The 114052-nt window shown below is 62.4% G+C and carries 104 protein-coding genes and 1 riboswitch (2 of these 105 only partly in view); of the genes, 39 read left to right on the top strand and 65 right to left on the bottom strand.

From position 1 onward, the window contains the following. Window positions 1-1339, bottom strand: partial view of a hypothetical protein gene (locus CD932_RS14675; RefSeq protein WP_094443273.1) — the 5' portion only. 152 nt of this gene lie to the left of the window's left edge; the window shows 1339 of its 1491 coding nt (coding positions 1-1339); it begins with the start codon at window positions 1337-1339; its stop codon lies off the left edge, out of view. 235 nt (window positions 1340-1574) lie between these two features. Then, window positions 1575-2051 (bottom strand): D-glycero-beta-D-manno-heptose 1-phosphate adenylyltransferase, encoded by a 477-nt coding sequence (gene rfaE2, locus CD932_RS14670; protein WP_094443272.1) that lies wholly within the window; start codon window positions 2049-2051, stop codon window positions 1575-1577. Between the two features lie 172 nt (window positions 2052-2223). Between rfaE2 and CD932_RS14665 the strand changes: the two genes are divergently transcribed. The 8 genes from CD932_RS14665 to CD932_RS14630 all read left to right on the top strand — a co-directional run bounded on the left by CD932_RS14665 (window position 2224) and on the right by CD932_RS14630 (window position 7344). Then, window positions 2224-3174: a hydrogen peroxide-inducible genes activator gene (locus CD932_RS14665; RefSeq protein ID WP_094443271.1), complete on the top strand. Its 951-nt coding sequence runs from the start codon at window positions 2224-2226 to the stop codon at window positions 3172-3174. Window positions 3175-3232: 58 nt separating this feature from the next. Beyond that, on the top strand, window positions 3233-4087 hold the full coding sequence (ubiA, locus tag CD932_RS14660) for a 4-hydroxybenzoate octaprenyltransferase (protein WP_094443270.1): 855 nt from the start codon (window positions 3233-3235) through the stop codon (window positions 4085-4087). A 107-nt stretch (window positions 4088-4194) separates the two neighbouring features. Further along, window positions 4195-4551, top strand: coding sequence for a DUF883 family protein (locus CD932_RS14655; RefSeq protein WP_094443269.1), 357 nt, complete (start codon window positions 4195-4197; stop codon window positions 4549-4551). 72 nt (window positions 4552-4623) lie between these two features. Beyond that, window positions 4624-5010 carry a phage holin family protein gene (locus tag CD932_RS14650; protein ID WP_094443268.1) on the top strand — a complete coding sequence of 129 codons (387 nt, stop codon included), beginning with the start codon at window positions 4624-4626 and terminating at the stop codon, window positions 5008-5010. Next, window positions 5007-5354 carry a hypothetical protein gene (locus tag CD932_RS14645; RefSeq protein WP_141213254.1) on the top strand — a complete coding sequence of 116 codons (348 nt, stop codon included), beginning with the start codon at window positions 5007-5009 and terminating at the stop codon, window positions 5352-5354. Before CD932_RS14650 ends, CD932_RS14645 begins: the two co-directional genes overlap by 4 nt. Window positions 5355-5441: 87 nt before the next feature. After that, the gene (locus tag CD932_RS14640; RefSeq protein ID WP_094443266.1) at window positions 5442-5987 is read left to right on the top strand and encodes a DUF3455 domain-containing protein; all 546 of its coding nucleotides are present in this window, start codon (window positions 5442-5444) and stop codon (window positions 5985-5987) included. An 83-nt stretch (window positions 5988-6070) separates the two neighbouring features. Beyond that, a complete protein-coding gene (locus tag CD932_RS14635) occupies window positions 6071-6628 on the top strand; it encodes a sigma-70 family RNA polymerase sigma factor (protein WP_094443265.1) in 558 nt (185 codons plus the stop codon). Continuing rightward, on the top strand, window positions 6625-7344 hold the full coding sequence (locus CD932_RS14630; RefSeq protein WP_094443264.1) for an anti-sigma factor: 720 nt from the start codon (window positions 6625-6627) through the stop codon (window positions 7342-7344). Before CD932_RS14635 ends, CD932_RS14630 begins: the two co-directional genes overlap by 4 nt. 119 nt (window positions 7345-7463) lie before the next feature. On the opposite strand, the gene CD932_RS14625 is transcribed toward CD932_RS14630, so the two are convergent. The 3 genes from CD932_RS14625 to CD932_RS14615 all read right to left on the bottom strand — a co-directional run bounded on the left by CD932_RS14625 (window position 7464) and on the right by CD932_RS14615 (window position 9610). Beyond that, on the bottom strand, window positions 7464-7964 hold the full coding sequence (locus CD932_RS14625; RefSeq protein WP_141213253.1) for a lysozyme inhibitor LprI family protein: 501 nt from the start codon (window positions 7962-7964) through the stop codon (window positions 7464-7466). Window positions 7965-8056: 92 nt separating this feature from the next. Continuing rightward, a complete protein-coding gene (gene proC, locus CD932_RS14620) occupies window positions 8057-8887 on the bottom strand; it encodes a pyrroline-5-carboxylate reductase (RefSeq protein ID WP_094443262.1) in 831 nt (276 codons plus the stop codon). Between the two features lie 21 nt (window positions 8888-8908). Continuing rightward, on the bottom strand, window positions 8909-9610 hold the full coding sequence (locus tag CD932_RS14615; RefSeq protein WP_094443651.1) for a YggS family pyridoxal phosphate-dependent enzyme: 702 nt from the start codon (window positions 9608-9610) through the stop codon (window positions 8909-8911). A gap of 74 nt (window positions 9611-9684) precedes the next feature. Here CD932_RS14615 and CD932_RS14610 point away from each other — a divergent pair, with 74 nt between their 5' ends. The 3 genes from CD932_RS14610 (at window position 9685) to CD932_RS14600 (ending at window position 14163) form a co-directional block, all read left to right on the top strand. Further along, window positions 9685-10728: a type IV pilus twitching motility protein PilT gene (locus CD932_RS14610; protein WP_094443261.1), complete on the top strand. Its 1044-nt coding sequence runs from the start codon at window positions 9685-9687 to the stop codon at window positions 10726-10728. A 3-nt stretch (window positions 10729-10731) separates the two neighbouring features. Continuing rightward, complete coding sequence (locus CD932_RS14605; protein ID WP_094443260.1) at window positions 10732-11868, top strand: PilT/PilU family type 4a pilus ATPase; 1137 nt, start codon at window positions 10732-10734, stop codon at window positions 11866-11868. Between the two features lie 231 nt (window positions 11869-12099). Further along, window positions 12100-14163, top strand: coding sequence for a bifunctional diguanylate cyclase/phosphodiesterase (locus CD932_RS14600; protein ID WP_254926585.1), 2064 nt, complete (start codon window positions 12100-12102; stop codon window positions 14161-14163). Window positions 14164-14166: 3 nt separating this feature from the next. Here the strand turns inward: CD932_RS14600 and glcF are convergent, their stop codons facing one another. From glcF to CD932_RS14585, 3 genes are read right to left on the bottom strand one after another with little or no spacing between them, the layout of a single operon-like run. Beyond that, window positions 14167-15393, bottom strand: coding sequence for a glycolate oxidase subunit GlcF (gene glcF / locus CD932_RS14595; protein ID WP_094443258.1), 1227 nt, complete (start codon window positions 15391-15393; stop codon window positions 14167-14169). A gap of 15 nt (window positions 15394-15408) precedes the next feature. After that, window positions 15409-16479: a glycolate oxidase subunit GlcE gene (gene glcE / locus CD932_RS14590; protein WP_094443257.1), complete on the bottom strand. Its 1071-nt coding sequence runs from the start codon at window positions 16477-16479 to the stop codon at window positions 15409-15411. 17 nt (window positions 16480-16496) lie between these two features. Further along, window positions 16497-17993: an FAD-linked oxidase C-terminal domain-containing protein gene (locus tag CD932_RS14585; protein WP_094443256.1), complete on the bottom strand. Its 1497-nt coding sequence runs from the start codon at window positions 17991-17993 to the stop codon at window positions 16497-16499. A 149-nt stretch (window positions 17994-18142) separates the two neighbouring features. Here CD932_RS14585 and CD932_RS14580 point away from each other — a divergent pair, with 149 nt between their 5' ends. From CD932_RS14580 to CD932_RS14570, 3 genes are all read left to right on the top strand, one after another. Continuing rightward, window positions 18143-18697, top strand: coding sequence for a cob(I)yrinic acid a,c-diamide adenosyltransferase (locus CD932_RS14580; RefSeq protein ID WP_094443255.1), 555 nt, complete (start codon window positions 18143-18145; stop codon window positions 18695-18697). A 138-nt stretch (window positions 18698-18835) separates the two neighbouring features. Then, complete coding sequence (locus tag CD932_RS14575; protein WP_094443254.1) at window positions 18836-19084, top strand: DUF4160 domain-containing protein; 249 nt, start codon at window positions 18836-18838, stop codon at window positions 19082-19084. Next, window positions 19071-19502 (top strand): DUF2442 domain-containing protein, encoded by a 432-nt coding sequence (locus CD932_RS14570; RefSeq protein ID WP_094443253.1) that lies wholly within the window; start codon window positions 19071-19073, stop codon window positions 19500-19502. Before CD932_RS14575 ends, CD932_RS14570 begins: the two co-directional genes overlap by 14 nt. Here the strand turns inward: CD932_RS14570 and CD932_RS14565 are convergent, their stop codons facing one another. The 7 genes from CD932_RS14565 to CD932_RS14535 form a co-directional block, all read right to left on the bottom strand. Beyond that, window positions 19503-20357, bottom strand: a complete 855-nt coding sequence (locus CD932_RS14565; RefSeq protein WP_254926584.1) for a pirin family protein — start codon at window positions 20355-20357, stop codon at window positions 19503-19505. A gap of 53 nt (window positions 20358-20410) precedes the next feature. After that, the gene (locus tag CD932_RS14560; protein ID WP_254926583.1) at window positions 20411-22519 is read right to left on the bottom strand and encodes an FUSC family protein; all 2109 of its coding nucleotides are present in this window, start codon (window positions 22517-22519) and stop codon (window positions 20411-20413) included. Window positions 22520-22614: 95 nt separating this feature from the next. After that, complete coding sequence (locus CD932_RS14555) at window positions 22615-23466, bottom strand: carbohydrate ABC transporter permease (protein ID WP_065308291.1); 852 nt, start codon at window positions 23464-23466, stop codon at window positions 22615-22617. 8 nt (window positions 23467-23474) lie between these two features. Then, a complete protein-coding gene (locus CD932_RS14550; protein ID WP_094443252.1) occupies window positions 23475-24407 on the bottom strand; it encodes a carbohydrate ABC transporter permease in 933 nt (310 codons plus the stop codon). A 21-nt stretch (window positions 24408-24428) separates the two neighbouring features. After that, window positions 24429-25661: an ABC transporter substrate-binding protein gene (locus CD932_RS14545; protein WP_094443251.1), complete on the bottom strand. Its 1233-nt coding sequence runs from the start codon at window positions 25659-25661 to the stop codon at window positions 24429-24431. Between the two features lie 67 nt (window positions 25662-25728). Continuing rightward, window positions 25729-27675 carry a beta-galactosidase gene (locus tag CD932_RS14540; protein WP_094443250.1) on the bottom strand — a complete coding sequence of 649 codons (1947 nt, stop codon included), beginning with the start codon at window positions 27673-27675 and terminating at the stop codon, window positions 25729-25731. Window positions 27676-27679: 4 nt separating this feature from the next. Continuing rightward, the gene (locus tag CD932_RS14535) at window positions 27680-28831 is read right to left on the bottom strand and encodes an ABC transporter ATP-binding protein (protein ID WP_094443249.1); all 1152 of its coding nucleotides are present in this window, start codon (window positions 28829-28831) and stop codon (window positions 27680-27682) included. A 257-nt stretch (window positions 28832-29088) separates the two neighbouring features. Between CD932_RS14535 and CD932_RS14530 the strand changes: the two genes are divergently transcribed. Beyond that, a complete protein-coding gene (locus CD932_RS14530; RefSeq protein ID WP_094443248.1) occupies window positions 29089-30111 on the top strand; it encodes a LacI family DNA-binding transcriptional regulator in 1023 nt (340 codons plus the stop codon). On the opposite strand, the gene dxs is transcribed toward CD932_RS14530, so the two are convergent. Genes dxs through CD932_RS14515 form a run of 3 tightly spaced genes read right to left on the bottom strand, consistent with a single transcriptional unit; the run spans window position 30071 to window position 33138 of the window. Beyond that, entirely contained in the window at window positions 30071-31978 is a 1908-nt protein-coding gene (gene dxs / locus CD932_RS14525; protein WP_094443247.1) for a 1-deoxy-D-xylulose-5-phosphate synthase, read from the bottom strand. The genes CD932_RS14530 and dxs overlap by 41 nt on opposite strands. Then, window positions 31979-32863, bottom strand: a complete 885-nt coding sequence (locus CD932_RS14520) for a polyprenyl synthetase family protein (protein ID WP_094443648.1) — start codon at window positions 32861-32863, stop codon at window positions 31979-31981. Window positions 32864-32883: 20 nt separating this feature from the next. Then, complete coding sequence (locus CD932_RS14515; protein WP_094443246.1) at window positions 32884-33138, bottom strand: exodeoxyribonuclease VII small subunit; 255 nt, start codon at window positions 33136-33138, stop codon at window positions 32884-32886. A 416-nt stretch (window positions 33139-33554) separates the two neighbouring features. Here CD932_RS14515 and CD932_RS14510 point away from each other — a divergent pair, with 416 nt between their 5' ends. From CD932_RS14510 to CD932_RS14500, 3 genes are read left to right on the top strand one after another with little or no spacing between them, the layout of a single operon-like run. Further along, complete coding sequence (locus tag CD932_RS14510) at window positions 33555-34655, top strand: aromatic ring-hydroxylating dioxygenase subunit alpha (RefSeq protein ID WP_094443245.1); 1101 nt, start codon at window positions 33555-33557, stop codon at window positions 34653-34655. A gap of 54 nt (window positions 34656-34709) precedes the next feature. Further along, window positions 34710-35633 (top strand): DMT family transporter, encoded by a 924-nt coding sequence (locus tag CD932_RS14505; RefSeq protein ID WP_094443244.1) that lies wholly within the window; start codon window positions 34710-34712, stop codon window positions 35631-35633. Between the two features lie 11 nt (window positions 35634-35644). After that, window positions 35645-36502 (top strand): sulfurtransferase, encoded by an 858-nt coding sequence (locus CD932_RS14500; RefSeq protein WP_094443243.1) that lies wholly within the window; start codon window positions 35645-35647, stop codon window positions 36500-36502. 397 nt (window positions 36503-36899) lie between these two features. On the opposite strand, the gene CD932_RS14495 is transcribed toward CD932_RS14500, so the two are convergent. From CD932_RS14495 to polA, 5 genes are all read right to left on the bottom strand, one after another. Next, on the bottom strand, window positions 36900-38384 hold the full coding sequence (locus CD932_RS14495; RefSeq protein ID WP_094443242.1) for an ImmA/IrrE family metallo-endopeptidase: 1485 nt from the start codon (window positions 38382-38384) through the stop codon (window positions 36900-36902). Then, window positions 38377-38772, bottom strand: a complete 396-nt coding sequence (locus CD932_RS14490) for a hypothetical protein (RefSeq protein ID WP_141213252.1) — start codon at window positions 38770-38772, stop codon at window positions 38377-38379. The genes CD932_RS14495 and CD932_RS14490 overlap by 8 nt, the downstream gene beginning before the upstream one ends. Before the next feature lie 166 nt (window positions 38773-38938). Further along, window positions 38939-39694 (bottom strand): ZIP family metal transporter, encoded by a 756-nt coding sequence (locus tag CD932_RS14485; protein WP_094443240.1) that lies wholly within the window; start codon window positions 39692-39694, stop codon window positions 38939-38941. Window positions 39695-39928: 234 nt separating this feature from the next. After that, window positions 39929-40813, bottom strand: coding sequence for a dienelactone hydrolase family protein (locus CD932_RS14480; protein ID WP_094443239.1), 885 nt, complete (start codon window positions 40811-40813; stop codon window positions 39929-39931). A gap of 47 nt (window positions 40814-40860) precedes the next feature. Beyond that, a complete protein-coding gene (gene polA, locus CD932_RS14475; protein ID WP_094443238.1) occupies window positions 40861-43632 on the bottom strand; it encodes a DNA polymerase I in 2772 nt (923 codons plus the stop codon). A gap of 281 nt (window positions 43633-43913) precedes the next feature. Here polA and CD932_RS14470 point away from each other — a divergent pair, with 281 nt between their 5' ends. From CD932_RS14470 to CD932_RS14460, 3 genes are all read left to right on the top strand, one after another. Then, the gene (locus CD932_RS14470; protein ID WP_094443237.1) at window positions 43914-44315 is read left to right on the top strand and encodes a hypothetical protein; all 402 of its coding nucleotides are present in this window, start codon (window positions 43914-43916) and stop codon (window positions 44313-44315) included. A gap of 82 nt (window positions 44316-44397) precedes the next feature. Further along, entirely contained in the window at window positions 44398-45354 is a 957-nt protein-coding gene (locus CD932_RS14465) for a homoserine kinase (RefSeq protein ID WP_094443236.1), read from the top strand. 4 nt (window positions 45355-45358) lie between these two features. After that, window positions 45359-46141: a BPSS1780 family membrane protein gene (locus CD932_RS14460; RefSeq protein ID WP_094443235.1), complete on the top strand. Its 783-nt coding sequence runs from the start codon at window positions 45359-45361 to the stop codon at window positions 46139-46141. On the opposite strand, the gene CD932_RS14455 is transcribed toward CD932_RS14460, so the two are convergent. The 12 genes from CD932_RS14455 to CD932_RS14400 form a co-directional block, all read right to left on the bottom strand. Then, window positions 46138-48444, bottom strand: coding sequence for a UvrD-helicase domain-containing protein (locus CD932_RS14455; RefSeq protein ID WP_094443234.1), 2307 nt, complete (start codon window positions 48442-48444; stop codon window positions 46138-46140). The genes CD932_RS14460 and CD932_RS14455 overlap by 4 nt on opposite strands. A gap of 90 nt (window positions 48445-48534) precedes the next feature. Next, complete coding sequence (locus CD932_RS14450) at window positions 48535-49104, bottom strand: DUF4175 domain-containing protein (protein WP_141213251.1); 570 nt, start codon at window positions 49102-49104, stop codon at window positions 48535-48537. A 155-nt stretch (window positions 49105-49259) separates the two neighbouring features. Continuing rightward, window positions 49260-49892 carry an ANTAR domain-containing response regulator gene (locus tag CD932_RS14445; protein ID WP_094443232.1) on the bottom strand — a complete coding sequence of 211 codons (633 nt, stop codon included), beginning with the start codon at window positions 49890-49892 and terminating at the stop codon, window positions 49260-49262. An 89-nt stretch (window positions 49893-49981) separates the two neighbouring features. Then, a complete protein-coding gene (gene thiE, locus CD932_RS14440; protein WP_094443231.1) occupies window positions 49982-50593 on the bottom strand; it encodes a thiamine phosphate synthase in 612 nt (203 codons plus the stop codon). Between the two features lie 9 nt (window positions 50594-50602). After that, a complete protein-coding gene (locus CD932_RS14435) occupies window positions 50603-51400 on the bottom strand; it encodes a hydroxymethylpyrimidine/phosphomethylpyrimidine kinase (protein ID WP_094443230.1) in 798 nt (265 codons plus the stop codon). A 2-nt stretch (window positions 51401-51402) separates the two neighbouring features. Then, the gene (locus tag CD932_RS14430; RefSeq protein WP_094443229.1) at window positions 51403-52197 is read right to left on the bottom strand and encodes a thiazole synthase; all 795 of its coding nucleotides are present in this window, start codon (window positions 52195-52197) and stop codon (window positions 51403-51405) included. Window positions 52198-52214: 17 nt separating this feature from the next. Next, a complete protein-coding gene (thiS, locus tag CD932_RS14425; protein ID WP_094443228.1) occupies window positions 52215-52418 on the bottom strand; it encodes a sulfur carrier protein ThiS in 204 nt (67 codons plus the stop codon). 11 nt (window positions 52419-52429) lie between these two features. Then, a complete protein-coding gene (gene thiC, locus CD932_RS14420) occupies window positions 52430-54343 on the bottom strand; it encodes a phosphomethylpyrimidine synthase ThiC (protein ID WP_094443227.1) in 1914 nt (637 codons plus the stop codon). 78 nt (window positions 54344-54421) lie between these two features. Beyond that, window positions 54422-54534: riboswitch (TPP riboswitch) on the bottom strand. Window positions 54535-54586: 52 nt separating this feature from the next. After that, on the bottom strand, window positions 54587-54841 hold the full coding sequence (locus tag CD932_RS14415) for a hypothetical protein (protein ID WP_094443226.1): 255 nt from the start codon (window positions 54839-54841) through the stop codon (window positions 54587-54589). A 39-nt stretch (window positions 54842-54880) separates the two neighbouring features. Continuing rightward, window positions 54881-55687 (bottom strand): response regulator, encoded by an 807-nt coding sequence (locus CD932_RS14410; RefSeq protein ID WP_094443225.1) that lies wholly within the window; start codon window positions 55685-55687, stop codon window positions 54881-54883. Between the two features lie 27 nt (window positions 55688-55714). Beyond that, the gene (locus CD932_RS14405) at window positions 55715-57619 is read right to left on the bottom strand and encodes an ATP-binding protein (RefSeq protein ID WP_094443224.1); all 1905 of its coding nucleotides are present in this window, start codon (window positions 57617-57619) and stop codon (window positions 55715-55717) included. 45 nt (window positions 57620-57664) lie between these two features. After that, window positions 57665-58402, bottom strand: coding sequence for a Crp/Fnr family transcriptional regulator (locus tag CD932_RS14400; RefSeq protein WP_094443223.1), 738 nt, complete (start codon window positions 58400-58402; stop codon window positions 57665-57667). Between the two features lie 243 nt (window positions 58403-58645). Between CD932_RS14400 and CD932_RS14395 the strand changes: the two genes are divergently transcribed. From CD932_RS14395 to CD932_RS14385, 3 genes are all read left to right on the top strand, one after another. Further along, window positions 58646-61492, top strand: coding sequence for an EAL domain-containing protein (locus tag CD932_RS14395; protein WP_094443222.1), 2847 nt, complete (start codon window positions 58646-58648; stop codon window positions 61490-61492). 267 nt (window positions 61493-61759) lie between these two features. Beyond that, window positions 61760-64594, top strand: a complete 2835-nt coding sequence (locus CD932_RS14390; RefSeq protein ID WP_094443221.1) for a valine--tRNA ligase — start codon at window positions 61760-61762, stop codon at window positions 64592-64594. A gap of 107 nt (window positions 64595-64701) precedes the next feature. Next, window positions 64702-65163: a DUF2147 domain-containing protein gene (locus tag CD932_RS14385; protein ID WP_094443220.1), complete on the top strand. Its 462-nt coding sequence runs from the start codon at window positions 64702-64704 to the stop codon at window positions 65161-65163. Window positions 65164-65185: 22 nt separating this feature from the next. Here the strand turns inward: CD932_RS14385 and CD932_RS14380 are convergent, their stop codons facing one another. The 11 genes from CD932_RS14380 to tyrS form a co-directional block, all read right to left on the bottom strand. Continuing rightward, the gene (locus CD932_RS14380; RefSeq protein ID WP_094443647.1) at window positions 65186-65641 is read right to left on the bottom strand and encodes a YaiI/YqxD family protein; all 456 of its coding nucleotides are present in this window, start codon (window positions 65639-65641) and stop codon (window positions 65186-65188) included. A gap of 14 nt (window positions 65642-65655) precedes the next feature. Further along, complete coding sequence (ruvB, locus tag CD932_RS14375) at window positions 65656-66711, bottom strand: Holliday junction branch migration DNA helicase RuvB (RefSeq protein WP_094443219.1); 1056 nt, start codon at window positions 66709-66711, stop codon at window positions 65656-65658. 12 nt (window positions 66712-66723) lie between these two features. Then, complete coding sequence (gene ruvA / locus CD932_RS14370; protein ID WP_094443218.1) at window positions 66724-67302, bottom strand: Holliday junction branch migration protein RuvA; 579 nt, start codon at window positions 67300-67302, stop codon at window positions 66724-66726. Between the two features lie 33 nt (window positions 67303-67335). Further along, on the bottom strand, window positions 67336-67875 hold the full coding sequence (gene ruvC / locus CD932_RS14365; protein ID WP_094443217.1) for a crossover junction endodeoxyribonuclease RuvC: 540 nt from the start codon (window positions 67873-67875) through the stop codon (window positions 67336-67338). A gap of 115 nt (window positions 67876-67990) precedes the next feature. Beyond that, window positions 67991-69577: a bifunctional phosphoribosylaminoimidazolecarboxamide formyltransferase/IMP cyclohydrolase gene (purH, locus tag CD932_RS14360; protein ID WP_094443216.1), complete on the bottom strand. Its 1587-nt coding sequence runs from the start codon at window positions 69575-69577 to the stop codon at window positions 67991-67993. Window positions 69578-69678: 101 nt separating this feature from the next. Beyond that, the gene (locus CD932_RS14355) at window positions 69679-69912 is read right to left on the bottom strand and encodes a helix-turn-helix domain-containing protein (protein ID WP_008445162.1); all 234 of its coding nucleotides are present in this window, start codon (window positions 69910-69912) and stop codon (window positions 69679-69681) included. A gap of 104 nt (window positions 69913-70016) precedes the next feature. Continuing rightward, window positions 70017-71057, bottom strand: a complete 1041-nt coding sequence (gene dusB / locus CD932_RS14350; protein ID WP_094443215.1) for a tRNA dihydrouridine synthase DusB — start codon at window positions 71055-71057, stop codon at window positions 70017-70019. 117 nt (window positions 71058-71174) lie between these two features. Further along, a complete protein-coding gene (locus CD932_RS14345; RefSeq protein WP_094443214.1) occupies window positions 71175-71819 on the bottom strand; it encodes a histidine phosphatase family protein in 645 nt (214 codons plus the stop codon). Continuing rightward, window positions 71816-72478, bottom strand: a complete 663-nt coding sequence (locus tag CD932_RS14340; protein ID WP_094443213.1) for a YbhB/YbcL family Raf kinase inhibitor-like protein — start codon at window positions 72476-72478, stop codon at window positions 71816-71818. The genes CD932_RS14345 and CD932_RS14340 overlap by 4 nt, the downstream gene beginning before the upstream one ends. Window positions 72479-72487: 9 nt before the next feature. Further along, window positions 72488-72940, bottom strand: a complete 453-nt coding sequence (gene dtd, locus CD932_RS14335) for a D-aminoacyl-tRNA deacylase (RefSeq protein ID WP_094443212.1) — start codon at window positions 72938-72940, stop codon at window positions 72488-72490. Next, window positions 72937-74202, bottom strand: a complete 1266-nt coding sequence (gene tyrS / locus CD932_RS14330; RefSeq protein WP_094443211.1) for a tyrosine--tRNA ligase — start codon at window positions 74200-74202, stop codon at window positions 72937-72939. The genes dtd and tyrS overlap by 4 nt, the downstream gene beginning before the upstream one ends. A gap of 154 nt (window positions 74203-74356) precedes the next feature. Here tyrS and CD932_RS14325 point away from each other — a divergent pair, with 154 nt between their 5' ends. Both CD932_RS14325 and CD932_RS14320 read left to right on the top strand, forming a co-directional pair. Further along, entirely contained in the window at window positions 74357-75724 is a 1368-nt protein-coding gene (locus CD932_RS14325) for a M23 family metallopeptidase (protein WP_094443210.1), read from the top strand. A 91-nt stretch (window positions 75725-75815) separates the two neighbouring features. Then, complete coding sequence (locus CD932_RS14320; RefSeq protein ID WP_094443209.1) at window positions 75816-76907, top strand: anhydro-N-acetylmuramic acid kinase; 1092 nt, start codon at window positions 75816-75818, stop codon at window positions 76905-76907. Window positions 76908-76982: 75 nt separating this feature from the next. Here CD932_RS14320 and erpA read toward each other — a convergent pair whose 3' ends face one another. From erpA to rplM, 4 genes are all read right to left on the bottom strand, one after another. Then, window positions 76983-77345: an iron-sulfur cluster insertion protein ErpA gene (gene erpA, locus CD932_RS14315; protein WP_065308248.1), complete on the bottom strand. Its 363-nt coding sequence runs from the start codon at window positions 77343-77345 to the stop codon at window positions 76983-76985. Between the two features lie 124 nt (window positions 77346-77469). After that, on the bottom strand, window positions 77470-78507 hold the full coding sequence (gene argC / locus CD932_RS14310) for an N-acetyl-gamma-glutamyl-phosphate reductase (protein ID WP_094443208.1): 1038 nt from the start codon (window positions 78505-78507) through the stop codon (window positions 77470-77472). 169 nt (window positions 78508-78676) lie between these two features. After that, window positions 78677-79069, bottom strand: a complete 393-nt coding sequence (gene rpsI, locus CD932_RS14305; RefSeq protein ID WP_010393285.1) for a 30S ribosomal protein S9 — start codon at window positions 79067-79069, stop codon at window positions 78677-78679. Between the two features lie 9 nt (window positions 79070-79078). After that, a complete protein-coding gene (gene rplM / locus CD932_RS14300; protein ID WP_010393282.1) occupies window positions 79079-79507 on the bottom strand; it encodes a 50S ribosomal protein L13 in 429 nt (142 codons plus the stop codon). A 238-nt stretch (window positions 79508-79745) separates the two neighbouring features. Between rplM and CD932_RS14295 the strand changes: the two genes are divergently transcribed. Then, window positions 79746-80168, top strand: coding sequence for an OsmC family protein (locus CD932_RS14295; protein ID WP_094443207.1), 423 nt, complete (start codon window positions 79746-79748; stop codon window positions 80166-80168). Window position 80169: 1 nt separating this feature from the next. Here CD932_RS14295 and coq7 read toward each other — a convergent pair whose 3' ends face one another. Beyond that, on the bottom strand, window positions 80170-80814 hold the full coding sequence (coq7, locus tag CD932_RS14290) for a 2-polyprenyl-3-methyl-6-methoxy-1,4-benzoquinone monooxygenase (RefSeq protein ID WP_094443206.1): 645 nt from the start codon (window positions 80812-80814) through the stop codon (window positions 80170-80172). An 87-nt stretch (window positions 80815-80901) separates the two neighbouring features. After that, the gene (locus CD932_RS14285; RefSeq protein WP_094443205.1) at window positions 80902-81342 is read right to left on the bottom strand and encodes a hypothetical protein; all 441 of its coding nucleotides are present in this window, start codon (window positions 81340-81342) and stop codon (window positions 80902-80904) included. Window positions 81343-81487: 145 nt separating this feature from the next. Here CD932_RS14285 and CD932_RS14280 point away from each other — a divergent pair, with 145 nt between their 5' ends. From CD932_RS14280 to CD932_RS14265, 4 genes are all read left to right on the top strand, one after another. Beyond that, window positions 81488-82267 carry an ATP-binding cassette domain-containing protein gene (locus tag CD932_RS14280; RefSeq protein ID WP_094443646.1) on the top strand — a complete coding sequence of 260 codons (780 nt, stop codon included), beginning with the start codon at window positions 81488-81490 and terminating at the stop codon, window positions 82265-82267. Window positions 82268-82271: 4 nt separating this feature from the next. Beyond that, window positions 82272-83468, top strand: coding sequence for an ABC transporter permease (locus CD932_RS14275; protein ID WP_094443204.1), 1197 nt, complete (start codon window positions 82272-82274; stop codon window positions 83466-83468). Between the two features lie 200 nt (window positions 83469-83668). Further along, window positions 83669-84568 (top strand): ABC transporter ATP-binding protein, encoded by a 900-nt coding sequence (locus CD932_RS14270; RefSeq protein WP_094443203.1) that lies wholly within the window; start codon window positions 83669-83671, stop codon window positions 84566-84568. 2 nt (window positions 84569-84570) lie between these two features. Next, complete coding sequence (locus CD932_RS14265; RefSeq protein WP_094443202.1) at window positions 84571-88149, top strand: M1 family aminopeptidase; 3579 nt, start codon at window positions 84571-84573, stop codon at window positions 88147-88149. 3 nt (window positions 88150-88152) lie between these two features. Here the strand turns inward: CD932_RS14265 and CD932_RS14260 are convergent, their stop codons facing one another. Further along, window positions 88153-88530, bottom strand: a complete 378-nt coding sequence (locus tag CD932_RS14260; RefSeq protein WP_141213250.1) for a hypothetical protein — start codon at window positions 88528-88530, stop codon at window positions 88153-88155. 170 nt (window positions 88531-88700) lie between these two features. After that, window positions 88701-90173, bottom strand: coding sequence for a catalase (locus CD932_RS14255; RefSeq protein ID WP_094443200.1), 1473 nt, complete (start codon window positions 90171-90173; stop codon window positions 88701-88703). Window positions 90174-90417: 244 nt separating this feature from the next. On the opposite strand from CD932_RS14255, the gene CD932_RS14250 reads away from it, so the two are divergent. From CD932_RS14250 to CD932_RS14240, 3 genes are all read left to right on the top strand, one after another. After that, complete coding sequence (locus CD932_RS14250) at window positions 90418-91815, top strand: alkaline phosphatase (protein WP_254926618.1); 1398 nt, start codon at window positions 90418-90420, stop codon at window positions 91813-91815. 39 nt (window positions 91816-91854) lie between these two features. Continuing rightward, entirely contained in the window at window positions 91855-93264 is a 1410-nt protein-coding gene (locus tag CD932_RS14245) for an alkaline phosphatase (RefSeq protein WP_094443198.1), read from the top strand. 76 nt (window positions 93265-93340) lie between these two features. Then, window positions 93341-94054 (top strand): hypothetical protein, encoded by a 714-nt coding sequence (locus CD932_RS14240; RefSeq protein ID WP_094443197.1) that lies wholly within the window; start codon window positions 93341-93343, stop codon window positions 94052-94054. Window positions 94055-94124: 70 nt separating this feature from the next. Here CD932_RS14240 and CD932_RS14235 read toward each other — a convergent pair whose 3' ends face one another. The 3 genes from CD932_RS14235 to dprA all read right to left on the bottom strand — a co-directional run bounded on the left by CD932_RS14235 (window position 94125) and on the right by dprA (window position 98738). Continuing rightward, a complete protein-coding gene (locus CD932_RS14235) occupies window positions 94125-96800 on the bottom strand; it encodes a DNA topoisomerase III (RefSeq protein WP_094443196.1) in 2676 nt (891 codons plus the stop codon). Between the two features lie 254 nt (window positions 96801-97054). Beyond that, window positions 97055-97519 carry a DUF494 family protein gene (locus CD932_RS14230; protein ID WP_094443195.1) on the bottom strand — a complete coding sequence of 155 codons (465 nt, stop codon included), beginning with the start codon at window positions 97517-97519 and terminating at the stop codon, window positions 97055-97057. A 94-nt stretch (window positions 97520-97613) separates the two neighbouring features. After that, window positions 97614-98738: a DNA-processing protein DprA gene (dprA, locus tag CD932_RS14225; protein WP_094443645.1), complete on the bottom strand. Its 1125-nt coding sequence runs from the start codon at window positions 98736-98738 to the stop codon at window positions 97614-97616. Window positions 98739-98985: 247 nt separating this feature from the next. Between dprA and def the strand changes: the two genes are divergently transcribed. From def to CD932_RS14210, 3 genes are all read left to right on the top strand, one after another. After that, window positions 98986-99528 (top strand): peptide deformylase, encoded by a 543-nt coding sequence (gene def, locus CD932_RS14220; protein WP_094443194.1) that lies wholly within the window; start codon window positions 98986-98988, stop codon window positions 99526-99528. A gap of 75 nt (window positions 99529-99603) precedes the next feature. Then, window positions 99604-100560: a methionyl-tRNA formyltransferase gene (fmt, locus tag CD932_RS14215; protein WP_094443193.1), complete on the top strand. Its 957-nt coding sequence runs from the start codon at window positions 99604-99606 to the stop codon at window positions 100558-100560. A gap of 26 nt (window positions 100561-100586) precedes the next feature. Next, entirely contained in the window at window positions 100587-101495 is a 909-nt protein-coding gene (locus tag CD932_RS14210; protein ID WP_094443192.1) for a LysR family transcriptional regulator, read from the top strand. On the opposite strand, the gene CD932_RS14205 is transcribed toward CD932_RS14210, so the two are convergent. Both CD932_RS14205 and CD932_RS14200 read right to left on the bottom strand, forming a co-directional pair. Further along, window positions 101496-101903 carry a 4-oxalocrotonate tautomerase family protein gene (locus CD932_RS14205; RefSeq protein WP_094443191.1) on the bottom strand — a complete coding sequence of 136 codons (408 nt, stop codon included), beginning with the start codon at window positions 101901-101903 and terminating at the stop codon, window positions 101496-101498. It lies immediately after the preceding gene. A 167-nt stretch (window positions 101904-102070) separates the two neighbouring features. Next, a complete protein-coding gene (locus CD932_RS14200; protein ID WP_094443190.1) occupies window positions 102071-104545 on the bottom strand; it encodes a zinc-dependent metalloprotease family protein in 2475 nt (824 codons plus the stop codon). Window positions 104546-104935: 390 nt separating this feature from the next. Here CD932_RS14200 and metH point away from each other — a divergent pair, with 390 nt between their 5' ends. Next, window positions 104936-108733, top strand: a complete 3798-nt coding sequence (metH, locus tag CD932_RS14195) for a methionine synthase (RefSeq protein WP_094443189.1) — start codon at window positions 104936-104938, stop codon at window positions 108731-108733. A 97-nt stretch (window positions 108734-108830) separates the two neighbouring features. Further along, entirely contained in the window at window positions 108831-109202 is a 372-nt protein-coding gene (locus CD932_RS14190) for an SPW repeat protein (RefSeq protein WP_094443188.1), read from the top strand. A gap of 54 nt (window positions 109203-109256) precedes the next feature. Here the strand turns inward: CD932_RS14190 and CD932_RS14185 are convergent, their stop codons facing one another. The 6 genes from CD932_RS14185 to CD932_RS14160 form a co-directional block, all read right to left on the bottom strand. Then, window positions 109257-110537, bottom strand: coding sequence for an EAL and HDOD domain-containing protein (locus CD932_RS14185; RefSeq protein ID WP_094443187.1), 1281 nt, complete (start codon window positions 110535-110537; stop codon window positions 109257-109259). Window positions 110538-110675: 138 nt separating this feature from the next. Further along, window positions 110676-111455: a class II glutamine amidotransferase gene (locus CD932_RS14180; RefSeq protein ID WP_094443186.1), complete on the bottom strand. Its 780-nt coding sequence runs from the start codon at window positions 111453-111455 to the stop codon at window positions 110676-110678. An 87-nt stretch (window positions 111456-111542) separates the two neighbouring features. After that, window positions 111543-111800, bottom strand: coding sequence for a DUF3567 domain-containing protein (locus CD932_RS14175; RefSeq protein WP_094443185.1), 258 nt, complete (start codon window positions 111798-111800; stop codon window positions 111543-111545). 163 nt (window positions 111801-111963) lie between these two features. Next, window positions 111964-112362: a GTPase gene (locus CD932_RS14170; RefSeq protein ID WP_094443184.1), complete on the bottom strand. Its 399-nt coding sequence runs from the start codon at window positions 112360-112362 to the stop codon at window positions 111964-111966. Continuing rightward, window positions 112359-113081, bottom strand: a complete 723-nt coding sequence (locus CD932_RS14165; protein ID WP_094443183.1) for a response regulator — start codon at window positions 113079-113081, stop codon at window positions 112359-112361. Before CD932_RS14165 ends, CD932_RS14170 begins: the two co-directional genes overlap by 4 nt. Window positions 113082-113195: 114 nt before the next feature. Continuing rightward, window positions 113196-114052, bottom strand: partial view of an ATP-binding protein gene (locus tag CD932_RS14160; protein ID WP_094443182.1) — the 3' end only. Its footprint extends 1423 nt past the window's final position; only the last 857 of its 2280 coding nucleotides appear in the window; the start codon falls outside the window, past its right edge; its stop codon occupies window positions 113196-113198.

The raw sequence follows: 114052 nt of genomic DNA, 5'->3' as shown, positions 1-114052 counted from the left end.
GCGCGTACATGCGCTCATCCGAGCGCAACACGCTGTCGAGGCTGGCGCGCGTCTCGAAGCGCACGCCGAAGACGCTCTCGCCCGCTTCGAGCAGCGGCATCACCGAGGTGCTGCTGCCGCCATCGTTGCCGTGCTCGAGCTCCAGCCACGGCGCCGTTTTCAGCTTGGTGGAAAAGCGGTAGTTGATGCTGCCCGAACACAGGCGCGGCTCCATCGCCTCCACCGTTTCGCGTGCGGTGCCCAGCTTGAGGTAGAGATAGCGGTCGGCGGCGCCGTCAAAGCACAGCTGCCACAGGTCACCATCGCGCGACAGGTACGGGCAGCCGAAATCGAATTGCGGCTGCAGGCCGGCCGGCCACGGCATCCACGAGGCGGCCATGCCGCCGTCCTGGCGCTGCTGCAGGCGCAGCTGGCCATGTTCGCACGGCCAGATCACGCTGCGGCCATAGGCCACCGGCGCGCTGACACGGCCCAATGCCACCGCACCATCGAGCACGACATCGGCGCCGGCAAGGTGATTCAAGTCCAGGTTCAGGAAACGCAGCACGCCGTCCGCGCCCTGCAGCGGCGCCCACAAGCGGCCCTGGAACCAGATCGGCGCGGCTACCGAAGGCGCGTCGCCGAAGTGCTCGACCTGGTAAGTGAGCGATGGGATATCGGGCGTGATGCAGGCCAGGCCATGGCCGCTGGGTACATACAGGCAGCTGTTCCAGGCGCTGGCCAGTTCGGCGCGCCAGGCGGACACGCCCAGCTGGCATTCGGACAGCAAGCCGCCTTTCGACGATTCCAGCGCCAGCCAGTGCTGCGAGCCGGGCAGCCAGCCGTACAGGGCGCCCTTGCGCGCATCGAGCGCCAGCAGGGCCGCGCCCGTGGTGCCGAAGCGCGCCGAGAAAAACGCGTGTTCGCCCGGTGGCGGCGTGGGCAGACTGGTGTCGGGATCGGCATTGGCCAGCGCGTCGCTGGAAGAGTCGCGCGCCGGGCTGCGGGCGATTTTCAGCGCTTGCGCCGTCTGGCGCAGGCCGGTGGCGCCGGGCATGGCGCTGCTGTTGACGGCGCGCGCGCCGAATGGCGCCACCCAGGCGCTGGCCTGGCCGCTTTGCGGCGGCGCCTGCAAGGCCACGCCCGTAAACGGACTGTACTGGAATTCGGGCGGAAACTGCGCGCTGGTCTCGCCGGGCAGGCAGTGGGTACGCATCAGCTGGCCGATATCGTCGGCATTCAGGCGCGGCGACACCGGCTGGCCTGCCGCACTGCGTGTAAACTGCAAGCCTGACTGGACCGCATCGGCCATCCAGACGCCGGACTGCAGCAGCCACTCTCCCGTACTTGTATGTTCCATTGATTTCTTCTGTCGCAAACGATGACCGCCATGGGCATGGCGTGATGAACGGCGGCACTACGCGCTGCGGCTGACCTGGCGCAGCCTTGGCATAACGATCATAGTAACGCCTTTTTATCCCTGTGGAAACATTGACGGCGTGCAGCACGACATCGACGCCCCCGGGCAGGTATAACACGATAGTATAAACGCAACAAGAGCGGTTTCTCTTGTGCGTGCACAGCCGGTGTCGTTGTTACTGCTGGCGCACCTTGCTGAGCAATTTGGTGGTCGAGCGGTCGTGTTCGAAGTCGATCGCCACGGCCTGGCCGCCATAGGCCAGCACGGCCTTGCCTTCAGGTATCGCCGTCATGTCGTAGTCGCCACCCTTGACGTAGATTTCAGGCTGGATTTCCTGCACCACTTCCAGTGCGCTGTCTTCCGAAAACGGCACCACCAGGCTCACCGATGCGAGCGCGGCCAGCACCGCCATGCGGTCTTCGCAGCTGTTGAGCGGGCGGTCGTCCCCCTTGCCCAGGCGCTTGACCGAAGCGTCGGTATTGAGGGCCACCACCAGCGAAGCGCCCAGCGCGCGCGCCTGCGCCAGATAGGTCACGTGACCGCGGTGCAGGATATCGAACACGCCGTTGGTGACGACCACCGGTTTGGGCAAGGCCGCCGCGCGCGCCTGCAGTTCCTCGCGGCTGCATAGTTTGGTTTCAAAATCAGGCATGGGAGTCCAGTGTTCAGTACAGTGAGTGAGTTGGGCGGCTGGTCGTGCGCGACCGCCCGGTTCCCTCTATTATAGGGGGCGATCCGCTACAATACGCGATCGCCGCAGCAGTTGCCGCGCACGTCCTCTTTCATTCATTGCAAGCTGGCATTTCCTGTGTTTCAATCACCTTATGACACTGACTGAACTGAAATATATCGTGGCCGTCGCGCGCGCCAAGCACTTCGGCCATGCGGCAGAAGCCTGTTTTGTGGCCCAGCCGACCCTGTCAGTGGCCATCAAGAAGCTCGAGGACGAACTGGGCGTGGTGCTGTTCGAACGCGGCGGCGCCGAAATCTCGGTCACGCCGCTGGGTGCGCAAATCATCGCCCAGGCCGAGCGCGTGCTGGAACAGACGGCCGCCATCAAGGAACTGGCCAAGCAGAACAAGGACCCGCTGGCCGGCCCGCTGCGCCTGGGCGTGATCTATACGATCGGCCCCTACCTGCTGCCGCCTCTGGTCAAAGCCATGATCGATCAAGTGCCGCAGATGCCCCTGATTTTGCAGGAAAATTTTACGGTACGCCTGCTTGAACTGCTGCGCCAGGGCGAACTGGACGTGGCCATCATGGCCCTGCCCCTGCCCGAACACGGCATGGCCATGCAGACCCTGTATGACGAGCCGTTCGTGGTGGCCATGCCGCGCCACCATGCATGGACGGCGCGCAAGACCATCGCCGCGCAGGATCTGAAGTCGGAAACCATGCTGTTGCTGGGCAACGGCCATTGCTTCCGCGACCAGGTGCTGGAAGTGTGTCCGGAAATGGCGCGCTTTTCCTCGCCCGGTAACGGCATGCAGCGCACCTTCGAAGGCTCGTCGCTGGAAACCATCCGCCATATGGTGGCCAGCGGCATCGGCCTGACCGTACTGCCGCGCGCCTCGGTGCCGGATATGCACGCGGCGGACGGCATGCTGGCCTACCGCGAATTCGACGAACCGGCGCCGTCGCGCCGGGTGGTGATGCTGTGGCGCAAGAGCTTTACGCGCAAGGCCGCCATCGACGCCCTGTGCGCGGCGATTGCCGGCTGCGAGTTGCCCGGAATTACCAGTTTGTTTGAAGAGGCCGTCCAGGGCGAAAAATAGTACCTTGCCATAGTATTTGCGATAATCGGCGTTTCTCTTCAACAAGATCGAGATTTCCATGAACAAGCTGGCGCTGTATTTCCGCCTGATCCGGCTCGACAAGCCAATCGGTACCGTATTGCTGCTGTGGCCCACCCTGTGCGCCTTGTGGATGGCGCGGCAAGGCGTGCCGGACTGGCGGCTGCTGCTGATCTTTTTGCTCGGCACCTTCCTGATGCGCTCGGCCGGCTGCGCCATCAACGATTACGCCGACCAGAATATCGACAAATTCGTCAAGCGCACGGCCGACCGCCCGATTACCAGCGGGCGTATCAGCGGCAAGGAAGCCCTGGCCGTGGCCGGCGTGCTGACGGTGGCCGCCTTCTGCCTGATCCTGCCCCTGAATGCGCTGACAAAACAGTTGTCGGTGGCGGCCGTGATCATCGCCGCCACTTATCCCTACTTCAAGCGTTTCTTCGCCATTCCGCAAGCGTATCTGGGCATCGCCTTCGGCTTCGGCATCCCGATGGGTTTTGCCGCCATCACGGACTCGGTGCCCGTCGTCGCCTGGCTGTTGCTGGTCGGCAATGTGTTCTGGGCCGTGGCCTACGATACGGAGTACGCCATGGTTGACCGCGACGACGACCTGAAGATCGGCATCCGCACCTCGGCCATCACCTTCGGGCGCCACGACGTGGCCATCATCATGCTGTGCTATGCCCTGTTCCTGCTGCTGTGGCTGGCCTGCGGCTGGTACCTGGGCCTGCGCTACTGGTATGTGGCGGGCCTGCTGGTGGCGGCCGGCTGCGCCGTTTATCACTACACCCTGATACGCGCACGCGAGCGTCTGCCTTGTTTTGCCGCATTCCGGCATAATAACTGGCTGGGAGCAGCGGTTTTTGCGGGGGTCGTGCTGGACTTCGCTTTCCGCTAGTCAATCAGTCTTGCGCCTCGGACCTTGTTGACGCGCCGCAAGATCGCTTTGCCGCTGCACTCTACACTGGTATTTCACTGTGCTTTCACCCACCGATGAGGTAATACATGAGCTCGATACAAACAGGCAAATCCAGCAGCGATAACGTCATCGCCGAAGCTGGCCATGCGCGCGATAAAGTGATTGGCGACATCAAGGGTGTCATCAATGAAGCCGAAGGCTGGCTCGACAACGCCGGTGGCCAGACGGGCGAAAACATCCGCGCCGTCAAGGAAAAATTCATCACCACCCTCGATACGGCCAAGAAAGACCTGATCAAGCTGGAAGAAGACCTGGTCGACCGCACCAAAAAAGCCGCCAGGGCTACCGACGAATACGTGCAGGACAATCCATGGAAGGCCGTCGGCGCCGGCGCCGTCGTCGGCGTGCTGTTCGGCCTGCTGCTGGCCTCGTCGCGCCGCTAGTTTTTTCCCGTAGTACCCGGGCGGCAAGAGTTTTCAAGCAGTCCGCCTGCATTTCGACACGAAAGGCAGTTCATGGCTATCGTTCAACATGCTGCCCGCGTCGCGGCGACCCTGGCCGACATCATCCGCACCCGCTTGAAACTGGCGGCAGTGGAGATGGAAGAAGAGTCGCTGCGCTACCTGACTTACCTGGGGCTGGCCATGCTGGCCCTGCTGCTGCTGTTTGTCGGCCTGGTGCTGCTGGTGTTTCTCGTCATCGTCATTTTCTGGGACACGCACCGCATCGGCGCCATCGCCATTTCCTCGACCGTCTTTATCGTTGCCGCCATCGCCACCCTGGCCGGCGTGCGCGCCAGTTTTCGCGGCAAGCCCAAGCTGTTGTCCTTTACCATGGACGAGCTGAACAAGGACCTCGACGCCTTGCAGCATCTGGCGCACCGCGCATCGGAGCGGCCATGAAACCCGATCCCCAGTCCCCTATTATGGTCAAGCTGAGCGCCAGGCAACGGCGCGATGCGCTGCTGGCCGACTGCGCGCTGCAGCGCACGGCGCTGGGCCTGGAGACGCGGCAATTGTTCGAACCTTTGAGCGGCGGCAATTTGCGCCAGGCCATCCTGGCGCGCCTGAAAGTGCCGCTGATGGTGGCCGGCGGCATGCTGGGCCTGATGCTGCTGCGTCCGCGCCGCAGCTTGCCGTGGCTGCTGCGCGCCAGCGCCCTGCTGCGCCACGCCAGTGTCGCCCTGCCCATTATCCGCAGCATGCTGCAGCGCCTGAACCAGCAGCAGGCACCGGTCGAAAAATAATTTTCTGTTTGCTGCATCCAAACGGCGCATCCATGGGTAGTACCGGTATCAGCCAGCCGGCTGAACCTTATAACCCAGGAGCACGCCATGCAGACCCTCTCGCCACGCCACCTCGCCTTGCCATTCGCCTCCCTGATGCTGCTGTCGGCCTGCGCGCCGATGAGCGCACGCTATTCGCAGGAACAATTGCCTGCCGGCGTGAAAGTGCCGGACGGCCACCAAGTCGCCATGCAGACCGTGGGCGTGGGCAAGATCGCCTATGAATGCAAGGCCAGGAAGGACATGACGGGCCACGAATGGGTCTTCGTGGGACCGGACGCGGTACTGAATGACCGCGGCGGCATGCAGGTCGGCACCTATGTTGGCCCACCGGCCACCTGGGCCAGCCGCGATGGCTCGGCCGTGACGGCAACGCAAGTGGCAGTCGCCCCTGCCGGCACCGGCAATATTCCATATCAGCTGGTGAAAGCCAATCCGGCCACCGGCAGCGGCGCCATGCAGGGCGTGAGCTATATCCAGCGCGTGGCGACCCAGGGTGGCGTGGCGCCGATGTCCGCTTGCAGCGCCAGCAATCTCGGCGCCAGGCAATGGGTGCCTTACCAGGCCGATTATATTTTCTGGAAAACCGTCTGAAACGGTTGAAACATGACGGTTGGCAAGATGTCTTCTGACCTATAATTCATTGAAAACTTGCCAACCCACCGATAGCCGCCACCTTGCCGACACCTGCCGCCACCTACGACTACGACGCCGCCCTGCGCGCCTGCGCGCGCGGCGAGCAGCAAGCCCTGCAGGGGTTATACCAGCAGGAAAGCCGCTATCTGCTGGGCGTGGCGCTGCGCATCGTGCGCCAGCGGGCCTTGGCCGAAGACGTGCTGCATGACGCCTTTCTCAGCATCTGGCGCCGCGCCGGCAGTTTCGACGCCACGCGCGGCAGCGGCAAGGGCTGGATCTATGTGGTAGTACGACACCAGGCGCTGAACGTGGCGCGTGCACGCGCCCATGAAATATCGGCCGACGAGGATACCGTGGAACACCTGCTGCATGAACGCCAGGGCGGACACGCCGGCGACGCCTATGCGCTGCAAGCGAACATGGGCAAGTTGCACGATTGCCTGGGCCACCTCGACGAGGCCAAACGCAACTGCATCCTGTACGCCTATGTCGATGGCTGCTCGCACAGCGAAATCGCGCAGCGCGTCGCCTCGCCCCTCGGCACCGTGAAAGCCTGGATCAAGCGCGGCCTGGCCAGCTTGCGGGAGTGCATGGGATGAATACGCCATTGAATGAGGAAGAACTGCAGCGCCTGGCCAGCGAATATGTGCTGGGCACCTTGGCAGCCCAGGAACGCGCCGAAGTCGAACAGCGCTTGGCTACTGACGCGCAGCTGCGCGACGCCGTCGATGGCTGGGAGCAGCGCTTGCTGCCCCTGACCGGCCTGGCGCCGCCGGAGGACCCGTCGCCGCAGTTGTGGCCGCGTATCGCTTCGACCCTGTTTACGCCAAAAGCCGTGCGGCAGGCTGGCCGCTGGCAAGCGTGGTGGAACAGTCTGGCTTTCTGGCGAATACTGGCTGGCGGCGGCCTGGCCGCCGCCGCCGCCGCGCTGGCCGTGATGGTGACCATGCAGCCGCAGGCACCAGGCGGCCCCGGCTATCTGGTGGTGCTGGTGGCGCCGCAGGACAAGGCGCCCGGCTGGCTCGTCCAGGCTGGGAATAAAGACAACCGCGACCTGAGCCTGATCCCACTGGGACCGACTAGCGTGCCGCAGCAGAAATCCCTGCAGTTCTGGACCAAGGGCAAGGACTGGGGCGCCCCTGTCTCGCTGGGCCTGGTACAGCCCGGGCAGACGCTCAAGCTGAAACTCGACAAGCTGCCGCCGATGCAGGCCGAGCAGCTGTTTGAAATCACCTTGGAACCGGAGACCGGTTCACCGACGGGCCGGCCGACCGGGCCGATCCTTTACATCGGCCGTGCCGTGAAGGTGATGTAGAAAACGTCTGACCAAACCTGCAGCTTCCTGAGCGATGCAAGTGGCTGCCATCGCCCCAGAGTGGACGTGGCAGTTGAAGCGCGTTAAGACGGGACTAAGCCACCAGGCTTAGTCCCGTGTCATAGCTTGCCCGAAGCAGGAGTGTACTTACGCTCTGGTAAGCTGAATCCTTTCCTCGTTCCATAAAACTCCTCCTTGAATTCTACGCATCCATTACAGGGCCTAACGGTTTCTAACACCGATATGCGCTGTTCAGTCAGCCGCATCAAGCACAGGGCCATCGAAAAGTTGTAAGCACTTCCGCCATGCATCGCCGCACTCTGGAACTTGCACTCCGCGTCACGGAAAACAATCCATGCACGTTGCGCGCGTTGCAACCCTTGTGGCTTGGCAAGCGCAGACATCAATATCTTGTAGACAACATTTAAACGTGCGTCGGATTCGTTTAGCTCTCGACTCATGCAGAAAGTACTCTCAAGATTATTGCCTTCTTCACAATGCTCCTGCTTGATCGATGCCATATCGCTTTGTTGTTCGGAAGCATTGGTCAAGGACGACAGCGAAAGGCACAAGAAAACAACGCCCAACATGGACAACCGGCTTAAAACGGCATTTCCCACAAGCACTCGCTCCTTCTTACAATTGATCGTATTAAGGTCCAATTTCACCCACAGCAACTCCCTGCCGCTCGCCACGGTTTTGTCAGGCGTTCCTATTTCCCCAGCTCGTCTCCAAGCTCACGCCCGCGCGCGGCGGCCGCCTTGATGCCCTTGACGATGGCGGCCTTGACGCCGCTCTCTTCCATGCTGGTCAAGGCCGCATAGGTCGTGCCGCCCTTGGAGGTGACGCGCTCGCGCAGCACCGAGGCCGGTTCGCTGGAGTTCGCCGCCAGTTGCGCCGCGCCCGTAAAGGTGGCGATCGCCAGCTGCGTGCCCTGTTCGGCCGTCAGGCCCAGTTCGCGCGCCGCTTCCTGCATCGCTTCGATAAAGTAGAACACATAGGCCGGGCCGCTGCCCGAAATCGCCGTCACCGGATCGATTTTTTCTTCGTCGTCTAGCCAGACGGTGGTGCCGACCGCGCCCAGGATGGCGTCGGCCTGCGCTTTTTGCCCGCCGCTGACGCCGCCGCTGGCCACCAGGCCGGCAATGCCCATGCCGATCAGGGCCGGCGTGTTCGGCATCGCGCGCACGATCGCCGGATAGTCGCCGAGCCAGCGCGCCAGGTCGCCGCTGCGGATGCCGGCGGCAATCGTCAGCACCAGCGGCGCTTTGGCGCGATTGAGAAACGGCAGCAACTGGGCCGCCACTTCGCGCATGCTTTGCGGCTTGACGGCCAGCACGATCACGTCGGCCACGCGCAGCGTGTCATCGGCGGCCGCCGCCGTGGTCACGCCATGCTGCGCCTGCAGTTTTTCAAGCGCCGGGGCATGCGGGTCGATCACATGGATGTTTGCGCCCGCCGTCAGTTTGCCCGCCAGCCCGGCGATCAGGGCCGCCGCCATATTGCCGCCGCCAACAAATGCTATTTTCAGTTCTGCCATCATGAATGCTCTTTCAAAGGGGGGTCAGGAATAATCGCGGGCGCCGAAAATCGCGCTGCCGACGCGCACGATGGTGGCGCCTTCCAGCACGGCCGCCTGCAGGTCCGACGACATGCCCATCGACAGGGTGTCGAGCGGCAAGCCGTCGGCGCGCAGCTGTTCGTACAGCACACGCAGCTGCGCGAACGCGGCGCGCTGCAAGGCGGGATCGGTTTGCGGCTCGGGGATCGCCATCAGGCCGCGCAGGCGTAACTTCGGCAGTTGCGCCACGGCGCGCGCCAGCGCCGGCAGCTCGCCTGGCGCCACGCCGCTCTTGCTGGCCTCGCCGCTGATATTGACCTGCAGGCAGATATTCAGGTCCTCCATGCCATCGGGGCGCTGCTCCGACAGGCGCGCGGCAATCTTTTCGCGCTCGACCGTATGCACCCAGTCGAAATGCTCGGCGATCGGCCGCGTCTTGTTGCTCTGGATTGGCCCGATAAAATGCCATTCCAGCGCTGTTTGCGGCAAGGCCAGCCTGACGGCGGCGATCTTGTCGATGGCTTCCTGCAGATAGTTTTCGCCAAACGCGGTTTGCCCGGCCGCCGCCGCTGTCAGCACGGCATCAAAGCCAAACGTCTTCGAGACGGCCAGCAGGGTGACGGCCTCAGGCGGGCGCTGCGCTTCTATGGCCGCTTGCGCGATACTGCGCCGCACGGCTTGCAAGTTCTGTTCGATTGTGGACATAATCATTTTCTGGTGGGCGGACGTTGCCGCGGCAATCTGCGCGGCGCCCTTTATTGCAGGCACAGGGATTATAAATGGACATTTCCGAACTACTCGCTTTCTCCGTCAAGAACAAGGCTTCCGACTTGCACCTGTCCGCCGGCCTGCCGCCGATGATACGGGTCAATGGCGACGTGCGCCGCCTGAACGTGGCGGCGCTCGAGCACAAGGAAGTGCACGCCATGGTGTATGACATCATGAACGACGGCCAGCGCAAGGCGTATGAAGAAGCGCTCGAATGCGATTTTTCGTTTGAAATTCCGGGCCTGGCGCGCTTTCGCGTCAACGCCTACAACCAGGAACGGGGCGCCTCGGCCGTGCTGCGCACGATTCCGTCGAAAGTGCTGAGCCTGGAAGAGCTCAACGCACCGCGCATCTTCGGCGAACTGGCCATGCGCCCGCGCGGACTGGTGCTGGTCACGGGGCCGACCGGTTCGGGCAAGTCGACCACGCTGGCGGCAATGGTCAACCACGTCAATGAACGGCAGAACCATCATATCCTCACCATCGAGGATCCGATCGAGTTCGTGCATGAACCGAAAAAGTGTTTGATCAACCAGCGCGAGGTGGGCCAGCACACGCATTCGTTCAGCAATGCGCTGCGCTCGGCCCTGCGCGAAGATCCGGACGTGATTTTGGTCGGCGAATTGCGCGACCTGGAAACCATCCGCCTGGCGCTGACGGCGGCCGAAACGGGCCACCTGGTGTTCGGCACCCTGCACACCTCGTCGGCGGCAAAGACCATCGACCGCATCATCGACGTGTTTCCGGCCGAGGAAAAAGAAATGGTGCGCACCATGCTGTCCGAATCGCTGCAGGCGGTGATCGCGCAAAACCTGCTGAAAACCAAGGATGGCAGCGGCCGCGTGGCGGCCCATGAAATCATGCTGACCACGCCGGCCATCCGCAACCTGATCCGCGAAGCGAAAGTGGCGCAGATGTATTCGGCGATCCAGACCGGCAGCAATGTCGGCATGCAGACGCTGGACCAGTGCCTGACGGATCTGGTGCGGCGCGGCGCGATTTCGGCCGAGACGGCGCGCTCGGCCGCCAAGTCGCCTGAAAACTTCCCGGGATAAGCCATGACAACTGTCTACCATACCGGCGCCATCCACGCGCTGCTGGCGCAGATGCGCGAACGCGGCGGTTCGGACCTGTTCATCACGGCTGGCTTTCCGCCCGCCATCAAGCTCGACGGCAAGCTGACGCCGCTGTCCGCCACCCCGCTCGACGCGGCGCTGGCGGCCGGCTATGTGCGCGCGCTGATGAACGACAAGCAGGTGCAAAGCTTTGAGGCCAGCAACGAAGCGAACTTCGCCATCAGCCCCGAGGGCCTGGGGCGCTTTCGCGTCTCGGCCTTTGTGCAGCTGGGCCAGGCGGGCATGGTGCTGCGTACGATCAATACCGCGATTCCCGAACTGGCCAAGCTGGGCCTGCCCGCCATCCTGCAGGACGTGGTCATGAGCAAGCGCGGCCTGGTGATCATGGTGGGCGCCACCGGCTGCGGCAAGTCGACCACCCTGGCGGCGATGGTGGGCCACCGCAACGCCAACAGCCACGGCCATATCATCACCATCGAGGACCCGGTCGAATTCATCCATCCGCACGGCAACTGCATCATTACCCAGCGCGAAGTGGGCGTCGATACGGAAGACTGGGGCACGGCCCTGAAAAACACCTTGCGCCAGGCGCCCGACGTGATCCAGATCGGCGAGATCCGCGACCGCGAAACCATGGACCACGCGATCGCATTTGCCGAAACGGGCCATCTGTGCCTGGCCACCCTGCACGCCAATAACGCCAACCAGGCGCTGGACCGCATCATCAACTTCTTCCCCGAAGAGCGGCGCCAGCAGCTGCTGATGGACTTGTCGCTGAACCTGAAAGGCATGATTTCGCAGCGCCTGATCCCGCGCAAGGATGGCGCCGGACGCAAGGTGGCGATGGAAATCCTGCTCAATTCGCCCTTGATGAGCGACCTGATTTTCAAGGGACAAGTCCATGAAATCAAGGAGCTGATGAAAAAATCGCGCGAGCTGGGCATGCAGACGTTTGACCAGGCCCTGTTCGACTTGCACGAAGAAGAGCAGATCAGCTATGAAGACGCCTTGCGCAATGCCGATTCCGTCAATGACTTGCGGCTGTCCATCAAACTCAACAGCAAAGCGGCCCATGCGCGCGAGCCCGCTACAGGCAGCAGTTCACTGGGGCTGCTGTAAAAAAGCAGCTTGGGATTGGCATTAATATTTAAGACAATGAAGATGCAAATTTCTTACGGTTAATTTTTTTTAAGGCCGGCGCCCGATATCATGTTCTTGGAAGCACTATTCGGTGATAATGTTTGCTAAATTATTCACGGATATCGATACGGAACGATGCCAGTCTTCGGGAACATTTTATCGTCATGGTTGCGGATGGGGACGTATTTCCGCTGGTTTCTGCCCATTCTCTTGCTGATACTGGCCGTCTCCGCCGTACGCTACCATGCCTTGCTGACGAGCGAGACGGCGCAGGCCGACGCGCGCTACCGCAGCGAGGCGCGCCAGCTCAATCTCTACCTGGCCAACACCGTGCTGCCGCTGTCCGTGCGCAGCGATGGCGCCAGCGTGCAGCAAGTGCTGCGCACGGCCCTGCCGCTGAACCGCAACCTGGCGGCGATCGTCTGGCATGGCAATGGCAGCCGCATCGACGTGCTGGCCGAGACCCCGCCTGGCGCCGCACCACGCGAGCAGGTGCCGGCGTGGTTCAGCCGGCTGGTCGGCATGACGCCGATCCACAACCGCCTGCAGGTATCCTTGCCCGGCGGCAGCGATGGCGTGCTGGAATTGCAGTACACGCCCGACCTGCCGCTGCTGTCCGTGTGGCAGGCGGTGCGCCTGCAAGCGCTGCTGAGCGCCGTCAACATTACCCTTGTGTTCGTGTTGCTGGGCTTGCTTCTGGCTTCCCACCGCAGGCTGCTGGCACGGCTGGCGCAAGCAATCGAGCGCCTGCGCGGCGGCGACTTCACGGTGCGCATGGCCGCCGGCGGCACGCAGGAAGCGCAACACCTGTCGCGCGCATTCAATGGCATGGTGGGCGACGTGGGCGATATGTTGAGCTCGCTGCAGGCCAGCCGGCAGCAACTGGGCCAGCAATTGACGGAAACGGTGCACATGCAGCAAGTGCTGCAAAAAATGTCCTGGCAAAACTACCATGACGTGCTGACCGGCCTGCCCAACCGCGCCGCGCTGGCGGCCCGCTTCGAGCAGGAGCTGTTCCTGGCGCGCGAGCGCCAGCGCCTGATGGCCGTGTGCCTGTTCGATCTCGACCATTTCCAGGCCATCAACGACCGCTACGGCGCGGAAGCGGGCGACGACCTGCTCAAGCAGGTGGCCGGCCGCCTGCACGCGTTCAGCGGCAAGGCGCACTATGCGGCCCGCCTCGGTGGCGACGAATTCGTGCTGCTGCTGTGCGGCCAGGCCAGCGTGGAGGACATCGAAGTGCAGTTGCTGCAGCTGATGCGCGAGCTGAGCCTGCCCTACCAGTGCGACCAGCAAGCCGTGCACCTGACGGCCAGCGCCGGCATCGCCGTGTATGCAGGCAAGGATCTGAATGCGGAAAGCCTGCTGCGCCACGCCGACCACGCCGTCTACCAGGCCAAGCTGACGGGGCGCAACCAGTATCACTTTTTCGACAGCCATCTCGACGAGGAGGTGCGCACCCACCACAACCAGCGCACCGAAGTACGCCACGCGCTGATCAACGGCGAAATGCGCCTGCACTACCAGCCCAAGGTCAATATGCGCACTGGCGCCGTGGTCGGCATGGAAGCGCTGCTGCGCTGGCAGCATGGGCAGCGCGGCCTGCTGGCGCCGGCGCATTTCTTGCCGCTGGTGGAACAAACCGACCTGATCATCGACATCGGCGAATGGGTGCTGCGCCAGGCCTTGTGGCAGATGCAGCGCTGGAGCGCAGCCGGCCGGCAGTGGGTCGTCAGCGTCAATATCGCGGCGCGCCATTTCCAGCAGCCCGATTTCGTGCTGCGCCTGAAAACCATCCTCGGCGAATTTCCCGGCGTGCGCGCCAGCATGCTGGAAATCGAAATCCTCGAATCTTCCGCCCTGCACGACGTCGAACACGTGCGCCGCATTATCCGCGCCTGCCAGGCGCTGGGCATCACGTTTGCGCTCGATGATTTCGGTACCGGTTACTCCTCGATGTCCTACCTGAAGCGCCTGCCGGCCAACATCATCAAGATCGACCAGAGCTTCGTGCACAATATGCTCAACGACCGCGACGACCTGCACCTGGTGCGCGCCGTGATCGGCCTGGCCCGCTCCTTCCATCTGACGGTGATCGCCGAAGGCGTCGAGAGCATCGCCCACGGCGAGCGCCTGATCGAGCTGGGCTGCGACCTGGCGCAAGGCTATGTCATCGCCCGCCCAATGCCGGCCGATGCCGTGATGGGCTGGGCCGACAACTTTGTCGCGCCGCCGCAATGGCGCGCCGCGCGCTATACGGAAGACCAGATTTAAGGATTAAGCCTGGCCCAGCGCCGTATCGATCAGCTCGATCCAGTGCCGCACCGGCACCTGGGTAGCAGACTGCAACTGGCTGAGACAGCCGATATTGGCCGACACGATCACGTCCGGCGCGCACGCTTCCAGCTGCGCCACCTTGTTGTCGCGCAATTGCTGCGACAGCGCCGGCTGCAAGATGGAATAGGTGCCGGCCGAGCCACAGCACAGATGGCTGTCGGCGCACAGGCGCACATCGACGCCGACGGCGCGCAGCACCTGCTCCACCCGGCCCCGTATTTGCTGGCCATGCTGCAGGGTGCACGGCGGGTGGTAGACCACGCGCTCGGTGATGCGCCCGTGCACCAGCGCCGCCAGTTCCGTCTCGAAGGCCGGCAATATCTCGCACAGGTCGCGCGCCAGCTCGGCAATGCGCCGTGCCTTGACGGCATAACGCGCATCGTGCGCCAGCAAATGGCCGTACTCCTTGACGGTGGCGCCGCAGCCCGAGGCCGTCATGATGATCGCTTCGGCCGTTTCCACATACGGCCACCAGGCGTCGATATTGCGGCGCATGTCGTCCAGCGCCGCTTCCTGGTCGTTCAGGTGATGGCGCAGCGCGCCGCAACAGCCGGCTTTGGCTACATTGATCAGCTGCACGCCGAGGGCATCCAGCACGCGCGCGGTGGCCGCGTTGATATTGGGCGACATGGCCGGCTGCACGCAGCCGTCCAGCACCAGCATGGTCCGCTGATGGGAGCGCGCCGGCCAGAGGCCGGGCTTTGCCGCTGGCCGCAATTTGTCCTGCAGGCCCTTGGCCAGCAGCGGGCGCAGCGCCTGGCCGGCCTTGTAGAGCGGCGTAAACAGCCAGCGGCGCGGCAGCGCTTCCTTCAGGGCAAAACGCAAGGCGCGTTCACGCAAGGGGCGTTGCACGCGCTGCTCGACGACATGGCGGCCAATATCGACCAGGCGCCCATACTGCACGCCCGACGGACAGGTCGACTCGCAATTGCGGCAGGTCAGGCAGCGGTCCAGGTGGGTTTGCGTCTTGGCCGTCACGGGCGCGCCCTCCAGAACCTGCTTGATCAGGTAGATGCGTCCGCGCGGGCCATCGAGCTCGTCACCGAGCAGTTGATAAGTGGGGCAAGTGGCGGTGCAAAAGCCGCAATGCACGCAGGCGCGCAGTATGGCTTCGGCCTCGTCGCCGGCTGGCGTACCCTTGATAAAGTCGGCAAGATTGGTTTGCATGGCGTCTCAATATAGTCAGTACATACGATGCGGATTGAAGATGCCGGCCGGATCAAAACTGTGCGCCAGGCGCTGGTGGATCGCCGCCACGGCCGGCGCCAGCGGATGGAACACGCCCACCGTCTTGTCGCCGCCGCGAAACAGGGTGGCGTGGCCGCCGGCCGCCGCCACACTCTGGCGGATGCGCTGGGCGCCGGCAGCCATGGCGTCGCCCTCGATTTTCAGCCAGCGCTGCGCACCGCCCCACTCGATCAGTTGCCGCCCTTTCAGCACCACGGCACTGGCGTGCGGTGGCAAAGAGAGCCGCCACAAGCTGCCGGCACCACCAAAAAAGTCATGCGTCTGCTCGCGCAGCGCGCTCCAGAAAGCCGCCGCGTCTTGGGCAGCGACTGCCTCGCCTCCCAGCCGCTGCTGCGCCGCCGTCACGGCCGCTTCGGCGCCCGACAGGCGCAGCGTCAGCACGCCGTCATGCCAGCAACTGGCCGAGATCGGCAAGGGCTGGCCGCCCCACTCATTCATCATGCGCAGCGCGGCAATCTCGGCACAGTCAAACCGCAGGCTTGCCTCGCGCAGCGGCAAGGGCAGTACTTTCAGCGACACTTCCAGGATCAGTCCGAGGGTGCCGAGGGAACCGGCCAGCAGGCGCGACACATCATAGCCGGCCACGTTTTTCATTACCTGCCCGCCAAACACCAGGCGTTCACCTTTGCCATCCATCAGCACGGCGCCCAGCACGAAGTCGCGCACCGCGCCGGCGCTGGCGCGGCGCGGCCCGGACAAGGCGCAGGCCACCGTGCCGCCCACCGTGGCGCCTGGGCCGAAGTGCGGCGGCTCGAACGCCAGCATCTGGTTGCGCGCGGCCAGCGCCGCTTCGATCTGCGCCAGCGGCGTGCCGCAGCGCGCCGTGATAACCAGTTCCGTCGGCTCATAGTCGATGATGCCGGTGTACTGTCGCGTGTCGAGCACCTCGCCGGCCGGTTGCTGGCCGTACCAGTCCTTGCTGCCGCCGCCGCGCAGGCGCAAGGGCGTGCCCGCCGCGCTGGCGGCCACGATGGCCTGTCTGAATTGTTCCGCTATCGCTTGCAAAAGGGTCTCCGGTTTGACTAAAAACGTGGCAGGTTGGCAAATGGCAGCCGGCCGGCCGTCACATGCATCTTGCCAAATTCGGCGCAGCGGTTCAGGGTAGGAATCGCCTTGTCCGGGTTGAGCAGGCCGTGCGGGTCGAAGGCCCGCTTGACGGCAAAAAAGGCGTCCAGTTCGGCGCGTGTAAATTGCACGCACATGGAGTTGATCTTTTCCATGCCCACCCCGTGTTCGCCCGTGATGGTGCCGCCGACGGCCACGCACAGGGCCAGGATATCGGCGCCAAACGCTTCGGCGCGCTCGAATTGGCCGGGCTGGTTGGCATCAAATAAAATCAGCGGATGCAGATTGCCGTCACCGGCATGGAACACATTGGCGCAGCGCAGGCCATGCGTGGTTTCCATGGCGGCGATGCCGGTCAACACTTCGGCCAGCTTCTTGCGCGGGATGGTGCCGTCCATGCAGTAGTAATCGGGCGAGATGCGCCCGGCGGCGGGAAACGCATTCTTGCGCCCGGACCAGAATTTCATGCGCTCGGCTTCCGTCTGCGAGACGGCAATCGCGCTGGCGCCCGCGCCTTCCAGTACCGCCGTCATGCGCGCGATTTCCTCTTCCACCTCTTCATGCGTGCCATCGGCCTCGCACAACAGGATGGCGGCCGCATCGATGTCGTAGCCGGCTTTCACGAACGGCTCGACCATGCGCGACGAGGTTTGATCCATCATTTCCAGGCCGGCCGGAATAATGCCGGCGGCGAGCACATTGGCCACCGCATTGCCACCCGTGACCACGTCGCCGAACGAGGCCATGATGACGCGCGCGGTGGCCGGTTTCGGGATCAGTTTCACCGTTACTTCGGTGACGATGCCGAGCATGCCTTCGGAGCCGATGAAGACGGCCAGCAGGTCCAGGCCGGGCGAATCGAGCGCCTCGCCACCGAGTTCGAGGATCTCGCCGTCTAACGTGGCCACCCGCACGCGCAGCACATTGTGCACCGTCAGGCCGTATTTCAGGCAATGCACGCCGCCCGAATTTTCCGCCACGTTGCCGCCGATGGTGCAGGCGATCTGCGAGGACGGATCGGGCGCGTAGTACAGCGCATGCTGCGCCGCCGCCTCGGAAATGGCCAGGTTGCGCACGCCGGGCTGCACCACGGCGATGCGCGCATAGGGGTCGAGGCGCACGATGCGGTTCAGGCGCGCCGTCGACAGCACCACGCCATCGGCGATCGGCAAGGCGCCGCCCGACAAGCCGGTGCCGGCGCCGCGCGGCACGATGGGCACCTGCATTTCCCGGCACACGCGCAGGATGGCCAGCACTTGCTGCTCCGTGTCGGGCAGGGTAACGATCATCGGCAACTGGCGGTAGGCGGCCAGGCCGTCGCATTCGTAGGGGCGCGTATCTTCCGCGTCCGACAGCACGCAGCGCGGCGGCAGCACGGCGTGCAAGGCGCTAGCTACCGCCTGCTGGCGGGCGACGGCAAATCCAGGTGAAGCTTCGGTGACGGCAGTGTGCATGTAATGGTTCCGGGCAGGCATGGCATTGCCCTGATTGTAAGCACAAACCGGCGGGCACCGCCGGTTTTTCGTCGCCCCGGGCGTCAAGTTTCCGGCAAGAAGGCGCTCAGTGTCGTATGCTGCCCCTTCCACACACAACAGGATCAGACATGGGCAAGCGACTTTCGAAAATCGCCACGCGTACGGGCGACAATGGCAGCACGGGCCTGGGCGACGGCAGCCGCACCAGCAAGGACAGCGCGCGCATCCACGCCATGGGCGACGTCGATGAACTCAATTCCAACCTCGGCGTGCTGCTGTGCGAAGCCATGCCCGACGCCCTGCGCGAGGAACTGGTGGCCATCCAGCATGACCTGTTCGATCTCGGCGGCGAACTGTGCATCCCCGGCTACCAGCTGATCAAGGAAGAGCATGTGCTGCGCCTCGACGACTTGCTGGCCAAATACAATGCCGAACTGCCCGCGCTGGCCGAATTCATTTTGCCGGCCGGCTCGCGCGCCGCCTCGCTGGCCCATGTGTGCCGCACCGTGTGCCGGCGCGCCGAGCGCAGCATCGTCGCGCTGGCGGGCAAGGAAACCATCCATGAACACCCGCGCCAGTATGTGAACCGGCTGTCGGACCTGCTGTTCGTGCTCTCGCGCGTGCTCAACCGCTTTGCCGGCGGCAACGATGTGCTGTGGCGGCACGACCGCGCGCGCGGCTGACAGCGCCCCCACTGCGCAGCCTCAACAAAGCGCCATCCAGCACGCTTTGGCGGACGCGGCAGGCGTAGCATGAACCGCACTGCAAAAAAAAAGCAAACAGCTTTTTCGATAACCCAAACTGTTTAGGTTTATGCTATCATGCCTACCATATTCACCTATGCAGGTCATCGCGTCGTGATCTACTCGAATGACCACCGGCCGGCACATGTGCATGTGCTCGGCAGTGGCTGCGAAGCCGTATTCGAGCTCGATTGCCCCTATGGACCGCCCTGCTTGCGCGAAAACTACGGTTATACGCAGAAGTACCTGGGCCGGCTCGCCGGGGCTTTGAAGACGGAACTGCGCCAGCTGTGCTGGCGATGGGAGGAGATCCATGGATATCACTGATAACGATTTTTTGCAGGCCAATGCGCGCGCCGTCGAAAAAAAGGCTGCGTTTCCCGCCGCCGTGGCCGTGCACTACGACCAGCGCATCGAGCGCGTGGTCATCACCCTCGCCTCGAAACTGGACATCGCCTTTGCGCCCGGCGATGTGCCAGCTCTGGCGCACGCCACGCCGGTCAGCCTGGCCGAGACACAGATAAGCCCGTCGGGCCTGGGCATCCATTTTCCCTTGCTCGACGTCGACCTGTATCTGCCGGCCCTGCTCGAAGGATTTCTCGGCTCGCAGCGCTGGGTCGCATCGAGCAACGGCAAGAAAGGCGGCCAGGCGCGCAGCAGCGCCAAATCGACGGCCGCGCGCGAAAACGGCAAGCTGGGCGGACGCCCGCGCAAGGCCAGGCCCGCCGAAGAACCGGTCGACTGATCAGGCTTTGTTCGGTTCGAACTTGCCGGCCTGATAATCTCGGATCGCCTGGTTGATTTCTTCGCGTGTATTCATCACGAACGGGCCATGCGCCACCACCGCTTCGCCGAGCGGCGCGGCATGGCCGAACAGCACCACCGCGCCGTCGGGCGCGGCAAACTCCAGCGCATCGCCGTCGACATCGAGTTCGACCAAAGTAAAGGCCGGCGCCGCCTGGCCGGCCAGCGCCAGCGCGCCTTGCACCACATACAAAAACACATTGCGGCCACGCAAGCCACCCTGCGCGAAGCGCGCGCCGGGGCGCATTGCCAGCCACGACATGAACACGCCGGTCAGCGACTCGACTGGCCCGCTGTGACCGTCATACTGGCCCGACACCAGATGCAAGGTCGACAAGCCGTCCGGCGTGGCCACCTTGACGATGGCCTCGTCCTGCACGCCCTGGTAGCGCGGCGCCGTCATCTTCAGGCGCGACGGCAGGTTCAGCCACAGCTGCAGAATTTCCAGTGGCCCGCCATCGCGCTTGAACGCGGGCGGCGACAGCTCGGCATGCACCAGGCCGCTGCCAGCCGTCATCCACTGTACCCCGCCGGCGCGGATGATGCTGTCGTGGCCGGCGCTGTCGCTGTGCATCAACTCGCCTTCGAGGATAAACGTGACGGTCTCGAAGCCCCGATGTGGATGCGGGCCGAACGGCAAGCCGCCATTGCCCGGCGCATAGGTCTGCGGACCATGGTGATTAAGGAACAGGAAAGGATCGACCTGCTCCAGGCGCGGCCCCGGTACTGGCCGGCGCGTGGTGAGGTCGGCGATATCGTCGCGGTAAGCCTGGTGCAGGCCCTTGATGGTTTTCATGTTCACATTGCTTCCTGTCATGGTCTGGATCATGCTGCCGATTATCGCCCAATTCAGGCCAGCGCGTCCCGCGCGCCCAGTTGCTGGCGCAGCAAGATGCGCAGCATCAGCACCTGCGCCACAGCATCGGCCTGCAAGGCACTGAGGTCGGTGGCCTGGCAGTCGCCGGGCGAAGGCACAGCCGAATCGCCGCGCAGCAAGGCGTCGATTTCGCAGCCCACGGCGGCAATCCACTGTTGCAGCACCGGTGTGGCGGGCAGCGCCTCGGGACTGAGGCTGATGCGCGCCGCGCTGCCGGCCACGCGGCGCAGCAGCGGCAAGGTGCGCAAGGCCGCCAGGCCGACGCCGGTGCTGCGGTCCAGCCGGCGCTCGATGCGCAGGCGCTGCAGCACCTGCTCCGCATTGTTGCTGGCCAGGCCCGCCTCGCGGCGCTGGCGCGCGATCGACGGATCCCACTTGCCGCCGGCCGCCAGCACCACCAGCAGATACTTCAGATTGGCCGAGACGGCGCCGGCCAGGCGCGGCTCCAGGTCGTCGGCCTCGCGGTCGGGCCAGAGAAAAAACGTTGCCAGCAAGGCCAGCACGCAGCCCAACACATTGTTGCCCAGGCGCGTAAAAGCATAGGCCATCTCGCTGGCCGGCATGGCGTAATCGGCCACCAGCACAAAGGCCGGCGTCATGAACATCACGTGCAGGCTGTAGCTGACGCGGCGCAGCGCCATGGTGGCGACAATCAACGGAAACACCACCAGCGAAATGGCCAGCGGCGTGTGAACCACCAGGCCAATCAGCACGGCCAGCAGCGCCCCCAGGATGCTGCCGGCCACCCGCTCGATGCCGCGCGGCCAGGTGGTCGACACGGACGGCTGCAGTATCAACAAGGTGGCCATGGTGGCCCAGTAGCCGAAGGGAATGTGCAGCAATTCGACCAGCAAGAAGCCGGTGGTGGTGGTCAGCGCCACGCGCGCCGCATGGCGCCAGCCCAGCGACTGCAAAGTGGCGTTGACGCTGAGGGTTTGCCAGCCTTGCGCCAGCGCCTGCGCCGCTGCTTGCCGCCACGGCAGGCGGGTCACGCGCGGCAGGTCGAGCTCCATGAATTCCACGTTCAGGCGCAGCGGCAGCAAAGCGCCCAGCGCCGCTTCCAGGCGCCGGCCGCAGGCAGCCAGGCGGCGCTGCAGCAGCAGTGGAGGCGTTTCCGGATGGCGCCGCAAGGCCAGGCCCAGGCGGCGCAGCAGCAGCGCCATCGCCTCCAGGCTGCGGCGTGCGCGCGGATCGTGGCGCAAACGCCGGCATTCGCGCTCGCAGGAGTGCGTCACGGCGATCAGGTAGGCAAAGATGCGTTCGGCGTCGCTCAATGCCAGCAGCAGGTTGTCATATGGCGTACTGCGGCTGGTGCGCGACGGTGGCACGGCGGCCAGCGCAAGCCTTGCCGCCTCCAGCGCGGCGCGCGCCTGCGAGCGGTAGCTGGCGCCATGCGCGCCGCCCCCTGTTTTATCGCCGGCCATGGCCAGGTAGCGCGCATTGTCGCGCGCGATGCCGGCCAGGCGCAGATAGGCCGTGCGGATCGCCTGCCGGGTGGGGCCGTAGGGATGGATACGCCAGACAGTAAAGCTGAGTAAGGTGGCAAACAGGCAGCCGAACAGGTAAATGGCCAAAAAGGGCAGCGCTTGCGCGACCGACTGCAGCGGATGGGTGACCATCACCACGCAGGCGGTGGCGGCCAGGATCGCCACTTGCGCCGCAGCCGCACCCCAGATGCGCGCCAGCGCGCCGGCCCAGGAAAACAGCAGCACAGCCAGGGCGGCGGCGGCCACGCCATGGCCGGCCGCCAGCGCCGCCACGCCGCCGGCCAGGGTCGACAGCAGGCCAAAGCCGGCCATCGACACGAAACGCATGCGGCGCGTGCCGGCCGCGTCAGCCAGGCAGGTCCAGAAAGCGCCGATGGCGGCCCAGGAAAAATCGGGATGATCGAACAGCAGGCCGAGCACCAGCATGGCGCTGGACGCGCAGGCGGCGCGCAAGCCTTCGGACAGATTGGTTTCGTCGACGGCCAGGCTTACCATCCACAGCGGACGGCGCTGCGCCAGCCGGTCACCGAAGCCATGCAGGGCCACCGCCCAGCGCCCTGCCCGGCCGGTCCACCGGCGATGAAGTTGCTTCAATCTCACTGCGCGCCCTTATCTACACGAGTCTGTTATCTGACAGGTATTGTAAGGGGCGCGCGCTGACTAAGGCAGCGTGATACTACGTACGGAAATTATCCTTTGGTGGCGCCAAACGTGAGCCCGGCCACAAAATGCTTCTGCATCAGGAAGAACATCAGCACCGACGGCAGGGCCGCCAGGATGGAGCCGGCCGAGACCAGGTTCCAGGCCGTGGTCCACTGCCCTTTCAGGCCCGCCACGCCAACCGTGATCGGCGCGGCCGTGTCGCCTTGCGTCAGGCACAGGGCCCAGAAGTAATCGTTCCACACAAAGGTAAACACCAGGATGCCGAGCGCAGCCAGGGCGGGCCGGATCAGCGGCAGGATCACCTTGGTAAAAATGGTCCATTCGCCGGCGCCTTCGATGCGCGCCGCTTCGATCAGCTCGAACGGCAGCTGCTTGATGAAGTTACGCAGGAACAAGGTGCAAAAACCGGTCTGGAAGGCCACATGGAACAGCACCAGGCCCTGCACCGTATTGAACACGCCAAAGTCGAGCGACATATTGCGAACCGGAATCATCAGGATTTGCACGGGCACGAAGTTGCAAGCCACAAAGGTAGCGAACAAAAAGGTATTGCCCTTGAACTTGTAGGTCGACAGGGCGAAACCGGCCATCGCCGCCAGCGCGATCGAACCGATCACCGATGGCACCGTGATGAGCACGCTGTTCCAGAAATAATGCAGCATCGGCGAGGCTGTCAGCGCCTCGTGGTAGTTGGCCCACAGCGACAGGTCGCGCGGCCAGCCCCAGTAATTGCCTTCCATCAGTTCTTCGGTCGAGCGCAGGGACGTCACCAGCACGGCGATCATCGGCAGCAGCCAGATCACCAGCGCCAGCGGCAGCGACATTTTGTACAGGCGCCGGTTCCACGGCTTCCATTTATCGACAGGCATCGGATACATGGCGGTCCTTATTGTTCTGTGCGCAGCATGCGCTTGAGGTGATACACGATATACACCAGCATCATGGCGAACAGCACCACGGCGACGGCCGCCGAATAGCCCTGGCGGTAATACTTGATGGCCTGGTCATACGAGTAATAGGCCAGCACGGTCGAGCTTTCAAACGGCCCGCCGCCGCTCATCACGGAAATCAGGTCGAAGCTGCGCAGCGCGCCGATAATGGTCACCACCACCGCCATGAAGGTGCTCGGGCGCAGTTGCGGCAGGATCACGTGGATCAGCATCGTCCAGCCCTTGGCGCCCTCCATGCGCGCCGCTTCCACCTGCTCCGAGTTGATCGAGGTCAGCCCCGTCAGGAACAGAATCATGCAATACGCCGTCTGCGGCCACAGGGCGGCAAAGATGATGCCGTAGGTCGCATAGCGCGGATCGCCCAGCACCGGTACGCCATGGCCGAGGATCAGCGCCAGGAGGCCAAAGGTCGGGTCATAGAACCAGCTGAAGATCAGGCCCACCACCACGCCGGACAAGACGAACGGCGCGAAGAACAGCGACTTGACCAGGCGGATGCCGCGCACCTGCTGGTTCAGGTACAGGGCCACGGCCAGGCCGGCCGGCGGCGCCAGCAGGAACAGCACCAGCCATAAAAAATTGTTTTTCAGGGCGGTGAAGAACGTGTCCGTGTGGAACAGCTCCTGGTAATTGGCCAGGCCGACAAAGGTCTTCTGCGCCAGGCCATCCCACTCGAAAAAGCTCAGGTAGATGGTGTACAGGATCGGATAGACCACGTACAGCCCGACCAGCAGGCAGGCCGGCGCCAGGAACAGCGCGGCGGCGCGATGCCGTTTGAATGCGGGCGCGGCCCACCAGCGCACGGGCCGGCGCGGCGTCTGTGCTGGTTTGCCGCCAGCGCCGCTGGCGCCGAGAGGTGAAGTATGCATGTCGTCAGCCTGGCCCGGTCATCACGATTTTTTGTAGATGCGCTTGCGCGTACGCTCGAGCTGCGCCAGGATCTCGTCGAGCGCGTTCGGATCGTTGATGAATTTCTGCATGCCCTTCATGCCTTCATCGGCCATTTCCTTGGTCATGTCGCGGTCATAGAACTGCGCGATGCCGCCCTTGGTATTGGACAGGATGTCGAAGCCGATACGCGAAATCGGCTCCTCCGGCGGCGCCGACTTGCTGTTGGCCGGCAAGGAACCGAGGCCTTCGGCCAGCTTGGCGCTGATGGCCGGGGTGCCGACAAACGCCAGGAAGCGGCGCGCGTCAACCTTGTTCTTGGCGCGGCTCGGAATATGCATCGACTCGATCGGGCCTTCCTCGGCACCGACGATGGCCGGGTCGATGGTCGGGAACTGGAAGTAGCCCATCACGGCGGCCTGCTTGGGCGGGAAGCCCTTGGCGATAAAGGTGCCCATCAACATCATGGCCGCCTTGCCCTGGAACACGAACGGTTGCGCCGCATCGAGATCGTACGACAGCGGATTGTCGATGAAGTATTTATTGTCGAGCAAGGTCTTCCAGGTGGTGTAGACCTTTTTGACGCGCGCATCGGTGTACGGGATCTCGCCGTTCATCAATTGCTGGTGGAAGGCATAGCCGTTGATGCGCAGGTCGAGGTAGTCGAACCATCCGGCCAGGGTCCAGGCGTCGCGGCCACCGACGGCGATCGGGCTGATGCCGGCCGCCTTGAGCTTCTTGTTCGCTTCCATGAACTCGGCCCAGGTCTTCGGCTCGCTGGCGATACCCGCTTTCGTGAACAGATCCTTACGGTAGAACATGCCCCACGAGTAATAAACCGTTGGCATGGCGTACTGCTTGCCCTTGTACGACGAGGCTTCCTTGCTCGATGCGTAGGTGTCGTTCCAGTTGTTCCTGGCCCAGTCCGCACTCAAATCCTCGAACAGGCCGCGACTGGCGTAATACGCCATGCGCTCGCCGTTATGCCAGGTGACGACGTCGGGCGCCTGGCTCGACAGCCAGTTCGGCAGCTGGATCTTGTACGCTTCTTCGTCGACGAAAGCGACTTTGAGTTCCACGTCCGGATTGGCTTTCTTGAATTCGTCGAGCGTGGACTGCCAGACAGTGCGCTGGCCGGCGCCCTTGAAGGCGATATTGACGGCCAGTGTGCCTGCCTGTGCGGTGGCGGCCAGCATGGCGGCCGATAACAATCCTGCTTGCATGATGCGTTTCATCTTGTCTCCTTGGTGTTGATCACGGAATAACTTCACGGTGCGAATCTGCGTTCGCTATTGAAACTGATTACACTTGAAATACCGACACGCCCTGCGGTGGCACTTGCGCGGCACCAATGACAAAGGTCGCTCCCGCCGGATGCGGCGCGTCAATCGGCGCATCGCCATAATTGAACACATACGTCAGCTCGCCGCGGCGGCTGATGCGCGTGCCGTCGTCCAGGCGCGCCACCGGCAAGCCCGCCTCATGGGCCACCGTCGCCAGGTAGTCGCGCAGCAGTGGCTCGTCAAAAATGGCCGCCAGGTAATGCAGGCGCTGGTGGCGCACGATGGCCGGATGGCCGTCGTCAAACGTGGCCACCACTTCGGTGCCGCCCGCCACCTCGATCAGATCGCGCCAGATGCGCGCTTCGCCTTGTTGCGATCCCCACTGCACCGCTACCTGCGTGGTCGGACGCATGGCGTCGACGCGCCACACGCGCATCGGCAACTGCTGCGCCAGCGGGCCTGGCCCCAGGTTGGCTGGTATGCACAGATCCACCGTTTTCGAGCCGCTGCGCGGCGCAAACACCACCTGGGCGCCGCTGTCCTGCAAGCGCTGCGGCAAGTCGTCGGGCAACACCGGCAGCGGCGGCACGACGATCAGGCTGTAGCCGTCGAAGTTGCTTGAGGTCGGAATCACGTCGACGTCGAAACCGAGCGAGCGCAAGGCGGAATAATATTCGAATACCAGCGGGCCGTACTGGAAGTCCTGGGCTTGCGGATGCACTTCGAACAGCCACTTGGCTTCATAGTCGAACACCAGCGCGACCTTGGTCGACACCTTGGCATTTTGATCGGCAATCAGTTGCAGTTCCTGCGATACCTGCATCGCTTCGGCGCCGCCGATATCGAGCAAGTTGTCGGGCGTGTTCAGGCCCGCATGCAGCTGCTCCTGGCCAAACGGACACTGGCGCCAGCGGAAATACGACACGCAGCCGGCGCCATGGGAAAACGCTTCCCAGCTCCACAGGCGCACCATGCCGGGCAGCGGTGCCGGATTCCATTTGGCCCAGTTGACCGGGCCGGGTTGCTGTTCCATGACCCAGAACGGCTGCTTCGACATGCCACGGTACAGGTCGTGGTTGAACGAGGCGAAGTCGGGATGGCCGGTGCGCAGCCAGCGTGATTTCAGCTCAGGCGAGAACCAGAACTCTTCCAGCGCGCCCAGCGGATAGCTGTCCCAGGTGGCGGCATCGAGGTCGGCGGCGACCGGATAATGGTCGAATTCAAAAAAGTTCTGCATGAAGTTGTGCACCATCACGCGGCCCGGCGCGTGGCGGCGCAGGATCTCGACCTGCATGCGGTTGTAGCGCGCCACTTCGCCCGAGGCAAAACGGCGGTAGTCCATGCGGTGCGCAGGATGGGCTTCGGTGACGGTGCCGATCGGTGCGTCGATCTGCTCGAAACTCGTGTATTCCATGCTCCAGAACACCGTGCCCCAGGCCGTGTTCAGCGCAGCGATGGTGGTGTAGCGCGCGCGCAGCCAGTCGCGAAAACGCGCCACGGCGTCGGGCGAATAGCTGACCACCGTCTGGTGGCAGCCGTATTCATTGTCGGTCTGCCAGGCGGTGACGGCAGGATGGTTGCCGTAGCGTTCGGCGAGCAGGGTGACGATGCGGTGCGAGGCTTCGAAATACGCGTTCGACGAAAAATCGTAATGGCGGCGCGAACCGAAGGCGCGCGCGCGGCCGTCTGCACCGACCGGCAGGATATCGGGATGCAGGTCGATCAGCCACTTTGGCGGCGTGGCCGTCGGCGTCGACATCACCACTTCCAGACCGGCCGCGCCCAGCACATCAATCGCGCGGTCGAGCCAGTCCCATTGCAGCTGGCCCGCTTCCGGTTCGATGCGGCTCCAGGCAAATTCGCCGATGCGGACCTGGGCGATGCCCATCGCCTTCATGCGGCGCGCATCGTCTTCCCACATCGATTCGGGCCAATGTTCCGGGTAGTAACAGACTCCTAAACGCATGACTTTACTCCTGTGCTAAATGTGGGGAATTGAACGGTGCCGCGACGGCGTTGCCATCGTCGGTAAACAAATGGCAGTGGCGCGCCAGCATGCCCAGGGTCAGCTCGGCGCCGGCCTCGGTGGCCACATTGCCGGGCGCCTTGGCCAGCAGCGGATCGCCGCCGGCCTGCTCGAAATGCAGATAGGTCTGTTCGCCCAGGCGCTCGACGAGCATCACGCGGCGCACGATGCGGTTGTTTTCTTGCGGCGCCAGCAGCAGGTGTTCCGGGCGCACGCCGACGCAGACGTTCTGGCCAGCTTGCAAGGCGCGGCCATCGGCGGCGATGGCGATGGTTTCACCGGTGTGATCGAGCGTGACGCGCACAGAGTCGGCTGCACCGTCGCCCGAGACCACCTTGGCAGGCAGGAAATTCATTTGCGGCGAGCCGATAAAGCCGGCCACGAAACGGCTGTTCGGGCGGTGGTACAGTTCCAAAGGGGAACCGACCTGGGCGATGCTGCCCAGGCGCTGCACGTCGGGACCGGCGCGCAGCAGCACGATCTTGTCGGCCAGGGTCATCGCCTCGACCTGGTCGTGCGTCACATAGACCACGCTGGCGTCGACGAACTGCTTGTGCAGGCGGGCGATTTCGATGCGGGTCTGGCCGCGCAGGGTGGCGTCGAGGTTCGATAACGGTTCATCGAACAGGAACACGCCCGGGCGGCGCACGATGGCGCGGCCGATCGCCACACGCTGGCGCTGGCCGCCGGACAATTGCTTCGGTTTGCGTTCGAGCAGTTCGTCGAGCTGCAGCACGCGCGCCGCTTCGCGCACGCGCCGGTCGAGTTCGTCTTTCGGCGTCTTGGCCAGCTTCAGGCCAAAACCGATATTGTCGTACACCGACATATGGGGAAACAGCGCATAGCTCTGGAACACCATCGCCACGCCGCGCTCGGCCGGCGGCACGTCGTTCATCAGTTCACCGGAGATGCGCAGCTCGCCGCCAGACAGGTCTTCCAGGCCGGCGATCATGCGCAAGAGGGTCGATTTGCCGCAGCCCGAGGGGCCGAGAAAAACGCAGAATTCATGTTCGCCGATGTCGAGATCGACGTTGCGGATCACCGCCGCGCCGTTGCCATACGACTTCTGCACTGCATTGAGGGTAATGCTGGCCATGCCTGGTCTCCAGTAGGTTAAGCGCTTAACCAGTGCGCCTTAAAAAAAGTGCCCGGCTGGCCAGGCACGCTCTTTTAGGTGTGTTTTTTATTATTTTGGTTTCGAATACGCTCGTTTGACTGGAATATACCAAAGGATTTTTTTTGAAGCAATCTAATCCTGTGACGCATTGCAGCAATTCATGGACTGCCTTCGCCGGTCATTGACAGCGGCCGTCGAACCATGTTGAATGCACGCATGCTCACGATCGCGCTCCCATGACCACCTTGTCCCAAGTCGCCCAGCGCGCCGGCGTTACCTCAGCCACCGTCTCGAACGTCCTGCGCCAGCGCGGCAAGGTCGGCGCCGACACGCGCGCACGCGTGCTGGCCGCCGTCGAAGCGCTCGGCTACCGGCCGCACCTGACGGCGCGCGCGCTGGCCGAAGGCCGCGCCCCCACCCTGGCGCTGATGGTGTCGAGCATCGCCAACCCGTTCTATCCCGAATATGCGCTGGCGGCGGAGCAGGCGGCGCGCCAGCATGGCCGCTTCCTGATCGTCTGCAATACCAATGACGACCACGATATCGGCCGCGCCTATCTGGACCAGATCGCCGGCACCCTGTCCGACGGCGTGCTGGTGATGAACGCCGATCCCTCGCTCGATGACCTGAAGGCAACCGAGCGGCGCGGCGCCACCGTGGTGCTGGGCATGTGGGAAAAGCCGCACCAGCCGCCGGGCCTGCCGTGCGTGGCCGTCGATTTTCACCTGGCCGGCGCGCTGGCGGCGCGCCATCTGATCGCGCTTGGCCACCGCAAGATCGGCGTGATGGTCGGCGGCGGCGTCTGTGGCGTGCACGCCGAGCGTGAACGCGGCTTCAACGATGCGCTGCTTGAACTGGGCCATGGCGACGCCGTGGTGCACAGAATGATGGTGCATGATTCGGTCGAAGGGGGACTGCAGGCGGGCGCCGCGATGCTGGCCGCCACGCCGTCCATCACGGCCGTGTTCGCCACCAATGACTTGCCGGCGCTGGGCCTGATGCATGCGGCGGCCGACCTCGGCATCAAGGTGCCGCAGCAGTTGTCGGTGATCGGGCTGACCGATATCCAGAGCGCACGCCAGGCTCGCCCGGCGTTGACCACGGTGGCGCTGCCGACCGCGCAGGCGGCCAGCATGTCGGTGGCGCTGCTGTTGGAGCTGATCGCCGAGCCGCAGGCGGTGGCGACCATGCGCATCGCGCCGGCGCCCGAGCTGGTGATCAGGGCGTCGACCGCCCCGCCATCATCAGACCTTGGCTGACCACTGCCAGCCGCGGCTCGGCAGCATCGTGCGGAAAGCGCTGGCGTATCGACGCGGCGATGCCGGTCGCGTCCAGGCCCAAGCCTTTGAGCAACTGCACCGGGTCGCCATGATCGATGAACTGGTCGGGCAAGCCCAGCATCAGGACAGGCTTGACGATCCCTTCCGCCGCCAGCGCCTCGGCCACGGCCGAGCCGGCACCGCCCATGATGCTGCCTTCCTCCACCGTCACCAGGTAGTCGTGGTCCGCCGCCAGCTGTTTTACCAGCGCCACGTCGAGTGGCTTGACGAAGCGCATATTGGCCACCGTCGCATCGAGCTGGTTACCGGCGGCAACACTCGGCGCCACCATGGAGCCGAAGGCCAGGATGGCGATCTTCTTGCCTTCGCGCTTGATCTCGCCCTTGCCGATCTCGAGGCTGGCCAGTTCCGGCACGATGGCCGTACCGGCGCCAGCACCGCGCGGATAGCGGATCGCCGCCGGTCCCGGATAGCAATAGCCGGTGGTAAGCATTTGCCGGCATTCGTTTTCGTCCGAGGCGGCCATGATGACCATGTTCGGGATGCAGCGCAAAAACGCCATGTCATAGTTGCCGGCATGCGTGGCGCCGTCGGCGCCGACCAGGCCGGCGCGGTCCAGCGCAAACGTCACGTCGAGGTTTTGCAGCGCCACGTCGTGGATCAGCTGGTCGTAGGCGCGCTGCAAGAAGGTGGAATAAATCGCCACCACGGGTTTCAGGCCTTCGCAGGCCAGCCCACCGGCAAACGTCACCGCATGCTGCTCGGCGATGCCAACGTCGAAATAGCGGTTCGGATACTGCTGCTCGAACCTGACCATGCCCGAGCCTTCGCGCATGGCCGGCGTGATGCCCACCAGGCGAGCATCGTGCGCGGCCATGTCGCACAGCCAGTTGCCGAACACTTCCGTGTAAGTCATCTTGCCGGGCGCCTTGGCCGGCAAGATGCCTTCGAGCGGATTGAATTTCGGCGTGCCGTGGTACAGAATCGGTTCCGCCTCGGCCAGCTTGTAGCCCTGCCCCTTCTTGGTCACCACGTGCAGGAATTGCGGGCCTTTCAAATGCTTGATATTTTGCAAGGTCGGGATCAGCGAATCGAGATCGTGGCCATCGATGGGGCCGATGTAATTGAAACCGAATTCCTCGAACATGGTGGCCGGCACCACCATGCCCTTGGCGTGCTCTTCAAAGCGCTTCGCCAGCTCCAGCACCGGGCCAGGCAGCACCGATTTACCGACGTTTTTCGCCGCTGCATAAAACTGGCCCGACATCAGGCGCGCCAGGTGGCGGTTCAGCGCGCCCACCGGCGGCGAGATCGACATGTCGTTGTCATTCAGGATCACCAGCAGCTTGATGTCTTCCTGCACGCCGGCATTGTTCATTGCCTCGAACGCCATGCCGGCCGTCATCGAGCCGTCGCCGATCACGGCGATCGCATGCAGCGGGTCACCCTTGATCTTGGCCGCCTGCGCCATGCCCAGCGCGGCCGAGATCGAGGTCGACGAGTGGGCCGTGCCGAAGGTGTCGTATTCGCTTTCGTCGCGTTTCGGAAAGCCCGAAATGCCATCCTTCTGGCGCAAGGTATGCATGCGCTCGCGCCGGCCCGTGAGGATCTTGTGGCTATAGGTCTGGTGGCCGACGTCCCACACGATACGGTCATGCGGCGTGTTGAACACGTAATGCAGCGCCACGGTCAGCTCGACCGTGCCCAGGTTGGACGACAGGTGGCCGCCCGTCTTGGAGACGGAGTCGAGCAGGAAGCTGCGCAGTTCCTGTGCCAGCGGCACCAGTTGCGAACGCGACAGCTGGCGCACTTGCGCCGGTTCATTGATGGTTTCTAACAGTTTCATTTAAGCCTTCCGCTGCACGACCAGGTCCGCCAGCTCGCGCAGGCGGCGTGCCTTGTCCCCGAATGGCGCCAGCGCCGCATGGGCGTCGCACCGCAATTGTTCTGCCAGGGCTTTGGACGGCGCCAGCCCCAGTATCGATACATAGGTCGGCTTGTTGGCCGCCGCATCCTTGCCTGCCGTCTTGCCCAGGGTGGCCGAATCGGCTGTGGCGTCGAGCACGTCGTCGACCACCTGGAACGCCAGCCCCACCGCCTTCGCATAGGCGTCGAGCGCCGTCATGTCGTTTGGCGCCAGGTCCTTGCCGGCCAGCGCGCCCAGTACCACTGCGGCGCGCAGCAGCGCGCCGGTTTTGAGCTGATGCATCTGTTCGAGCTGCTGCAGGCTCAGCGACAAGCCCACGCTGTCGAGATCGATCGCCTGGCCGCCGCACATGCCAAAGGAACCCGAAGCCTGCGCCAGCAGCCGTATCATCGCCATCTGCCGCCCGGGCTCGATGGCCGCGCCTTCGGCCAGAATGGCAAACGCCTGCGACTGCAGCGCGTCGCCGACCAGCAGCGCGGTGGCTTCATCGTAGGCGACATGCACGGTGGGCTTGCCACGGCGCAACGCGTCATCATCCATGCAGGGCATGTCGTCATGCACCAGCGAATACACATGTATCATTTCCAGCGCGCAAGCGGCACGCGCCAAGGTGGCGGTATCGGCATCGAACAGTTCGCCGGCCGCCATCACCAGCAGCGGGCGCACGCGCTTGCCGCCACCCAGCAGGGCATAGCGCATCGCCGCGTGCAGCTTGTGCGGCACCGCGTCAAGCGCCGGCAGGAACTGGTCGAGCGCGCTTTCCACGCCGGACTGGGTCGCTTGCATCCAGTCGCCAAAGGTCATGCCGGCAGTCGTCACAGCGGTCATTGCAGCGCCTCGCCATCGGCAAACGGCTTGAGCATGTCGCCTTCGAGCACCTTGACTTGCGCTTCGACACTGTCGAGCTGGCCGGCACAGTACTTGACCAGCTCGGAGCCGCGCTGGTAAGCCGCGACCGACGCTTCGAGCGGCAGCTGGCCCGCTTCCATTTGGGTGACCAGCTGGGCAAGCTCGGCCATGGCCTCTTCGAACGAGGCCGGCACAGCTGCGGCGACAGCGGCAGGTATTTTCTTGGACATAAACTCAGATCTTTTCGTGGCAACGAGGGACTTGCCGGCAGATGGCGGGCATACCCGGCCAGCATAGTAGCGGTATTTTAGAGCAAACCACTGTATTAAGTGAAAACTAAAGCGCGCACGGCGTGCTCAAAGCAAGACAGATTGCCCATCTGACGGTAATCTTGGCGCAATCGCCCCATCTGCCTCAAAACGCGCCACCAAGCGTCGTCTTGTTGACAATCGCGCCAAATACTGTCGTTTTTGGCAGAGGCTTTGGCATGGATGGGGCCGATTCACGCTATAATCGCCGGTTCTGTCCGAAATACCGTTTCAACCAATTTGAATTCAGGTCTTTGCGGATTCTTTCTCTCTGTAGCGGTTGCCCAGGGGATAACCCGGGAGCCTGCTGACCGTTGTACATATTATGGGGGGTTGGGATGTCCGATCTGGCTACTCACGCCAAGCTGGCGCGTTCAAACGCGCAACTTCCGGTCCACGTCTATTTTGACGAAACGCTGTTGCAGCGTGAAATGCAGCAATTGTTCCAGGCCGGCCCGCGCTATATCGGGCACGAGCTGATGGTGCCCGAAACGGGCGATTTTGCCACCCTGGCGTCCGAAAACGAAGGACGCATGCTGGTGCGCAACGCCAATGGCGTCGAGGTCTTGTCCAACGTGTGCCGTCACCGGCAGGCGCTGATGTTCAATGGCCGCGGCAATGCGAACAATATTGTCTGCCCGCTGCACCGCTGGACCTACGACCTCAAGGGAGAATTGATCGGTGCGCCGCATTTCCCCGAGACGCCGTGCCTGAACCTGTCGAAAACGCCGCTGCAAAGCTGGAACGGCTTGCTGTTCGAACAAAATGGCTATCACGTGATGGACAAGTTGAAAGACTTGTCCGTCTCGAAAGACCTCGATTTTTCCGGCTACATGTTCGACCACGTGGAAATCCACGAGTGCAACTACAACTGGAAGACATTCATCGAAGTCTACCTCGAGGACTATCACGTCGAACCGTTCCATCCGGGCCTGGGCAGCTTTGTCAGCTGCGACGATCTGCGCTGGGAATTCGGCAAGGACTACAGCGTGCAGACGGTGGGCGTGCACCGCGGCCTGCAGCATTCGGGCTCGGCCGCTTACAAGAAGTGGCAGGAGCAGGTGCTGCAATTTCGCGGCGGCGAAGCGCCGCCGTATGGCGCCATCTGGCTGACCCTGTATCCGAACATCATGGTCGAGTGGTATCCGCACGTGCTGATCGTGTCGACCCTGTGGCCCGATGGGCCGCAGAAAACGCGCAACGTGGTCGAGTTCTACTACCCGGAAGAAATCGTGCTGTTCGAACGCGAGTTCATCGAAGCCGAACGCGCCGCCTACATGGAAACCTGCGTCGAGGACGATGAAATCGCCCTGCGCATGGATGCCGGCCGCAAGGCGCTGATGGCGCGCGGCGTCAACGAAGCCGGCCCCTACCAGTCGCCGATGGAAGACGGCATGCAGCACTTCCACGAATGGTACCGCGACAAGATCGCACTGTAATGCCGAGGGCCGCCGCGTGCGGCCCTTTTTTATTTCACGCTTTCCAGGAATCACATGCAATCACTTTGGATGCTGTTTGCCAGCTTTATGTTCGCCATCATGGGTGTCTGCGTGAAACTGGCCTCGGAGATGTACTCGACCTCCGAAATCGTCATGTATCGCGGCATCATCGGCATGACGGTGATGACTTGCACCATCCTCTACCAGGGCGGCACCTTCAGGACCAGCATGTGGGGCCAGCACCTGTGGCGCGGCGTGGTCGGCGTGATCGCCCTGTGGCTGTGGTTTTATGCGATCGCCATCCTGCCGCTGGCCACCGCCATGACGCTCAATTACATGGCGCCGATCTGGATCGCCGTGATCCTGCTGGCCGGCGGCTGGTGGAAAGCCAGCCAGCAGCTCGAGTGGCCGCTGGTGGCGGCCATTGCCATGAGCTTTATCGGCGTCACCCTGCTGCTGCAGCCCGTGTTTGACACCGACCAGGCGGCCGGCGCCATCACGGCCTTGATCTCCGGCATGCTGTCGGCGCTCGCGTATTTGCAGGTAAGAAAACTTGGCTTGCTGGGCGAGCCCGAATACCGGGTAGTGTTTTATTTTTCCATCGTCAATTTCGTCGCCGGCGTGATCGGCCATGTGGCCAGCGCCGGCGGCGGCCCCGTCGTCTGGCATGCGCACACCAGCGGCTATGGCGTCGGCTTGCTGGCGGCGATTGGCCTGTGCGCCACCATGGCGCAGATGGCCATGACGCGCGCCTATCGCCTCGGCAAGACCCTGGTGGTGGCCAACCTGCAATACACGGGCATCGTGTTCTCCAGCTTCTGGGGCGTGGTCATCTTCGGCGACCTGTTCGACTGGCACGGCTGGGCCGGCATCGGCATCATTCTCGCCTCCGGTCTTGCCGCCACCTATTACAATACCCGCAATACCGCCCGTGGCGCGGCCATCGCGCGCACGGATCCGATCGCCAGCGAAGTGTAAAGGAGAGATGCTTGAACTACACGACCTTGATCAGTGCCAGCGAACTGGCCAGCCACATGAACGACAGCGGCTGGGCCATTTTTGACTGCCGCCACGACTTGCTCAACCCCACGGCTGGCAGCGACGCCTTTGCCACTGGGCATATTCAGAATGCCCAGTTCGCCGATATCGATACCGCCCTGTCCGGCGCGAAAGCCCCCGCCGGCCCGGCCTTCACCGGTCGCCATCCGCTGCCAGAACGCCACGCCCTGATCGCCACCTTGCGCAGCTGGGGCATCAATGACGACACGCAAGTGGTGGCCTACGATGGCCAGGGCGGCATGTTTGCGGCCCGTTTATGGTGGCTGCTGCGCTGGATCGGCCATGACAGGGTGGCCGTGCTCGACGGCGGCCTGGCCGCCTGGCAGGCGCAAGGCTTGCCGCTGGTCACGCCAGTGGCGCCTCGCCCGGCCGGCAATATTGCCGAACGCGCCAGCCTGACCCGCACCGTCAGCGTGCAGGAGGTGGTGGCCAACCTGGACAAGCAGGAACTGCAAGTGCTCGACGCACGCGCCCCTGACCGTTTCCGTGGCGAAAACGAAACCATCGATCCTGTCGGCGGCCATATCCCTGGCGCCAGAAATCGCTTTTTCAAGGACAACCTGCAGCCCGACGGCCGTTTCAAGTCGGCCAAGGAACTGGAACAGGAATTTTCCGGCCTTGTCACCAAGCCGGAAGCGACCATCCTGCAATGCGGCTCCGGCGTGACGGCCTGCCACAACCTGCTGGCCATGGAAGTGGCGGGCTTGCCTGGCGCCGCGCTGTATCCGGGTTCGTGGAGCGAATGGTGCGCCGATCCGGCGCGGCCGGTGGCGACCGGCGTGGTATAGACAAAGGCACGACGCCACCATCAACAGGAATTATCGATGCAACCATCTGTTTTGACCGTACTGCCCAGCGTGTGCCTTGCCGCGCCCTGCCTACGGCTTGTTCACCGGCATTCGCCCCCCCAGGCAGGTGCTGGCGGGAGGGGGCCGAAAAGATGGCAGCGACGAGCGCCTGCTGGCGCTGTGCGAAGCGTATTTCAATATCGCCAGTACTATCGGCTCAAGCACGACCACTAAGGCCAAGGAATTTTTTGAAAAACCGTCCCCACCGGTATGCTCAGCTTTGCCGAATATGCCTATGCCCTGTTTGAACTGCGGCGCCTGTGACAAACGCCGTTCTGATAGCATATGCCATCACAATACCGCCCGCATACCTGATAATTTATTAGTAATTTAAAAACTAAACTATCCCTGATATTATTTTTTCATCCACAAACTTCAGGCTGACCAATTTATAAATTCTGTTCTGTATGTATTCCTGCTCATTTCTTGATAAATGAGTGAAAACCGGGCTATTAAATATCTGAGCACAAGCTACTGTTTTACTTACTTCAAACCTGCTTTGAAGCAGACCTACAATTTCGACCAGATTGGTGCCGACTTGATCTCGCGCCCATGCAACAGATACTCTAGGCAACAATAATTCAGCAGCAAATGCGTTCGCACGCCTTTCGACATATAAATCAACACATCCACCCAATACTTCAGCAACTGGCAGCGCCGCATGTCTATCAATTAAAAAATGACAAAGCTCGTGGGCCAAGGTCATTCTGAGACGTTGATTATTGTCAGGATAAGGTCTGTCATCGTTAATTATGATGCACGGACCATGCTGTCCGTAACAGGCCATCGCTTCAATATGGCCAGAACCGAATTTGGCAAAAACTTTAGGAATTCCAAAGTTCAACAAATGACTTTCAACATCAAATGCCTCAAATTCACGCAGCGCGAATTCTTTTCGAAGCCACTCTGCCAGTCGATAGCCTGCCTCATGAGCGTAGAACGATTCAGAGTTTCTGAGATATTGCACAGCGCGCCTGCCCAATTCATCAAGTTCTGGAGAGTTTATTTTAGGTACTTGCCGAATGGTTTTTATGAGCTCCGCAGTGGCGGACGATGAGAGAATACCTTTTGTCATGCGAGCCGCTGCCAGTAACTCATTATCATTTGCCGCCACTGCCTCCCAGCTACTTCCACTTAAATTCGAAACACCCCAAAATTCAGCCCTTACGGAACCCTGCTCAATCACCACCAACTCATCATCAGTCAAACCAGTAGAAAAATTAAAGAAAGAATTCAATATGAATTCCTGCCTTTTATTCCAATCCGATACTGCAGCAACCACACGCTGATTATTCGACTCAGAAAACGAGGTGGCCAGTTGATTACCTATTTGTTCCAAACTGCGCATACAAGCATTAAAATCGGCACGAATCGGCGCACCACCTTCAGGAGAAAGCCATACACTTTTGCCCACCCTTAGCCAATAAAGACCAGGCATACCTATTCCTTTCCAACCAGCGGAAAGGTTATGCCGATTATGGAATGCATAAAGTATTGGTTCTTCAACGTCAGCGATGGCATCACCCTGCCGAGACCAGCGCAATTCCGCCTTATCCCACATTTCGCCAGGATGAGACGTTACCTTATTTAACCACTCAAAAGGATATGTTTGCTCTACCATCAGTGCCGGCCATGTAAAAGCCAGATGCTCTAAAAAATCTACCCATGTCCACTCTACAGGTTGTGGAAAGACTGGCGAATTCGAAAACCAAAAAGGAGCACCGTCCAAAAATAGCGTGCCCGCTCCATAGCCGTCGGCCCGCTCGCGCAAATCGTCAGCGGGAACAAAATTAAAGTGCAATACAGAATCGATATCAACCATGCTTTTTTATCCAGTCCTTAAACTCGCGCAAACAACCTTTTTTCTCAGCCATTTGCGTTAATTCCCTAATCACTTGTCGCGGCAATCGATTCATGCCCGGACGTGCGCACCAAGGATACCCGTGATAGGCACCAAGTCGCGTGGGGACGGCTTCATAGATAACGCCTTCATGTACGGTCCACAATTTTTTAGGCTGAATAGTATCGGCTTCAGTCGTTTCAGAGATTGCTCCAACAAGAAGAACTTGAGCAGTTTCCTTCGACAATGTATTAGGACATTTCCCGTGGATATGCGACCCACTTCGTACAAAATCAGCATCTGGCTTATTCCAACAATGTTTTTTTCTATGTTCAGCTGGATCGTACTGCCATTGTGTATCATCTGCCATCAACAACCGCCTGTCGTTGCACACCCTCAATTATCAAGCACGTTGCATGACTGAGGTAGAGGGCGACACCACAGCTTGGCATGACAACAGAGTATTATACTTCAGTAGGATCGGAGCTTTATGAAGTGCTAAATCGTACCCCATCCAATCCACGATTTCCATAGCTTCAATGTGAGCGGTGGCGCGTCAGGAACAGCACGATGCCCACGCCCAGCGCGATCAACAGCACTTGTGGAATGGTTTCGCGCAGGGTCGAGCGGCGCTGCATCTGCGGCATCAGGTCACTGAGCGCGATATAGATGAAGCCGGACGACGCGAACACCAGCACATAGGGAATCAGGCTGCTGGCGCGGTCCAGCGTGAAGTAACCCAGGAGGCCGCCGGCCACCGCCATCAGGCTGCACAGCAGGTTGAAGACAAAGGCGCGCACGCGCGAAAAGCCGGCGTTGAGCAGCACGATGAAGTCGCCGATTTCCTGCGGGATCTCATGCGCGATAATGGCCAGGCCCGTCACCAGGCCCAGCTTCGGGTCGGCCAGAAAGGCGGCGGCGATCAGGATGCCGTCCGTGAAATTGTGCATGCCGTCGCCCACCAGTATCATCCAGCCGGCCCTGCCCGCTTCGTGCTTGTCGTGACCGTGCGCATGGTGGTGACCATCGCCTTCGTGGTGGTGCGAATGGCGCAGGATGGCAAATTTTTCCAGCATGAAAAACGCCAGCAGGCCGGCCAGCAAGGTCGCGAACAGGCTGCGCGGATCGGCCTGCGACTCGAACGCCTCGGGCAAGGCGTGCAGCAGCGAAGTCGACAGCATGATGCCGACCGACAGGCTGACCATGCGTTCGACCACCTTGGACAAGAATGCAAACGAGAAAATCGCCGCCGCTGTAATGCTGAACACACCCGCGATCGTGGTCGCGAGCAAAATGGATAAAAGGACGGGATCGATGATTTCTTACCTCAAAAGGGGCGCCAGGATACTGGCGCCCCCTGTGCTGGAAGCGGCTCAGTACGGTATTGCTTGTTGTGGATGATGCAACCTTGGCGGCGGCGTGGTGCGTTCCAAGATGCAATTGTACTGCATTGGCGAACGAACCGGGCGTTTGCTGCCCGGCTCGCCTTGCTGGATCAGTCAGGAAAGATGCCGCAGGGATATTAATTACACCACGCCATGCGCCTTGAACCAGGCCAGGCATCGGGCGTACCCATCCCTCGCGTCGGCCGCCACATAGCTGGGGCGGTAGTCGGCGTTGAAGGCGTGGCCTGAGTCGGGATAGACCACGAATTCGGATTTGCTGGCGCCCTTGGCCAGCGCCGCTTTCATCTTCTCGATCGATTCTTGCGGGATGCCCGTGTCCTTGCCGCCGTACAAGCCCAGCACGGGCGCGGTCAAGGTTGGCGCGATATCGACCGGGTGCTGCGGCGTGATCGGCGTCGATTCGCCGACCAGGCGGCCATACCAGGCCACGCCCGCCTTCACGGCCGGGTTGTGCGCCGCATACAGCCAGGTGACGCGCCCGCCCCAGCAAAAACCGGTGATGCCCAGGCGCGTGGTATCGCCGCCGTTTTGCCTGGCCCAGGCGACGATGGCGTCGAGGTCGCTCATCACCTGCGCATCGGGCGTCTTGCCGACGATGTTTTTCATCAGTTCGGGAATGCTGGCCACCTTGGTGGCGTCGCCCTGGCGCACGAACAGGTCGGGCGCCAGCGCCAGGTAGCCCTGCCTGGCAAAGCGGCGCGCCATGTCGGCGATATGCTCGTGCACGCCGAAGATCTCGGAAATCACCAGGATCACGGGCAGGCCGGTCTTGCCTTCAGGCTGGGAGGCGTAGACAGGCACATCCTGGCCGTCGACTTTGACCATGACGGTGCCGGAAATAAGGCCCGCACCATCGGTCTTGATGACGTTTTGCGCCACCACCGGCAGCACGGCCACGGCAAAGCCCGTGCCCAGGGCCACCTTCAGGAAACCACGCCGGCCATCCGGCCCCGCCAGCGTGCTCTGGCCCAGCAGACTTTCCATATCGGCAATCATGTCTTTCATGCGGTTCTCCTGAAGGTCTTGCGTTGAAAGGAATTACTGCAAGGCAATTAATGCGCTTCGTCCCAGTTCTTGCCCACGCCTACTTCGGCCGTCAGCGGCACTTTCAGCTCGGCCACGCCGGCCATCAGCTCGGGCAGCTTGCGCTTGACCAGCTCCAGCTCGGCGTCCGGCACTTCCAGCACCAGTTCATCGTGTACCTGCATGATCATCTTCGTTTGCAGGCCATCGCGCTCCAGCCAGTCCTGCACGGCGATCATGGCCAGCTTGATCAGGTCGGCAGCCGTGCCTTGCATCGGCGCATTGATGGCGGCCCGTTCGGCGCCCTGGCGGCGCGGGCCGTTCGGCGAATTGATTTCCGGCAACCACAGGCGGCGGCCAAACACGGTTTCCACGTAGCCGCGCGCCTTGGCTTGCTGGCGCGTGTCTTCCATATATTGTTTTACGCCCGAAAAACGCGCGAAATAGCGGTCGATATAGCTTTGCGCGGCCGTGCGGTCCACGCCCAGGTTGCCCGCCAGGCCAAACGCGCTCATGCCGTAAATCAGCCCGAAGTTAATCACCTTGGCGTAGCGGCGCTGCTCGCTTTGCACTTCGGCGGCCGGCACGCCGAAGATCTCGGCCGCCGTGGCGCGGTGAATGTCGATGCCGTCGGCAAAGGCGCGCAGCATCGCCGCGTCGCCCGAGATATGCGCCATGATGCGCAGTTCGATCTGCGAATAGTCGGCCGAGACGATGCTGCTGCCCGGCGGCGCAATAAAGGCTTCGCGGATGCGCCGGCCTTCGGCGCTGCGGATCGGGATATTCTGCAAATTCGGATCGTTCGACGCCAGGCGCCCCGTCACGGCCACGGCCTGTGCATAATTGGTATGCACGCGGCCGGTGGCGAGGTTGATCATCTTCGGCAGTTTGTCGGTATAGGTCGACTTCAGCTTGGCCATGCCGCGGTATTCGAGCAGCACCTTGGGCAGCGGATAATCCTCGGCCAGCTTTTGCAATACTTCCTCGTCGGTCGACGGCGCGCCGGTCGGGGTCTTCTTGATCACCGGCAGTTTCAGTTTCTCGAAGAAGATTTCGCCGATCTGCTTGGGCGAACCGAGGTTGAAGGGCTGCTCGGCCAGCTCATAGGCTTTCTTTTCCAGTTCGAGGATTTTCACGGCCAGTTCGGCCGACTGCACATTGAGCAGCGCATCATCGATCAGCACGCCATTGCGCTCGATCTTTTGCAGTACCTGCGCCGTCGGCAGCTCGATCTTTTCGTAGATAAAGGTCAGCTTTTCGTCATTGGCCACATTGCCCCAGATGGCGTTGTGCAATCGCAAGGTGATATCGGCGTCCTCAGCCGCATAGCGGGCTGCCTGCCCCACTTCCACCTGGTTGAAGGTGATCTGCTTGGCGCCCTTGCCGCACACGTCCTCGAACGCAATGGTCGTGTAGTTCAGGTGGCGCAGCGCCATGCCGTCCATGTCGTGTTTCTTGTGCGACTCGAATACATAGGATTCGAGCAAGGTATCGTGCACGATGCCGCGCAGAATCACGCCATGGTTGGCGAAAATATGGCTGTCGTATTTGAGGTTCTGGCCCAGCTTCGGTTTATGTGGGTCTTCCAGCCATGGCCGCAATCTGTCGAGCACATGCTGGCGCGACAGCTGGTCCGGCGCGCCCGCGTAATCGTGGGCCAGCGGAATATAGCAGGCGGCGTGCTCGGCCACCGACAAGGAAATGCCGACCAGCTGCGCCGTCATCGGCTCCAATGAAGTGGTTTCCGTATCGACGGCGGTGAGCGGCGCCGCATCGATCAGGGCGATCCATTTATCGAGCTGCTCGTCGGTCAGCACGGTTTCATAGATGGCCTCGGGCGCCGTAGCAGACGCAAGCCCGGCATCGGCAAACATGTCGCCCGTCGTATTGACGGCAGTACCCGGAACCGCAGGCGCGCCCACCGGCGACATCGGCGGCGGCGCGCCACCGAGTTCGCGCAGCAGCGCCTTGAAGCCATAGCGGTTGAAAAACGCCAGCAGCGCGTCGCGGTCTTCGTGTTTCGCCACCAGCGAGTCGGCAATCGTCGTCATGTGGCCGGACAGATCGCAATCGGTTTTGACGGTGATCAGGGCGCGCGCCTGCGGCAGCCATGGCAGCGCCGTGCGCAGGTTCTCGCCGACGGCGCCGCCAACGCTGGCGGCGTTTTCCATCACGCCTTCCAGGCTGTCGTACAGAGTCAGCCATTTGACGGCCGTCTTCGGTCCGCATTTCGACACGCCCGGCACATTGTCGACCGTATCGCCGATCAGGGACAGGTAATCGATGATGCGGTTCGGCGGCACGCCGAACTTGGCCAGCACGGCCGCTTCGTCGAGCTTTTCATTGCTCATGGTATTGATCAACGTGACCTGGCTGTTGACCAGTTGCGCCAGGTCCTTGTCGCCGGTCGACACCACCACGTTCATGCCGGCGCCAGCGGCCTGCACAGCCAGGGTACCGATCACGTCATCGGCCTCCACCCCATCGACCATCAGGATGGGCCAGCCCATGGCTTTTACGGCTTCATGGATCGGCTCGATCTGCAGGCGCAGGTCATCCGGCATGGAGGCGCGCGTGGCCTTGTATTCAGGATACATATCGTCGCGGAAAGTCTTGCCTTTGGCATCGAACACGCAGGCGATGTAGGCGGCCGGATAGTCGGCGCGCAGGCGGCGCAGCATGGTGACCATGCCGTGCATGGCGCCGGTGGGGTGGCCGTCCGGGCTGCGCAGGTCGGGCAGCGCGTGGAAGGCGCGATAAAGGTAACTGGAACCGTCGACTAACAGCAGGGTGTTTTGCATAATGCCAATAAAATAAGGTGAGCCGCGCCTGCCAGAGGAAAACAGGGGGCGGGCGGGTGGAATATCGTTCAATTATCGCAGAGTTTGCGGCCGCATTGCCTGGCGTGCGCAGCGCCGTTTTTGCCTGTGTGGCCCGGCGTGCCGGCGCGCTCGGTTATTTCTCCGCATTTAAAACAGCATCGCTTACCAGTTTGTTACAATGCCCCATAGATAACAACGGCTTATTGACAGCCTGTCCACTGCGGCGTCACGCCACAGTCACACTTGGAAGCGACCCCATCATGATGCCTACCTCCACTCTCTGGCAACTCCTGGCCCTGCCCCTGCTGGCCGTGTCGGCGATCGCCAGCGCCCAGACGCCACCGAAACCCAGCGATGCGCCACCGCGGCTGGAACGTATCGAGGAAATGGGCGAAGCCCCCATTACCGTCACTCCGGCAGCGCCGGCCCGGCAGATCACGGAAAAGCGCGAAAATGGCGTCACGTCCGAAGTGAAAGTGACCTCGGGTGGCAGCACCTATTACATGAAGCCGTCGGCAGGCAGCGACCAGGCCCACGGCAGCGCCCTGCGCGGCCCGCAATGGAAGGTGATGGAGTTTGACCTGGGCAAGAAAAAACAGAAACAGCGCGATGATGAGGCCAGCGACGACACTCCCGCACCGCCAGCGCCACCAGCCAAGTAAGCAAGCCTTCCTCACCGCACTGCCCCGGCCGTCCGCAGGGCAGACGGTTTTTTTTTGACCTTTTTGATCTGATCTCTTTCCCATGGCAGTTTTTACCGCGCTCAACCTGGACGATCTCGGCCAGTGGATCAAGCAATTTCCCCTCGGCAAACCTCTGGCACTCAAGGGCATCGCTTCCGGCATTGAAAACAGCAATTTTTTCCTCAGCACCGAACGCGGCGAATATGTGCTGACGATTTTTGAAAACCTGAGCTTCGAGCAATTGCCGTTCTATCTGCAACTGATGCGCCACCTGGCCGAGCGCGGCGTGCTGGTGCCGGCGCCGATTCCGAACGCCGACGGCGAACTGGTGTCCGCCTTGCAAGGCAAGCCGGCCGCCATCGTCAGCAAACTCGATGGTCAATCGCAAATGGAACCGCAAGCGGTCCACTGCGCGGCCGTTGGCGCCATGCTGGCGAAAATGCACCTGGCGGCGCAGGATTTTCCGCTGCAACAACCGAACCTGCGCGGCCTGGACTGGTGGAACGCCACCACGCCGCTGGTCTTGCCGCACCTGGACGACGCGAACGCGCATTTGCTGCGCGCCGAGATTCATTTCCAGGACGCCTTTGCCGCCTGCGCCACCTACAAAGCCTTGCCGCGCGGCCCCGTGCATGCCGACCTGTTCCGCAACAACGTGATGTTCGACGGCGAACAACTGACAGGCTTTTTCGATTTTTACTTTGCCGGCTGCGACACCTGGCTGTTCGACGTGGCCGTCACCGTCAACGACTGGTGCATCGATTTGCCTACCGGCAAACTCGACGTCGCGCGCGTACGTGCCCTGCTCGATGCCTACCAGGCCGTGCGCCCCTTTGGCAACGAAGAACACACGGCATGGCAGCCGCTGCTGCGCGCAGCCGCGCTGCGCTTCTGGCTGTCGCGCCTGTACGATTACTACCAGCCGCGCGAAGCCGAAATGCTGACACCCCACGATCCCGCGCATTTTGAACGTATCTTGCGCGAACGCATCGCCACACCCGCACCGGAACTGTTTTAAGAACATGGAAAAATTACCTGCAAGCACAGGCTGGCACTGGGTGAAACAAGGCTTCGGCCTGTTTCGCAAGCAACCGGGCGGCCTGTCGATGCTGTTTCTCGGCTATATGGTGTGCATGCTGTTAGTGAGCATCATCCCGCTGCTGGGTCAATTGCTGCCCGTGATCCTGGTGCCGATTTTCTCGGTCGCCTTTGCGCAGGGCTGCCTGCATATCGACCAGGGCAAGCGCGTCGTGCCCGGCTTGCTGCTGTCGGGCTTTCGCAAGCCGGCCCTGCCGGTATTGTTCGGCCTGGGCGTGCTGTACATCATGATGGCCATCGTGGCCATCGGCGCCTCGTCGCTGGTCGACGGCGGCACCCTGTGGCAACTGGTGACGGGCCAGCTCAATCCGCAGACCTCGCCCGACGTGATCCGCGAATCGAATATCGGCTCGGCCATCGTCGTGACCCTTGTGATGTATATTCCAGCGGCGATGGCCTTCTGCTTTGCCGCGCCGCTGATCTACTGGCAGCACATCAGCCTGGGCAAGGCGCTGTTCTTCAGCTTTTTCGCCGTCTGGCGTTCGCTGTCGGCCTTTATCGTGTTTGCCTCGACCTGGTTCGCCATCAGCATCGTCACCAGCCAGTTGCTGTTCATGATCGTCGGCCGCACGCCGATGGCGATTCAGCTGATGATGCCGCTGTCGATGATCTTGACGGTGATCATGCATTGCTCGTTTTATGCGGCGTACCGGCAGATTTTTGGCGTGCCGGCCGATACGGGCAAGGTGTCGCTGGATAAGCGTTAAAGCCGCTCCAGCTTGGCAATCCCCAGGTCGAGCACCTTCATGCCATGCTGGCCGAAGTTGATCTGGGCGCGCGCATTGCCGCCGCCGCCTTCGATATTGACGATCACGCCTTCGCCGAACTTGGCGTGACTCACCGATTCGCCGATGCGCCAGCCGCCGCCCGGTGACTTCTGCGCGATCTTTTGCGCAATGGCGTTGTCCGAACCCAGGCTGCCGACCGTGCGCGGCGCTTCGTCCCAGGCCGATTTGCGGTTGCCGAACCAGTTGGCCTGCACTTTCGGCGACAGCCATTTCAAGGCTTCTTCGGGCAACTCGTCGAAGAAGCGCGACTTCATGTTGTAGCGGGTCTGGCCGTGCAGCATGCGCGTTTGCGAAAAGCTCATGTACAGGCGCTTGCGCGCGCGCGTGATGGCCACGTACATCAGGCGCCGCTCTTCTTCCACGCCATTGTCTTCCTTGGAACTGCTTTCGTGCGGGAACAGGCCCTCTTCCAGGCCTGTAATAAAGACGTTGTCAAATTCCAGGCCCTTGGCCGAGTGCACCGTCATCATCTGCAGCGCATCCTGGCCCGCCTGCGCCTGGTTGTCGCCAGCTTCCAGCGAGGCGTGCGACAGGAAGGCCGACAGCGGCGACATCACGGCCGGCAAGGGCGCGTCGGCGTCCAGGATCTCGATGCCATCCTGGTTGACGATGGGCGCGCCCGGCTGCGCCTGGGCGCCAGGCCCCAGATGGGCCGGCGCGGCCTGGCCAAACCCTTCTTCATTGACGAACTGGGTGGCGGCGCTGACCATCTGCTCCAGATTCTCGATGCGGTCGGCGCCTTCTTTTTCGTTCTGATAGTGCCGCAGCAAGGTACTCGCTTCGAGCACCACGCGCACCATTTCCGGCAGCGACAGTTGCTGGGTTTCAAAGCGCACGCCTTCGATCAGCTTGACGAAGCCGGCCAGGGTGCTGCCCGCCTTGCCCGCCACATAAGGTACCGAGGCGTACAGCGAAATGCCATGCTGCTCGGAGGCCGACTGCAACTGCTCGATCGAGCGCATGCCGATGCCGCGCGTGGGGAAATTGACCACGCGCAAAAAGGCCGAATCGTTGTGCGGATTGTCCATCAGCTGCAAGTAGGCGATCGCATGCTTGACCTCGGCGCGCTGGAAGTAACGCTGGCCGCCATACACATGATACGGAATCGCGGCCGAAAACAGCGCATGCTCGATCACGCGCGACTGCGCATTCGAGCGGTACAGAATCGCGATCTCGCTGCGCGAAGCGCCCTCGGCGATCAGGCTTTTCGCCTCCTCGATGATCCACTGCGCTTCCTGCAGGTCGGAGCTGGCTTCAACCACGCGCACCTGTTCGCCATGGCCGGCGTCGGTGCGCAAATTCTTGCCCAGGCGCTTGCTGTTGTTGGCGATCAAGACGTTGGCGCTGTCGAGGATATGGCCGTGGGAGCGATAGTTCTGTTCCAGCTTGATCAGGTTTTTCACCTGGAATTCATGCTCGAAGGCGCTCATGTTGCCGACGTTGGCGCCGCGGAAGGCATAGATGCTCTGGTCATCGTCGCCGACGGCAAACAGTGCGCCGCCATCGCGGCTGCCGTGGCCGGCCAGCAATTTCAACCAGTTGTATTGCAGATTATTGGTATCCTGGAACTCGTCGACGAGGATATGGCGGAAACGCGCCTGGTAATGCTCGCGCAGCGGCTGGTTGCGGCTCAGCAATTCATAGGTGCGCAGCAGCAGTTCGGCAAAATCGACCACCCCTTCGCGCTGGCACTGGTCGTCATACAACTGGTACAACTCGACCATCTTGCGCTCGTGCGCGTCATACGCTTCGACGTCGGTGGCGCGCAGGCCCTGGTCCTTGGCGTTGTTGATGAAATACATCACCGTCTTCGGCGGGAACTTTTCATCGTCGATATTGTTTGCCTTGAGCAAACGCTTGATCACCGACAACTGATCCTGGGAATCGAGGATCTGGAAAGTCTGCGGCAAGGCCGCATCGCGGTAATGCGTACGCAGCAAGCGGTTGCACAGGCCGTGGAAAGTGCCGATCCACATGCCGCGCGTATTGATCGGCAGCATGGCCGACAGGCGCGTGAGCATTTCCTTGGCGGCCTTATTGGTAAACGTCACGGCCAGGATGCCCGGTGGCGACACTTGCTGGGTCTGAATCAGCCAGGCGATGCGGGTGGTCAGCACGCGGGTCTTGCCCGAGCCGGCGCCGGCCAGGATCAAGGCATGCTGGGCTGGCAAAGTGACGGCGGCCAGTTGTTCGGGATTGAGGTTGTGAAGAAGATTTTGCATCCCGTGATTATACCGACCTTGCGCCAGCGCGCCGTGATCCACTGTGGATTTGTCCAGTTATTGTGCGCCACCGACACCTCCATGCCGGCCTCAGCCGGCCTGTACCGGCTTCGCTTGTCCAGTACGCAAGGCCTCATCGATCAGCACGCGCGTGGCGCGTTCGGCCTCCTTGCTGGCGCGTCCCTGGCGCTCGCCGAGTTCGCCCATGCGCTTGCCCAGGCTGTCCATCGGCTTGGCGGCCTGGTCCATCTGTCGCGCTTTTGCTGTCATCGCGGCTTCGCCAGCGCGATCCTGGCGACCCTGCTCGCCCATCTCGCGGCCCAGCTTGCCCATTTGCCGGCCCTGCTCGCCCATCTGCTTGCCGAGCGCCGACATTTCCTGGCCCAGCGCCTGCACCGGTTTCCAGGCGGCATCGGCGCGCGCCAGCAGGGCACGGTCTTCGATCACATACGACTTGCCATGGTCGCGGAACCACAGGAAGGGACCAATGCTGGTGCGCTTGAGGCGGTCGAGTTCTTCGTTGTCGGAGCCACTGCCATAGGTGGAAATGGCGCCATGCTTGCCTTGCACCAGGGTGTATGGCTCATCGGCAGCGGCGATGGCGCTGAAGGAGAGGATGGCGCCGGCAAGCGCCAGGCAGAGGCGGGAGGGAATGGACATGGTGTGCTCGCTATGGTCAAGGTTGGAATCCTGACTGTAGCGCGATGGCAGGCGCACGGCAAAAGCCATGCGATGGAAGGCAGAAAATGGGGAACAGACGGTGGGGAACAGGCGGTGCACCAGGCGGCGCACCAGCCGGCGCGCCGCGCGGACGATTACTTGATGACTTTGGCGCGGCTCAGGAAAGCGCCGTGCAGCCCGTTCAGAGTTTCTTCGGCCAGCAGCAGCTGGCTGGCGATTTCATTGATCTTGCGGCGGCTGGAACGGGCATGGTCGCGCAGCACTTCGAAGGCGGTGTTGCGGTCGGTCTGGAACTTGCCCATCAGCAGGCCGACGGCCAGGCTGGTTTCGCGGCCGGCGGCCAGCGCCGCGTTCAAATTGAGTTCGGTGCGGCGCAGCTGTCGGATATCGTCGGCGCGCGCCAGGCCCGCTTCAAAGGCCGGCATCAAACGGCCTTCATCGACCGGCTTGACGACATAGCCGACGGCGCCATAGGCGGCCGCCTGCTTGCCCGACTCGCTATCACCGCTGCCGGACAGGAACATGAAGGGCACGGCAGTTTCCGCGTGCAGGCGCTTGGCCAGTTCCAGGCCGGACATGCCGGGCATATGGATGTCGAGCAGGGCCAGGTCCGGCTCGCGCTGGGCGATCAGCTGCAAGGCAGCCTCGGCGGAATTGGCCAGCACCGTGTCATAACCAGCATGACGCAGCACTTCGCCGAGAAACTCCAGCAGCAGCTGGTCATCGTCAACGATCAGGATTAGGCGTTTGGCGGCTGGCTGATTCATGGGCAAGGGAACCTCGGTGATATGGAAGGAGATGACCCTCATTATATGCCGATTATTCCGCGTAACCGGACTCGCTTTTGCCGCTCGCCTTAGCTGCCAAACAGCTCATTAAATTTCCGTACCGACATGGTTACATCGTCCGCCAGGAACACGCTGCTGATCGCCGCCACCAGGTCGGCGCCACGCGTCACCAAAGGCGCGGCGTGGTCCGGCGTCATGCCGCCGATCACCACGCAGGGCAAGGCGATCTCGCGCCTGGCCTGGACCACGATGTCGGGATCGGTGGTGACCGGATACTGCTTGACCAGCGAAGGGTAGAAGCCGCCGAAGGCCACATAGCTGGCGCCCGCCGCTTCGGCCTTGCGCGCCAGCAGCAAATCGCCATAGCACGATGCCCCCACCAGTTTGTCCTTGCCCAGCCGCGCACGGGCCTCGGCCACCGACATGTCGGTCCCGCCGACATGCAGGCCATCGGCATCCAGTTCCTCGCACAGCGCGATGAAATCGTTGATGATGAAGGGCACGCCATATTTGCGCGCCAGCAGCTGCAAGGCGCTCGCCTGTTCGCGCCGCAATATCACATCGGCGCTCTTGTGGCGGTATTGCAGCAGGGCCACGCCTTCCTGCAAGGCCTGCTCCGTCACGTCGAGCAGGCGGTCGGTGTCATCCCAGTTCGGGGTCACCAGATAAAGTCCACGCATGGGGTTTCCTTATAAAGAGTTAAGCCGCTGCGGCATCAGCTGGCCCGGTGCGACCGCATAGGCTTGCGCCAATGCTGTATGGCAATACGCTTGCGCCGCCGCCAGCGCCTCCGGCATGGTTTGCCGCAACGCCAGGCGCGCCGAGATGGCGGCGGCCAGGGTACAGCCGCTGCCGTGAAATTCGCCAGGCAGGCGCGGCCAGTGCCACTGCTGCTGTTCGCCCGCCGCGCCGAACCAGCGGTTGATAATGCTGCTGCCCTCGCCATGGCCACCCGTGACCAGCACGTTGACACAGCCACGCGACTGCAAAGTCGCGGCCTGGCCGGCAGCATCAACGCTACCGGTAAGGCGGTTCGCTTCCGGTTCATTCGGCACTATCACGGTGGCGACTGCCAACAAGGGCGCCAGCGCCAGCACCGCGTCGCCCGTGCCGAGCACATCGCCATGGCCGCTGGTCAGCACCGGATCAAGTACGACCGGCAAGCCGGGCTGCTCGCGCCGCAGTTGCACGATCACCTGCGCGATCGCCGCCGCGTTGGCTGCGCTGCCCGGTATGCCGATTTTCACGGCGGCGATCGCCATCCTGGCCGTCAAGGCTTGCGCCTGGCGCAACAACAATGCGGCGTCCACCGCCCGCACTTCGAACACGCGGTCGTTATCCTGCACCGTCAGCGCGGTGACGATGGGCAAGGCATGCGCGCCCTGCGCCGCGATGGCCAGCACATCGGCCGCGATGCCGGCGCCGCCGGAGGGATCGAGCCCGGCAAACACCAGCACGGTGGGGCGGCAAGAAGCGATGGCGGCCATCGTCACGCCAGACGGCCCGCCATCGGCGACGATGGCGACGCGGCAAATTTCCTCGGCATCCGCCCGGCCAGGAACGCTGCACGCCCGGCCCGCACGGCCAGCTTCATCGCATGGGCCATGCGCACCGGGTCGCGCGCGCCGGCTATCGCCGTATTCATCAGCACGCCGTCGCAACCGAGTTCCATGGCAATGGCCGCGTCCGACGCCGTGCCCACTCCCGCGTCGACCAGCACCGGCACCCTGGCCTGGTCGATAATCAATGACAGGTTCCACGGGTTCACAATGCCCATGCCCGAGCCGATCAGGGAAGCGAGCGGCATGATGGCCACGCAACCGATCTCTTCCAGGATGCGCGCCTGGATCGGATCGTCGCTGCAGTAAACCATCACGTCAAAGCCATCCTTGACCAGGGCTTCGGCCGCAATCAGGGTTTCCGGCATATGCGGGAACAGGGTTTTCTCGTCGCCCAGCACTTCCAGCTTGACCAGGTTGCGGCCACCGAGCAGCTCGCGCGCCAGCTGCAAGGTGTAGACGGCGTCCTTGGCCGTATAGCAGCCGGCCGTGTTCGGCAATATCGTGTACTGGTCGGGCGGCAATACGTCGAGCAGGCTGGGGGCGTTCGGGTCCTGGCCGATATTGACGCGGCGTATCGCCACCGTGATGATCTGTGCTTCGGCCGCATCGGTGGCGGCGCGCGTTTGCGGCAAGTCCTTGTATTTGCCGCTGCCCACCAGCAGGCGCGACGCATAGGTCTTGCCGGCAATGGTCAACAAGTCGTTTTCTGTTTCTGTATGCATGTTTCTTCCTTGAATAGTTAGCCGCCGCCGATGGCGCGGACTATTTCCACCTGGTCGCCAGCCTGCAACAGCTGCACCGGCCAGTTCCTGCGCGGCACCACCGTGCGGTTGACGGCCAGCGCCAGCGCCTGGTGCTGCAGCGCCAGGGTGGCGATCAACTGATCCAGGGTGTGATCGGGCGGCACCTGGTGCGGCGCGCCATTGAGCATGATGGGGACCATGGCGCCCTCCTTCAGACCTTGCGGTACAGCTCGGCGCCGTTCTTGATGAACTCGATCGCCTTGATCTCCATGCCCTGCTTGACGGCGCTCTCTTCCGAGATGCCGATGCCGGCCGCGTATTCGCGCACTTCCTGCGTGATCTTCATCGAGCAGAAATGCGGGCCGCACATGGAACAGAAGTGCGCCACCTTGGCCGAATCCTTGGGCAAAGTTTCATCGTGGAATTCGCGTGCCTTGTCCGGGTCCAGGCCGATATTGAACTGGTCGTCCCAGCGGAATTCAAAACGCGCCTTGGACAAGGCGTTGTCACGGATCTGCGCGCCCGGATGGCCCTTGGCCAGGTCGGCAGCATGCGCCGCAATTTTATAGGTGATGATGCCGTCCTTCACATCGGCCTTGTTGGGCAGGCCCAGGTGCTCCTTCGGCGTCACGTAGCACAGCATGGCCGTGCCATACCAGCCGATCATGGCCGCGCCGATGCCCGAGGTGATATGGTCGTAGCCCGGCGCGATATCGGTGGTCAGCGGTCCCAGGGTATAGAACGGCGCTTCGCCGCACTGCTCCAGTTGCAGGTCCATGTTTTCCTTGATCAGCTGCATCGGCACATGGCCGGGGCCTTCGATCATCACCTGCACATCGTGCTTCCAGGCGATCTGCGTCAGCTCGCCCAGGGTTTTCAGTTCGCCCAGTTGCGCTTCATCGTTGGCGTCATAGATGGAGCCGGGGCGCAAGCCGTCGCCGAGCGAGAACGACACGTCATAGGCCTTCATGATTTCGCAGATCTCTTCGAAATGCGTGTACAGGAACGATTCCTGGTGATGCGCCAGGCACCATTTGGCCATGATCGAGCCGCCGCGCGAGACGATGCCCGTCAAGCGCTTGGCCGTCAGCGGCACATAGCGCAGCAGCACGCCGGCGTGGATGGTGAAGTAATCGACGCCCTGCTCGGCCTGCTCGATCAGGGTGTCGCGGAAGATTTCCCAGGTTAAATCTTCGGCCTTGCCATTGACCTTTTCCAGCGCCTGGTAAATCGGCACGGTGCCGATCGGCACCGGGCTGTTGCGCACGATCCATTCGCGCGTTTCATGGATATGCTTGCCGGTCGACAAATCCATCACATTGTCGCCGCCCCAGCGGATGGCCCAGGTCATCTTTTCGACTTCTTCGCCGATGGAAGACGTGACGGCCGAATTGCCGATATTGGCGTTAATTTTCACCAGGAAATTGCGGCCGATAATCATCGGTTCGACTTCGGGGTGGTTGATATTGGCGGGGATAATGGCGCGACCGCGGGCGATTTCCTCGCGCACGAATTCGGCCGTGATCTCGGCCGGGATGCTGGCGCCGAACGACTGTCCCGGGTGCTGGCGTCCCATCATCTCGGCCATGCGCTCGCCCATCGGGCCGGACGCCTTCAGCTCGTCCAGGTACTGCTGGCGGCGCATGTTTTCACGGATGGCGACAAATTCCATTTCCGGCGTGATGATGCCACGCCGCGCGTAATGCATCTGCGTGACATTCTTGCCGGCCAGCGCGCGGCGCGGCTTGCGGTGCAGGTTGAAACGCAGCTCGGCCAGCTTCGGGTCCATCAGGCGGGCGATGCCGTAGTCAGAGCTTGGACCCGGCAGCTCTTCGGTGTCGGCGCGCTCGAGTATCCACGGCAGGCGCGGCGTGTCCAGGCCCGAGCGGATATCGATGGCGACGTCCGGGTCGGTATACGGGCCGGACGTATCATAGACATAGATGGGCGGGTTTTTTTCGCCGCCGAACGACGCTTCCGTGTCGGACTGGCTGATGGCGCGCATCGGCACGCGGATATCGGGGCGGCTGCCCTGCACATAGATCTTGCGTGAATTGGGCAGCGGCGCTATCGCGGCCTCGTCGACCGTGGCGGTGGCGGAAAGAAATTTCGGATTGGCGTTCATTTTGGCTCCTTGGCTAGCTTGTCATAAGCCTGGAGCCAGCTAAGGAGATTCGGCTGCGCGCACGCGGTAGAGCGAGGTGCGTTCATCCTAAAGCTTCCCTTCGCTGGCATTATCCAGATCAGGTTCGGAGGGTATTTCTCACCCGCATCTCACCGTGTTGCCACGGCGAGGCAGGACCCCTAGCGTTTGCCGCCTTGCGGCAGCGGGCCAATTATACGCGTTCCGGCACGCGCGGCCAGATGATTATTTCTTCTTGCCCCAGCGCCAGCGCGTCGGCTCACCCTTGCGCTGGCAGATGAAAAGCAACAGCGCGAACACCGCCACTTCATAGACGATGTAAGCGAGCAGCAGCTCCTGTGGCGGAAACAGGAATGCGCCGCAGGCAAACAGCAGCAAGGCGCCCAGGAACACCAGCCAGCCTTGCCAGGTGATGGGCAGCCCCCAGCCAAAGCCATAGCTCTTGGCGGGGAACCAGTAACGGGGAGTTTTGTCGGTCATGATTTTTTCTGGGCGCTGATAAACAGCTGCCAGTATAAATCAGCTTTTTTGCTGGCGCGCCGTAATGTCAAGCCCGATCCCGCGATAGCCGACAAAGCGGCTGCCCTGGTCGAACATCGGCTCGCCGCTGACCTGCAGGTATTGCATGCTGCCGTCCGCATTCTGGCGGCTGTAGATAAAGTCGAGGAACGGTTCGCGCGCGGCGATTTTTTCGTCGAGCAGGGCGCGCTCGGTGGCATTCCAGCGTTGCGGTTCGTCTGCGCTGCCGATGCCCAGCATCTCGGCCACGGGGCCGGAAAAGCGCGTCAGGTTGCCCTCGGCATCCTGTTCCCAGTACCAGTCCGACGACAATTCCGTGAAACGCTGGAAGCGCGCTTCGCTTTCGCGCAGTTCGGCCGTGCGTTCCTGCACCGCCAGTTCGAGCGACTTGTTGTAGTCGGCCAGTTTCTGGTACAGCAAGCGCACTTCCAGCATATTGTGGATGCGGGTTTTCACTTCCACCAGGTCGAAGGGCTTGGCGACGAAATCCTTGGCGCCGGCCTGCAGCGCGCGCAGCTTGTGGCCGGGCTGGGCGGTGATCACCAGCACCGGCAGATAGCTGCCCGCCTCGAGGTCGCGCAAGCCTTCCATCACTTCGAAGCCATCCATTTCCGGCATCTGCAAGTCGAGCAGGATCAGGTCGTAGCGATGCTGCTGGTGCAGCGCACGCACCGCTTGCGGCTCCATGGTGGAGGTGATGCGGGTGTAGCCCGCATTGCGCAGCACCTGTTCCAGCAGCATCACATTGGCTTCCTGGTCGTCGACGATCAGAATGCTGGCGTTCAGTATCTCGGTGGCGTGTAGCATGGCGGTAGTCCTAAGTATGTGCTGCAATTAGCGTATTGCGGTGGTGTCGTCGGCCAGGCCATGCCTGGCCGCATGGTGCAGCGCCACGTCGAGCGCCTCCATGAATTCGACAACCTTGATCGGTTTGGTCAGATAGCGGAAAAAGCCCGCTTGCAGCCCTTTTTCAACATCGCGCGGCACGGCGTTGGCCGACAGCGCCATCACCGGGATATGGCCGGTCAGCGGATCGTCGTGCAGGATGCGCAGCGCGCCAAAGCCGCTGATGCCGGGCAAGTTGATGTCCATCAGGATCACGTCGGGCTGGCAGGTGCGCGCCAGGTCGATGCCCAGGTGGGCGTCGATGGCAGTCAGCAGTTTCAGATCGCTGCGGCGCGCGATCAGTTGCTCGACCAGCGCCAGGTTGGCCGGATTGTCTTCCACGTACAGCAAGGTGCGCAGGGTGTCGGAACTCTCCTGCGCCACCGGCAATACGTCACCGTCACCGAGCACCAGCTGCGGCGCGCGCGAGGCCTTGAATTCGACCCAGAAAGTGGTGCCGACGCCGACCGTGCTGTCGACGCCGATCGTGCCTTTCATCAGTTCTACCAATTGCTTGGTGACCACCAGGCCGATGCCGGTGCCCTCTTCCTGGCTGTGTTCCTGGCCCAGGCGGTTAAAGGGCTGGAACAGTTGCGCCATCTGTTTCGCATCGAGGCCGGCGCCGCTGTCGGTGACGCTGACGCGCACGCGGTCGCCGCGCTGGCTGCAAGCGACTTGCACGCTGCCGCCGCTCTGATTGTATTTGATGGCGTTCGACAGCAGGTTGATCATCACCTGTTTCACGCGCGTGCGGTCGGCATGAATAAAGAAGGCATCGCCATAGCGGGGGAAATGCATGGCGATGCCGCGCTTCTGCGCCTGCGGCGCAATCATCGCCTCGCAATCCTGCAGCACGTCGAGCAGCGACATTGCCTCTTCCGACATGGTCACCTTGCCCGACTCGATCATGGCCAGGTCGAGGATTTCGTTAATCAGGCGCAGCAGATACCAGCCGCCCTTGAGGATCTGGTCGAGCGAGCGCTGCTGCGGCTGGGTCGGCGGCGGCACGTCGGACGCCATCAGCTGCGCAAAACCGAGCACGGCGTTCAGCGGCGTGCGCAATTCATGGCTCATGCTGGACAAGAATTCGGACTTGGCGCGGTTGGCCTTTTCGGCCACCTGGCGCGCCTTTTCCAGCTCGGTGTTATTGGTTTCGATCAGCGAACGGGTATAGGCCTGCTGCTCCTGCAAGCGCTTGTCGAGCAGGGCCTGCTCGGCCTCGACACGCTTGCGCGCCGTATTGTCGGTGCCGATCAGCAAGTAGCCGATGACCTTGTTCTGCGCGTCGCGCAAGGCCGTCACCGAAACGATGGCGGGAAAGCGGCTGCCATCCTTGCGGATATAGGTCAGCTCATAAATGTCCTCGATGCCGCGCTTGGCCTTGAATACCAGCGCTTCGACGCCGGGCGTGATAGGCGTATCGAGTTCGGCCGAGAGAGCCTGGGCGCGGGCGACGATTTCCTGTGCATCGGAAATACTGGCCGGCGTCAGCTTGTCGACCACTTCATGCGCCGCGTAACCGAGCATGCGCTCGGCACCCACATTGAAAATCTGGATCACGCCCTGGGCATCGGTGGCGATGCTGGAAAAATTGGCGCTGTTGAAAATTGCGTCCTGCAAGGCGCCGGCCTTGAGCAGCTGGCGCGGCAGGCCGGCGGCCAGGGTGCGGCGGTACAGGGCGGCCAGCAGCACCAGCAACAGCAACACCAGCACGCCGGTCAGCATCGCCGTATCGGACGGTCCGCGCCAGGCCAGCGCGGCGATCGCCAGCAGCACGATGGCGCTGAAGCAGAAGGCCAGCGCGACAGGCCAGCGCGATGGCAGGCCGGAGGGAATTTTTTCAACTGTTTGCATGGGATGGTCCGATAAGTACGACAAGATGTGGCGCGGTAGCGCGGCTCAAGCCTGGCGCTGGCGCACGTCCGACAGCAGGCGGGCAAATTCCTTCTTGACCACGCCATAGCATTCGCAGGTCGTGCCTTCAAGCCCGCTGCGGTCGAGCACGGTGATATGGCCGCGCCGGTAGCTGATATAGCCGCGCGCCTGCAGCTTGCCGGCCGCTTCCGTCACGCCTTCGCGGCGCACGCCCAGCATATTGGCGATCAGTTCCTGGGTCATGGTCAGTTCGCGCCCGGGCAGGCGGTCCAGGGTCAGCAGCAACCAGCGGCACAGCTGCTGCTCCACCGTGTGATGGCGGTTGCACACGGCCGTTTGCGACATCTGCGTCAGCAAGGCTTGCGTGTAGCGCAGCAGCAAGCGCATGACCGGCCCGGCGCGGTTGAATTCTTCCATCAGCAAGTGCGCCTTCAGGCGGTAACCGACGCCGCCCGTCTGCACCACCGCGCGGCTGGGGGTCGAATCGCCCCCCATGAACAGCGACACGCCGACCACGCCTTCATTGCCGACACCGGCAATTTCGGACGAGCCGCCGTTTTCCAGCAGATAGTGCAGCGAGACGATGGCGGTGGTAGGGAACACCACATGATGCAGTTTGTCGCCCGAATCGTAGACTACGTCACCCAGGCGCATGGCCACTTGTTCCAGGTGCGGCGCCAGGCGCGCAAAATCGGCATCCTGCATGGCGGCAAGCAAATGGTTCTGGTTGGGATTGTGTAACACGACATGCGGACTCGACATGGGCAGGTTTCCTGGTTTCCAGTCGTCAGCTAGGCGGTGAAGGGGGGAGGCGTCTGAACGAGAGGCGCCTTGGCGCAGAGTAACACAGGCGTGTCTCTGAACCGCAACTATATTTTCTCGCGCAAATTACATCTGTTCGGTAGCGAACGGACTTGCGAGGGTGTTAACACCTACAGTCGGTCATTGCACCAGACAACCCGATCACCGATCCGGCCCGACGCAATTCCAGACCGAAAGCATGCGATGCAAAAAATCCTCCGGCGGGTACGCATCTCGGTCTCGGTCTCGGTTCTGATCACCACACTGGCAGGCCTGGCGATCACGGCCCTGTGCTATGTGTCGGCACGCCAGATCGAAGCGGAAAGCGCGCGCCTGCTGTTCCAGCACGACGCCAGCGTGCGGACCGCCGCCCTGATATCAGGCCTGAACAATGCGGTGGAGCAATTAAAAGTGCTGAACCAGCTGTTTCGCAGCATCGATCCGATCAGCCGCGAACAGTTCCGCAGCTTCAGCGCGCCGCTGCTGCAGCGCTATCCGGAAATCCAGGCCTTCAGCTATCGCCGCGTGCTCGACCATGCCGACCGCGCCGGCTATGAACACGCCATGCGCCAGGCCTATCCCGCTTTCATGATCGCCCAGGGCGACGACGACGGCAACAACAGCCAGCCGGCGCCGCAACGCAACAGCTACAACGTGATCGACTATGTCGAACCGCTGCAAGGCAATGCCCAGTTGCTGGGCCTGGATACCAGCAATTCGCCCGGGCAACAAGTGGCGCGCATCGCCTCGCGCGACAGCGGCCAGCCGACCGCTACCGAACTGCTGACCCTGACGCAATATCCTGGCCGGCAGACGGGCTTCCTGGTGCTGGCCCCCGTGTACCGCGCCGGCGCGCCGCTCGATACGCCCGAGCAGCGCCAGCGCGCCGTGATCGGCGAGACGGCCGCCACCTTTCGCATCGCCCATCTGATCGCCACCATCCTCGACGGCGCTCACCTGCTCGACAGCGGCCATGCCGGTATCGAAGTATTTGCCGGCGCACAAGGCCAGACCCTGGTATACCAGCATGACGCCGCCGCCACCAACCGCGCCCTGCCCGCGTGGATGCAGGCCGCGCATGGCAAGCCCACGCTGACCAGCTTCAGCCTGGCCGGCCAGCCCTGGCGCGTGCGCATCACGCCGGCGCATGCGCTGTGGAATGATCACCAGGGCTCGCTGTATGTGCTGCTGGGCGGCTTGTTGTCGACCTTGCTGGCAGCGGCCTACGTGTATCAGCTGGTGTCGCGCAACAGCGTGATCGAACGCATCACGGGCGAGCGCACGGCGGCGCTGCAGTTCGCCAACCTGCGCCTGTCCGAAGACATCGCGGCGCGCCTGCAAAATGAAAAGTCCTTGCGCCTGCGCGAGCGCATCATCGAAGTGTCGGCCAACGCCATCGTCATCTGCAGCGCCGAAGCGCCCGGCTACCTGGTCGAATATGTGAACCCGGCGTTCGAGCGCATTACCGGCTACCCGGCGCAGGATGTGGTGGGCAAGCCGCTGGCCAGCCTGCAGGGCAATATCCTGGAACAGCCGAACATGGATCAATTGCAGGCCGCCATCCGCGAGCAGCGCGAAGGCAAGGCCATCCTGCGCTACTGCCGCAAGGATGGCGAAATTTACTGGAGCGAAACGTTTGTCGCGCCCGTGCGCGGCCAGGCCGGCGACGATGGCGCCGTGCCGATCAGCCACTTCGTGCTGGCGCAATACGATATCAGCGCCGTGATGCGCTTCGAGGCCGAACTGGCCTTCCAGGCGCGCCACGACATCCTCACCGGACTGGCCAACCGCCGCCTGCTGCGCGAACGCCTGGAGCATGAAATGGCTGTCGCGCAGCGCAGCGGCTTGCCGCTGTGGGTAGTGTTCATCGACCTGGACCGTTTCAAGTTCGTCAATGATACGCTTGGCCACGATGCCGGCGACACCCTGCTCAAGGGCGTGGCCGAACGCCTGCTGGCGGCCACGCGCGAAGTCGATACGGTGGCGCGCCTGGGCGGCGACGAATTCGTGCTGCTGTTGCCGCAGCATGGCAATGGCGACCCCGGCATGGCCATCCTGCAGCGCATCCTCGATGCCGTGGCGCAGCCGATGCAGCTGGGCGAATACGAATTTTTCCTCAGTTGCAGCCTGGGCGTGGCCGTTTATCCCGACGATGGGAGCAGCGCCGAAATACTGATCAAGCACGCCGATATCGCCATGTACCGCGCCAAGGAACTGGGCCGCGGCCACTGGCAATTCTATGCCTCGAACATGAATGCCGATACGTTGGAAAGGCTGGGCCTGGAAAGCGAATTGCGCCATGCCCTCGAGCGCGACCAGTTCCACCTCGAATACCAGCCGCAGATCGACCTGGCCAGCGGCCAGTTGGTGGGCATGGAAGCGCTGCTGCGCTGGCGCCATCCGCAACTGGGCCCGATTGCGCCGGCCAGCTTTATCGGCCTGGCCGAGGAAATGGGCCTGATCATCCCGATCGGCGACTGGGTGCTGCGTACTGCCTGCGCCCAGGCGCGCGCCTGGCAGCTGGCCGGCCATGGCCATTTGCGGGTGGCAGTGAACCTGTCGGCGCGCCAGTTCAAGCAGCGCAATCTGCTGCAGGCGGTGGCGGCGGTGCTGATGGAAACCGGGCTGGAAGCGAATTACCTGGAACTGGAACTGACGGAAAGCATGGTCATGCACGACGTGGAGCAAGCCACGGCCATCATGGGCAACCTGAAGGCGCTGGGGGTGCAATTGTCGATCGACGACTTCGGCACCGGCTACTCCAGCCTGGCCTATCTGCGCCACTTTCCCATCGATGTACTCAAAATCGACAAATCGTTTGTCAACGACATCACGCACAGCAGCGACGACGCGGCGATTGTCTGCGCCATTATTTCACTGGCGCACAACCTGCGCCTGAAAGTGATTGCCGAAGGCGTGGAAACGACGCCGCAACTGGACTTCCTGCGCCAGCACGGCTGCGACCAGATGCAGGGCTATCTGTACAGCCGGCCGCTGGCAGCGCCCGCCTTCGAGGCGCTGCTGGTGCAAGGCGCCAGGCTGGCCGCCTGAATACTTGAAACGCGTGGCGCAAGCCGAGGTTGAAGGCGCGCTCGCCGGTGCCCACTTCGGTGGCGTTGCCGACCATATAGGCGGCGCCGTTGCGGTTGCAGGAGGCGTCGAGGCCGACTTTATAGCATCGGTGCAACTTTCACCCCCGTCCGCTTGCCGGTGGGTGGCCCGCAAAGCCGCCAAAACCCTGAAAAACCGCTATTTGCCACGGCGCAGCCGTTGCCGCGTCATCTATAATGATTCCTTTTGCCAAACACACGCCAAATCATGGAATTAGCCAAGTCTTTCGAGCCCGCCGACATTGAACAATTCTGGCGCACCGAGTGGGAACAGCGCGGTTACTTTACCGCCACCCTCGATGCCGGAAAGCCTTCCTTCAGCATCCAGTTGCCGCCGCCGAACGTGACCGGCACCCTGCATATGGGCCATGCCTTCAACCAGACCATCATGGATGGTCTGACGCGCTACCACCGCATGCTCGGTCATAACACGGCCTGGATTCCCGGCACCGACCACGCCGGCATCGCCACGCAAATCGTGGTGCAGCGCCAGCTCGACGCGCAAAAGATTTCGCGCCATGACCTGGGCCGCGAGAAGTTCGTCGAAAAAGTGTGGGAGTGGAAAGAGAAATCGGGTTCCATCATCACCGGCCAGATGCGCCGCCTGGGCGCGTCGGCCGACTGGCAGCGCGAATACTTCACAATGGACGAGCCGCGCTCGAAAGTCGTCACCGACGTCTTCGTGCGCCTGTTCGAACAAGGCCTGATCTACCGCGGCAAGCGCCTGGTGAACTGGGACCCGGTGCTGGGCACGGCCGTGTCGGACCTGGAAGTGGTGTCGGAAGAAGAAGACGGCTCGATGTGGTACATCAAGTACCCGCTGGTCGACGGCAGCGGCTTTTTGACGGTGGCCACCACCCGTCCTGAAACCATGCTGGGCGACGTGGCCGTGGCGGTCGATCCGACCGACGAGCGCTATCTCGCGCTGGTCGGCAAGATGCTGAAACTGCCGCTGACCGATCGCGAAATTCCGATTATTGCCGACGAATACGTCGACAAGGAATTTGGCACCGGCTGCGTGAAAATCACGCCCGCGCACGACATGAACGATTACGCCGTCGGCCAGCGCCACAAGCTGGCGCAGATCGTCATTCTGACGCTGGACGCGAAAATCACCGACGACGCACCCGAAGCGTATCGCGGCATGGACCGCTTTGCCGCGCGCAAGCAGATCGTCGCCGATCTGGATGCCCTGGGCCTGCTGGAACAGGTCAAGCCGCACAAGCTGATGGTGCCGCGCGGCGACCGCACCGGCGTCGTGATCGAGCCGATGCTGACCGACCAATGGTTTGTCGCGATGAGCAAACCGGCGCCGGAAGGCACTTTCTTCCCGGGCAAATCGATTGCCGAGACGGCACTGGAAAAAGTCGCCAACGGCGAAATCAAGTTCGTGCCGGAAAACTGGAGCACTACCTACAACCAGTGGCTCAACAACATCCAGGACTGGTGCATCTCGCGCCAGCTGTGGTGGGGCCACCAGATTCCGGCCTGGTACGACGAGGCCGGCAATATCTTTGTCGCCAAGACCGAAGCCGAAGCGCAAGCCAAGGCGCAGGCCGCCGGCAGCACGGGGCCGTTGAAACGCGACGACGACGTGCTCGACACCTGGTTCTCGTCGGCCCTGGTGCCGTTCTCGACCATGGGCTGGCCGGAAGACACCCCGGACATGAAGGCATTCCTGCCCTCGTCGGTGCTGGTCACCGGCTTTGACATCATCTTCTTCTGGGTCGCGCGCATGGTCATGATGACGGCGCACTTCACGGGCAAGGTGCCGTTTGAAACCGTCTATGTGCACGGACTGGTGCGCGATTCGACGGGGCAAAAAATGTCCAAGTCGAAAGGCAATACCCTGGACCCGATCGACCTGATCGACGGCATCGACCTCGACGGCCTGATCGTCAAGCGCACCACCGGCCTGATGAACCCGCGCGACGCCGAAAAAATCACCAAGGCCACGCGCAAGGAGTTCCCTGAAGGCATTTCCGCCTACGGCACTGACGCCGTGCGCTTTACCATGGCCAGCTATGCTTCCCTGGGCCGCAATATCAATTTCGACCTGGGCCGCTGCGAAGGCTACCGCAACTTCTGCAACAAGATGTGGAACGCCACCCGTTTTGTCATGATGAATACGGAAGGCAAGGATTGCTCCGCACCGGCGGACCGCGCCAATGACGCCGACCTGTCGCAGGCCGACAAATGGATCATCTCGCTGCTGCAAAAGGCCGAGCTGGACGTGGCCAAGGGTTTCGAGGACTTCCGCTTCGACAATATTGCCGCCACCATCTACAAGTTCGTTTGGGACGAGTATTGCGACTGGTACCTGGAAGTAGCCAAGGTGCAAGTGCAGCAAGGCACGCAAGGCCAGCAGCGCGCCACCCGCCACACCCTGCTGCGCGTGCTGGAAGTGGTGCTGCGCCTGGCCCATCCGATCATTCCGTTCGTCACCGAAGCGCTGTGGCAGACTGTCGCCCCGCTGGCCGGCAAGCTGCCCAAAGCAGAGGGCGAGCCCAAGGGCGTGTCCATCATGATGCAGCCGTATCCGATCGCCGACACCAGCAAGATCGACGACAACGCCGAAGCGTGGATGCAACAGTTGAAAGCGCTGACGGACGCCACGCGCAACCTGCGCGGCGAAATGCAGATCTCGCCATCGGTGCGCGTGCCGCTGATCGTCGAAGCGGGCAACGCCACCGACAAGGCGGCGCTGGCTACCTATGCGCCGTATATCCAGTCACTGGGCAAGCTGGCCGAGGTGCAGATCGTCGACGCCCTGCCGGATTCGCCGGCAGCGGTGGCCATCGTTGGCACCACCAAGCTGATGTTGAAAGTGGAAATCGATGTAGCGGCCGAACGCGAGCGCCTGGGCAAGGAAATCGCCCGTATCGAAGCGGAAATTGCCAAGGTCAACAGCAAACTGGGCAATGAAAGCTTTGTGGCGCGCGCGCCAGCCGCAATTGTTGCGCAAGAAAACGAGCGCTTGCTCAGTTTTTCGGCCACAATTGAGAAACTGCGCGAACAGTTTGCTAAACTGGCCAGCGCATAAGGCACCCCGGCAGTATCGCGCGACGCCCTCCCCGGCGCCGCGCGCCATCGCTGGTTTTGCCTTGGTGACAGTTCGCGTAACATTCAAAAAACCAATGGAGACTAGCGATGCCTACCTTATTTGCAAACAGCCTCAAAACCACCATGTTGATGGCCGCCTTGGTCATCGCCGGCGGCGCCAGCGCCGCCAATGACAGCCCCGTGGGGACCTGGAAAACCATCGACGACGCCACCGGCAAGCCGAAATCCATCGTCCGCATCACGGACAACGGCGGCGTGCTGGAAGGCAAAATCGAAAAGCTGTTCCGTGCCCCGGAAGAAACCCAGAACCCCACCTGTGACAAATGCACGGGCGCCGACAAGGACCAGCCCATTATCGGCCTGACCATCCTGAAAGGCCTGAAAAAAGACGGCAAGGAATGGAACGGCGGCGAAATCACCGATCCTGCCACCGGCAAGGTCTACAAGAGCAAGGCCGAGCTGACGGAGGGCGGCAGCAAGCTGCAAGTGCGCGGCTATGTGGGCGTGCCGATGTTTGGCCGCTCGCAGACGTGGGTGCGCGAGGAGTAAAAGGACGGGGGCCGACCCCGGTTCAGCTTTTGCGGTGATATTTCTGCAAATGCCGGTCCAGGCTGTTGGCAAAACTCTGCCGGTCGCCCTGGTTGAAGGCGGCCGGGCCGCCGGTATCGACGCCGCCGCTGCGCAGCTCTTCCATGAAGGCGCGCATGCTCAGTTGCTGGGCGATATTATCATTCGTATAAAACTCGCCACGCGGGTTGAGCGCGTAGCCGCCCTTTTTCAGCACATCGGACGCCAGCGGAATATCACCGGTCACCACCAGGTCGCCCGGGTTCAGCAGCCGCACGATTTCCTGGTCGGCAACGTCCGCGCCCGACGGCACTTGCACGGTACGGACAAAGCGCGACGGCGGCACGCGCAAGCTCTGGTTGGCCACCAGAGTCACGGGCAACTCCAGCCGGTCGGCCACGCGGTACAAGATTTCCTTGATGACCACCGGGCAGGCGTCGGCGTCGACCCAGATCTGCATCGCCGGCACGGTGCTCACAAGGTCCACGCTTCACCGCTGGGACTGATGCGCGGCGCGCTGACGCCAAAGTGCAGATAGGCGGCCGGCGTGGCGACCCGGCCGCGCGGCGTGCGCTGCAAGAAGCCCTGCTGGATCAGATACGGTTCGAGCACGTCTTCGATGGTGTCGGCCGCTTCGCCGATGGCCGCCGCCAGATTGCCGATACCGACCGGGCCGCCGCCAAACTTGAACAGCACCGCTTCGAGCAACTTGCGGTCCATCACGTCAAAGCCGACCGAGTCGACGTCCAACATGGCCAGCGCGCGGTCGGCCACCACCTTGGTGATCTCGCCGTTGCTTTTCACTTCGGCAAAATCGCGCACGCGGCGCAGCAGGCGGTTGGCGATGCGGGGCGTGCCGCGCGCGCGCTGGGCGATTTCAATCGCGCCGTCCGGGTCGATCGGCACCTTGAGCAAGGCCGCGCTGCGCGTGACGATCTTGGTCAGCTCGTTTGTATTGTAGAACTCCAGGCGCGCGACGATGCCGAAGCGGTCGCGCAGCGGATTGGTCAGCATGCCGGCGCGGGTGGTGGCGCCGACCAGGGTAAACGGTTGCAGGTCAAGTTTGACGGAGCGGGCGGCCGGGCCTTCGCCGATCATGATATCGATCTGGTAGTCTTCCAGCGCCGGATACAGAATCTCTTCGACCACCGGCGAGAGGCGGTGGATCTCGTCGATGAACAGCACATCGTTCGCTTCGAGGTTGGTCAGGATCGCCGCCAGGTCGCCCGGGCGTTCCAGCACCGGGCCCGAAGTCTGGCGCAGGTTGACGCCCATTTCGCGCGCGATAATATGCGCCAGCGTGGTCTTGCCCAGGCCCGGCGGGCCGAACAGCAAGGTATGGTCGAGCGCTTCCTTGCGCTGGCGCGCGGCAGTGATGAAAATTTCCAGCTGGTCGCGGATCTTTTCCTGGCCCACGTATTCATCTAACTGCTTGGGCCGCAAGGCGCGTTCGATCGCCTCTTCATTGTGCGAGATCGGCGCCGCATCGATGATGCGCTGTTCCGTGAAGATGTCAGTCTGGATGCTCATGCCGGGTTCCCGTTAGCCTTTCGACAGCGCCTTGAGCGCCAGTTTGATGCCGTCCGATACGCCGCTGCCGGCCGGCACGTTTTTGACGGCCGCCATCGCTTCCTTGTCCGAGTAGCCCAGCGCCACCAGCGCGTTGAGAATATCGGACTGCGCGTCCGGCGCGGCGTGTGCGCCCAGCGGGCCGAGATCCGCGCCGATCTTGCCTTTCAGTTCCAGCAACAGGCGCTCGGCCGTCTTCTTGCCGATGCCGGGCACTTTCACCAGGCGGCCCGAGTCCTGCAAGGTGATCGCTTGCGCCAGGTCGGCGATCGTCATGCCGGAAAGAATCGACAAGGCCATGCGCGCACCGACGCCGGTGATCTTGATCAGCTGGCGAAACACGGCACGCTCGGCAGCGTTGCCAAAGCCAAACAGCAGGTGCGCGTCTTCGCGGATGGCCTGGTGCGTGAACAGTACGACTTTTTCGCCAACCTGGGGCAGATTGTAAAACGTGCTCATCGGCACGTCGACTTCATAGCCGACGCCCTGGCAATCGACCAGCAATTGTGGCGGATTTTTTTCAAGCAAAATACCGGAGAGACGGCCTATCATCGCGTGTTCCTAATATGAGTGTGAGGGTGGTGGCTAGCCGACCAGGCGGCCACGCTTCATGCGCAAGCCCTGCAGTTGTGGCGCCAGCGCTTTGACCATGGCCAGCGCATCGACGCTGTTGGCATGGCAGATCGCCACACCCAGCGCGTCGGCCGCGTCGCTGCCGGGCAAGCCGGGCAGGCACAGCAGGCGCGCCACCATTTCCTGCACCTGCTCCTTGGCCGCCTTGCCATGGCCGGTGACGGCTTGCTTGAGTTGCAGCGCCGTATATTCGGCCACCTCCAGGTCGGCATGGACGAGCGCGCAAATGGCCGCGCCACGCGCCTGGCCCAGCAGCAAGGTCGATTGCGGATTGACGTTGACAAAGACTTTTTCGATGGCCGCGCAGTCGGGCCGGTAGGTGGCGATAATTTCCGTCACGCCCTGCAGGATAATCTTCAGGCGCGGCGGCAAAGCCCCATCCGAGGCGGTCTTGACGGTGCCCGAAGCAATATAGCGCAGCTTGCTGCCGTGTTTTTCAATGACCCCAAAGCCGGTGGTGCGCAAGCCAGGATCGATGCCAAGAATAATCATCGCCAGATTCTATAATGAATACGGCAGGCCCAGTGAAACCGGAGCCTGCCGTTTAAATATTCGACCGCCACGGGCGGTAGGTCGGATTAGCGGAACGCGTAATCCGACATGCGTATCAATGACGGAAATGACGGGTTCCGGTGTACAGCATCACAACGCCACGCTCATCGGCCGCATCGATCACTTCCTGGTCGCGCATCGAGCCGCCCGGATGAATCACGCAGGTCGCGCCGGCGTCGACCACCACGTCGAGGCCGTCGCGGAACGGGAAGAAGGCGTCCGACGCCACGACCGAGCCGGTCAGCGACAGGCCGGCGTTCTGCGCCTTGATCGAAGCGATGCGGGCCGAGTCGATACGGCTCATCTGGCCTGCGCCCACGCCCAGGGTCATGTTATTGCCGCAGAAGACGATGGCGTTCGATTTGACGAATTTTGCCACTTTCCAGGCGAACATCAGGTCGGCCAACTGCTGTGGCGTCGGTTTGAGCTTGCTGACCACGCGCAGGTCGGCCATGGCGACGTTTTTCGCGTCCGGCGACTGCACCAGCAAACCGCCACCGACGCGTTTGAAGTCCATCGCGTTGACGCCCGTGCCCAGTGGAATTTCCAGCATGCGCACGTTCTGCTTGCTCGACAGGATCTGTTTCGCTTCTGCGGAGAAGGACGGGGCGATCAGCACTTCGACGAACAGCTTGGCGATTTCGCCGGCGGTGGCCCCGTCGAGTTCCGTATTGAAGGCAATGATGCCGCCAAAGGCCGAGGTCGGGTCGGTCTGCAGCGCGCGCGCATAGGCTTCGGCCGCGTTCGCGCCCAGGGCCACGCCGCAGGGATTGGCGTGTTTCACGATCACGCAGGCAGCGCTTTGCTCGAAGCCAACCAGGCTTTTCACGCATTCCCAGGCCGCATCGGCGTCGGCGATATTGTTGTACGACAGTTCCTTGCCCTGCAGCTGGCGATAGTTGGCCAGCGCACCATCAGCGACGACCAGGTCGCGGTAGAAGGCGGCGCTCTGGTGCGGGTTTTCGCCGTAGCGCATGTCCTGCACTTTTTCAAACGCCACGTTCAGGGTTTGCGGATAGGCGCCGCGCTCGGCGTGCACTTTCGTCGGGCCGAGGCTGGTCAGGTAGTTGGTGATGGCGCCGTCGTATTGCGCCGTGTGCGCAAAGACTTTTTTGGCCAGCATGAAACGGGTGTCGTAGCTTACTTCGCCGGCCTTGCCGTCAGCCGAGCGCATTTCGGCCAGTACCACCTCGTAATCGCTCGGATCGCACAGGACGATCACGTCCTTGTGGTTCTTGGCCGCCGAACGCAGCATGGTCGGGCCGCCGATGTCGATGTTCTCGATCGCGTCTTCCAGGGTGCAGTCGGCCTTGGCAACGGTGCCCTGGAACGGGTACAGATTGACCACCACCATGTCGATGGTCGGCATGTCGTGTTCCACCAGCTTGGCCATGTGCTCGGGGAAATCGCGGCGCGCCAGGATACCGCCGTGTACTTTCGGGTGCAAGGTCTTCACGCGGCCATCGAGCATCTCGGGGAAGCCCGTGTAGTCGGCCACTTCCGTGACGGGTACACCGTTATCGGACAGCAATTTGGCGGTGCCGCCGGTCGACAGCAGGTTGACGCCGAGCGCAGACAGGGCGCGCGCGAATTCTAGGACACCGGTCTTGTCGGAAACGGAAAGGAGGGCTTGTTTGATCATGGCTGTGGCTAGGTGGTTAAGTGTTCTTGGCGAACGCCGCCGCCCGGGGTTGATACCGGGCTGCGACGGATTCAAATCTTGGCGTCACTTGCAAGCCGGCATTACAGCAGACCGTGCTCCTGCAACTTCTTGCGCAAGGTATTGCGGTTGATGCCCAGCATTTGCGCGGCATGCGACTGGTTGCCATCGGCGCGTGTCATCACGACTTCCAGGATGGGTTTTTCGACGGTCAACACGACCATGTCATAGATATTCGACGCTTGCTGCTCGCCCAGGTCATTGAAATAATCTTCCAGACTTTTCTGAACGACTTCCTGTATGCTTTCTTTGCTCATTTTTATGCTTCAACCGGCTAATTGATTTATCAAGGCGCTCTCAGGCAGGCATGACTGTCGCGCAAACGCGTGAGTCAGGCGCACACCGAGTCCGCCCTTGTTCTTTATACTGCTGCGGCCATTTCGGTCAAACCGCTGTCGCTGTCTTCGGGGAGGCGGTATTGTAACCGTTCACCAAACTTCCATTGCGACTCAAAAAATTGATCGACGGCCAGCAATTGCGCGTCCGTCGATTCCAGCAGGTTCATTTGCTGGCGGAATTGCTCGCCACCTTCCAGGTCTTTCACGTACCAGCCGATATGCTTGCGCGCCGTGCGCACACCGAGGAATTCACCATAAAACGCGTAATGGGCGCGCAGATGCTCGTCCATCAGGCTGCGCACTTCGTCCACATACGGCGCCGGCAACAAGGTGCCGGTGCGCAAAAAATGGTCGATCTCGCGGCAGATCCACGGCCGGCCCTGCGCCGCGCGGCCGATCATGACGGCGTCCGCCCCCGTCTGGTCCAGTACATAACGCGCCTTTTGCGGGCTGGTGATGTCGCCATTGGCGACCACGGGAATAGCCACCGACGCTTTCACGGCGGCAATCGTTTCGTACTCGGCGTCGCCCTTGTAGCCATCGGCGCGCGTGCGGCCGTGCAAGGTCAGCATCTGGATGCCGGCCTGCTCGGCGATGCGGGCGATACGCAAGGCGTTCCTGTTTTCGCGGTTCCAGCCCGTGCGAAATTTCAATGTCACGGGCACGTCGACGGCGTTCACCACCGCATGCAGGATTTTTTCAACCAGGCTTTCGTTTTGCAGCAGGGCCGAACCGCACCAGCTGTTGCAGACCTTTTTCACCGGACAACCCATATTGATGTCGATGATCTGCGCGCCCCGGTCAACATTGAATCTGGCGCAATCGGCCAGGTCCTGCGGATCGGCGCCAGCGATCTGCACCGCTTTCGGCTCCATTTCGCCGTCATGGTCGGTACGGCGCGCACTTTTTTCGGTCGCCCACAATCGCGGATTCGAGGCCGCCATTTCCGACACGGCATAGCCGGCGCCCAACTGCTTGCACAACTGGCGAAATGGCCGGTCCGTCACGCCAGCCATGGGAGCGACGAAAACGTTGTTGCGCAGAATGTGAGGGCCGATTTGCACTGAAGAACCTGAAATGGACGGAGGAACCTGCTATTTTAACCGATTCCCTGCCTAATTAATAAGCACTATTTTTTATCGTTCAGTGCGCCAGGTCACTGGCGGCGGCGAAGATTGCAATTAGCCCAGCTCGTCCATGGCGGGCGCCGCCAGATGTTCGATATTTCCCCAATGCAATAAATGCAACTTACCGTCCGTATAAGAGAAGCGGTTGACGCTGGCATTGCTGATCGGAAAATCGCGCGGCCTGTCGAGCCTCATGCCGACCGCCGCGCGGTAGGCGCACTCGAGCACGCCGCCATGGGCGACGATGGCGATCGCCTGGCCGTCGTAGTGTGCGGCCCAGCGGGCAATGGCCGCATTGGCGCGCGCATAAAATTGGCGAAAGCTCTCGGCTTCGCGCTCGCCCGATGGCATCACGGCGTCGATCTGCCGCGATTGCCACTGCGCATAGTCGTGCGGATACCGCGCCGCGATATCGGCATACAGCAAGCCTTCAAAGGCGCCGTAGCAGCGCTCGCGCAGCAGCGCATCCGTTTGCACCGGCAAGGCATGCAAATCGGCCACCGCCTGCGCCGTCTGTTGCGCGCGCCGCAGGTCGCTCGACAGGATCGCCGCCAGCGGTTCGCCGGCCAGCGCCTGGCCCAGGGCGGCGGCTTGCTGCATGCCAGTGTCGCTCAAGGGAATGTCGATATGGCCCTGCAGGCGGCGCTCGGCGTTCCACGGCGTCTCGCCATGGCGTATCAATAAAATGGTTGTGCTCATGTTTTCAAGGTAAATGCCAGCCCGGGATGAAGCGAGTAGGCAACGACGAGCCGGGCTTCGTCGAGGATATGGCCGTAGATGGCGTCCAGCGCCTGCCGGCCCGTGAAGCGCCCGGCCAGATCCAGGCGCGGCACGTCGAGCGCGTACAGGTGAAACAGATAATGGTGCAGCCGCTCGTCGTTCCACGGCGGACACGGGCCATCATAGCCGTAATAGTCACCCGCCATGTCGGGGTCGCCGGCAAACCAGCTGGTATAGTCATTGAGGCCCTGACGCAACTGCCAGGGTCCGCTGCCATCGAGCCACGGCACGCTGGCGGCCGCCTTGCCGCGCGCCGTCACCGCGCTGGAAAACTGGCCGGCGGCGATGCTGCGCATGGCCAGTGGAATATCGAGCAGGGTCCAGTGAAAAAAATCGCCGCGCGCGCTGGCCAGCGGCAAGCTGTGACCGGCGCGGTTGGCCAGGCTGGCGTCGAGCGGCGCGTCGCCGTCGATGCAGAACAGGGCCAGCGACTCGGTGCCGTTGGGCACCTCGTCCCAGGCCAGATGGGGATTGTGGTTGCCGGCCAGGCGCACATGGCGATCCGGGTCGATCTCGGCAAAGGCATAGCCGGGCGGCAGCACGCCGCCATCGCGAAAAGTGTCACTCCACAATCTCATCGTCGCTCCCTAGTCCGGTTTCGGGTTCACTTGCAGCCAGAACGTGACCGGGCCATCATTGGTCAGCGACACCTGCATGTCGGCACCGAACTGCCCCGTCTGCACCGTGGCATGGCGGCCGCGCGCCTGCGCCACGAAATGGTTGAACAGGCGCAAGCCGTCCTGCGGACTGGCCGCCGGCGTGAACGACGGGCGCGTGCCCGATTTGGTATCGGCCGCCAGCGTGAACTGCGGCACCAGCAGCAAGCCGCCAGCCACATCGGTCACGCTGCGGTTCATCTTGCCGGCCGCGTCGGCAAAGACGCGATAGCCCAGCAGTTTGGTCAGCAAGGCGTCCGCTTCTTTCTCGGTATCGCCGCGCTCGGCGCACACCAGCACCATCAGGCCGCCATCGATGGCGCCGATGGTGCTGCCATCGACGTCGACCCTGGCCTGCGTCACTCTTTGCAGCAGCGCGATCATGCCGTCAAGGTCACGCGTGCAAATTTGCGCTTGCCTACTTGCAGCACGCATGTGCCGGCCTCGACTCTCAAGGCCTTGTCGCTGATCACGGCGCCGTCGATGCGCACGCCACCCTGGTCGATCATGCGGCCCGCTTCCGAGACCGACGGGCACAGCCCCGTTTGCTTGAGCAACTGGGTGATCGCCAGCGGCGCGCCGGCCACGGCCACTTCGGGGATGTCGTCGGGAATGCCGCCCTTCGAGCGGTTGACGAAATCGGCCAGCGCTTCCTCGGCCGCCTGCTGCGAATGAAAGCGGGCGACGATCTCTTGCGCCAGCGCCACCTTGGCGTCGCGCGGATTGCGCCCACCCTCGACTTCGCTCTTCAGTTGCGCCAGTTCGGCGATCGAGCGCCACGACAGCAGCTCGTAGTAACGCCACATCATGACATCGGAAATGCTCATCAGCTTGGCGAACATGGTGTTCGGCGCTTCCGTAATGCCGATATAGTTGTTCTTCGACTTCGACATTTTTTCCACGCCGTCCAAACCTTCCAGCAGCGGCATGGTCAAAATACACTGCTGTTCCTGGCCGTACTGCTTTTGCAGTTCGCGGCCCACCAGCAGGTTGAATTTCTGGTCGGTGCCGCCCAGTTCCAGATCCGACTTCAAGGCCACCGAATCGTAGCCCTGCATCAGCGGGTACAGGAATTCATGCACGGAAATCGGCACGCCGCCCTGGAAACGCTTGGTAAAATCGTCGCGCTCGATCATGCGCGCCACCGTATAGTGGGAGGCGAGCTGGATAATGCCGCGCGCGCCGAGCGGATCGCACCACTCCGAGTTGTAGCGAATTTCGGTTTTGCTGGCATCGAGCACCAAAGATGCTTGCGCGAAATACGTCATCGCGTTAATCTCGATCTGTTCGCGCGTCAAAGGCGGGCGCGTGACGTTGCGGCCCGACGGGTCGCCGATCATGGAAGTGAAATCGCCGATCAGGAAAATGACTTGATGACCGAGGTTTTGCAACTGGCGCATCTTGTTCAGCACTACAGTGTGGCCGAGGTGCAAGTCCGGCGCGGTCGGGTCCAGGCCCAGTTTGATGCGCAGCGGCACACCGCTTTGTTCGGAGCACGCTAATTTTTGCGCAAATTCGCTTTCGATCAAGAGTTCGTCGACGCCACGCTTGGTAATCGCGAGAGCTTCTTGTACGCTGTCCGACAGCACGAGCGGCGTCTGAGCTGGGTTAGCCTTGGCAGGCGATGCGGTGGTGTTAATTTCCATAAATTTTTGCCGTCGATCTCGAAATGGTAGTAGGTTTGCAGAGTTTGGTATAATGCCCGATCCCATCAATCTTGCCGCATGAAAACGAACCAAAATAACAATAAAAAAGAGTAGCAGTTCACGAATCGTTCAAGGGCAAATTTTAACTGATTGCATGAACCCTATACATAAAATCACAAGCTCGCGCTTGTACATCCAACTGGCGAGCACTCGCAAAGCCCGCATCGTCGGCGCATCGGCGGTGCTGCTGACCGTGGTCGCCTTTGGCGCTGTGGCGGTCTCGCCGATGGCGCCCGATGCGTCGGACCTGCCGGTCCGTTCGATCGACGAAAATCTGGAGATGCCTGATCTGTCCTCGCAAATTACCGCGCTCGAACAGGTAGACCAGAACTTCACCCACGAAGAAAAAGTCCGTCCTGGCGATACGCTGTCCGCCATGCTGACCCGTCTTGGCGTCGATGATGCCGCTGCCGCCAACTTCATCAAATCCGACAAGGTCGCGCGCCGCGTAATGATGCTGAAAACGGGCAAGCGCGTGCAGGCGCAAACGACCGAAAACGGCGAACTGAACTGGTTGCGTGCCACCCTCGTCGATAGTGACGACAAATCGGCCCGCAATATCCTGATCACCCGCAAGGGCGACAAGTTCGTTGCCACGGAAGTGGCCGCGCAACTGGAACGCCGCGTTGAAATGCACGCGCGCAAGATCACCTCGACCCTGTTTGCCGCCACCGATTCCAGCCTGGACGGCACCCGCCTGCCGGACGTGATCTCCAGGCAGATCGTCGAAATGTTCTCGACCAATATCGACTTCCGCTCCGACGTCAAGCGCGGCGACTCGTTCAACGTGGTCTATGAAACGTTCTGGCAAGACGGCGAATTTGTCCGAGCGGGACGCATCCTGGCCGGTGAATTCACCAATCGCGGCAAGACGTTCCAGTCCGTATGGTTCGAAGACCCGGCCAGCAAGCAAGGCGGCGGTTATTACAGCTTCGACGGCAAGTCCCTCAAAAAAGCCTTCCTCAAATCCCCACTCGAATTCTCCCGCGTCTCGTCCGGCTTCTCCATGCGCGTGCACCCGATCTCGGGTAACTGGAAACAGCATAAAGGCATCGATTTCGCCGCCGCCACCGGCACGCCGATCCGCGCCTCGGGCGATGGCGTAGTCGATGCGGTCGGCATGCAGAACGGCTACGGCAACGTGGTGGTCCTGAAGCACTGGGCCAACTACAGCACCGCCTACGCCCATATGAGCCGCTTCGCTTCGGGCCTGAAAAAAGGTCAAAAAGTCAGCCAGGGCGATGTCATCGGTTACGTCGGCACCACCGGCTGGTCGACCGGCGCCCACCTGCACTACGAATTCCGCGTCGGCGGCGTGGCGCAAGACCCTAGCAAGCTGAACGTGCAAGCCCAGGCGCCGCTGACCGCCGCCGAGCTGTCGCGCTTCCGCATGGTGTCGGCCGACATGATGCACCGCTTCACGCTGCTGCGCCCTGCCGACACGGCGCTCGCTTCGCGCTAACGGCTGAACGCTGCGCGCCCTGCGGGGACAACAAAAGGCACCGCCCATCCCGATGGCCGGTGCTTTTTTTTATCAAAGACAAGGAAACAGCATGTTGTATATCGGTCTGATGTCCGGCACCAGCCTCGATGGCGTCGATGGCGCCCTGGTCGACTTTTCGCACGATAGCGTGCGCAGCCTGGGCGACGCCTATGTGGCGTTTCCCGCCAGCCTGCGCGATGACCTGATGGCTTTGCAAACGCCCGGCCACAATGAAATCGAGCGCGAGGCGGTCGCTGCCAACGCAGTGGCGCGCCTGTACGCCGGCTGCGTGGAGGCGCTGCTGGCCCAGGCCGGGATCGGCCCGGACGCCGTGGCCGCCATCGGCGCGCATGGCCAGACCATCCGCCACCGCCCCGAACTGGGTTTTACGCGCCAGTTGAACAACCCGGCCCTGCTGGCCGAACTGAGCGGCATCGATGTCATCGCCGACCTGCGCAGCCGCGACGTGGCCGCCGGCGGCCAGGGCGCACCGCTGGTCCCGGCGTTTCACCAGGCGCTGTTCAATGCGCCGGGCCAGACACGCGTGGTGGCCAATATCGGCGGCATCGGCAATATCAGCGTGCTGCGGGCCGACGGCGGCGTCACGGGCTACGATACGGGACCGGGCAATGCCCTGATGGATGGCTGGAGCTTGCGCCACCAGGGCCTGCCGTATGACGCCGACGGCGCCTGGGCCGCCAGCGGCAAGCTTATCCCCGCCTTGCTGGCGGACCTGCTGAACGAAGCGTATTTCGCGCTGCCGGCGCCAAAAAGCACGGGCCGCGACCTGTTCCATGCCGACTGGCTGGCCGGCAAGCTGGCCGCCTATCCCGATGTCTTGCCGGCCGACGTGCAGGCCACCCTGACCGAACTGACAGCGGCCAGCCTGGCGCAAGCCATTTTGCGCGATGGCGCGCAAGCCGATGCGGTATATGTGTGCGGCGGCGGCGCCCATAACGCCACCCTGATGGCGGCGCTGGCCAGGCAGTTGCCGGACGTGGCGGTGGCGTCGACCGAGGCGCTGGGCGTGGCGCCGAACCAGGTCGAGGCGCTGGCGTTTGCCTGGCTGGCCTGGCGTTTTACACAGAGAAAACCGGGCAATTTGCCGGCGGTGACGGGGGCCAAGGGACTACGCGTGCTGGGTGCACTTTACCCGCATTGAGCGCTACTGCAAACGCCAACAGCGGATCCGCAGATCCGCTATTGCCATGCACACCACTATCTCAGGCGTTTGCTGCTAGACCGAGAAAGAGGAACCGCAACCGCAGGTCGACGTTGCCGTTGGATTCTTGATCACGAACTGCGCGCCTTCCAGGTCATCCTTGTAGTCGATTTCCGCGCCGACCAGGTACTGGTAGCTCATGGAATCGATCAACAGCTGGACGCCGTTCTTGACCATGGTGGTGTCATCTTCGTTGACGATTTCGTCGAAGGTGAAGCCATACTGGAAGCCGGAGCAGCCGCCGCCCTGCACGAAGACGCGCAATTTCAGGTCGGGATTGCCCTCTTCCTCGATCAGCTGCGCGACTTTTTCGGCGGCGCTATCGGTAAAGACGATAGGCGATGGAATCACATCTTGCATTTCAGCGACAGCATTCATTTCATACTCCTCAGAAAACATGCATTCATTATAGACTGTTGGCGCAAGTCGCGCTGTGACCGCCCTTTTTCAGCGGTCACGGCGTTGTTATTGCCCACAGCCCAGGAGCCAGGTGCAACGCCGCTTACGGCATCAGCGCGATATGCCGCAGGCCAGCTGTTTCCTGCAGGCCAAACATCAGGTTCATGCACTGCACGGCCTGGCCGGAAGCGCCCTTGACCAGGTTGTCCTGCACCACCAGCACGATCACGGTATTGCCGCCTTCAGGACGGTGCAGCGCCAGGCGCAGCACGTTCGAGCCGCGCGTGGAGCGGGTTTCCGGATGCGAGCCGAACGGCATCACGTCGACGAAAGCCTCGTCTTTGTATTGCTCTTCGAACAAGGCTTGCAACGCTTCATTGCTGATGTCCTTGTTCAGCTGTGCGTACAGGGTCGAATGCATGCCGCGTATCATCGGCACCAGGTGCGGCGTGAAGGTCAGCGCGACTTTTTCTTCCGTGAAGCGTTGCAGCTGGGCCGTGGTTTCCGGCAGGTGGCGGTGGCCGGACACGCCATAGGCCTTGAAGCTGTCGCTGCTTTCCGAGAACAGAATGCCGATTTCCGCCTTGCGGCCGGCGCCCGACACGCCCGACTTGCAATCGGCGATCAGGCTGCCCGCATTGACCAGGCCGGCTTTCAGCAGCGGATAAAAACCCAGCTGCATGGTGGTCGGGTAGCAACCGGGGTTGGCAATCAGCGTGGCATTTTTGATGTCTTCGCGGTTCAGTTCCGGCAAGCCATACACGGCCTGCTCGATCAACTCGGGCGCGGTGTGGGGAATCTTGTACCACTGTTCGAAGCTGGCCTGGTCTTTCAGGCGGAAGTCGGCGGCCAGGTCGATCACTTTCACGCCGGCTGCCAGCAGGGCTGGCGCCTGCGCCATGGCCACGCCGTGCGGGGTGGCAAAAAACACCACGTCGCATTGTTCGAGGTTGGCCTTGTCGGGCGAGGAAAACGCCAGTGTCACATGACCGCGCAGGGAAGGATACATGTCCGCCACCGGCAGGCCGTCTTCCTTGCGCGAAGTGATCGCCGTCAACTCGACGTCCGGATGGGTTGCCAGCAGGCGCAGCAATTCCACGCCAGTGTAGCCAGTGCCGCCGACGATGCCAACTTTGATCATGTTTTTTCCTTGAGTAAATAAATAAGATGAACCAGGGGAGTTGCCGCAAGCCTGCGGCATTTTGCGCGTATTTTACAGCGCAATGGCGCAGTACGCAGAAATGCAAAAAGCCGCCGGCTTGAGGCCAGCGGCTTTTGAGACAGCGCCCGAAAGCGCTGTAGCGTAGAAATTAACGCTTCGAGAATTGCTTTGCGCGACGTGCTTTGCGCAGACCAACTTTTTTACGCTCGACTTCACGTGCATCGCGGGTCACGAAGCCGGCTTTTGCCAGTTCCGGTTTCAACGCTGCATCGTAGTCGATCAGAGCGCGGGTGATGCCGTGACGAACTGCACCAGCCTGGCCCGACTCGCCGCCGCCATGGACGTTGACTTTGATGTCGAAACGCTCGACATTGCCGGTCAGTTCCAGTGGTTGACGGATCACCATCAGACCGGTTTCGCGCGAGAAGTATTCGTTTGCTGGTTTGCCGTTAACAACGATCAAGCCTGTGCCAACTTTGATAAAAACGCGAGCCACTGCACTCTTGCGACGGCCGGTTCCATAATTGTAATTACCGATCATGTCAGTTCCTTAGAGAACAAGTGCTTTAGGTTGCTGAGCTGCGTGCGGATGGGAACCTTCCGCGTACACTTTCAGCTTCTTGATCATTGCGTAGCCGAGTGGGCCTTTAGGCAGCATGCCCTTGACCGCTTTCTCAAGCGCGCGACCTGGAAAACGCTGTTGCATTTTCTGGAAGTTGGTTTCGTAGATGCCGCCTGGATAGCCAGAGTGACGGTAGTAAATTTTCTCGGTAGCTTTGGTACCGGTCACACGCAGTTTGCCTGCGTTGATGACGACGATAAAGTCGCCGGTATCGACGTGAGGAGTAAATTCCGGTTTGTGTTTGCCGCGCAGTCGGAGTGCCACTTCGCTGGCAACACGTCCGAGGACTTTGTCCGTCGCGTCAACCACGAACCAATCGCGCTGGACTTCATGTCCTTTAGCGGAAAATGTTTTCATGTTGACTTCCTAATAGATTACACGCTCAAATGGTGGTTCCGCCTGGTTACTTGCGCGGACTCTGCCTTATTTACTTTTCCTGAGCGAACGGAAAGCCGACAAGTATAAGCGGCTTTGCCGTGCGCGGTCAAGCCGCAATTACAACCGCCATCACGGCCGATTGCGCCCCGGCGGACCAAACATGGACCGGCATTCCTCCATTACAATACAAAACGCCTACAATTTTCGGAGAAGTACGATGGAATGCAAAGTTAGCTGGAATGGCCCGTCGGGCATGAGTTTTCGGGCAGAAACCGGCTCCGGCCACCTGGTGACCATGGATGGCGCCCCGGACGGCGGCGGCCACAACCTGGCGCCGCGGCCGATGGAAATGGTCTTGCTGGGCACCGGCGGCTGCACCGCCTATGACGTGGTGCTGATCCTGAAACGCGGCCGCGAAGCCGTCAGTGGCTGCGAAGTGACGCTCAAGGCCGACCGCGCCGAGCTTGACCCCAAGGTATTTACCAGGATCCACTTCCACTTCACCGTGCGCGGCAAGGCCCTCAAGCCAACCGCCGTGGAACGCGCCGTGGCGCTGTCGCATGACAAATATTGCTCGGCGTCGATCATGCTGGCGAAAACAGCCGAGATCACCCACTCGTTTGAGATTATCGAAGAGTAACTTACAGGTAATAAGCCGTTTTCGTCATCACTTTACCCATGACGCCCATCAGCGCCTTGACCGGCGCCGGCGTATTGATGGCGCCCAGGCGCTGTGCGGCGGCGCCGTGTTCGATTTCGTCGAGCTGCATCTGGCGCACGATGGCGCGCGATTTGGCGTCCTGCGGCGGCAGCTCGCCCAGGTGGCTTTGCAGATGCGCTTCGACCTGTTTTTCCGTTTCCACCACAAACCCCAGGCTCTGGCCGTCGCCCATGCGCGCGGCGATGGTGCCGAGCGCAAACGAGCCGGCGTACCACAGCGGATTCAACAGGCTCAGGCGCGAGCCCAGCTCATGCACGCGCTGCGCCGTCCAGGCCAGATGATCTTCCTCCTCGCGGCCCGCCTCGTCGAACTGGGCGCGGATGGCGGGGCTGTGCGCATGACGCGCCTGCGAGTTGTACAAGGCTTGCGCGCACACTTCACCGACATGATTGACGCGCATCAGCCCGGCGCTGTGGCGCTGCTCGGCCGCGCTCAGGGTGGCGTCGGGCGCCTGCGCGGCCGGCGTCGGGCGCGAGGCCGAGGCCACGCCGGCGATCACGCGCAAGGCCTTGTCGGCGCCGACGATCAAACGATCCAGGGGATTGAAGTAGCGGTGTGCGGTCATCGTCTTGGAACTCATGTCTGGGGTAAAACATGATTATAGGACGATCGCGGCCAGCCGTCGCGGCATGGCCTACAGGCGGACATGGCTTTACTGACTGGCTTGACCTGTGCGCGCTTTTTCCTTTTCGATCCAGTCCACCACGGGGCCAACGGCGTCCAGGCCCGACAGGCTTTTCGCCACCCCCAGGTTCAGCGACACCAGGAAAAACATGCTGTCGATGGGAATGTCGGGACAATGCGTGCCGAAGGCGGCCAGGAAGCGCGGCGACTCGAGCACCCGCAGCACTTTTTCTCCGCTCATGTATTGCAAGACGCTGGCAATGCTGTGGCCGCCACCGAGCGTGTGGTAAATGAAACGGTTGTACTTGGCATCGATCTTCTTGAAGTCGAGCTCTTCCTGCGTCATCAAGCCGGCCAGGTAGTACAGTCCAAGGCTGACGCGAAAGAAGCCGATGGCTTCCGCGCTGGTCATGCCGGCGCGCGCCACGGCCAGCACTTTCTGCTGCATCGCCTCGTCTATGTTTCTCATTGCATTCCCCCTGCGCCGTCAGGCAGCGCCCATCGCGCAGCTTGCATGAAGATGCGGCCTTTTTCAATAGCTGTTCACTATTTCCCTCTTGCAACTTACTTTTTTTACATGCTACGCTGAAGCCCCCACCAGAATGGATGCCCCCATGATAGAGGTAAAGCACCTGGCCAAGCGTTTTCGCCTGCCGCCGCAGAAGGACAACACCACATCGGCACCCGATCCGCGCGACCACGACGGCTGGTTCCACGCCGTGCGCGACGTCAGTTTCAGCTGCGCTCCCGGCGAAGTACTGGGACTGCTGGGTCCGAACGGCGCCGGCAAGACCACCACCTTGCGCCTGCTGTCGACGGCCCTGCAGGCGGACGCGGGCAGCGCCCTGGTCAATGGCGTCGACGTCTTGCAGCAGCCGCTGGTGGCGCGCCAAAGCATCGGCTTCCTGTCCGGCTCGACCGGCCTGTACGGCCGCCTGACGGCGCGCGAAAACGTGGAATACTTCGGCCGCCTGCATGGCATGCCGGCCGACAAGCTCAAGCAGCGCTGCGATGAACTGTTCGCGCTGCTGCAGATGGAACACTACGGCAACAAGCGCGCCGACCAGCTGTCGACCGGCATGAAACAGAAATGCGCGATCGCGCGCACCGTCGTGCATGCGCCACAGGTGGTGATCCTCGACGAGCCGACCACCGGCCTGGACGTCATGTCGGCCAAGATCCTGCTCGACTTTATCGCCAGCTACAAGGCGCTGCGCGTGCCGCTGATTTTTTCCACCCATCATCTGCACGAGGTGGAAAAACTGTGCGACCGCGTCTGTATCATCAACCATGGCAGCACCGCCTTCAACGGCACGGTGGACGAGTTGCGCCACCTGGGCGGCAGCGCAGATTTGTACGACGCCTTTGTCGGCGTCATCAACCGGGGAGCTTGAACCTATGTGGACCATTTATCTGAAGGAATTGCTGGAACTCACGCGCGACCGCAAGACTCTGATCTTCACCATCCTGATTCCGATCTTCGCCATGCCGCTGATCTTTGGCGGCTTCGCTTATGTTTCAAGCAATATGTTCAAGAACGCCAGGACGGCCGAGCTGCGCTATGCCATCTTCGGCCAGCAGCACGCACCGGCCCTGGCCGCGCGCTTTGGCCAGCAAGGCAATCTGCGCCTGGTGCCGTTGACGGACGAAAACGAGATCCGCCAGGCCATTCTGGACGAACGCATCAAATTCGCGGTGGTGATACCGCCGCAGTTTGACGCTGCCGTGCGGCAGCAGCGGCAAGCGACCATCACCTTGCACTACAACAGCGCCAGCACGGTCGATGTCACGCAGCAGCGCGTGCGCGAGGTGATCGACGGCTACAACGCCAGCTTGCGCCAGGAGGCGCTGTCGGTCCTGAAGCTCAATCCCGAACAGCTGGCCTTTGCGCTGGCGCCGGTGCTGCTGGAGAAAAAATCGACGGCCAACCAGCGCGAGCAGATGGGCGCCGTGATCGGCGGCATGCTGCCGTATCTGCTGCTGATGGTGTGCCTGACGGCGGCCATGTATCCGGCCATCGACATGGGCGCCGGCGAAAAGGAAAGAGGCACGCTGGAAACCTTGCTGCTCGCGCCGGTGCCGCGCGGCGCCATCGTGCTGGCCAAGTTCCTCGTCCTGTTTACCGTCGGCATGACCTCGGCCGTGCTGATGGTGGGCAGCCTGGCGGTGCTGTTGACCGCGTTCGGCGGCTCGCTCGAAGGCAACCTGGCCATGATGGTGCGCAGCATTACGCTGACCGACCTGGCGATGATCACCCTGATGCTGGTGCCGACGGCCGCCATCTTCGCCTCCTTGCTGCTGTCGATCTCGATCTATGCCAAGAGCTACAAGGAAGCGGCCGGCATGATCACGCCGCTGATGCTGCTGACCATCCTGCCCATCGTGGTGGCCATGCTGCCTGGTGTGGAACTGAACTGGCTGTGGGCGATGGTGCCGCTGACCAATGTCTCGCTGGCCATGAAGGAGCTGGTCAAGGGCACCATGGATTACAGCATGTTCGGCGTGATCCTGGCCTCGACCACGGTGATCGCCGGCGCCCTGCTGCTGCTGTGCCGCTGGTGGTTCAAGCGCGAGTCGGTGCTGTTTCGCAACTGACCGGCGCGGGCGGCGCACGCTGACACAGCGGCGCCGCCGTTGCGCCGCATCTATCGCACTCTGGGCATGCGAAAATACCGTATATCGCAAGCAACTGCCCAGTACATCTTTTATTCAATACAATGCCATCATGGATCAGCCCCCGATTGCCTGCCCAGGCGCCGGGCGCCGCACGTCTAACAGCATGAGCAAGGAATTGTATGGAATTGCAGATTCGTCATTTGTCGAAAACCTACGCCAACGGTGTCGTGGCGCTGGACGATATTTCGCTGGCGATCCCTCCCGGCATGTTTGGCCTCCTGGGCCCGAACGGCGCCGGCAAATCGACCCTGATGCGCACCCTGGCCACCTTGCAGGAATGCGATTCCGGCTCGGTCTTCTTCGGCGACTACGACGTGCTCGACGACAAGGACGAGATACGCCGCATGCTCGGCTATCTGCCGCAGGACTTCGGCCTGTATCCGAAAGTGACGGCTTATGAACTGCTGGACCACTTTGCCAATTTGAAAGGCCTGTCGCAGCGCGCGCGCCGGCGCGAAGTGGTCGACGGCCTGCTGCAGCAAACCAATCTGTTCGATGTGCGCCACCAGCGTCTGGGCACGTTTTCGGGCGGCATGCGCCAGCGCTTCGGCATCGCCCAGGCGCTCCTGGGCGACCCGAAGCTGATCATCGTCGACGAACCGACGGCCGGCCTCGACCCGCAGGAGCGGGTGCGCTTCCACAACCTGCTGTCCGATATCGGCGACGACAAGACGGTGATTCTGTCGACGCATATCGTGTCCGACGTGGCCGACCTGTGCGCCAACATGGCCATCATCAACAAGGGCCATGTGCTGCTGTGCGGAAAAACGCAGGAACTGATCGATGATGTCAGCTGCAAGATCTGGGCGCGCTTTGTCGACAAGAAGGAGCTGGCCAGCTTCCAGCAGCGCCACGCCGTCATTTCCACCCGGCTGCTGTCGGGCCGCACCCTGATCCATGTCTACAGCGACATCGACCCCGGAGACGGTTTCGAGGAAGCCATCGGCGACCTGGAAGACCTGTATTTCGCCACCATCGCCGGGCGCCACCGCGTCGATCCCGGCTGCGGCCAGGAGTAAGCATGCTCGCCATTGCCTACTTTGAAGCACGACAGCGCTTCAAGCTGCTGTCCACCTGGGTGTATTTCGCCATGTTCCTGGCCCTGTCCATGCTGTGGATGGCCGCCGCCGGTGGCGCCTTCAAGGAAATCTCGATCAGCATGGGCGGGCGCTTCCTGATCAATGCGCCCCGTTCGCTGGCCCTGAGCTGCGCCGTGCTGGGCTGCTTCGGCGCGGTGGTGGTGGCCGCCATGATGGGCCGCTCGGTACAGCAGGATGTCGAATACGGCATGCAGCATTTCTTCTTCAGCGCGCCGATCCGCAAAGACCAGTATGTGTTCGGCCGTTTTCTCGGCGCCAGCGTGGTGCTGGCGGTGGTGTTTTCCAGCATTATCCTCGGCGCCTGGCTGGGCAGCTGGTTGCCGGGCATCGACCAGGAACGGCTGGGGCCGCAGCGCCTGCTGGCCTACCTGATGCCGTATGTGTTTACCCTGCTGCCCAATCTGTTCATCTTCGGCGCCATCTTTTTCGTCATCGCCGCGCTGACGCGGCGCATGCTGCCCGTGTATATCAGCTCGGTAGTGATGCTGATCGGCTACCTGGTGGCGCCCTCGCTGGCGCGCGACCTCGACTTCAAGACCCTGGCCGCGCTGATCGACCCCTTCGGCACCACCGCGCTGATACGGCTGACCGAATACTGGCCCAATGCCGAGCGCAACGCGCGCCTGGTCACGCTCGAAGGCGTGTACCTGACGAACCGCGCCATCTGGTGCGGCCTGGCCCTGCTGGCCTTGCTGCTGGGCTACTGGCGCTTCCACTTCCAGGCCACGTCCGATGGCGGCACTACCCGGCGCCAGGGCGAGGCCACGCCGCCGGCGCACTTGTCAAACAGCGCGCGGGACACGCACGAGCGGCCCGACTTTACCGGACGCAGCCTGGCGGCCCTGCTGTTGCAGATGAGCTGGCTGAACCTGCGCGAAACCGTCAAGAACATCTATTTTGTCGTTATCGTGCTGGCCGGCGTGCTGGTGATGTATGCCAGCGCGCTGGACATGGGCTCGATGTACGGCACCAATACCTATCCGGTGACGGAAAAAATGCTGGAGATTGTCGGCGGCTCGTTTGCCGTGTTCATGCTGGTGATCACCACCCTGTATGCCGGCGAACTGGTATGGCGCGAGCGCGAAAACGGGCTGCAGCTGATGCTCGACGCCCTGCCCGTGCCGAACTGGCTGCCGCTGCTGGCCAAACTGTTTGCGCTGATCGGCCTGCAGGCCTTGCTGAGCGTGGTGGTCATGTTGTGCGGCATGTCGATCCAGATCGTCAAGGGCTATTACCGGCTCGATCCCGGCCTGTACTTCGAAGCGCTGTTCCTCACGCAGTTGCCCAACTATGCGCTGGGGGCGGTGCTGGCGATCTTCCTTCAGGTGCTGCTCAACCAGCGCTACCTGGCCTACTTCGCCATGATCGTGTATTACGGCGTGACCATCACCCTGCATTCGCTGGAGCTGGGCAACCCGCTGCTGCTGTATGGCACCACGCCCGAGTTCGTGTATTCGGCCATGAACGGCGCCGGCCACTATTTGCTGCGCGAACGCTGGTACCTGCTGTACTGGAGCGGCGCGACCGTGATGCTGACCGTGCTGACCCTGCTGTTCTGGCAACGCGGCGCGCACGACAGCTGGCGCATCCGCCTGCGCCTGGCGCGCCACGCCTTGAGCCGGCCGGTGCTGGCCAGCTTCGCCTTCGGCCTGGCGATTTTCATGGTCGCTGGCGGCGTGCTGTTCTACACCTTCCATATCGCCAACGATGACAAATCCGGCTATGCGCGCGAAGCCGACCGCGCCAGCTTCGAGCGCCAGTACCGCAAGCTGGCGGCCACGCCGCAGCCACGCATCGCCGACGTCAAGCTCGATGTGGCGATCTACCCGGCCCAGCGCACCCTGAGAATCAAGGGACGCTACCTGCTGGAAAACCGCACCGCCTTGCCGATCAGCCAGATTTTCATCCAGCAAGACCCCACCGCCAGCATGCGGCTGCGCTTCGACACGCGCGTCCATCCGGGACTGGACGATACGCGCCTGGGCTTTTACAGCTACCGCCTGGCCGCGCCGCTGGCGCCTGGCGCCACCCTGGGCCTCGATTTCGACATCGATTACGCGCCGCGCGGCGTGCTGGGCCTGGGCCAGGAAACGCCCGTGCGGGCCAACGGTACCTTCTTTACCAACGCCGTGCTGCCGCATGTCGGTTACCAGCAGCAGCTGGAACTGGCCGATGCGCGCGACCGCAAGCGGCACGGCTTGCCGGCCCGCGAACGCGCCCTGGCGCGCGACGATGCGCATGGACTGGCCGACAGCTATATCGGCAATGACGCCGACCGCATCAACTTTGAAGCGACCGTCAGCACCGTCGACGGCCAGACGGCGATCGCGCCCGGCATGCTCGACAACGACTGGATCGCCCAGGGCCGCCATTACTTCCATTACAAGATGGACCAGCCCATCCTCAATTTCTACGCCTTCCAGTCGGCCCGCTACGCCGTCAGGCACGAGCGCTGGCAGGACGTGGCCATCGATGTGTATTACCAGCCCGGCCACGAATACAATCTGGACCGCTTCGTGCGCGGCAGCAAGGAAGCGCTCGAGTACTACACGAAGAACTTCGGCCCCTACCAGCACAAGATCGTGCGCATCGTCGAGTTTCCGCGCTATGAAACCTATGCGCAGTCGTTTCCGGGCACCATACCGTTTTCCGAAGGCTTGGGCTTTATCGCCAGGGTCGACGACAAGAACCCGAAAGATCTCGACTACCCGTTCTACGTCACCGCGCATGAAGTGGCGCATCAGTGGTGGGGGCACCAGCTGGTGGCCGGCAATACGCGCGGCGCGACCGTGCTCAGCGAAACGCTGGCCGAATATTCGGCACTGATGGTGATGAAGAAAACCGTCGGCCCGAACAAGATGCGGCGCTTCCTGCGCTACGACCTGAACCGCTACCTGATGGGCCGCGCGGAAGAGCGCAACCGCGAGTGGCCGCTGGCCGACAATGACCGGCAGGACTATATCCACTACCACAAGGGCGCGCTGGCCATGTATTTGCTGCAAGACATCGTCGGCGAAGACAAGATCAACGGCGTGCTGCGCGAGCTGCTGCAAGGGCATCGCCGCCAGTGGCCGCCCTACGCCAGCGTGACGGCGCTGATCGATGGCTTGCGCAAGGTCACGCCGCCGGAACAAGCCTATCTGATCGATGACCTGTTCGAAAAAATCGTGCTGTTCGATAATCGCGCACTGACGGCGACGGCGCGCAAGCTGCCGGACGGGCGCTATGAGGTCAGCATCAAGGTGCAGGCCGGCAAGGTCCAGGCGGGCGAGCAGGGAGAAGAGCGCGAAGCACCGCTGCGCGACCTGATCGAGATCGGCGTGGACGACAAGGATGGCAACGCGCTGCTGCGCCAACGCCAGTCAATCAGCAACAGGCAGACCAGCTACACGGTGGTGGTCAGCGGCCGGCCAGCCAGGGCGGGTATCGATCCCGACAACAAGCTGATCGACCGCAAGCCGGACGACAATATGATCGCGGTCGATATCAGCGAGCGCTAGCGCTCAAGCGCGGGCGGCCACGCTCAGGCTGATGCCCATCTCGCTGAACACGGCCAGGTCGCCCAGCGGCAGGTCCAGCGGCGCGCTCGCCGTTGCCGGCGACGCCACGGCACCGAGCTGGAATTGCAGCTCGGCGACGATGCGCGGCATGCTGAAACTCACGCCGCGCGAGCGGCATTCGGCCAGGTAGCTGCGTATGCGCGAAGGCAGGACCTGCGCCTGGCTGGCCTCGGCCACCAGCACTTCGAAACCGGAATCGAGATGGACGCGGCCCGCGCCCTTCGGTTCGCCCTTGCGCCACTGGCGCTCGGGTTCGCTGGGCAGTACTTCCAGGATGGACGTCAGGGTGCGGTCATCCCCATGCACGGTCAACTTTGCCATATTCATATCGCGCGACTTTCTAGCCTGCACGCCACCACAGCGGCGGCGCGATCATCAGACCGACTAGTCTACGCATGAATGGAAACTATGTCCATACAGCAATATTTGATAACTGATAGCACTTGTGCAAGATCAAGCCCGTCCGACAGCTTGCCGGACGGGCGCATGATTTACGCCTTGCTGGCGATGGCTTGCAAGGCGGCGCGCACACCGGCGCCGTAGGCGGGATCGGCCTGGTCGAAATGGGCCAGTTGGCGTTGCAGGGTTGCCTCGCTCACCTGGCTCAAGGGACCGGCCAGGTTGTCGAACAGGTTCTGCTTGCCTTCTGGCGTCAGAATACGGAACAGATTGCCAGCCTGGCTGTAATCGTCTTCCGCGCCACGGCCGTCATAACGGGCCGCGCCACCCTGCAAGGCCAGCGCCGCTTCGCCATGGCCGAGACCCTGCGGCGTGCTGCCGCCAGCGGCCACGTTCGCATAGTTACGAGCCGAACCGCCATTGTTGACCGCCATCGCGCCGTCGCGCTGCTGGTTGTGGAAGGGGCAGCGCGCCGCGTTCACCGGCAAATGCTGGTGATTGGTGCCGACCCGGTACAGTTGGGCGTCGTGGTAGGCAAACAAGCGGCCTTGCAGCATCTTGTCGGGCGAGTAGCCCATGCCCGGCACGGCGTTGGCCGGCGAAAACGCCGCCTGCTCCACTTCCGCGTGGTAATTGTCCGGATTGCGGTTCAGCTCAAAAATACCGACTGGCAACAACGGGAAATCCGCATGCGGCCACACCTTGGTCAGGTCGAACGGGTTCCAGCCCGTGCGCTGCTCCCATTGCGCCAGTTGCTCGTCGGTCGCCACCTGCAGCTTGACTTCCCACTGCGGAAACTCGCCGCGTTCGATGGCGCCGAACAGATCGCGCTGGGCGTAGTCGGGATCGCTACCTGCCAGGCGGCCGGCCTCGGCAGCCGACAAATTCCTGATGCCCTGGCGCGTCTTGAAATGCCATTTCACGTAGACGCGCTGGCCTTCGGCGTTGATCAGGCTGTAGGTGTGGCTGCCGAAGCCATCCATGTGGCGGTAGCCGTCGGGCGTGCCGCGGTCGGAAAACAGCATGGTGACCTGGTGCAGGCTTTCCGGCGCGTGGCTCCAGAAGTCGAACATCATCTCGGCCGACTTCAGATTGCTGTGCGGATCGCGCTTTTGCGTATGAACAAAGTCCGGAAACTTGATCGGGTCCTTGATGAAAAACATCGGCGTGTTATTACCCACCAGATCCCAGTTGCCCTCTTCCGTGTAGAAGCGCAGGGCAAAGCCGCGCGGGTCGCGTTCCGTATCGGCGCTGCCGCGTTCCCCGCCAACGGTGGAAAAGCGCGCAAACGTCGCCGTCTGCTTGCCTACCTCGCTGAACAATTTGGCCTTGGTATAGGCCGAAATATCGTGCGTGACGGTAAACGTGCCGTAGGCGCCGGAACCTTTCGCATGCACCACGCGCTCGGGAATGCGCTCGCGGTTGAAATGCTGGAGTTTTTCAAGCAGGTGAAAATCCTGCAGCAGCAACGGGCCGCGGGGGCCGGCGCTGATGGAATTCTGGTTATCGGCCAGCGGAATGCCGGAAGCGGTGCTCAAGGGGGAAACTGGCGGCGGCGTGCTCATGGTGCTTTCCTTCGTTGTTGACTGGTAAGCACAGTGTAGCGAGCTGGACATAAAATATAAAGGCAATTGATTTTATCGATTCAATAGTTATTTTAAATGATTACGCTATGTTGCACGAATGTATCAATCCGTCATCCGCTTGTAATAATGGCTTGTTATCTTGTCAGCTTTTAAACCTCGCCGGATCCCCGACATGACACGCAGAAAATTTTCCGCCGCTGGTTGCAGCGTCGCCATCACCTTGATGCTGGCCGCCTGCGGCAGTAGCAGCAAGCACGACGATGTGGCAGCAGCGCCACCAAAAAATGTCATCTTCTTCCTCGGTGACGGCATGGGCATCACCACCATGACGGCCGCGCGCATCTATTCGGTGGGTGAAGACGGTTCGCTGACCATGGATACCCTGCCGGAAACGGCGTTCGTGAAAACATTCTCGAACGACGCCCAGGTTACCGACAGCGCGCCTTCGATGGCCGCCTACATGACCGGCGTAAAGATGAACAATGAAGTGATCTCGATGTCCGCCAACACGGTGGCCAAGGATCCGACCAATGACACCAATGGCAACAAGCTGGTCAACAACTGCGGCACCGGCAACGGCACGCCGGCCACCACCTTGCTGGAACTGGCCAAGGCCAAGGGCTATGCGGCTGGCGTGGTCAGCACGGCGCGCGTGACACACGCCACGCCGGCGGCGACCTACGCCCATATCTGCCACCGCGACCTGGAAAACGATATCGCCGCAGCTCTGGTGCCGGGCGGCACCGGCTACAACAGCGCCCTGGGCACGACGGGCCTGGAGGTGGTGCTGGGCGGCGGCGCGCAGTTCTTCAAGCCGGTCAAGGATGGCGGCAAGCGTTCCGACGGGCGCGACCTGGTGGCCGAGCTGAAAGCGAAAAACTATACCGTTGCCAACACCGGCGCCGACTTCAAGGCAGTGGACGCCAGCAAGACCGACCGTCTGTTCGGCGTGTTTACCAGCAGCCATATGGCGTATGACCTGGACCGCGACGCGGCGAAAGAACCGAGCCTGGCGGAAATGACCACCAAGGCGATGGACGTGCTGGCCAAAAACAAGAAGGGCTATTTCCTGATGGTCGAGGGCGGCCGCATCGACCATGCGCTGCATGAAACCACGGCCAAAAAAGCGCTGCAGGACACCGTCGCTTTTGACAGCGCCGTCAAGGCCGCCATCGACAAGGCCAAGCTGACCGACCCGACTCTGGCCAACACCCTGATCGTCGTCACGGCCGACCATGACCACACGCTGGTGCTCAATGGCTACGCCAAGCGCACCGGCAAGACAGCCGCCGGCAATCCGGGCGTGCTGGGCGTGGTGAAGAACTATGTCACGGGTGCGGTCGAGAAAGACCTGGACGGCGCACCGTATTCCATCATCGGCTTCGGCAATGGCGAAAAACGCACGCAAGCTAGCCGCGCCGCCATGGCCAGCCTTGATGAAACCGTCACCAGCGCTAACGAATACCACCAGGAAGCGGTGATCCGCACGGCCGTTGGCAGCGAAACCCACGGCGGCACCGACGTGTTCCTGGGCGCCATCGGCATGGGCGCCGAGACCTTCCTCGGCACCATCGACAACACCAAAGTATTCGGCCTGGTCAAGAGCGCCGGCGGTCTGTAATCCCCGGACTTGACCCCAAGACACACGAACTGGATAAATATGAAACTCGCAATGAAACCTGCCCTGAAACTGTCCCTGCTGGGCGCGCTGGTCGCCGCCAGCGTCACCAACGTCCAGGCCGCTGACGCCAAGAACGTCATCTTCTTCCTCGGCGACGGCATGGGCCCTTCCGTCGTCACCGCCTCGCGCATCTTCAAATACGGCGAAAACGGCAGCCTGAACATGGACACGCTGGAACGCACGGCGCGCATCAAGACGTACTCGAACGACGCGCAAACCACCGACAGCGCACCGTCAATGGCCGCCTACATGACCGGCGTCAAGATGAACAATGAAGTCATCTCGATGGCGCAGGACACCATCGCCAAGGAGCCGGGCCGCGACGCCAACGGCAATCTGGGCGTGGACAACTGCCCGGCCGGCGGCAAGAGCGTGCCGACCATCCTGGAACTGGCGAAAGCCAAGGGCAAGGCCGTCGGCGCCATCACCACCACCGAACTGACGCACGCCACGCCGGCCACCACCTACTCGCATATCTGCAACCGCAATGCGCAGTATGCGATCGCCGCGCAAAGCGTACCCGGCGGCGCCGGCTACAACGCGGCCCTGGGCGATGGCGTCGATGTGCTGATGGGTGGCGGGCGCAACCATTACACGCCGTATTCCAGCACCAACAAATTCGGCCGCGTCGATGGCCGCAACCTGTTGACCGAGTTTGCCGCCAAAGGTTACACGGTGGCAGCCAACAAGACGGAAATGGCGGCCGCACCAAACAACAAGAAGTTCATTGGCCTGTACAGCACGCGCAGCCACCTGGAGTATGAACTGGACCGCACCGCCGCCACCCCGCTGGGCGAAGGCGCGACCCAGCCCAGCCTGTCGGAAATGACCTTGAAGGCAATCTCCATGCTGTCGCAAAACAGCAATGGCTATTTCCTGATGGTCGAAGGCGGCCGCATCGATCACGCCCTGCACGGCATCAACGCCAAGCGCGCACTGAGCGACACCATCGCCTTTGACGACGCCATCAAGGCCGCCATCGACAAGATCAGGGAAACCGATCCAAAACTGGAAAATACCCTGATCATCGTCACGGCCGACCATGACCACACGATGGCCTTCAACGGCTACGGCAAGCGCGGCAATCCTATCCTCGACATCAACCGCGGCTACCGCGACAACCTGCCGAGCAAGGATGCCGACGGCAATACCTATACCACCCTGGTGTTCGGTAACGGCCCGAACCGCCCTGCCCTGCGCACCAATGTCGACAGCGCCGCCGCGTTGGCCGATAACTACCTGCAGGAAACAGGCGTGCGCCTGGCCAGCGAAACCCACGGCGGCGGCGACGTCAAGCTGCTGGCCACCGGCGCCGGCGCCAAGACCTTCAAGGGCACCATCGACAACACCAGGGTGTTCGAGCTGCTGAAGACGGCGCTGGGCCTGTAATCACATTGAAACCGTTGTAAATCAGGGGCGGACGGCACGCGGTGTCGTCCGCCCCCTTGCACATAGAAGGTAATCCATGAAATCGACCCTGATCGCCGCCCTGCTGGCCGCCGGTTTTGCCAGCACCACCCACGCCGCCGCCCCGGCACCGGCCGACCTGGACCTGTCCATCACCTACTACAGCCGCGTGCTGACACCCGAGGGCGTGACGCGCGAAAGCCGCTACGAAGAAACCATGCTGCGCCGCCCCGGCCACGTGTGGGTCGCGCGCGTGCTGGCGCCGTCGCCTGACACCCACGCCGACCACGACGGCCACAACAAGAAGGTGGCCCTGAAAGAAGCCCAGCACGAGCACAAGCATTTCAACCCGGTGGTGATACCGCGCCATGTGATGCTGGAGAAAAACACCGTGCGCGTGGAATATATCGACGCACACGACAAGGTGGTGGTCAGCATCCCGAAGTCCGAATACGACAACGTCAATTTCGACGGCTCCTGGGAAAACAGTTTTTACCTGCTCGACCCGAAACTGGTGGCCGCCATGCCGCTGTCGAAACAGGTCTCGAAAGTAGCCGGCGCGCGCTGGCGCGAAGCGGAAAAGAATGGCGTGTTCCAGCGCGTGCTATGGGATGAGCAAAAGCAGATTCCCCTGATGATCGAAAGCGGCGACCGCGCCAACACCTTTTACCGCCGCGTCGACGTCAGGCAGCAGGCCAGCGTCTCGAAGGCACAGCCGTGGACCAATGTGCGCAACTATGCGCAGCGCGAGTATTCGGATTACCTCGACTGATGACCACCACGCTGTGAACGTCAAAAAGCCAGGGCATGCCCTGGCTTTTTGGGTTTTTACGGCGACTTGCTTACTCGGCCGCTGCGGCCTTTTTCGCTGCGGCCTTTTTCGCCGGAGCTTTTTTCGCCGCCGGCTTTTTCACCGCCGCCGCTTTTTTCGCCGGCGCCTTCTTGACGGCGGCTTTTTCCGCTGGCGCCGCGCCTTCTTCGCCCTCGACCTCGGCAGCGGCCGCCTTGCCCTTGGCTGGCACCTTGGCGCCCGGCTTGGCCTTGCGCTCTTCAAACTCGAAGCTCACCTTGCCATCCTTGCCGCGTACCAGGAAGGCCTTGAACGGACGGCGCGTGCGCTGCGAAACAAAGCCGGGCAGCAGATCGGTCTTGCCGTCATTGAGCAGTTTTGCCATTTGTTCCGGCAAGATTTCCTGCTGCAAGATGATGCGGCCGCTGCGGAAGTCGCACGTCTTGGGTTTGGCCACGCTGTGTTCGCACACATAGGCCAGGCCCATTTCATACACGCCACCATTGCACTTGGGACAAGGTCCCAGCGCCGTCTGGCCCGTGAAATCGACACCTTCGCCGTCTTCGCTCTCGTCGTTCTGGCCGAAATCGAATTCCAGCTTGAAATTCTTGATCTCTTCATCGCGCACGATGCGTAAAATCGCGGCAAACGGACGACCCATTTTCGAGCGGAAACCTTGCAGCGGGCCGATGGTGCGTTCCTTCAGCAATTGCTCCACTTCCGCAATTTCGAACTGGCGCGAACCGGGTGTCTTGCTCATCGAAAAGTCGCACTTGGTGCAGGCGAAACGGCGGTAGTTTTCCTTGACCACGCTGCCGCAATTCGGGCACGGCGTGGTCAAGGTGGCGTATTCGCCGGGTATGGTGTCGTTGTCGTATTCCTTGGCGCGCTTGACGATAATTTGCGTCATCTGCGCGATTTCACGCATGAATTCATCGCGCGAGATCTTGCCTTTTTCCATCTGCGACAGCTTGTATTCCCACTCGCCCGTCAGCTCCGGCGCCGTCAGTTCATTGACGCCCAGGCCTTTGAGCAAGGTCATCAATTGCGATGCCTTGGCGGTCGGCATCAGCTCGCGCCCTTCGCGCAGCAGATAGCGTTCCGTCAGCAGGCCCTCGATGGTGGCCGCGCGCGTCGCTGGCGTACCGAGACCCTTGCCGGCCATGGCGTCGCGCAGCTCGTCGTCGTCGATCAGCTTGCCCGCGCCTTCCATCGCCGACAGCAAGGTGGCCTCGGTGTAGCGCGCTGGCGGCTTGGTCACCAGGCCGTTGGCGCTGACGCTTTCGGTCTGCACTTTTTCGCCCTTGGCGACCGGCACCAGATTGCCGTTGCCATTGCTTTCCTTGTCGGCGTCGGTCGACGCTTCCTTGCCGTAGATGGCCAGCCAGCCCGGATTGGTCATGACCTTGCCTTCCGTCTTGAACTGATGGCCGGACACTTCCGTATAGCGCGTAGTGACCTGGAATTCGGCAGGCGGGAAGAACACGGCCATGAAGCGGCGCGTGACCAGGTCGTACAGTTTCTGTTCCGGCTCGGACAAATTCTTCGGTGCAATCGTCGTCGGAATAATGGCGAAGTGATCCGAGATCTTGGTGTTGTCGAAGATGCGCTTGTTCGGCTTGACCCAGCCCTTGTCGATGATCTGCTTGGCGAACTGGTGGTAGTTGCTGTTTTCCTTGACCGTTTCCAGCGCCTGCAGCACGGTCGGCATATAGTCTTCCGGCAGGTGGCGCGAATCGGTACGCGGATACGTCAGCACCTTGTGCTTTTCGTACAGCGCCTGGGCCAGGCCGAGGGTGTTCTTGGCGGAAAAACCGAAACGCGAGTTCGCTTCGCGCTGCAAGCTGGTCAGGTCGAACAGGCCCGGCGCCATCGAGGTGGTCGGTTTCGACTCTTCCGTGACGGTGCCCTGGCGGCCGCGGCAGGCAGTGGCGATCGAGTCGGCAGCGGCCTTGCTCCACAGGCGCTCGGCGCGCTTTTCAGGATCGTTCTCGTCTTTCTTGAACTTGGTGTCGAGCCAGCGGCCTTCATAGATGCCGGCCGCGCAGACGAATTCGGCGCGCACTTCCCAGAAGTCGCGCGGCACGAATTTCTTGATCTTGTCTTCGCGTTCGACCACGATCGACAGGGTCGGCGTTTGCACGCGGCCCACGGTGGTCAGGTAAAAGCCGCCCTCTTTCGAGTTGAACGCCGTCATGGCGCGGGTGCCGTTGATGCCGATCAGCCAGTCCGCTTCAGAGCGGCAACGCGCCGCATCGGCCAACGGCAGCATCTCTTCATCGGTACGCAGGTGGGCAAAACCGTCGCGGATGGCGCCCGGCGTCATCGACTGCAGCCACAGGCGCTTGACCGGTTGCTTGGCTTTCGCGTTCTGCGCGATCAGGCGGAAAATCAGCTCGCCTTCGCGCCCGGCATCGCAGGCGTTGATGAGGGTGGTGACATCTTTGCGCTTGATCAGCTTGTTCAATACTTTGAGGCGCGCTTCCGTCTTGGCGATCGGGTTCAGCGCGAAATACGGTGGAATCATCGGCAGGTGCGCGAAACTCCATTTGCCGCGCTTGACGTCGAATTCTTCCGGCACGGCGATTTCCAGCAGGTGGCCAACCGCCGACGACAGGACGTATTCGTCCGATTCAAAGTACTCATCGTGCTTGGTAAAGCCGCCAAGCGTCTTCGCGATATCGTTCGCGACAGAAGGCTTCTCGGCGATGATGAGGGTTTTTGTCATATTTATTAGTCTCGAAAAATGCTCTGGGATAGTGTCAGCATGCGCATCATACAGTGCATTGCCGGGCGCCGACGCATTTGTCTGCGCGGCGCCAGATCATTGGTGGCCTTGTCAAGCGGCCAATGATAAGCGCCGATGACGGAAAACCGCAAGTTATCCAAAGACAACAATGCGCTGGAGCAAAGTCTATCGGCTGGCTGGGTGAATGGCGGGCAAAAAGCGGCGGGCGGCGCGCATGGGCCGGTCCGCCTCGCTTAGTGTAGCAGGCGGGGCGATAATTCTTCGTCGGAGCCGAACAGGTCGTCGAACATCAGCGCGTCCGGTTCTTTGCCCTGGCTCCACAGCAGCATCAGCACGATGACTTTCAGCTTGCCCAGGGTGACCGGTGTTTCATCGAGGGCCAGCGCCCGTTCGATGACGATTTCGCGCTGCAGCGGCGAGAGCACCTTGGCGCTTTCCAGGAACTGGATAAAGCCGATGGCGGCCGTGCCCAGCACGTCGGTTTCTTGCTGCACATAGTAGCGCGTGCCGGTGGAACTGGCCGTCAGGACTTGCTCGGCGCCGGCCATCGCGTTCAAATCCGTCAGCCAGACCAGCGCTTCGGAAATCTCCACGTCGTCAAAACCGACGGCCGACAGCTTGCGCGCCAGCGCCGCCGGCTCGGGGCAGGCGTCGGGGCGATAATAAGTCTCGTAGAGATAAACCAGGATATCGAACATGACTCTACTCTATCAGCTAAGCTCGCTGCGGCACAAGTGCGCCAGCGGACAAAGCGGCGCCGTGCGGCAAGGCCGCCACACAAGTGACAAGCTGTCATTTGCAGCGTTGAAACAATCCTCCCGGCAAGCGCTCCACCAGCCCCGCCAGTTCCAGCGCCAGCAGTTCGCCCATCAGCGCCGGTATCGCCAGGCGGCTGCGCGCGGCAATGGTGTCGGCATCGCAAGGATCGTAACCGAGTACCGCCAGCAAGGCACTTGCCGGCCCGGCCTGTTCCGGCACAGGTCGCCGTATCGGCGCCGCCGCACCAGCGCCACCAGTCCACCGCAATTCCTGCAGCACATCGTCAACCGACTCGACCAGCTTGGCGCCCTGCTTGATCAGCGCATGGCAGCCCTTGGCCAGGGTGGAGTGGATTGACCCCGGCAAGGCGTACACATCGCGCCCGTATTCGCCGGCCAGGCGCGCCGTGATCAATGAGCCGGACTGCGCCGCCGCCTCGATCACCAGCACGCCGCGCGCCAGGCCGCTGATCAGGCGATTGCGGCGCGGAAAATTGCCTGGCATGGCGGGCAAGCCCAGCGCATATTCGCTGACGATGCAGCCCTGCGCGGCGATCCTGTTCGCCAGCTCAAGGTTGCGTCGCGGATAGACCAGATCGGCGCCCGTGCCGATCACCGCCACCGTACTGCCCTCGCCGCGCAAGCCGCCTTCGTGCGCGTGCGTGTCGATGCCCAGCGCCAGCCCGGAGACGATGGTCACGCCCGCCTGGCTCAGCGCTTCGGCAAACGCGGCCGCATTGCGCATGCCTTGCGTGCTGGCATTGCGGCTGCCGATCACGGCCACACCAGGGCGCGACAGCAGTTGCACGCGGCCGCGTACATACAACAGCAGCGGCGGATCGGCAATTTCCAGCAGCAGCAAAGGATAGGCGTCGTCGGCCAGGGTCAGCACGGCGTTGCCGGGCCGCTGCAACCATTGCAGGGTCAGCTCCAGCCGGCTGTTGGCGAGCGCGCCCGGTGGCTGCAAGATGGCGCGCGCCACGCCGGCCGGGACCACTTCGCGCAGCGCCTCGAACGAGGCGGCAAAGATCTGCGGCGGCAAGCCGAAGCGGGCCAGCAAGGCGCGCGCGGCCACCGGGCCCACGCCGGGCAGCAGTTGCAAACGCAGCCAGGACGCCAGTTCGCCCGGCCCGTCTTCGATCACCGTAGTTGTATGCATCACATTCTCGCTCGCCGCGCGTGGTTCCCGGTCTTCCATGGTAGCGCCCTGCCAGCGCCGCGATGCCGACCGGCGCAATCTCCGTGCAGGGCACGCCACGCAGCTGTAAAAACAGGCCGCCGCCACAGCGAAGCCGGTGTCTGTGATAAAATTTCTCCTTCGATCAGCGTAAAACCACCGGCGACCCAACGCCGCGCACAGCCTTCATGTGCCCAGCTAATTCAACCAGCCAAACAGCCCAATTCGTATGTCCATCTTAAATATCCTGCGTTACCCCGATCCGCGCCTGCACACCGTCGCCAAGCCGGTCACCGAGTTTGGCACCAAGTTGCAGACCCTGATCGACGACATGGCCGAAACCATGTACGACGCGCCCGGCGTGGGCCTGGCGGCGTCGCAAGTCGACCAGCACATCCAGATGATGGTGATCGACATCACCGAAGAAAAGAACCAGCTGCAAGTGTTCATCAACCCGGAAATCACCTGGGCCAGCGAAGACAAGCAGGTCTACGACGAAGGTTGTTTGTCGGTGCCCGGCGTGTACGACGGCGTCGAGCGCCCGGCCCGCATCAAGGTGCGCGCGCTCGACCGCCATGGCAAGCCCTTCGAACTGGAAGCCGAAGGCCTCTTGGGCGTGTGCATCCAGCATGAAATGGATCACCTGCTGGGCAAGGTCTTCGTCGAATACCTGTCGCCCCTGAAGCGCAACCGCATCAAGACCAAGATGGTCAAGGAAATCCGCGGTCTCGAACGTGAAGCCAGCCTGCGCGCGCAAAATCGCCGTTTCTGAAGCAGTAACTGGTAAACTGGCGGGCATTGTCATACCCGCCAGGCTTTGCCTGCACACTTCACGACCAGGAACCAGATGAAAGTGATCTTCGCAGGCACGCCTGAATTTGCCGCTACCGCCCTGAAAGACCTGCACGAAGCGGGTTTTGAAATTCCCCTGGTGCTGACCCAGCCCGACCGCCCTGCCGGGCGCGGCATGCAGCTGCATGCCTCGAGCGTCAAGCAATACGCGCTGCAGCATGGCATCGAGGTGCTGCAGCCCTTGTCGCTGCGCATGGACAGCAGGGACCCGCAACGCGCGGCCGAAGCCCAGGCGGCTCACCAGCGCCTGCTGGCCACGGACTATGACGTGATGGTGGTGGCCGCCTATGGCTTGATTTTGCCGCGCAGCACGCTCGACATCCGACCCTGCATCAATATCCATGGTTCGCTGCTGCCGCGCTGGCGCGGTGCGGCGCCGATCCACCGCGCCATCGAAGCCGGTGACGATGAAACCGGCGTGACCATCATGCAGATGGAAGAAGGGCTCGACACCGGCCCCATGCTGGCGATCGAGCGCGTGGTCATCGAAGCGGGCGACTCCACCGCCAGCTTGCACGACAAGCTGGCGGCGCTGGGCGGGCGCATGATCGTCGACACCTTGCGCAAGATGGAACAGGCGCCGCTGCAGGCGACACCGCAGCCGGAAGCGGGTGTCACCTACGCGGCCAAGATCGCCAAGGAAGAAGCGGCGCTCGACTTTAGCCAGGGCGCGCTGGAACTGGGCCTCAAAATCCGCGCCTTCAATCCCTTTCCGGGCGCCTGCGGCCAGGTCGACGGCGTGCCCATCAAGATCTGGGCCGCCGAGGTGCTCGAGGCCGACAGCCCGCAGCCGGCCGGCCAGGTCCTGGCGGCCGACGCCCAGCATGGCATCGTGGTGGCCTGCGGCAGCGGCGCCCTGCGCCTGACGCAGTTGCAAAAACCGGGCGGCAAGCGCCTGCCGGCGGTCGAATTCATCAAGGGCTTCCCGCTCGACGGCAAACGTTTCGTTTAATTCATCCAACCTCGAGCCGGCGCGCCATGGACCAGCTTGCCGCCCTGCGCGCGCTGCGCCGCGTGGTGGAACTGGGCAGCTTCACGGCGGCCGGCGCCGCGCTCGGCATTTCGCATTCCATCGTGTCGCGCCAGATCCGCCAGCTGGAACAGCGGCTGGGCGCGCAATTGCTCAACCGCACCACGCGGCGCTTCGCGCTGACGGCCGCCGGCCAGGAATACTACCAGGCCAGCCGCACCATCCTCGACGCGCTCGACGCGGCCGACCGCGCCGTCACCCTGCACCAGGCACAGCCGTCCGGCAGCCTGCGCATCAATGCGCCGGTGGCCTTTGGCGCGCTGGAACTGGCGGCCTGGCTGCCGGCCTTCACGCAACGCTATCGGCGGCTGCAGATCGACCTGGTCTGCAATGACCGCATCGTCGACCTGATCGACGACGGCTTTGACGTGGCGCTGCGCCTGACGCGCGACCTGCCCGATTCGACCCTGGTGGCGCGCAAGCTGGCCAGCAGCCGCATGCTGGCCGTCGCCTCGCCAGCCTACCTGGCGCGCCACAGCGCCCCCGCCACGCCGCAGGACCTGCTGCGCCATGACTGCCTGCTGTATGGCTTGAACCTGGCGGAAAAACCCGACAGCTGGGTGTTTTACGACGCCAGCCAGGCGCCGCACTGTGTTGCCGTGCGCGGCAGCCTGACCGCCAACACCGGCATCGCCCTGCGCACCGCCGCCCTGGCCGGCATGGGCATTGCCACGACGGCGGCCTTTATCGTGCGCGAGCAACTGGCCAGCGGCGAACTGGTGCAGGTGCTGCCCGGCTACACCCTGGCGCCGCGCACGCTGTATGCGCTGTATCCGCAAGGCCGCCATCTGTCGCCCAAGGTGCGCGCCCTGATCGACTTCGCGGTGCAGTGGTATGCCGGCCGCGACTGGGACTGATCAGCGCGCTTGCAGGCTTTTCGTCACGGCGCGAAACTGCTGCGTCAGTCCGCCATAGCCCCAGGCCGCCTGGCGCGCATCATGTACATGGATATAGCTGACCTCATGCAAGGGCCCCAGCGCCTGCGCCATGGCCGCATGCACGGCGGCGATATAGCGCGCCTTCTCCGTGGCGGTATTGGTTTCGTCGCTGATCAGGACATCGAGGAAGAAACTGGTCCTGCCTTGCTGTTGCAAGGACGGCCCGCCGACCAACCAGTGCGCGGCATCGATGTGGCTCACGGCCACCGAGGTCAGCTCGGGCGCCTTGTGCAGCAATTGCGCCGTCAATCGGCTCAGGGTGGCGGCAATCGCAGCCGACTGCCGTGCGTCAGGCGCGGTGGACAGTTGTAAATTGAGGATGGGCATGGCGTCGCTTACAGTTGGTTGAGGAACAGCCATTCTAGGCAGCCGGCATGCAAAACATCAGCCCCGGGCGCGCACAGGATTTGTGCGCTTTTCACACAAAGGGCTTGCCGCGGCAAGCCCTTTCCTGTTTTTTCCTGTTTTTTCCTGTTTACAAGTGCATGCAGGGTTTATTGACGCGCCACCTTGACCATGCGGCCACGCACGGACGACGACAGGCTCACGTCAAAACGGCCGCCGGCGGGCAAGGCACTGACATCGACCGAGGCGCTACCGCCCGTCAGGGCGCTGGCCAGCACCGTCTTGCCGCCGTCGGCAGCCACGTACAGCACGGCGGCATACGGCTCGGCATCGGCATTCCAGTGCAAGGCCAGCTTGCCTGCACCTTGCGTGGTAGAGAGGCTGGCGGCGGTGGCGACGGCGGCGCGGCGGGCCGAACGGTCAAGTTTGCTAACCAGCTTGCCATTGGCCAGCACATCGATATCGCTGATGTCGCCGGGATTGGCAAAGCTGACGCGAAAATGGCGCACGTCAACCCGGCTGTCGGCCAGCTGCTGCGTATCAAATGGCACGTTCATCGTTTGTCCCGACGCCGTCAGGATGCGCAGGCTGTAGGTGGCGCCGCTGTCGGCGCTGCCGGTATGGGCACTTGCCGAGGCCACGGCCGGATGCAATTGCACGCCGTTGGTGGTAATGCGGCCCGAAATGGTCAGATAGCCATGGTCGGCGGCCAGCACGCTGGCGCCCACCGAGGTACTGCGGGCGGTGCGGGCGGCATAGCTCTCCAGGAATTGCTGGATGCGCGCATAGCTGTAGTCCGAGAACCAGGCGCCGCTGCAGTAGCCCATCACATCCTTCATCTGCCTGCTGCTGCCGTTGCTGGTGTAGCTAGGCTGGCCCAGCTGGCCGATGGTCGCGCCATAGTTGCTGTTATACAGTGGCTGGCTGCCCAGATCGCCGTTCGCATACGGATAGTCGGTGACGGCGTCGGTCGGCGAACCGCAAGGGACATGCTTGAGCGCATGGTTATGGCCGATTTCGTGGATCATCGTCGTCAGCCACTCGGGCCAGGCATTGCCGAAGGCATCGATCGCGCCGGTGCGGGTGGCGCTGGCGTCCAGGCCCAGCGCCGACGGACTGGAGTTTCCCGTGGTGCGGTCACTGATATACGCCAGGCCGGCGGTGCGGCTGGCCGACAGCTGCGACGCAAAACCATAATAGAAGGCGCTGCTGTCTTCCTGGCGGCGCGCCGCTTCGATCTGCTGCAAGGCGTCGCTCCACCAGCTGTCGACCGAGCTGCTGCCCGAGATCGCCAACGGCGCACGCTTGACGATGGTGATATCTTCCGAAGCGTAAGGATAGACGCGCACGATGGCGGCGCGGATCACTTCCGCATCCGGCAGCACGGAAGTGCCGTCGCTGGTGGCGAGCGGCACCAGCACCAGGCGCATCCTGGCTGCCGACGACACGGCCGGCACGGCTTGCTGGCTCACTTGCGTGCCGTCGTTGCCGACGGCCGTCACGCGCACTTGCAGGCCCGGCTGGATCCAGCTGGCCGGCAAGACGGCGCTGAAGCTGCCGTCAAAGCTGTAGGCGTTCCTGGCCGTTGGCAAGGTGGCGGGGCCAGTCAATACCAGGCTGCCCAGGCTGGTGCCGGTCGACGAACTGGCCGCCAGGGTCACCGTCGGGCTGCTGCGCCCGGCCAGAGTGCCGAGCACGGACACGCGCACGGCGGCGGCCTTGCCACGCGTCAGGCGCAGCGCCGCATCGCTGGCGCTCAGGTTCAGCACTTGCGAAAAATCGATGGCGCCCAGGGTGAAGCCGGCCACGGTGCCGGCATTGACGTCGGCGCGCGGCGGCGCCGACAGCAGCAGGTTGCCGGTGGCCGTGCTGGGCGCCGAAACGCGCAGTTCGGTGGCGCTGGCGCCAACGATCGTGGCGCTGGTCATACCGATGGTGGCGCCAGTGACCTGGTCCAGGTTGCTGCCGGCCACGGTGACGATCACAGTGTCGCCGCTGATGGCGGTGCTGATCGAGGTCACGCTGACGGTCGGCAAGACGGTAAAGGCGCTGCTGGTCTGTGCTTCGTTGAATTTGCCGCGCACGGTCAGCGGGCCGCTGGCGGCGCCGACCGGCACCGCGAAGGTGACGCTGTTGTCGGTTTGGCTTTGCACGGTGGCTGCGGCGCCGTTGGCAAACACCACCGCCGTGACATTGGCCATGCCGGCGCCGGCAATGCTGACGCCGGTGCCGGCGATACCGATGGCGGGACTAGGCTCGCCGGCCGTCAACGGCAGGTAGACCGTGATGGCCTGGCTGGTGGCGACGTTGCCGCTGGCGGTGACCAGCGTCAGCAGGCCGCTCACCGGCGTGGCCGGCATGGTCAGGGTCGCGCCGGTGGCGCTGACGCCGCTGGCAGCAACAGTCACGCCGCCGACCTGGAACGCCGTGACGCGGTCGAGGTTGCTACCGCTTACCGTCAGGCTGGCGCCGATGGCCGCCGTGTTGGCCGACACAGCCGTTACGGCGGACACCGCCACCGGCGTGGGCGCGGTCGCTACCGCCGTGCCGGTATCGCCGCCGCCACCGCCGCAGGCGGACAGGGCCAACATGGCAATCAATGCAGCAAGCAGATGGTTTTTCATGGCTGGCATCCGTTTGCGCGCAGCGCGGCAGCAGGCGAAGTGAACAAGGCAGGGGACATGGCGGTGACTTTTTGGCGAGAATTTGTAAACAAGTACCACCATTATGATTGAATAAAATTCCCAAAGACAACTCGAAGACAACTATTAGTGGCTTTCGTTTGATGACCCGCCGTTGGCGTGCTGATGTGTTGCGTGGATGGACTATCCGCAGCCGGCCAGGCCTTTTGCCGAGAACCAAAACTGCGCGATGCCGTATAATTTTAGACCCGGTGAACTCAGGCGCTTGCCCCCTTCCGCCAGCCTATCCGGCCGGCGCACTCCGTCGGCTGATCCTGCCGATGCGCAACGCCTCCCACCGCGCCGCCGCCCGTTGCCAATTGAAAGCATGAAATGACCGATACCGTGATCCCCGCCCTGTCCCCGACCGAAGCCTCCTTGCGCGCCATCATGGCGCGCCGGATCATGATCCTCGACGGCGCGATGGGCACGATCATCCAGCAATACAAGCTTGACGAAGTGGCCTACCGTGGTGGTCCCGAGGGCCGCTTCATCGACTTCGCGGCGCCGGCCGGTTCGGGCGCGCGCGAGCTCTTCGTCAAAGGCAATAATGAATTATTGACACTGACGCAGCCGCAGATCATCCAGGAAATCCACGAGCGCTACCTGGCGGCCGGCGCCGACCTGATCGAAACGAATACCTTTGGCGCCACCACCATCGCCCAGGACGACTATCATATGGCGCACCTGGCCTACGAGATGAACGTGCAGGCGGCCAAACTGGCGCGCGCCGCCTGCGACAAGTATTCCACGCCGGACAAGCCGCGCTTCGTGGCCGGCGCCCTGGGGCCGACACCAAAGACCGCCTCGATTTCGCCCGACGTCAACGACCCGGCCGCGCGCAACGTCACCTTCGACCAGCTGGTCGCGGCCTACCTGCAGCAAACGCAGGGCCTGGTCGAAGGCGGCGCCGACGTGCTGCTGGTGGAAACCATTTTCGACACCCTCAACTGCAAGGCGGCGCTGTTCGCCATCGACCTGTTCTACGAGCAGAATCCGGACGTGGTGCGCCTGCCGCTGATGATTTCGGGCACCGTCACCGACGCCTCGGGACGCATCCTGTCGGGCCAGACCGTGCCGGCCTTCTGGAATTCCATCCGCCACGCGAAACCGCTGACGATCGGCCTGAACTGCGCGCTCGGCGCGGCCCTGATGCGCCCGTACGCGGAAGAGCTGTCGAAAATCGCCGACACGTTTGTGTGCATCTACCCGAACGCCGGCTTGCCCAACCCCATGAGCGACACGGGTTTCGACGAGTTGCCGGAAGATACGTCCGCCCTGCTGCGCGAATTTGCCGACGCCGGCTTTCTGAACATGGCTGGCGGCTGCTGCGGCACCACGCCCGAACATATCAAGGCGATCGGCGAGCTGCTGGCGCACAACACGCCGCGCACCGTTCCGGCAAAGAGCCACGAGCTGCGCCTGGCCGGCCTCGAGCCGTTCGTCATCAATGACGACTCGCTGTTCGTCAACGTCGGCGAGCGCACCAACGTCACGGGCTCGAAAGCGTTTGCGCGCATGATTCTGAACGAGCAATACGACGAGGCCTTGTCGGTGGCGCGCCAGCAGGTGGAAAACGGCGCCCAGGTGATCGACATCAACATGGACGAGGCCATGCTCGACTCGCTGGCCGCCATGACGCGCTTTTTGAACCTGATCGCCTCCGAACCCGATATTTCGCGCGTGCCCATCATGGTTGACTCGTCGAAATGGTCGGTGATCGAAGCGGGCCTGAAATGCGTGCAGGGCAAGGCCATCGTCAATTCGATTTCAATGAAGGAAGGCGAGGCGGAATTCTTGCGCCAGGCCACGCTGTGCCGCCGCTACGGCGCGGCCGTGATCGTCATGGCCTTCGATGAAAAGGGGCAGGCCGACACGTTCGAGCGCAAGATCGAGATCTGCGCGCGCGCCTATCACCTGCTGGTCGACGCGCTCGACTTCCCGCCCGAAGACATCATTTTCGATCCGAATATCTTTGCCGTCGCCACCGGCATCGAAGAGCACAACAACTACGCGGTCGACTTCATCAACGCCACGCGCTGGATCAAGGAGAACCTGCCATACGCGAAGATTTCGGGCGGCGTGTCGAACGTGTCGTTCAGTTTCCGCGGCAACGATCCGGCCCGCGAAGCGATCCACACGGTATTCCTGTACCACGCCATCAAGGCCGGCATGACCATGGGCATCGTCAACGCCGGCATGGTCGGTGTGTACGACAACCTGGACCCGGAACTGCGCGAGCGGGTCGAAGACGTGGTGCTGAACCGCCGCGAAGACTCGACCGAACGCATGATCGAATTTGCCGGCACCCTGAAAGCGGGCGGCGGCAAGACCGACGTGCAGAACCTGGCCTGGCGCGAAGGCACGGTGCAGGCGCGCCTGTCGCATGCGCTGGTGCATGGCATTACCCAGTTCATCGTCGAAGACACGGAAGAAGCGCGCCAGGAACTGCTGCACAACGGCGGTCGCCCGATCCACGTGATCGAAGGCCCCTTGATGGCCGGCATGGACGTGGTCGGCGATTTGTTTGGCCAGGGCAAGATGTTTTTACCTCAGGTGGTGAAATCGGCGCGCGTGATGAAACAGGCGGTGGCCCACCTGATTCCGTTTATCGAGGAAGAAAAACTGCTGGAAGAAAAACGCACCGGCATCGTCGCCAAGCCGAAAGGCAAGATCATCATGGCGACCGTGAAAGGCGACGTGCACGATATCGGCAAGAATATCGTTACCGTGGTGCTGCAGTGTAATAACTTCGAAGTGGTGAACATGGGCGTGATGGTGCCGTGTTCGGAAATCCTGGCGCGCGCCAAGGTGGAAAACGCCGATATTATCGGCCTGTCGGGCCTGATCACGCCGTCGCTCGAAGAAATGGCCTATGTGGCCAAGGAAATGCAGCGCGACGAACACTTCCGCATGCTGAAAATTCCGCTCCTGATCGGCGGTGCCACCACCAGCCGCGCCCACACGGCCGTGAAAATCGCCCACAACTACGAAGGCCCGGTGATTTACGTGCCGGACGCTTCGCGTTCGGTGTCAGTGGCGCAGTCGCTCCTGACGCCCGAACAGCGCGACAAATACGTGGCAGACATCGAACTCGATTACGCGCGCATCCGCGAACAGCACGCCAACAAGAAGGCGCTGCCGATCCTGTCGTTGCCGAAGGCGCGCGCCAACAAAATGGTGCTGCCGTTTGACGGCGCAGCTAAGCCCGTCAAACCGAAATTCATCGGCCGGCGCGTGTTCAAGAACGTCGACCTGGCCACCCTGGCCAACTATATCGACTGGGGTCCGTTCTTCCAGACCTGGGATCTGGCCGGCCCCTTCCCCGCCATCCTGACCGACGAGGTGGTGGGCGATGCGGCCACCAGGGTGTATGCGGAAGGCCAGGCGCTGCTGAAAAAACTGATCGACGGGCGCTGGCTGACGGCCAATGGCGTGGTGGCGCTGCTGCCGGCCAACAGCGTCAACGACGACGATATCGAAGTCTATACGGACGACACGCGCACCACGGTGGCGTTCACCTACTACGGCATGCGCCAGCAGGGCGTCAAACCGGTGGTCGACGGCGTGCAGCGGCCGAACCAGTGCCTGGCCGACTTTGTTGCACCAAAAGACTCGGGGGTCAAAGACTACCTCGGCATGTTCGCCGTCACGTCCGGCATCGGCATCGAGAAATACGAAAAACGCTTCGAGGACGCGCATGACGACTACTCGTCCATCATGTTGAAGTCGCTGGCCGACCGCCTGGCCGAAGCGTTTGCCGAATACCTGCACGAGCGCGTGCGCACCGACCTGTGGGGCTATGCCACCGGCGAGCAGCTGAGCAATGAGGCCATGATTGACGAGAAATACGTCGGCATCCGCCCGGCGCCCGGCTACCCCGCCTGCCCCGAGCACACGGTCAAGCGCGCCATGTTCGACGTATTGCAGGCCGAAGAAATCGGCATGCAGCTGACCGAATCGTACGCCATGTTCCCCGGCGCGGCCGTGTCCGGCTTTTACTTTGCCCACCCGGAATCGAAATACTTTGTGGTCGGCAAGATCGGCGAAGACCAGGTGGAAGACATGGTCAAGCGCCGCGGCGTGCCGAAGGAAGACATCGAGCGCTGGCTGGCACCGAACCTGTCCTGAGCTGCCTTGGGCGGCGGTGCGGAACTTTCGCGCGCCGCCACGCCACTAAGGCTGTATGCGGGCGCCTGGGGGCGTCTGCATCTTCCGGGGAGGCATTATGGCAACGCAATTCAAACTGAAACGCTGGCAGGACCAGGTGATCCTGCTGCTGGGCTTGTGGCTGATCGTCTCGCCGTGGGCCCTGGGCTACGCACAAGGCTCGCCGCAAATGATCAACGCCCTGGTCTCGGGGCTGGTGATCGCCGTGCTGGCCGCGTTTGACCTGTACAAGACCTATTTCTGGGCCGTCATCGTCAATCTGCTGGTGGGCGTCTGGGTGGCCGTCTCGCCGTGGGTACTGCGCCTGGCCGACCAGCGCGCGGTGCTGTGGAACTGCCTGATCGCCGGCGTCGCCGTGGTGGTGCTGGCGCTGTGGGAACTGCGCACCGATCCCGAGCTGCACAAGCACTGGCCGGGCGCGGCCGCTTGAAACAAAACACCCCGCCGCGGCGATGCCGGGGCGGGGTGTTTTTGAGCCGCTCAATTACAGCGCATACCTGACGACGTTGTCGCTCCATTCGAAGGCGGCCATTTCCAGCTCGACCAGGTCGTCCGGCGACATCGCCAGGTCGCGCAGGGTCGGCACGATTTCGCCTTCCATGTCGTCGATGCGCTCGATGCATTCGGCCAGGCGCAGCAGGTCGCCATAGAAGCCGCCGCGCGACAGCAGCGCTTCGGCCACTTCCTCGATCACTTCGATCTGTTGCAGGATATCGGCCATCGGCACGGCGAACAAGGTGTCCATCAGCGACATGATGCCGACTGTAAAGGCGATGTCGGCCGAATGAGCATGGTTGGGACGCAGTTTATGGGCCAGCAATTCGAGCAGGCGGCCACGGGTGGTGGCCAGCATCAGCAGCGGCGTCATGCTATGGCCGCGCTTGCTTGGTTCCGCGTACAGCATGATTTGCAGCCAGCGCTGCAGTTGGCGACGGCCCAGCACGCTGACGGCCTGGCTCAGCGAATCGATGCGCTGGCGCGCGCCGACGGCCGGCGTATTGACCAGACGCAGCAGGTTCAGCGCCAGCGACACGTCGCGCTTGATGGCGTGCTCGATGTCCAGATTGTCGGCATCCGAGGTCACCAGGGTCATCAGCTCCATCACGGCCAGTTGCGACGGCGACAGCTTCTTGCCCGTCATGATGGCGGGCTTGGCAAAATAATAGCCCTGGAAGTAATCGAAACCGAGGTCCAGCGTGGCTTTGAATTCTTCGCGCGTTTCGACTTTTTCGGCCACCAGCTTTTTTTGTGCGGCCTTGAAACGCTGCGCCAGGCTGGCCAGGTCCGCCGGCTGGACCGTGCGCATGTCCATTTTGACGTATTGCACCAGCGGCAGCAGTGCCTGCACTTGCGCCGTATCGGCCACCACGTTTTCCAGCGCAAACGTAAAACCGTGACCGGCCAGTTCGCTGATGCGTGCGCGCAACTCCGGGGTGACCTCCATGGTTTCGACGATTTCCAGCACCACTTTTTCGCGCGGCAGGAAACTGAAGATATCGCTCATGATCACGTCGGCATCGACATTGACGAAGCCGAGGGCATCGCCGACCACCTTTTCCATGCCCAGCTGTGAAACGTGGGCAATCACGCTGGCCGTGGCCGACAGATCGCTGGTGATATTGGCGGGCCCGACCGGAGCGTTGCGAAATAGCAACTCATAGCCGAACAGGGCCTGGTTGCGGTCGAGGATGGGCTGTCGCCCCAGATAGAACTCGCGCACGCGCAAGGGTTTCGGGGAGATGTCGTTACTGGAAATATCGATCATTCAATCTTCATCAATCATGTCGAGTGACACTGGCGGCGCCACGCCTGCGTCAAGGTTCACTATTGACAATACTCTAAATCAATTTAGCCCGCGCTGTTGGTTATTTTGGCAGCATTGCACGGTATTGTCGTCAACAAATTAAATAGCGGGAGCTTCTTGTACCGTACCGTCTACAAACAATTTCAATTCGCCGGGGGTAAACGCCGTCCATTGCTCATTGGTCGTCAGCGGTTGCGTGACGATCACGGCCACCCGGTCCTGCGGCGTGGTAACCTGGGAAAAGTCCACGCTCAAGTCTTCATCGGAGAGTTTAGCAGTTGGAAACGGATGCTGTCGCACCAGATAATGCAAGCTGGTCGAGCAATGGGCAAACAGCGCTGCGCCGCTCGACAGCATCATGTTGAAGGTGCCGTGCGCGGCAATGCCGGGCAATAGCTCGGCCAGCGCCAGATGCAGCTGCGGCAAGCCTGGCGGCGTATCGCCGAAGCGCGCGTGCAGTTCCTGCAGCAGGTAGCAGAAGGCCAGTTCGCTGTCGGTGCAGCCGACCGGACGATAGCTGCCGCTGAGCAACGGGTTGAACTCCTTCAGGTCGCCATTGTGGGCAAACACCCAGTAGCGCCCCCACAGTTCGCGCACGAAAGGATGGCAATTTTCCAGCGCCACCTGACCTTGCGTGGCCTTGCGGATATGCGCGATCACATTGCGCGACTTGATCGGATAGCGTTTGATCAGCTCGGCCACCGGCGAGGCGATGGCCGCCTGGTGATCGACGAAATGGCGCACGCCGGCGCCTTCGAAAAAGGCGATGCCCCAGCCGTCGTGGTGGGTGTCGGTATGGCCGCCGCGCATGGCGAAGCCCGTAAAACTAAAGACAATGTCGGTGGGGACATTGCAATTCATTGCGAGAAGTTGGCACATGGTCTGTTTGCGACAAGGTAATCCGGCCACCTTACCATGCCGCCAACGCAATGGGTATGGCCGCTTGCTCCACCAACCACGCAAAGCCTAGTGCAGCAGCACAGGCTGGCTCATCAAGGCATCGTAGCTGCCGAGGAATTCATCGATCTCTTCCATGCTCGGTTCGCTGGCGATCAGCTCGCTCACATCGCGGCGGAAATGTTGCGCCAGCACGCCGGCGATAAAGGTCTCGCGCTTGCCCCCCTTGTCGACGATTTCGTAGCCGCCAAAGCGCAATGCTTCGAGGTTGCCATCGGCGCCGAATTCCACGACGCTGTATTGCTCGCTGTTATAGATCAGGTTCATTGTGCGTCCTTCGCTCAGGCAGGAGGAACTCCTGCGGTTTCAGAACAGAGGTGGGGACCAGGCCATGGCATTTCAAGCGCGATCCCGCTCTGCAGGGAAAGTAGTTGTAACGAGATGCAAACTGCGTGCAAACTGCGATCGGGACGGCTACGGCAACATCGCTTCAGGGGGCAAGGATCAAGTCAGGCTGCAGCGCCAGCCAGGCATCGTAGGGACTGGCGGCCAGCGCGCTGCGCAACTGCTCGATATGCGTGGCGTCTGCCAGGCTGATGAACAGATGCGCGGGCCGATGGCGCAGGAGACGATTCAATGTTACACGCAATACCAGATTGCCGCTGCAGCACAGGCAACCGGGCGCGATGCGCAGCAATTGCAGGGAGGCGGGAGGACAAGTGTGTTCGGCCAGGTCGGCCAGGATGGCGTTGCCGTCTGCCAGCCCTTCGAGGATCACGGCATTGGCCTGTCGCGGCGGCAAGGCTTGCGCGATGGCGGCCTCGCGTTCGCTGGCGCGGGCGCCGCTGACCAGGGTCAGCGGCGTCAACCCCCGCACAGCTGGCGTCACAGGTTTTTCTTGGCCAGCTTGCCCGGTTCCACGCCCAGTTGCTTGAGCTTGCGGTAAAGATGGGTGCGTTCCAGGCCCGTCTTTTCCGCCACGCGGGTCATGCTGCCGCCTTCGCGGCCCAGGTGGTGTTCGAAATACATGCGCTCGAAGGCGTCGCGCGCCTCGCGCAGCGGCAGGTCGAACGACAGATTGTAGCCATGGCCTTCGGCCTGGGCCGGTGCGGCGATACCGGGGCGCACCATCATCTGCTGCGGCGTGCCGCCGCCAAAGCTCGGCGCCGGATGGCTGCTGCTCTCTTCGACGGGCGCCGGCGCCGCCGGACGCGGTGCGGCCACCGGCGCGCGCACGGTTTCCTGGGCACGGGTCAGGCCTTGCTGCACGGCTTTCAACAACTTTTGCAGGGAAATCGGTTTCTCCAGGAAGTTGAGCGCACCAATGCGCGTCGCTTCCACCGCCGTATCGATCGTGGCGTGGCCCGACATCATGATCACCGGCATGGTCAACAAGCCATCGCGCTGCCATTCCTTGAGCAGGGTCACGCCGTCGGTGTCGGGCATCCAGATGTCCAGCAGCACCAGGTCGGGCGCACCGGCGGCGCGCGCTTCGCGGGCCTGCTGCGCATTTTCGGCCAGCTCGATAGCATGGCCTTCGTCACCCAGTATCTCCGAGAGCAACTCACGGATACCCATTTCATCATCCACTACGAGTATGTTTGCCATTCGTGTCTTGCCTTCCTCATTTCGCCGCCCCGCGCGCCCAAACGGCACACGGCGGACAACTATGATTTTATTTGTTTTTTAAATACTAAACCAGACGCTTTCGCCAACTAAATACTAGGCGAGAACATCGGGAGCTAACTTTAACAGCAAAATGACGACCGAAGCGCCACTGCTGTCGACGCGGTTCTCGATATCGATGCGCCCACCGTGCTCATCGATGATTTTCTTGACCATCGCCAGGCCCAGACCGGTACCGCGCGCCTTGGACGTGACATACGGCTCGAAAGCGCGCGCCAGGATTTTCGGCGCGAAACCGGGGCCGTTATCGGTAATGGCCATGCGCACGGCGACGTTCACGCCGCCATCCGCACTGCGATAATGAATTGCTTCGGTGCGTACGTCAATGCGGGGATGCGGAGTGCCCTCCGGCAAGTCCGCCATGGCGTCCTGCGCGTTCTGCAGCAGGTTGTGAATCACCTGGCGCAACTGGGTCGGATCGCCCATCACCATCGGCAGGTTGGGCGCCAGCAGCGGGTGGATGATGTCGCCATCGTCGCCGCCGAGATACAGGTTCAGTATCTCCTCGATCAGCTCGTTGAGGCGCAGCGGCGTGAGCACCGCCGGCGGCGTGCGCGCGTAGTCGCGGAAGTCGTCGACCATGCGCTTCATGGCGTCGACCTGCTTGACGATGGTGCCGGTGGCGCGGCCCAGGAGGTCGGCGTCGGCCGGCTCCAGCTTGCCTTCCAGCTTCATCTGCAGCCGCTCGGCCGACAGCTGAATCGGTGTCAGCGGATTCTTGATTTCATGCGCCAGGCGGCGCGCCACCTCGCCCCAGGCGATCGAGCGCTGGGCCGAGATCACGTCGGAAATATCATCGAACACGACAATGTAGCCGCTGCCCGATTCGAGCGGCAGGCGCGAGCCGCGCGCCAGCAAGGTGATGTCGTGTTCGTCGGCGCTGCTGCCCAGGC

Origin of the sequence: Janthinobacterium sp. PC23-8 (genome assembly GCF_002250505.1) — a bacterium.
Classification (GTDB): Bacteria; Pseudomonadota; Gammaproteobacteria; order Burkholderiales; family Burkholderiaceae_D; genus Janthinobacterium.
The sequence above is the reverse complement of the archived record's forward strand: the minus strand, read 5'-3'. Positions and strand labels throughout refer to the sequence as shown.

What these genes read in the sequence shown, in the direction of transcription:
- CD932_RS14165 (WP_094443183.1), bottom strand. Translation starts at nt 113,081, where the DNA reads ATGGCAAACATACTCGTAGTGGATGATGAAATGGGTATCCGTGAGTTG.
- CD932_RS14390 (WP_094443221.1), top strand. Translation starts at nt 61,760, where the DNA reads ATGGAATTAGCCAAGTCTTTCGAGCCCGCCGACATTGAACAATTCTGG.
- CD932_RS14260 (WP_141213250.1), bottom strand. Translation starts at nt 88,530, where the DNA reads ATGGCAAAGTTGACCGTGCATGGGGATGACCGCACCCTGACGTCCATC.
- CD932_RS14575 (WP_094443254.1), top strand. Translation starts at nt 18,836, where the DNA reads ATGCCTACCATATTCACCTATGCAGGTCATCGCGTCGTGATCTACTCG.
- CD932_RS14665 (WP_094443271.1), top strand. Translation starts at nt 2,224, where the DNA reads ATGACACTGACTGAACTGAAATATATCGTGGCCGTCGCGCGCGCCAAG.
- ruvA (WP_094443218.1), bottom strand. Translation starts at nt 67,302, where the DNA reads ATGATAGGCCGTCTCTCCGGTATTTTGCTTGAAAAAAATCCGCCACAA.
- def (WP_094443194.1), top strand. Translation starts at nt 98,986, where the DNA reads ATGTCCATCTTAAATATCCTGCGTTACCCCGATCCGCGCCTGCACACC.
- CD932_RS14235 (WP_094443196.1), bottom strand. Translation starts at nt 96,800, where the DNA reads ATGACAAAAACCCTCATCATCGCCGAGAAGCCTTCTGTCGCGAACGAT.
- proC (WP_094443262.1), bottom strand. Translation starts at nt 8,887, where the DNA reads ATGATGGCAGAACTGAAAATAGCATTTGTTGGCGGCGGCAATATGGCG.
- CD932_RS14540 (WP_094443250.1), bottom strand. Translation starts at nt 27,675, where the DNA reads ATGCGTTTAGGAGTCTGTTACTACCCGGAACATTGGCCCGAATCGATG.
- CD932_RS14435 (WP_094443230.1), bottom strand. Translation starts at nt 51,400, where the DNA reads ATGGCCGCCATCGCTTCTTGCCGCCCCACCGTGCTGGTGTTTGCCGGG.
- CD932_RS14445 (WP_094443232.1), bottom strand. Translation starts at nt 49,892, where the DNA reads ATGAATCAGCCAGCCGCCAAACGCCTAATCCTGATCGTTGACGATGAC.
- tyrS (WP_094443211.1), bottom strand. Translation starts at nt 74,202, where the DNA reads ATGGAAATTAACACCACCGCATCGCCTGCCAAGGCTAACCCAGCTCAG.
- CD932_RS14395 (WP_094443222.1), top strand. Translation starts at nt 58,646, where the DNA reads ATGCAAAAAATCCTCCGGCGGGTACGCATCTCGGTCTCGGTCTCGGTT.
- CD932_RS14345 (WP_094443214.1), bottom strand. Translation starts at nt 71,819, where the DNA reads ATGAGCACAACCATTTTATTGATACGCCATGGCGAGACGCCGTGGAAC.
- CD932_RS14640 (WP_094443266.1), top strand. Translation starts at nt 5,442, where the DNA reads ATGCAGACCCTCTCGCCACGCCACCTCGCCTTGCCATTCGCCTCCCTG.
- CD932_RS14265 (WP_094443202.1), top strand. Translation starts at nt 84,571, where the DNA reads ATGCTCGCCATTGCCTACTTTGAAGCACGACAGCGCTTCAAGCTGCTG.
- CD932_RS14490 (WP_141213252.1), bottom strand. Translation starts at nt 38,772, where the DNA reads ATGGCAGATGATACACAATGGCAGTACGATCCAGCTGAACATAGAAAA.
- CD932_RS14585 (WP_094443256.1), bottom strand. Translation starts at nt 17,993, where the DNA reads ATGCACACTGCCGTCACCGAAGCTTCACCTGGATTTGCCGTCGCCCGC.
- CD932_RS14430 (WP_094443229.1), bottom strand. Translation starts at nt 52,197, where the DNA reads ATGCATACAGAAACAGAAAACGACTTGTTGACCATTGCCGGCAAGACC.
- CD932_RS14385 (WP_094443220.1), top strand. Translation starts at nt 64,702, where the DNA reads ATGCCTACCTTATTTGCAAACAGCCTCAAAACCACCATGTTGATGGCC.
- CD932_RS14245 (WP_094443198.1), top strand. Translation starts at nt 91,855, where the DNA reads ATGAAACTCGCAATGAAACCTGCCCTGAAACTGTCCCTGCTGGGCGCG.
- CD932_RS14605 (WP_094443260.1), top strand. Translation starts at nt 10,732, where the DNA reads ATGACAACTGTCTACCATACCGGCGCCATCCACGCGCTGCTGGCGCAG.
- metH (WP_094443189.1), top strand. Translation starts at nt 104,936, where the DNA reads ATGACCGATACCGTGATCCCCGCCCTGTCCCCGACCGAAGCCTCCTTG.
- CD932_RS14205 (WP_094443191.1), bottom strand. Translation starts at nt 101,903, where the DNA reads ATGCCCATCCTCAATTTACAACTGTCCACCGCGCCTGACGCACGGCAG.
- ruvB (WP_094443219.1), bottom strand. Translation starts at nt 66,711, where the DNA reads ATGAGCATCCAGACTGACATCTTCACGGAACAGCGCATCATCGATGCG.
- CD932_RS14470 (WP_094443237.1), top strand. Translation starts at nt 43,914, where the DNA reads ATGATGCCTACCTCCACTCTCTGGCAACTCCTGGCCCTGCCCCTGCTG.
- CD932_RS14275 (WP_094443204.1), top strand. Translation starts at nt 82,272, where the DNA reads ATGTGGACCATTTATCTGAAGGAATTGCTGGAACTCACGCGCGACCGC.
- rfaE2 (WP_094443272.1), bottom strand. Translation starts at nt 2,051, where the DNA reads ATGCCTGATTTTGAAACCAAACTATGCAGCCGCGAGGAACTGCAGGCG.
- CD932_RS14415 (WP_094443226.1), bottom strand. Translation starts at nt 54,841, where the DNA reads ATGACCGACAAAACTCCCCGTTACTGGTTCCCCGCCAAGAGCTATGGC.
- CD932_RS14645 (WP_141213254.1), top strand. Translation starts at nt 5,007, where the DNA reads ATGAAACCCGATCCCCAGTCCCCTATTATGGTCAAGCTGAGCGCCAGG.
- CD932_RS14255 (WP_094443200.1), bottom strand. Translation starts at nt 90,173, where the DNA reads ATGAGCACGCCGCCGCCAGTTTCCCCCTTGAGCACCGCTTCCGGCATT.
- CD932_RS14185 (WP_094443187.1), bottom strand. Translation starts at nt 110,537, where the DNA reads ATGATCGATATTTCCAGTAACGACATCTCCCCGAAACCCTTGCGCGTG.
- rpsI (WP_010393285.1), bottom strand. Translation starts at nt 79,069, where the DNA reads ATGATCGGTAATTACAATTATGGAACCGGCCGTCGCAAGAGTGCAGTG.
- CD932_RS14175 (WP_094443185.1), bottom strand. Translation starts at nt 111,800, where the DNA reads ATGAACCTGATCTATAACAGCGAGCAATACAGCGTCGTGGAATTCGGC.
- CD932_RS14570 (WP_094443253.1), top strand. Translation starts at nt 19,071, where the DNA reads ATGGATATCACTGATAACGATTTTTTGCAGGCCAATGCGCGCGCCGTC.
- CD932_RS14380 (WP_094443647.1), bottom strand. Translation starts at nt 65,641, where the DNA reads ATGCAGATCTGGGTCGACGCCGACGCCTGCCCGGTGGTCATCAAGGAA.
- CD932_RS14180 (WP_094443186.1), bottom strand. Translation starts at nt 111,455, where the DNA reads ATGTGCCAACTTCTCGCAATGAATTGCAATGTCCCCACCGACATTGTC.
- ubiA (WP_094443270.1), top strand. Translation starts at nt 3,233, where the DNA reads ATGAACAAGCTGGCGCTGTATTTCCGCCTGATCCGGCTCGACAAGCCA.
- CD932_RS14515 (WP_094443246.1), bottom strand. Translation starts at nt 33,138, where the DNA reads ATGTCCAAGAAAATACCTGCCGCTGTCGCCGCAGCTGTGCCGGCCTCG.
- CD932_RS14555 (WP_065308291.1), bottom strand. Translation starts at nt 23,466, where the DNA reads ATGTATCCGATGCCTGTCGATAAATGGAAGCCGTGGAACCGGCGCCTG.
- ruvC (WP_094443217.1), bottom strand. Translation starts at nt 67,875, where the DNA reads ATGATTATTCTTGGCATCGATCCTGGCTTGCGCACCACCGGCTTTGGG.
- CD932_RS14480 (WP_094443239.1), bottom strand. Translation starts at nt 40,813, where the DNA reads ATGAAAGACATGATTGCCGATATGGAAAGTCTGCTGGGCCAGAGCACG.
- polA (WP_094443238.1), bottom strand. Translation starts at nt 43,632, where the DNA reads ATGCAAAACACCCTGCTGTTAGTCGACGGTTCCAGTTACCTTTATCGC.
- dtd (WP_094443212.1), bottom strand. Translation starts at nt 72,940, where the DNA reads ATGATCGCGCTGCTGCAAAGAGTGACGCAGGCCAGGGTCGACGTCGAT.
- CD932_RS14455 (WP_094443234.1), bottom strand. Translation starts at nt 48,444, where the DNA reads ATGCAAAATCTTCTTCACAACCTCAATCCCGAACAACTGGCCGCCGTC.
- purH (WP_094443216.1), bottom strand. Translation starts at nt 69,577, where the DNA reads ATGATCAAACAAGCCCTCCTTTCCGTTTCCGACAAGACCGGTGTCCTA.
- CD932_RS14565 (WP_254926584.1), bottom strand. Translation starts at nt 20,357, where the DNA reads ATGAAAACCATCAAGGGCCTGCACCAGGCTTACCGCGACGATATCGCC.
- CD932_RS14465 (WP_094443236.1), top strand. Translation starts at nt 44,398, where the DNA reads ATGGCAGTTTTTACCGCGCTCAACCTGGACGATCTCGGCCAGTGGATC.
- rplM (WP_010393282.1), bottom strand. Translation starts at nt 79,507, where the DNA reads ATGAAAACATTTTCCGCTAAAGGACATGAAGTCCAGCGCGATTGGTTC.
- thiC (WP_094443227.1), bottom strand. Translation starts at nt 54,343, where the DNA reads ATGAACGCCAATCCGAAATTTCTTTCCGCCACCGCCACGGTCGACGAG.
- CD932_RS14505 (WP_094443244.1), top strand. Translation starts at nt 34,710, where the DNA reads ATGCAATCACTTTGGATGCTGTTTGCCAGCTTTATGTTCGCCATCATG.
- CD932_RS14460 (WP_094443235.1), top strand. Translation starts at nt 45,359, where the DNA reads ATGGAAAAATTACCTGCAAGCACAGGCTGGCACTGGGTGAAACAAGGC.
- CD932_RS14190 (WP_094443188.1), top strand. Translation starts at nt 108,831, where the DNA reads ATGGCAACGCAATTCAAACTGAAACGCTGGCAGGACCAGGTGATCCTG.
- thiE (WP_094443231.1), bottom strand. Translation starts at nt 50,593, where the DNA reads ATGCGTGGACTTTATCTGGTGACCCCGAACTGGGATGACACCGACCGC.
- CD932_RS14230 (WP_094443195.1), bottom strand. Translation starts at nt 97,519, where the DNA reads ATGTTCGATATCCTGGTTTATCTCTACGAGACTTATTATCGCCCCGAC.
- CD932_RS14610 (WP_094443261.1), top strand. Translation starts at nt 9,685, where the DNA reads ATGGACATTTCCGAACTACTCGCTTTCTCCGTCAAGAACAAGGCTTCC.
- CD932_RS14280 (WP_094443646.1), top strand. Translation starts at nt 81,488, where the DNA reads ATGATAGAGGTAAAGCACCTGGCCAAGCGTTTTCGCCTGCCGCCGCAG.
- CD932_RS14650 (WP_094443268.1), top strand. Translation starts at nt 4,624, where the DNA reads ATGGCTATCGTTCAACATGCTGCCCGCGTCGCGGCGACCCTGGCCGAC.
- CD932_RS14535 (WP_094443249.1), bottom strand. Translation starts at nt 28,831, where the DNA reads ATGGCCAGCATTACCCTCAATGCAGTGCAGAAGTCGTATGGCAACGGC.
- CD932_RS14270 (WP_094443203.1), top strand. Translation starts at nt 83,669, where the DNA reads ATGGAATTGCAGATTCGTCATTTGTCGAAAACCTACGCCAACGGTGTC.
- CD932_RS14210 (WP_094443192.1), top strand. Translation starts at nt 100,587, where the DNA reads ATGGACCAGCTTGCCGCCCTGCGCGCGCTGCGCCGCGTGGTGGAACTG.
- glcF (WP_094443258.1), bottom strand. Translation starts at nt 15,393, where the DNA reads ATGCAAACCAATCTTGCCGACTTTATCAAGGGTACGCCAGCCGGCGAC.
- CD932_RS14295 (WP_094443207.1), top strand. Translation starts at nt 79,746, where the DNA reads ATGGAATGCAAAGTTAGCTGGAATGGCCCGTCGGGCATGAGTTTTCGG.
- coq7 (WP_094443206.1), bottom strand. Translation starts at nt 80,814, where the DNA reads ATGACCGCACACCGCTACTTCAATCCCCTGGATCGTTTGATCGTCGGC.
- CD932_RS14580 (WP_094443255.1), top strand. Translation starts at nt 18,143, where the DNA reads ATGGGCAAGCGACTTTCGAAAATCGCCACGCGTACGGGCGACAATGGC.
- CD932_RS14325 (WP_094443210.1), top strand. Translation starts at nt 74,357, where the DNA reads ATGAACCCTATACATAAAATCACAAGCTCGCGCTTGTACATCCAACTG.
- CD932_RS14545 (WP_094443251.1), bottom strand. Translation starts at nt 25,661, where the DNA reads ATGAAACGCATCATGCAAGCAGGATTGTTATCGGCCGCCATGCTGGCC.
- CD932_RS14250 (WP_254926618.1), top strand. Translation starts at nt 90,418, where the DNA reads ATGCTGGCCGCCTGCGGCAGTAGCAGCAAGCACGACGATGTGGCAGCA.
- CD932_RS14510 (WP_094443245.1), top strand. Translation starts at nt 33,555, where the DNA reads ATGTCCGATCTGGCTACTCACGCCAAGCTGGCGCGTTCAAACGCGCAA.
- CD932_RS14615 (WP_094443651.1), bottom strand. Translation starts at nt 9,610, where the DNA reads ATGTCCACAATCGAACAGAACTTGCAAGCCGTGCGGCGCAGTATCGCG.
- CD932_RS14405 (WP_094443224.1), bottom strand. Translation starts at nt 57,619, where the DNA reads ATGCAAACAGTTGAAAAAATTCCCTCCGGCCTGCCATCGCGCTGGCCT.
- CD932_RS14530 (WP_094443248.1), top strand. Translation starts at nt 29,089, where the DNA reads ATGACCACCTTGTCCCAAGTCGCCCAGCGCGCCGGCGTTACCTCAGCC.
- CD932_RS14340 (WP_094443213.1), bottom strand. Translation starts at nt 72,478, where the DNA reads ATGAGATTGTGGAGTGACACTTTTCGCGATGGCGGCGTGCTGCCGCCC.
- CD932_RS14550 (WP_094443252.1), bottom strand. Translation starts at nt 24,407, where the DNA reads ATGCATACTTCACCTCTCGGCGCCAGCGGCGCTGGCGGCAAACCAGCA.
- CD932_RS14655 (WP_094443269.1), top strand. Translation starts at nt 4,195, where the DNA reads ATGAGCTCGATACAAACAGGCAAATCCAGCAGCGATAACGTCATCGCC.
- erpA (WP_065308248.1), bottom strand. Translation starts at nt 77,345, where the DNA reads ATGAATGCTGTCGCTGAAATGCAAGATGTGATTCCATCGCCTATCGTC.
- dprA (WP_094443645.1), bottom strand. Translation starts at nt 98,738, where the DNA reads ATGCATACAACTACGGTGATCGAAGACGGGCCGGGCGAACTGGCGTCC.
- dxs (WP_094443247.1), bottom strand. Translation starts at nt 31,978, where the DNA reads ATGAAACTGTTAGAAACCATCAATGAACCGGCGCAAGTGCGCCAGCTG.
- CD932_RS14450 (WP_141213251.1), bottom strand. Translation starts at nt 49,104, where the DNA reads ATGTCCATTCCCTCCCGCCTCTGCCTGGCGCTTGCCGGCGCCATCCTC.
- CD932_RS14630 (WP_094443264.1), top strand. Translation starts at nt 6,625, where the DNA reads ATGAATACGCCATTGAATGAGGAAGAACTGCAGCGCCTGGCCAGCGAA.
- CD932_RS14520 (WP_094443648.1), bottom strand. Translation starts at nt 32,863, where the DNA reads ATGACCTTTGGCGACTGGATGCAAGCGACCCAGTCCGGCGTGGAAAGC.
- CD932_RS14200 (WP_094443190.1), bottom strand. Translation starts at nt 104,545, where the DNA reads ATGAAAAACCATCTGCTTGCTGCATTGATTGCCATGTTGGCCCTGTCC.
- CD932_RS14400 (WP_094443223.1), bottom strand. Translation starts at nt 58,402, where the DNA reads ATGTCGAGTCCGCATGTCGTGTTACACAATCCCAACCAGAACCATTTG.
- argC (WP_094443208.1), bottom strand. Translation starts at nt 78,507, where the DNA reads ATGATCAAAGTTGGCATCGTCGGCGGCACTGGCTACACTGGCGTGGAA.
- CD932_RS14495 (WP_094443242.1), bottom strand. Translation starts at nt 38,384, where the DNA reads ATGGTTGATATCGATTCTGTATTGCACTTTAATTTTGTTCCCGCTGAC.
- thiS (WP_094443228.1), bottom strand. Translation starts at nt 52,418, where the DNA reads ATGGTCCCCATCATGCTCAATGGCGCGCCGCACCAGGTGCCGCCCGAT.
- fmt (WP_094443193.1), top strand. Translation starts at nt 99,604, where the DNA reads ATGAAAGTGATCTTCGCAGGCACGCCTGAATTTGCCGCTACCGCCCTG.
- CD932_RS14285 (WP_094443205.1), bottom strand. Translation starts at nt 81,342, where the DNA reads ATGAGAAACATAGACGAGGCGATGCAGCAGAAAGTGCTGGCCGTGGCG.
- CD932_RS14320 (WP_094443209.1), top strand. Translation starts at nt 75,816, where the DNA reads ATGTTGTATATCGGTCTGATGTCCGGCACCAGCCTCGATGGCGTCGAT.
- CD932_RS14355 (WP_008445162.1), bottom strand. Translation starts at nt 69,912, where the DNA reads ATGAGCAAAGAAAGCATACAGGAAGTCGTTCAGAAAAGTCTGGAAGAT.
- CD932_RS14410 (WP_094443225.1), bottom strand. Translation starts at nt 55,687, where the DNA reads ATGCTACACGCCACCGAGATACTGAACGCCAGCATTCTGATCGTCGAC.
- CD932_RS14240 (WP_094443197.1), top strand. Translation starts at nt 93,341, where the DNA reads ATGAAATCGACCCTGATCGCCGCCCTGCTGGCCGCCGGTTTTGCCAGC.